This window comes from Paenibacillus sp. FSL H7-689 (genome assembly GCF_000517905.1).
GTDB classification, from domain to species: Bacteria; Bacillota; Bacilli; order Paenibacillales; family Paenibacillaceae; genus Paenibacillus; species Paenibacillus amylolyticus.
Map to the genome: position 1 here is coordinate 115344 of NZ_ASPU01000011.1, position 96053 is coordinate 211396.

The 96053-nt window shown below is 45.4% G+C and carries 92 protein-coding genes and 1 riboswitch (1 of these 93 only partly in view); of the genes, 10 read left to right on the forward strand and 82 right to left on the reverse strand.

Annotated elements, in window-relative coordinates:
* The 45 genes from C170_RS29980 to C170_RS07260 all read right to left on the reverse strand — a co-directional run.
* On the reverse strand, positions 1–3761 hold the 5' portion of the coding sequence (locus tag C170_RS29980) for a BclA C-terminal domain-containing protein (protein WP_051447050.1). The gene continues 397 nt to the left of window position 1, outside the view; 3761 of the gene's 4158 nt are visible here — the first part of the coding sequence; its start codon is at positions 3759–3761; its stop codon lies beyond the left edge, outside the window.
* A gap of 194 nt (positions 3762–3955) precedes the next feature.
* On the reverse strand, positions 3956–5353 hold the full coding sequence (locus C170_RS07040) for an ATP-binding protein (RefSeq protein ID WP_327196627.1): 1398 nt from the start codon (positions 5351–5353) through the stop codon (positions 3956–3958).
* A 55-nt stretch (positions 5354–5408) separates the two neighbouring features.
* Entirely contained in the window at positions 5409–6125 is a 717-nt protein-coding gene (locus tag C170_RS07045; protein ID WP_036607918.1) for a response regulator transcription factor, read from the reverse strand.
* 139 nt (positions 6126–6264) lie between these two features.
* Positions 6265–7527 carry a cytochrome c biogenesis protein CcsA gene (gene ccsA, locus C170_RS07050; RefSeq protein ID WP_017687663.1) on the reverse strand — a complete coding sequence of 421 codons (1263 nt, stop codon included), beginning with the start codon at positions 7525–7527 and terminating at the stop codon, positions 6265–6267.
* Entirely contained in the window at positions 7524–9197 is a 1674-nt protein-coding gene (resB, locus tag C170_RS07055) for a cytochrome c biogenesis protein ResB (RefSeq protein WP_036607737.1), read from the reverse strand. Before resB ends, ccsA begins: the two co-directional genes overlap by 4 nt.
* A gap of 14 nt (positions 9198–9211) precedes the next feature.
* Positions 9212–9739, reverse strand: a complete 528-nt coding sequence (locus tag C170_RS07060) for a redoxin family protein (protein ID WP_036607739.1) — start codon at positions 9737–9739, stop codon at positions 9212–9214.
* A 134-nt stretch (positions 9740–9873) separates the two neighbouring features.
* Positions 9874–10623, reverse strand: a complete 750-nt coding sequence (locus tag C170_RS07065) for a pseudouridine synthase (protein WP_036607741.1) — start codon at positions 10621–10623, stop codon at positions 9874–9876.
* Positions 10624–10820: 197 nt separating this feature from the next.
* Complete coding sequence (locus tag C170_RS07070; protein ID WP_036607743.1) at positions 10821–11639, reverse strand: S1 family peptidase; 819 nt, start codon at positions 11637–11639, stop codon at positions 10821–10823.
* A 63-nt stretch (positions 11640–11702) separates the two neighbouring features.
* On the reverse strand, positions 11703–12236 hold the full coding sequence (locus C170_RS07075; protein WP_017687658.1) for a spore maturation protein: 534 nt from the start codon (positions 12234–12236) through the stop codon (positions 11703–11705).
* A gap of 6 nt (positions 12237–12242) precedes the next feature.
* Positions 12243–12869: a nucleoside recognition domain-containing protein gene (locus tag C170_RS07080; RefSeq protein ID WP_036607746.1), complete on the reverse strand. Its 627-nt coding sequence runs from the start codon at positions 12867–12869 to the stop codon at positions 12243–12245.
* Between the two features lie 31 nt (positions 12870–12900).
* The gene (locus C170_RS07085; protein ID WP_036607749.1) at positions 12901–14088 is read right to left on the reverse strand and encodes a D-alanyl-D-alanine carboxypeptidase family protein; all 1188 of its coding nucleotides are present in this window, start codon (positions 14086–14088) and stop codon (positions 12901–12903) included.
* Between the two features lie 162 nt (positions 14089–14250).
* A complete protein-coding gene (locus C170_RS07090; protein WP_036607750.1) occupies positions 14251–15054 on the reverse strand; it encodes a sigma-70 family RNA polymerase sigma factor in 804 nt (267 codons plus the stop codon).
* A gap of 66 nt (positions 15055–15120) precedes the next feature.
* Positions 15121–15762, reverse strand: a complete 642-nt coding sequence (locus C170_RS29985) for a lytic transglycosylase domain-containing protein (protein WP_051447051.1) — start codon at positions 15760–15762, stop codon at positions 15121–15123.
* Positions 15763–15824: 62 nt separating this feature from the next.
* Positions 15825–16040 carry a hypothetical protein gene (locus C170_RS07100; protein WP_036607752.1) on the reverse strand — a complete coding sequence of 72 codons (216 nt, stop codon included), beginning with the start codon at positions 16038–16040 and terminating at the stop codon, positions 15825–15827.
* Positions 16037–16411 (reverse strand): hypothetical protein, encoded by a 375-nt coding sequence (locus C170_RS07105; protein WP_051447052.1) that lies wholly within the window; start codon positions 16409–16411, stop codon positions 16037–16039. The genes C170_RS07100 and C170_RS07105 overlap by 4 nt, the downstream gene beginning before the upstream one ends.
* Positions 16412–16489: 78 nt before the next feature.
* Positions 16490–16876 (reverse strand): hypothetical protein, encoded by a 387-nt coding sequence (locus C170_RS07110; protein WP_036607754.1) that lies wholly within the window; start codon positions 16874–16876, stop codon positions 16490–16492.
* Positions 16877–17012: 136 nt separating this feature from the next.
* Positions 17013–17579 carry a sigma-70 family RNA polymerase sigma factor gene (locus C170_RS07115; RefSeq protein ID WP_051447053.1) on the reverse strand — a complete coding sequence of 189 codons (567 nt, stop codon included), beginning with the start codon at positions 17577–17579 and terminating at the stop codon, positions 17013–17015.
* A gap of 596 nt (positions 17580–18175) precedes the next feature.
* Positions 18176–18592 (reverse strand): Na-translocating system protein MpsC family protein, encoded by a 417-nt coding sequence (locus tag C170_RS07125; protein WP_036607758.1) that lies wholly within the window; start codon positions 18590–18592, stop codon positions 18176–18178.
* Between the two features lie 234 nt (positions 18593–18826).
* Positions 18827–19024: a hypothetical protein gene (locus C170_RS07130; RefSeq protein ID WP_036607761.1), complete on the reverse strand. Its 198-nt coding sequence runs from the start codon at positions 19022–19024 to the stop codon at positions 18827–18829.
* Complete coding sequence (locus tag C170_RS07135; RefSeq protein WP_036607763.1) at positions 18993–19316, reverse strand: hypothetical protein; 324 nt, start codon at positions 19314–19316, stop codon at positions 18993–18995. The genes C170_RS07130 and C170_RS07135 overlap by 32 nt, the downstream gene beginning before the upstream one ends.
* 156 nt (positions 19317–19472) lie before the next feature.
* Positions 19473–20387 carry a hypothetical protein gene (locus C170_RS07140; protein WP_036607767.1) on the reverse strand — a complete coding sequence of 305 codons (915 nt, stop codon included), beginning with the start codon at positions 20385–20387 and terminating at the stop codon, positions 19473–19475.
* Between the two features lie 15 nt (positions 20388–20402).
* Positions 20403–20798 (reverse strand): hypothetical protein, encoded by a 396-nt coding sequence (locus tag C170_RS07145; protein ID WP_036607769.1) that lies wholly within the window; start codon positions 20796–20798, stop codon positions 20403–20405.
* On the reverse strand, positions 20795–21355 hold the full coding sequence (locus C170_RS07150; RefSeq protein ID WP_036607771.1) for a hypothetical protein: 561 nt from the start codon (positions 21353–21355) through the stop codon (positions 20795–20797). Before C170_RS07150 ends, C170_RS07145 begins: the two co-directional genes overlap by 4 nt.
* A gap of 13 nt (positions 21356–21368) precedes the next feature.
* Complete coding sequence (locus C170_RS07155; RefSeq protein WP_036607773.1) at positions 21369–22160, reverse strand: hypothetical protein; 792 nt, start codon at positions 22158–22160, stop codon at positions 21369–21371.
* Between the two features lie 16 nt (positions 22161–22176).
* Positions 22177–23130 carry a hypothetical protein gene (locus C170_RS07160; protein ID WP_036607775.1) on the reverse strand — a complete coding sequence of 318 codons (954 nt, stop codon included), beginning with the start codon at positions 23128–23130 and terminating at the stop codon, positions 22177–22179.
* A gap of 3 nt (positions 23131–23133) precedes the next feature.
* Positions 23134–24216: a hypothetical protein gene (locus C170_RS07165; protein WP_036607777.1), complete on the reverse strand. Its 1083-nt coding sequence runs from the start codon at positions 24214–24216 to the stop codon at positions 23134–23136.
* 13 nt (positions 24217–24229) lie between these two features.
* Complete coding sequence (locus tag C170_RS07170) at positions 24230–24580, reverse strand: hypothetical protein (RefSeq protein WP_036607780.1); 351 nt, start codon at positions 24578–24580, stop codon at positions 24230–24232.
* Between the two features lies 1 nt (position 24581).
* Positions 24582–26348, reverse strand: coding sequence for a hypothetical protein (locus tag C170_RS07175; RefSeq protein WP_036607782.1), 1767 nt, complete (start codon positions 26346–26348; stop codon positions 24582–24584).
* A 59-nt stretch (positions 26349–26407) separates the two neighbouring features.
* Positions 26408–27541: a hypothetical protein gene (locus C170_RS07180; protein WP_051447054.1), complete on the reverse strand. Its 1134-nt coding sequence runs from the start codon at positions 27539–27541 to the stop codon at positions 26408–26410.
* Positions 27542–27557: 16 nt separating this feature from the next.
* Positions 27558–32246 carry a hypothetical protein gene (locus C170_RS07185; RefSeq protein ID WP_036607785.1) on the reverse strand — a complete coding sequence of 1563 codons (4689 nt, stop codon included), beginning with the start codon at positions 32244–32246 and terminating at the stop codon, positions 27558–27560.
* Positions 32247–32291: 45 nt separating this feature from the next.
* Positions 32292–38090 carry a hypothetical protein gene (locus tag C170_RS07190; protein WP_036607787.1) on the reverse strand — a complete coding sequence of 1933 codons (5799 nt, stop codon included), beginning with the start codon at positions 38088–38090 and terminating at the stop codon, positions 32292–32294.
* 102 nt (positions 38091–38192) lie between these two features.
* Entirely contained in the window at positions 38193–39329 is a 1137-nt protein-coding gene (locus C170_RS07195) for a hypothetical protein (protein ID WP_036607790.1), read from the reverse strand.
* Between the two features lie 13 nt (positions 39330–39342).
* Positions 39343–41298 (reverse strand): hypothetical protein, encoded by a 1956-nt coding sequence (locus tag C170_RS07200; protein WP_036607793.1) that lies wholly within the window; start codon positions 41296–41298, stop codon positions 39343–39345.
* A gap of 11 nt (positions 41299–41309) precedes the next feature.
* Positions 41310–41720, reverse strand: a complete 411-nt coding sequence (locus C170_RS07205; protein WP_036607796.1) for a hypothetical protein — start codon at positions 41718–41720, stop codon at positions 41310–41312.
* Between the two features lie 18 nt (positions 41721–41738).
* A complete protein-coding gene (locus C170_RS07210) occupies positions 41739–42155 on the reverse strand; it encodes a hypothetical protein (protein WP_036607798.1) in 417 nt (138 codons plus the stop codon).
* A complete protein-coding gene (locus tag C170_RS07215; protein WP_036607801.1) occupies positions 42155–45295 on the reverse strand; it encodes a M23 family metallopeptidase in 3141 nt (1046 codons plus the stop codon). Before C170_RS07215 ends, C170_RS07210 begins: the two co-directional genes overlap by 1 nt.
* A 15-nt stretch (positions 45296–45310) precedes the next feature.
* The gene (locus C170_RS07220) at positions 45311–46648 is read right to left on the reverse strand and encodes a hypothetical protein (RefSeq protein WP_051447055.1); all 1338 of its coding nucleotides are present in this window, start codon (positions 46646–46648) and stop codon (positions 45311–45313) included.
* 115 nt (positions 46649–46763) lie between these two features.
* Positions 46764–47414 carry an S-layer homology domain-containing protein gene (locus tag C170_RS07225; RefSeq protein WP_036607803.1) on the reverse strand — a complete coding sequence of 217 codons (651 nt, stop codon included), beginning with the start codon at positions 47412–47414 and terminating at the stop codon, positions 46764–46766.
* A gap of 23 nt (positions 47415–47437) precedes the next feature.
* On the reverse strand, positions 47438–51271 hold the full coding sequence (locus tag C170_RS07230) for a hypothetical protein (RefSeq protein ID WP_155985033.1): 3834 nt from the start codon (positions 51269–51271) through the stop codon (positions 47438–47440).
* 67 nt (positions 51272–51338) lie between these two features.
* Positions 51339–51671, reverse strand: coding sequence for a hypothetical protein (locus C170_RS07235; RefSeq protein WP_235200726.1), 333 nt, complete (start codon positions 51669–51671; stop codon positions 51339–51341).
* Positions 51672–51691: 20 nt separating this feature from the next.
* A complete protein-coding gene (locus C170_RS07240; RefSeq protein WP_036607808.1) occupies positions 51692–52171 on the reverse strand; it encodes a hypothetical protein in 480 nt (159 codons plus the stop codon).
* A gap of 128 nt (positions 52172–52299) precedes the next feature.
* Positions 52300–53121, reverse strand: coding sequence for a hypothetical protein (locus tag C170_RS07245; RefSeq protein WP_036607809.1), 822 nt, complete (start codon positions 53119–53121; stop codon positions 52300–52302).
* Between the two features lie 190 nt (positions 53122–53311).
* Complete coding sequence (locus tag C170_RS07250) at positions 53312–53950, reverse strand: hypothetical protein (RefSeq protein ID WP_036607811.1); 639 nt, start codon at positions 53948–53950, stop codon at positions 53312–53314.
* Entirely contained in the window at positions 53934–55025 is a 1092-nt protein-coding gene (locus C170_RS07255) for a glycosyltransferase (protein WP_036607814.1), read from the reverse strand. Before C170_RS07255 ends, C170_RS07250 begins: the two co-directional genes overlap by 17 nt.
* Positions 55003–55662: a glycosyltransferase family 2 protein gene (locus tag C170_RS07260; protein ID WP_036607816.1), complete on the reverse strand. Its 660-nt coding sequence runs from the start codon at positions 55660–55662 to the stop codon at positions 55003–55005. The genes C170_RS07255 and C170_RS07260 overlap by 23 nt, the downstream gene beginning before the upstream one ends.
* 190 nt (positions 55663–55852) lie before the next feature.
* Here C170_RS07260 and C170_RS07265 point away from each other — a divergent pair, with 190 nt between their 5' ends.
* The 4 genes from C170_RS07265 to C170_RS07280 all read left to right on the forward strand — a co-directional run bounded on the left by C170_RS07265 (position 55853) and on the right by C170_RS07280 (position 57818).
* Complete coding sequence (locus C170_RS07265; RefSeq protein WP_036607819.1) at positions 55853–56593, forward strand: GT-D fold domain-containing protein; 741 nt, start codon at positions 55853–55855, stop codon at positions 56591–56593.
* A gap of 184 nt (positions 56594–56777) precedes the next feature.
* Complete coding sequence (locus tag C170_RS07270) at positions 56778–57047, forward strand: hypothetical protein (protein ID WP_036607821.1); 270 nt, start codon at positions 56778–56780, stop codon at positions 57045–57047.
* Positions 57048–57221: 174 nt separating this feature from the next.
* Positions 57222–57449 (forward strand): hypothetical protein, encoded by a 228-nt coding sequence (locus C170_RS07275; protein ID WP_036607823.1) that lies wholly within the window; start codon positions 57222–57224, stop codon positions 57447–57449.
* A 180-nt stretch (positions 57450–57629) separates the two neighbouring features.
* Positions 57630–57818 (forward strand): hypothetical protein, encoded by a 189-nt coding sequence (locus C170_RS07280; RefSeq protein WP_036607825.1) that lies wholly within the window; start codon positions 57630–57632, stop codon positions 57816–57818.
* 24 nt (positions 57819–57842) lie between these two features.
* Here the strand turns inward: C170_RS07280 and C170_RS07285 are convergent, their stop codons facing one another.
* From C170_RS07285 to C170_RS07365, 17 genes are all read right to left on the reverse strand, one after another.
* Positions 57843–58610: a peptidoglycan recognition protein family protein gene (locus tag C170_RS07285; RefSeq protein WP_051447056.1), complete on the reverse strand. Its 768-nt coding sequence runs from the start codon at positions 58608–58610 to the stop codon at positions 57843–57845.
* Complete coding sequence (locus C170_RS07290) at positions 58607–59032, reverse strand: phage holin family protein (RefSeq protein WP_036607828.1); 426 nt, start codon at positions 59030–59032, stop codon at positions 58607–58609. Before C170_RS07290 ends, C170_RS07285 begins: the two co-directional genes overlap by 4 nt.
* 161 nt (positions 59033–59193) lie before the next feature.
* The gene (ytfJ, locus tag C170_RS07295; protein ID WP_036607830.1) at positions 59194–59676 is read right to left on the reverse strand and encodes a GerW family sporulation protein; all 483 of its coding nucleotides are present in this window, start codon (positions 59674–59676) and stop codon (positions 59194–59196) included.
* 147 nt (positions 59677–59823) lie between these two features.
* Positions 59824–60555, reverse strand: a complete 732-nt coding sequence (locus tag C170_RS07300; RefSeq protein ID WP_036607832.1) for a DUF2953 domain-containing protein — start codon at positions 60553–60555, stop codon at positions 59824–59826.
* Between the two features lie 188 nt (positions 60556–60743).
* Positions 60744–61400, reverse strand: a complete 657-nt coding sequence (gene scpB, locus C170_RS07305; RefSeq protein WP_036607834.1) for an SMC-Scp complex subunit ScpB — start codon at positions 61398–61400, stop codon at positions 60744–60746.
* Positions 61369–62169 carry a segregation and condensation protein A gene (locus tag C170_RS07310; protein ID WP_051447057.1) on the reverse strand — a complete coding sequence of 267 codons (801 nt, stop codon included), beginning with the start codon at positions 62167–62169 and terminating at the stop codon, positions 61369–61371. Before C170_RS07310 ends, scpB begins: the two co-directional genes overlap by 32 nt.
* 104 nt (positions 62170–62273) lie before the next feature.
* Positions 62274–62741: a 6,7-dimethyl-8-ribityllumazine synthase gene (gene ribH, locus C170_RS07315; RefSeq protein WP_017687651.1), complete on the reverse strand. Its 468-nt coding sequence runs from the start codon at positions 62739–62741 to the stop codon at positions 62274–62276.
* 102 nt (positions 62742–62843) lie between these two features.
* Complete coding sequence (locus C170_RS07320; protein WP_036607837.1) at positions 62844–64076, reverse strand: bifunctional 3,4-dihydroxy-2-butanone-4-phosphate synthase/GTP cyclohydrolase II; 1233 nt, start codon at positions 64074–64076, stop codon at positions 62844–62846.
* Positions 64077–64108: 32 nt separating this feature from the next.
* The gene (gene ribE / locus C170_RS07325) at positions 64109–64777 is read right to left on the reverse strand and encodes a riboflavin synthase (RefSeq protein WP_036607839.1); all 669 of its coding nucleotides are present in this window, start codon (positions 64775–64777) and stop codon (positions 64109–64111) included.
* Positions 64778–64838: 61 nt separating this feature from the next.
* Positions 64839–65942: a bifunctional diaminohydroxyphosphoribosylaminopyrimidine deaminase/5-amino-6-(5-phosphoribosylamino)uracil reductase RibD gene (ribD, locus tag C170_RS07330; RefSeq protein WP_036607842.1), complete on the reverse strand. Its 1104-nt coding sequence runs from the start codon at positions 65940–65942 to the stop codon at positions 64839–64841.
* 324 nt (positions 65943–66266) lie between these two features.
* Positions 66267–66435: riboswitch (FMN riboswitch) on the reverse strand.
* Positions 66436–66603: 168 nt separating this feature from the next.
* Positions 66604–67911, reverse strand: a complete 1308-nt coding sequence (locus C170_RS07335; protein WP_235200728.1) for a hypothetical protein — start codon at positions 67909–67911, stop codon at positions 66604–66606.
* A gap of 111 nt (positions 67912–68022) precedes the next feature.
* Complete coding sequence (locus tag C170_RS07340) at positions 68023–68454, reverse strand: peptidylprolyl isomerase (RefSeq protein ID WP_017687646.1); 432 nt, start codon at positions 68452–68454, stop codon at positions 68023–68025.
* Between the two features lie 206 nt (positions 68455–68660).
* Positions 68661–69992, reverse strand: coding sequence for a diaminopimelate decarboxylase (gene lysA, locus C170_RS07345; RefSeq protein WP_017687645.1), 1332 nt, complete (start codon positions 69990–69992; stop codon positions 68661–68663).
* Positions 69993–70095: 103 nt separating this feature from the next.
* Complete coding sequence (locus C170_RS07350) at positions 70096–71763, reverse strand: spore germination protein (protein ID WP_036607848.1); 1668 nt, start codon at positions 71761–71763, stop codon at positions 70096–70098.
* A 24-nt stretch (positions 71764–71787) separates the two neighbouring features.
* Positions 71788–72216, reverse strand: a complete 429-nt coding sequence (locus C170_RS07355) for a stage V sporulation protein AB (RefSeq protein ID WP_026080996.1) — start codon at positions 72214–72216, stop codon at positions 71788–71790.
* Positions 72197–72853, reverse strand: coding sequence for a stage V sporulation protein AA (locus tag C170_RS07360; RefSeq protein ID WP_036607850.1), 657 nt, complete (start codon positions 72851–72853; stop codon positions 72197–72199). The genes C170_RS07355 and C170_RS07360 overlap by 20 nt, the downstream gene beginning before the upstream one ends.
* 866 nt (positions 72854–73719) lie before the next feature.
* Positions 73720–74643 carry a helix-turn-helix transcriptional regulator gene (locus tag C170_RS07365; RefSeq protein ID WP_036607852.1) on the reverse strand — a complete coding sequence of 308 codons (924 nt, stop codon included), beginning with the start codon at positions 74641–74643 and terminating at the stop codon, positions 73720–73722.
* 108 nt (positions 74644–74751) lie between these two features.
* Here C170_RS07365 and C170_RS07370 point away from each other — a divergent pair, with 108 nt between their 5' ends.
* Entirely contained in the window at positions 74752–75681 is a 930-nt protein-coding gene (locus C170_RS07370; RefSeq protein WP_036607854.1) for a DMT family transporter, read from the forward strand.
* An 87-nt stretch (positions 75682–75768) separates the two neighbouring features.
* Here C170_RS07370 and sigF read toward each other — a convergent pair whose 3' ends face one another.
* The 11 genes from sigF to C170_RS07425 form a co-directional block, all read right to left on the reverse strand.
* The gene (sigF, locus tag C170_RS07375) at positions 75769–76524 is read right to left on the reverse strand and encodes an RNA polymerase sporulation sigma factor SigF (protein ID WP_036607856.1); all 756 of its coding nucleotides are present in this window, start codon (positions 76522–76524) and stop codon (positions 75769–75771) included.
* A 14-nt stretch (positions 76525–76538) separates the two neighbouring features.
* Positions 76539–76994 (reverse strand): anti-sigma F factor, encoded by a 456-nt coding sequence (gene spoIIAB / locus C170_RS07380; RefSeq protein ID WP_036607858.1) that lies wholly within the window; start codon positions 76992–76994, stop codon positions 76539–76541.
* Positions 76991–77344 (reverse strand): anti-sigma F factor antagonist, encoded by a 354-nt coding sequence (gene spoIIAA / locus C170_RS07385; RefSeq protein ID WP_017687636.1) that lies wholly within the window; start codon positions 77342–77344, stop codon positions 76991–76993. The genes spoIIAB and spoIIAA overlap by 4 nt, the downstream gene beginning before the upstream one ends.
* 144 nt (positions 77345–77488) lie before the next feature.
* Entirely contained in the window at positions 77489–78610 is a 1122-nt protein-coding gene (locus C170_RS07390; protein WP_235193874.1) for a D-alanyl-D-alanine carboxypeptidase family protein, read from the reverse strand.
* Between the two features lie 306 nt (positions 78611–78916).
* Positions 78917–79741: a purine-nucleoside phosphorylase gene (locus C170_RS07395; RefSeq protein ID WP_036607861.1), complete on the reverse strand. Its 825-nt coding sequence runs from the start codon at positions 79739–79741 to the stop codon at positions 78917–78919.
* Positions 79742–79870: 129 nt separating this feature from the next.
* Positions 79871–80761: a tyrosine recombinase gene (locus C170_RS07400; protein WP_036607863.1), complete on the reverse strand. Its 891-nt coding sequence runs from the start codon at positions 80759–80761 to the stop codon at positions 79871–79873.
* Positions 80762–80836: 75 nt separating this feature from the next.
* Positions 80837–81079, reverse strand: coding sequence for a DUF4227 family protein (locus tag C170_RS07405; RefSeq protein WP_017687632.1), 243 nt, complete (start codon positions 81077–81079; stop codon positions 80837–80839).
* Between the two features lie 158 nt (positions 81080–81237).
* Complete coding sequence (gene fur / locus C170_RS07410; RefSeq protein WP_036607866.1) at positions 81238–81705, reverse strand: ferric iron uptake transcriptional regulator; 468 nt, start codon at positions 81703–81705, stop codon at positions 81238–81240.
* Between the two features lie 107 nt (positions 81706–81812).
* On the reverse strand, positions 81813–82442 hold the full coding sequence (gene spoIIM / locus C170_RS07415; protein WP_017687629.1) for a stage II sporulation protein M: 630 nt from the start codon (positions 82440–82442) through the stop codon (positions 81813–81815).
* A 161-nt stretch (positions 82443–82603) separates the two neighbouring features.
* Positions 82604–83824, reverse strand: a complete 1221-nt coding sequence (locus C170_RS07420; RefSeq protein WP_036607868.1) for an endonuclease Q family protein — start codon at positions 83822–83824, stop codon at positions 82604–82606.
* Positions 83825–83826: 2 nt separating this feature from the next.
* Positions 83827–84420, reverse strand: a complete 594-nt coding sequence (locus C170_RS07425; protein WP_051447058.1) for an NUDIX domain-containing protein — start codon at positions 84418–84420, stop codon at positions 83827–83829.
* A gap of 122 nt (positions 84421–84542) precedes the next feature.
* Here C170_RS07425 and C170_RS30680 point away from each other — a divergent pair, with 122 nt between their 5' ends.
* On the forward strand, positions 84543–84677 hold the full coding sequence (locus tag C170_RS30680) for a Z-ring formation inhibitor MciZ (RefSeq protein WP_100527202.1): 135 nt from the start codon (positions 84543–84545) through the stop codon (positions 84675–84677).
* Positions 84678–84834: 157 nt separating this feature from the next.
* Here C170_RS30680 and C170_RS07430 read toward each other — a convergent pair whose 3' ends face one another.
* Positions 84835–85968, reverse strand: coding sequence for a M20/M25/M40 family metallo-hydrolase (locus tag C170_RS07430; protein ID WP_036607871.1), 1134 nt, complete (start codon positions 85966–85968; stop codon positions 84835–84837).
* An 82-nt stretch (positions 85969–86050) separates the two neighbouring features.
* Here C170_RS07430 and prli42 point away from each other — a divergent pair, with 82 nt between their 5' ends.
* On the forward strand, positions 86051–86152 hold the full coding sequence (gene prli42 / locus C170_RS30685; protein WP_017687624.1) for a stressosome-associated protein Prli42: 102 nt from the start codon (positions 86051–86053) through the stop codon (positions 86150–86152).
* A gap of 26 nt (positions 86153–86178) precedes the next feature.
* Here prli42 and lipB read toward each other — a convergent pair whose 3' ends face one another.
* The 5 genes from lipB to lpdA all read right to left on the reverse strand — a co-directional run bounded on the left by lipB (position 86179) and on the right by lpdA (position 92072).
* A complete protein-coding gene (gene lipB / locus C170_RS07435) occupies positions 86179–86886 on the reverse strand; it encodes a lipoyl(octanoyl) transferase LipB (protein ID WP_036607873.1) in 708 nt (235 codons plus the stop codon).
* A 111-nt stretch (positions 86887–86997) separates the two neighbouring features.
* Positions 86998–88443 (reverse strand): dihydrolipoamide acetyltransferase family protein, encoded by a 1446-nt coding sequence (locus tag C170_RS07440; RefSeq protein WP_036607875.1) that lies wholly within the window; start codon positions 88441–88443, stop codon positions 86998–87000.
* Between the two features lie 47 nt (positions 88444–88490).
* Entirely contained in the window at positions 88491–89477 is a 987-nt protein-coding gene (locus tag C170_RS07445) for an alpha-ketoacid dehydrogenase subunit beta (RefSeq protein ID WP_017687621.1), read from the reverse strand.
* Between the two features lie 2 nt (positions 89478–89479).
* A complete protein-coding gene (locus C170_RS07450; RefSeq protein ID WP_036607878.1) occupies positions 89480–90508 on the reverse strand; it encodes a thiamine pyrophosphate-dependent dehydrogenase E1 component subunit alpha in 1029 nt (342 codons plus the stop codon).
* 139 nt (positions 90509–90647) lie between these two features.
* Positions 90648–92072: a dihydrolipoyl dehydrogenase gene (lpdA, locus tag C170_RS07455; protein WP_036607880.1), complete on the reverse strand. Its 1425-nt coding sequence runs from the start codon at positions 92070–92072 to the stop codon at positions 90648–90650.
* 224 nt (positions 92073–92296) lie between these two features.
* Here lpdA and C170_RS07460 point away from each other — a divergent pair, with 224 nt between their 5' ends.
* On the forward strand, positions 92297–92614 hold the full coding sequence (locus C170_RS07460; RefSeq protein ID WP_017687618.1) for a DUF2627 domain-containing protein: 318 nt from the start codon (positions 92297–92299) through the stop codon (positions 92612–92614).
* A gap of 63 nt (positions 92615–92677) precedes the next feature.
* Positions 92678–93025 (forward strand): potassium channel family protein, encoded by a 348-nt coding sequence (locus tag C170_RS07465; RefSeq protein WP_036607883.1) that lies wholly within the window; start codon positions 92678–92680, stop codon positions 93023–93025.
* 8 nt (positions 93026–93033) lie between these two features.
* Here the strand turns inward: C170_RS07465 and C170_RS07470 are convergent, their stop codons facing one another.
* Positions 93034–93246 carry a hypothetical protein gene (locus tag C170_RS07470; protein ID WP_036607885.1) on the reverse strand — a complete coding sequence of 71 codons (213 nt, stop codon included), beginning with the start codon at positions 93244–93246 and terminating at the stop codon, positions 93034–93036.
* 175 nt (positions 93247–93421) lie between these two features.
* Between C170_RS07470 and C170_RS07475 the strand changes: the two genes are divergently transcribed.
* A complete protein-coding gene (locus C170_RS07475; protein WP_017687615.1) occupies positions 93422–94021 on the forward strand; it encodes a thymidine kinase in 600 nt (199 codons plus the stop codon).
* Positions 94022–94142: 121 nt separating this feature from the next.
* On the opposite strand, the gene C170_RS07480 is transcribed toward C170_RS07475, so the two are convergent.
* A complete protein-coding gene (locus C170_RS07480) occupies positions 94143–94619 on the reverse strand; it encodes a hypothetical protein (protein WP_017687614.1) in 477 nt (158 codons plus the stop codon).
* Between the two features lie 534 nt (positions 94620–95153).
* Positions 95154–95804 carry a hypothetical protein gene (locus C170_RS07485; RefSeq protein ID WP_017687613.1) on the reverse strand — a complete coding sequence of 217 codons (651 nt, stop codon included), beginning with the start codon at positions 95802–95804 and terminating at the stop codon, positions 95154–95156.
* Positions 95805–96053 lie beyond the last annotated feature (249 nt).

The following is a 96053-nucleotide window of genomic DNA, read 5'->3' on the forward strand; positions in this document are numbered from 1 at the left end:
ACAGATGTTCCGGTTGCACCTGTTGCTCCAGTAACTCCTGTACTTCCCGTTACGCCGACTCCCGTTGCTCCCGTTATACCTGTGGCTCCTGTTCCCCCAGTGGCGCCTGTTGCTCCGGTACTTCCCGTTATGCCGACTCCGGTTGCCCCGGTTATACCTGTGGCTCCGGTTTCACCAGTGACACCAGTTACTCCAGTACTTCCCGTTACGCCAACTCCCGTTGCTCCTGTTATACCTGTGGCTCCTGTTCCTCCAGTCGCACCAGTTACTCCAGTACTTCCTGTTATGCCCACTCCCGTGGCTCCAGTTACACCTGTCGCTCCTGTTCCCCCAGTCGCACCAGTTGCTCCGGTACTTCCCGTTACACTGACTCCCGTGGCTCCGGTTATACCTGTGGCTCCTGTTCCTCCAGTGATACCAATTGCTCCAGTACTTCCTGTTATGCCCACTCCCGTTACACCTGTCGCTCCGGTTTCACCAGTCGCACCAGTAACTCCAGTACTTCCCGTTATGCCGACTCCGGTTGCCCCGGTTATACCTGTCGCTCCGGTTTCACCAGTGACACCAGTAAACCCAGTGCTTCCCGTTATGCCGACTCCTGTTGCTCCCGTTATACCTGTCGCTCCGGTTTCACCAGTGACACCAGTTGCTCCGGTGCTTCCCGTTACGCCGACTCCCGTGGCTCCTGTTACACCTGTGACTCCGGTTTCACCAGTCGCACCAGTTGCTCCGGTACTTCCCGTTACACCGACTCCCGTGGCTCCGGTTATACCTGTCGCTCCTGTTCCTCCAGTCGCACCAGTTGCTCCGGTTTCCCCGGTGACACCAGTTACTCCAGTACTTCCTGTTATGCCCACTCCCGTGGCTCCTGTTACACCTATCGCTCCTGTTCCCCCAGTCGCACCAGTAACTCCGGTACTTCCTGTTACGCCGACTCCTGTGGCTCCTGTTATACCTGTGACTCCTGTTCCACCCGTCACACCAGTTGCTCCGGTACTTCCCGTTACGCCCACTCCCGTTGCACCGGTTATACCTGTGACTCCGGTCTCCCCCGTGACACCAGTTGCTCCGGTACTTCCGGTTATGCCGACTCCCGTTGCTCCTGTCACACCTGTTACGCTTACTCCCGTTGCGCCAGTCAATCCCGTTACGCCTGTTGCTCCTGTTTCCCCTGTAGCACCAGTACTACCTGTTACACTTACTCCTGTGGCTCCTGTGATCCCCGTCGCCCCAGTCAACCCTGCAACACCAGTCGCTCCTGTTTCACCAGTTGCCCCGGTTCCTCCAGTTACTCCTGTTGATCCTGTTACGCTTAGTCCCGTGGCTCCTGTAATTCCCGTCGCCCCGGTCAACCCTGCAACACCGGTCGCTCCTGTTTCACCAGTTACTCCGGTTGATCCCGTTACGCTTAATCCTGTGGCTCCTGTAATTCCCGTCGCCCCGGTCAACCCTGTAAGACCTGTCGCTCCTGTTTCACCAGTTGCCCCGGTTCCTCCAGTTACTCCTGTTGATCCCGTTACGCTTAGTCCCGTCGCTCCTGTAATTCCCGTCGCCCCGGTCAACCCTGCAACACCGGTCGCTCCTGTTTCACCAGTTGCCCCGGTTCCTCCAGTTACTCCTGTTGATCCCGTTACGCTTAGTCCCGTCGCTCCTGTAATTCCCGTCGCCCCGGTTAACCCTGTAAGACCAGTCGTTCCTGTTTCACCAGTACTTCCCGTTACTCCAACTCCAGTTGCACCCGTCACACCTGTCGCTCCTGCTCCAGCGATCAACGTGTAATCTGGTGAAGTCCCCGGCGTTCCCGTTGGTGATGCTACATTTGCAATATACGTACTCCCATTGAACGTTACAACCTGACCCGCTGGATATGTCGGGGCTACAGCTGGATCGAATGGCACAATACCACTTAAACCTACACCTGTCGCTCCTGTTTCGCCGGATGCTCCGGTACTTCCTGTTACTCCAACACCAGTTGCACCAGTTGCACCCGTCACACCCGTTGCTCCTGCGCCCGCAAGCAATGTGTAATCCGGTGAAGTCCCCGGCGTTCCGGTTGGCGATGCCACATTTGCAATATACGTACTCCCATTGAACGTTACAACTTGACCCGCTGGATATGTCGGGGCTACAGCTGGATCGAATGGCACGATACCACTTAAACCTACGCCTGTCGCTCCTGTTACGCCGGATGCTCCGGTACTTCCTGTTACTCCAACACCAGTTGCACCTGTCACACCCGTTGCTCCCGCGCCAGCAAGCAACGTGTAATCCGGCGATGTGCCCGGCGTTCCGGTTGGCGATGCGACATTAGTTATATACGTACTGCCGTTGAACGTTACTACTTGACCCGCTGGATACGTCGGGGCTACGGCTGGATCGAATGGTACAATGCCACTCAAACCTACGCCTGTCGCTCCTGTTTCACCAGTTGCCCCAGTTCCTCCAGTTACTCCTGTTGATCCCGTTACGCTTAATCCCGTGGCTCCTGTAATTCCCGTCGCCCCAGTCAACCCTGTAAGACCAGTCGCCCCTGTGACTCCGGTACTTCCGGTTACTCCAACACCAGTTGCACCCGTCACACCTGTTGCTCCTGCGCCAGCAAGCAATGTGTAATCCGGTGAAGTCCCCGGCGTTCCGGTTGGTGACGCCACATTCGCGATATACGTACTGCCGTTGAACGTTACAACCTGGCCGGCTGGATATGTTGGGGCTAATGCGGGATCGAATGGCACGATGCCACTTAATCCTGCACCTGTGGCTCCAGTTGCACCAGTCGCCCCCGCAGCAGCGATTAATGTGTAATCCGATGAAGATCCTGGTGTTCCTAGAGGACCAGCTACACTCGTAATGTAAGTACTACCGTTATACGTAATTACTTGACCTGCTGGATAACCCGGGGCGAGCGCTGGATTAAATGCCACGGCTCCTGTCAAACCAGCTCCGGTTGCTCCCGTTGCTCCAGTCGTCCCACCCGACAGCAAAAGAGTGTAGTCTGGAGAACTTCCGGGTGTACCCAAGGGACCGTTTACATTGGCAACATAGAGACTCCCGTTGAAACTAACGACCTGACCTTGAGCATATGTTGGCCCAAGCGCAGGGTCAAACGCCGTAATATTGTTCAAACCCACACCAGGTGCTCCTGCCGGACCCTGTGGACCAACTGGGCCAACCGGTCCTACTGGTCCAAGTCCTCCCGGTGTTCCAGTATCCCCTTTCACCCCAGGGACTCCTGGGACACCGGGTACCCCCGGAACTCCTGGCACTCCCTGTGGGCCAGCTGGTCCGGTAATCCCTCCAGTTCCAAGAGTTGTCGTCGCCCGGCTTAGCGATATGGAGATCGATCGAATTAATCCCACAAGTTTATCTTTTTCTGCAGGTGATGCTTCCAGAAGCAGCGTCACACTTAACAAGTCATCCAGTAAGTTTTGCAAGTTACCTGCGAGATTAATAAGAGGAACAGGGACAACCTCTGAACCTGCAATCGTTAATTCCAATACGGCTTGTAATTCTGCCTTTACCCCGGCACGAAATCCGGATTGATTTACAGAAGTAAGTAACTGGCGTAATACGTTCTGTAAAGACAGTATATTAGCTGAAGTCGGCTGACTGATTGCAGCAGGAATAGCCACAGCCAAAGAACGCAGTATGGATTCAAACTGCTCCAGTTCGCTTGTGGTTATTGGAATAAACGGAGAGCCTGCTCTAAAAGATCTGCCTTCCAGGAAAGCTTTAATATTGACCCTTTTTCGATCATCGGACATGCTTAACTCAATCCTCCTCTATCTTGCTTGCTTTTCAAGCTTATGTCACATAGGAAGGAAAATTATCTTGGACACTCTTTTTAGTCAAAAAAAGACCATTCTTGTTCCACGTTGAACAAGATTAAACGGTAGTCTTCAACAAAAAAACACCCTCCATAAGAGGGTGTTTCCGCACTTTTTGTATGAAATTCAGGCTATTTCGATGAATCCAAAGGAAATTGCAAAATAAACTCTGTTCCTTCGCCAAGCACACTATTGACGGTAATCATGCCTTGATGCGCATCAACAATATTTTTCACAATCGCTAAACCAAGCCCCGTACCTGCACTTTCTCCCCGAACACGAGCCTTGTCTGCTTTGTAGAATCGTTCGAAAATAAATGGCAAGTCGGATGAAGGGATACCTACTCCCTGATCCTTCACAGAAACTCTAACAAATGGAGCACGAAGATAAGTGACGCGCTCGGCTGAGATCATAACATTTTTGCCAGTAGGTGTATGTCTGAACGCATTATCCAGCAGATTCGTAAATACTTGCTCAAGTCGATCCTCATCTGCCTGTTGAAGTTCAATGGTTGGTTGTTCGAACTTAAATTGCAGTTGAATTCCCTGTTCTTTTGAACGCACAGAGAACTTCCGATATACACGTTCAAGTAGTTCTCCGAGGTCAACTTCCTTCATCACCATGTCCGTGTGTCCAGCTTCCATCCGCGCAAGATCAAGCAAGTCTTTAACCAATCTGCCCATCCGTAGAGACTCATCATGAATGACTTGGATCAGTTCTTCGCTCTCTTCCGGTGAGGTTGCCATACCGTCCAAAAGGGCTTCACTGTAGCCTTGCATCATGGATAGCGGAGTTCGTATCTCATGAGATACGTTAGCCACGAAATCACGCCGCATTTTCTCCAGACGCACTTCTTCTGTTACATCTCTTAAAACAGCCACAGCCCCTCTGACAACACTGTCAGCGTACAACGGTGCCATCTGAACAGACCAGACACCTTGCTGTACGTGAACATTGGAGTTCTGGTCCCCGCCTTGCTCCATCACCATTCTGAACAAAGGAAGAAGGGGCTCAGGTACATCCCGCGAAGTCTTGTCAGACTGCTCGGATTCTTGTCCTTCGTCCATTTTCGCCCAATCGAGATCATACCATGCCTGCATGATCTTCTCTCCAGGCGGATTCGTCAGAATAACTTTGCCTTCACCATCGAATGTAACAACAGCATCAGTCATGCTGCGAAGCACACTCGCCAAATGTTCCTTCTCATGGTTAAGGTTTCGAATATTATCTTCCAGTTGGGCAGCCATATGATTAAATGTGTTGGCAAGTTCACCAATCTCATCACTCGTTACCAGGGAGAGACGTGTTCCGTAGTTCCCTTTGCGAATCGCATTGGCTGCCTGAATCAATTGCTGCATAGGCTGCGTTATTTTGGTGAATAGAAACAATGCAAAAAACGTGGTTAAACTGAATCCGATAATACAGATATAGGTGAACAACCGCTTAATATCTCTGGATTCGGATTCTGCAAAGTTCGTATCAATGTAGGGCAGCAAAAAAAGACCCAGCGCTATAAGTACACAACCCACAAGGCAGATAATAGTGATCCATAACTTCCCGACCAGTGATCTCCAGAAACTAAAACTACTTCGGTACTTCCAGTTTATAACCCACACCCCACACCGTCGTAATCATGGCCGCCGATTCAGGCGATACCTTGTTAAGTTTCTCGCGAAGACGCTTCACGTGCGTATCCACGGTACGAAGATCGCCAAAGAATTCGTAATTCCATACATCTTTGAGCAATTCTTCTCTGGAGAAAACTTTGTCGGGAGATGTTGCCAGGTAGTGCAGCAATTCATATTCTTTTGGTGTAAGACTAATCTCTTCGCCACCAGCGGTTACCCGGTGGGCATCATGCTCAATAACCAGATGCGGGAACACGATGTTGTTACTCGAATTGCTCTCCTTGGAGAGATAAGCTGTCGCGGAAGCTCGACGCAAAATCGCTTTGACGCGATAAATCACTTCTCGCGGGCTGAATGGTTTTACAACATAATCATCAGCGCCAACTTCGAAGCCTTGAACCCGGTTAATCTCTTCACCTTTTGCAGTGAGCATCAAAACCGGCGTTGATTTCACCTGACGAAGACGGGTACACACTTCAACTCCATCCATACCCGGCAACATCACATCAAGCAAAATCAGACCGTAGTCCCCTGCTGTTGCTTTACGCAGCGCAGTTTCCCCATCCTCAGCTTCATCGATTTCATAACCTTCTTTTTCAAGATACATTTTCAAAAGCCTGCGGATTCTCTCTTCGTCATCCACGACCAGTATTCGATTCTCATGTTCAGCCATGCCTCTCCAGCCCCTTTGCAATAACTCCTCATCACTTCTATTATGTTCGATCTGGCGAACAATATTTGAATACCCTTCAATAAAAAGGTACATTTGTGTTTCCCGCTTCTAAACTCAACCTTTGCAATACGAGTCTGTCCTAGTCAGCTCCAGCATAAGAATGTAATCCGGCAATGATCAGATTCACTCCAACCAGCGTAAACATAACCACCAGGAAGCCAAGAACTGCAAGCCATGCAGACTTCTGACCTTGCCAACCTCTGGATAAACGCAAATGCAGATACACACTATAATATAGCCATGTAATCAATGCCCACACCTCTTTGGGGTCCCAACCCCAAAAGCGACTCCAGGCAATCTGAGCCCAGATCATGGCAAAAATTAATGCTCCCAGCGTAAATATCGGAAAACCAATGGCAATCGCGCGATAACTTATCTCATCCAGATCATCAGCATCGATTCCATCCATCATTGGCTGTAACGCTTGTCCAAGTGGTCTGCGCACAAGAAGTCGTACAATTCCATACAGGATCAGACCTACAATAAGTGACCAAACCACCGTATTCAGCTTGCGCCCGGCATTTACCCCGTTCATCCAGGAAGGCGTCTCAAGTAAAGGTTTTTTCATGCCAAGAAACGGTGTCATGCTCTCCACTTCGCTATTATATGGTGCAAAAATCGGAGGCATGCGATAAATCACTTTCTCTATTGTACTATTTTCCTGTACCTCTGTGTCAATGCTGACCGTTTTCTGTACAAAAACCGCCTCGTAACCAGCTGTACGAAAGGCAAATACCGTTCCTATGAATCCGATGACTACAACGATCGTAACTAGGGTGAATTCAACCCATCCTCGTTGACGTCTTGAAGACTTGTCTTTACCACTGAAATCAACAGTACGGAGCAAATACATGAACCCTGCGGCAAAACCCACGGCGAAGAATGCTTCACCAAGCGCGGCCAACGTCACGTGAATTTTCAGCCAGATGGACTGAAGCGCCGGGATTAATGGCTGTACCTCCTGAGGAAATACAGCGGCATACGCCATAATAATAATGGTAAGTGGTAACGCAAACAAACCCAGTAATGACTTGCGGTATATGGCATATACAACAATAAATGCAACCATAATCATCATGGACAGAAAAGACATGAACTCATACATGTTACTAACCGGGATATGACCTGCCCCAGCCCATCGGGTTACAAAAAATACGATATGAGCCGCCAAGGCGACAGTCGAAGCGATGAAAGCTCTTTTACCCCAGCGATTCATATGGTCCAGAGGATCACGATTACTCCATTTTTTGCCCATGACCGCGACAGCATATAACAAGAATGCAGCACAATAGAGAAAGAAAGATACGATAAATGCGTCGCTGCTGAAATCCAATAATCTCATGCCTGATTCCCCCCGTTATCCAACGACTTCTCTTCCACTTCCAAATTCATCTGTTTCAAGACGGCCGCAACTTCACGCCTGAAGCCAAACCAGTTTTTGTTGGTATGTCCACCCAAGGTGAGCTGTTTATCATCAAAACGAATCCAGATGCGGCGATGATGCCAATAAAAACCCATGACCAGACCCAACATAACAATACCGGCTCCTACCCACACAAAAGGCATTGCCTTATCCACTCTTATATTGAGATAACTTACGGACTGAATAATATCGACCTTGTCCATGCTGTCTACTTCCAGCTGTAAAGGAATCTCAGCTCCAATCAACTGTTGGTTAATCGCATCTTGTTGAAACCGTTGTTTATCAATCTGCTTCGCAAAGTACAGATATTGTATCCCCTCTTCGGGCAGATCCGGTCCCTTGATGAGAAAGAGAAAAGCAGGTGCATTAGGTGAAGGCGATTTTGATTTGGGCTGACCATTCTCATCCAATCCAAAGTCCATAAACTTTTCTTTTACCGTGAGCTTATAAGGACCAGCTTCAAATGTTCTTTGGGTATCTACCATATCGATCTTAATTGGCCCATATACTTCACCCGTCTTTGTATTGACCAGATCAGGCGTTACGGACCGAATGGTGGGTGTTAGATCATAATCAAACTGATATGCTTTCAGACCGTTATAATTCAATGGATGATTCACGCGTACATCATGTCTGGCTACCTCAGCTAACTGAGGTTTCTTCGAGAGATCCGAACAATCTGCTGTACATTCATACAAAACAACTTTTGTTTCAAACAGTTTTGGAACGGTCTTGTTCAGGTTACGGAATTGCTCGGGTACTTCGTCCTCACTGTAGAATTCAACATTAAACTGTTCATTTTGCAGATACATCGATGTATTCGGGATCTTTTTGATCTCACCTTCAGGAAAAGCGACGTGCTCGTCCAAATTCAGACCTGGAAGACCTCGTGCGAGCACCGCCAGCAAAAATATAATGAGTCCAATATGGATGACATATGGGCCCCATCGACTGAATCGCTGTTTCTCGGCGAGTAATGCATCCCCCTGGGTGTGCACGCGGTATCCTTTCTTTTTCAACGGCGTAACCGCTTTCTTAATCCAGTCTTCTGGTGCCTCTTCGATGGTACCTTGGTACACGAGACGCTGTCTTGTCAAAAATTGCGTATGCTTACGTATTCTCTGTTTATTCAGTGCTTTGTAGAGCGGTAGGACGCGATCCAGACTGCATATCACCAATGATGCCCCAATCAGCACCAGCAGTAGAATAAACCACCAGGATTCATATGTATGGGATAAACCCAACAGATAATAGATATGACCCAACTGACCGTATGTTTCTTTGTAGTACACGGAGGGATCGATATTCAGAAATGTACTTTCTTGCGGATAGATCGTGCCAAGCATAGAACCTACAAGCGTAAAAACAATCATATAGACGGCAATTTTAACGGAAGAAAAAAAGTTCCATATGCGGTCAATGATATTAGGATTACTACGCTGTGAACGGCGCGCCATGCCATCATAACGCATTTCCAGCACTTCATCCGATTTAGCTTCAGACTCCAGCAGCGGTTTCCCACATGCTTCACATAGTACAGTGCCTACCGGATTCTGGTGTCCGCACTCACATTTGGTATTTTGGAACACGAATAGACCTCCTGTCAGGGCTGCTTCGCCAGTTGCGAAATTTGAGCGTCAAGTGTGTCCAAATCAAGTTGCCCGATATGAATGGTAGAGATTTTGCCCGTGTCGGATACAAAAAATGTCGTTGGCATGGGAGAGATCCCAAAATCACGAACCGAGTTTTTGTCCCGGTCAAGCATGATTGGAAACGTAACGCCAACCTGCCGTACAAAATTATCCACGGTCATCTGGTCTTCTCCAACATTAATCCCGACAAATTGTACTCCCTGGTCCTTCCATTTGTCAGCTTGCGCCTGAAGTGCAGGCATTTCTTTAACACAAGGTTCACACCATGTGCCCCAGAAATTGATCACCATCGCTTTTCCTTTGTACTCATCAGACGTATGAACTTGACCATCCAGGCCCAGCAGTTCAAAAGAAGGAGATTTGTCCCCTTCCTTTGGCTTGCCATTCGAGCCGGATACCGATGTGGTAATCGCATATCCGCCCAACACCAGGATCAATAACAAAATGACGATTTGCACCGTTCTTCTTGATTTCCCCATGTGCTGCTCCCCTTTTAAGTGACTGTAGCATTCGCATCTTATTGGTATAAGACAACTGTGAACATCCTATGAACAATTATAGCGAATTTCGTCACAAAACTGCGGCGGTTTTATGAAAATTATGTGTCCTCACATTACCTTTTTTTCATTTTTTTGGCTGGCTCTGATTGTGCGAGGGTAATCAGGTTGTTGACTTCCTCTTTGGTCAGATGACGTGTCAGACCACGTTTCAGGTTTTGTAGCAAAATACCACCAAACGAAATCCGTTTCAGGCGGGTTACCGGATGGTTGATTGCCTCGAACATACGTCTAACCTGACGGTTACGTCCTTCATAGATCGTAATGGAAATGACCGACTCATTAGCCGCTGTATCCACATCTTTGTACTCTACCTCTGCAGGAGCAGTCATGCCGTCATCCAGCATAATGCCTGTCTTTAATTTCTCCAAAGCTGTACCATGTGGCACACCTTTAACCGTTGCATGATACGTTTTGGGTACGTGATGCTTAGGATGCGTCAGCAAATGTGCAAACTCACCATCATTGGTAAGGATCAATAAGCCCTCTGTGTCATAATCCAGACGACCTACAGGATATACGCGTTCCTTGACACCTTTCAGGTAGTCGGATACAATTTTCCGACCTTCCGGGTCAGATGCACTTGTGATTACGCCTTTTGGCTTGTTTAACATCAAGTACACTTTTTTCTCACTACGGATCGGTTTTCCATTAACCGTAATCATATCCTCTTCGGGGTTCGCTTTTGTACCCAGTTCGGTTACGACCTCCCCGTTAACTTCTACTTTGCCGGACAGGATTAGTTCCTCGCTCTTGCGGCGGGATGCAATGCCTGCCTGTGCGATAATTTTTTGTAATCTTTCCATGTTTGTCATGTCACCTCACACTAATGATACCCATCACGCAAGGAAATCACAAGGATAATCCATGGATTTTGTAAACTGGAGACACGAATATCCATTTCTGGCTACCTTCCTCCCCCAGATTGCCGCAAAAAAAAGCCTACCTTTACACGACCTGTTGAACACAGATGGCGTAAAGATAAGCCTTTTCCTCAAATCATTTAATTGGAAACTTTGCCGGCAACTGCAACCTGTTTTTTGGCAGGTGTGGTACTCTCTTTAATGAAAGTCTGCAATGTCTTGGAAGTAATATAATAGGTACGTCCACCGTACACAAATGTCATCATACCAATTACCCGGTTGTTCTGATCCAGAACAGGGCCACCTGAATTACCTTGGGCCATGGATTTCACAATACTGCCGATTCCCTTTTTACCTGGGACGTCCAAAGCTTGGGAACTAAACACTCTGCTTTTGGCTATCGTATTGAAGGTTGAAGGAAAATCTTCATCCAGGATGACAAGATCACCAGCAGGATTTTTGGGGAATCCAATCGTATAGACAACCTGGTTATCCCTTGCATTTGCAAATGCGACCGGTTGGGCGTCTATTTCCTTGTCCAGCTTCAGCAGTGCCATGTCTGTGACCGGATCTGTCTTAATAATCTTCGCCTTTACAGGCTTGCTAAGGGAACCCGGACTTGCAACAGTCAGTGTACCTTCATCACCATCAGACAGTTCAGCAAAACTCTGAACGACATGATAATTCGTGAGCACTTCATCCTTCGAGATCAATATTGAGGTACCAACATCATAATATACCATATCGGGTTCATCCTGCTTGACCAAACGTACATTCACGACTGGAAAAGAATCCGCTGTGACTGCCATTTGTGCACGCAGCTGTTTATCGAAGTAACCTGTAAAATGTATCGTCTGAACGGCTTGAGCTGCCGCCAGCCCCGTTGACCCTGCGAGCATTGCAATAGCAAGCACGCCTGACATTCCGACACGGAGCATTCGTTTCCAACTCTTCTGCATGTCTCACTCTCCTCCGCTATTATTCTAGCATATCTAATATATCGGAAGGAAAGGAGATATCTTTTAACCAAAAACGAGCAAACAAATGGCGAGGGCAGCAATAAAACCAACGACATCGGAAAACAACCCTACTTTGAGTGCATATCGACCGTTACGTATGCCTACAGCCCCAAAATAAACAGTCAGCACATATAACGTGGTGTCTGTACTCCCCTGAATCGTAGATGCCATACGTCCAATCATGGAGTCAGGGCCATGGGTTTTGATCAGATCGGTTGTAAACGCCAGAGAGCCTGTCCCCGTTAAAGGACGCAGTATTCCGAGTGGTAACACTTCGCCCGGAACACCCATCCAGGACACCAGCGGAGCAAACAGACTAATCACAAAATCCAGTGCACCCGAGGCACGAAATACGCTGATTGCGACCATCATGCCCACGAGATGTGGAATAATACTGATTGCAGTGGAGAAACCATCCTTGGCCCCATCAACAAAGGATTCGTAAACCGGGACCTTTTTGGTAAACGCATATAATGGAACAAACGCGATAATAACCGGGATGGCCCAGACGGAAATCCAGTTGATGAAGGTTAACAAAGGTGCTCATCCTTTCATGCCGGGATTGCCACTTTTCTGTATGCGCGGCGGTTTGTGTAAAGCCCTGTTTCGATACCAGCGATCGGCGATTATAGCAGCAAGTGTAGCGATAATGGTAGCCATCAATGTTGTTCCCACAATCTCTGTTGCATTGGCGGAATGATAGTTTAAGCGGATGGCGATCAGCGTTGTCGGAATAATGGTAATGCTAGCCGTATTCAGAGCCAGTAAGGTGCACATCGCAGGAGAAGCGGTTTGTTTGTCCGGATTAAGCTCCTGCAGCTGTTGCATGGCTTTGATTCCCATCGGTGTAGCCGCATTTCCTAGTCCCAGCAAATTGGCACTCATATTGGAGAGAATATAACCCATCGCCGGATGATTTTTGGGCACATCGGGGAACAGGAAGCCCACAACCGGACCGAGCAGCTTGGCAATCCGAGCCAGGAGACCCGCATCTTCAGCCATTTTCATCATGCCCATCCAGAACACAAGCACACTAATCAGTCCAAAACAGACCGTGACTCCCGTTGCCGCCCCATCAAAAGCGGCTTGCGTGACCACTTCGATATTGCCGTTGACGGCTGCAAAAACAAATCCGATTAAAATCATGAGCAGCCAAATTAGATTAATCATGGATTATATCCTCCCTTCAATGGCGATTTAGCTAAGGAGACAACAGATGGCTTAACACGGCGCGCCATGCAGCTGCCCAGGAAGAGACATCACCGATTCCACCCAGCGTTGCATCTTCTGTCTTCGGTTCAGGAGGAATATAACTGCCTTTGCGATACACGGGAATTGAGCCAACAAGTTTGCCGTCAAGCTGCATATCAATGCGACCTGCCAATCCAAACGAAGGATCTGTCGCTTTTTTCTTGTCTTCCTTTTCCGACTGTCCTCTATTTTCGTGTAGTATCAATTTCTTGGTCAATGAACTTTTCTCACTCTCAGCCAGTGGGTACCAAAATCCCCGGCCCGTAACAACATCTGTATTTTGCACAGGCTGTTCTTGCTTCGCGACCTCTACCAACGGGAAGTACTCAAACCCGAAATCTAACATCCGAGCATGATCGTTCCAATCGTTTCCATCGTTCAGCGTTACTGCGGCGAGCTGCTGTCCGTTACGTGTAGCGGAACTGACCAAACATCTGAAAGCTTTTTTTGTGTAGCCGGTTTTCACTCCATCCGCACCTTCATACATCCGCAACATTTTATTTTTATTGTGCCAAGAGTATTCCCAGCTTTCATTGGGGTTCGGTGCGGATTTGTCCTCCGTGGCTACGATGCGTTTGAACACCGGATTGTGCAATGCATATGCCGTTAATCGTGCCAAGTCGTTAGCTGTTGAATAGTGACCTTCTGCATCCAGTCCATGAGGGTTCATAAAATGAGAATGCGTCAGACCGATTTGCTCCGCCTTTTTGTTCATTAACAGGACAAAGCCTTCTTCCGATCCACCGACATGTTCTGCGATCGCAGAGGCCGCGTCATTGCCTGAACGGAGCATGAGCCCGTACAACATGTTTTCAAGCGTCATCTCTTCACCTAACTTGAGATAGAGAGAAGATCCTTCTTTGGCAAAAGCCGAGGGAGACACTTTCACTTTATCATCCAGCTTGCTGTGTTCGATCGCTACGATCGCTGTCATGATTTTGGTCAAGCTGGCAATTCGCAGTTCTTTATCCCCATCCTTGCTGTATAAGATCCGGCCTGATGTGACATCAATGAGAGCAGCGCTTTGCGCATGAGTAGACGGACCTTGAATCGTTGCCTGGGCTTGAGTAGCCCCAAATGAAGACAGCAAGAAGACAGGGATAAGCATGCATGCAATGACTTTCGTTATTTTTCGCATCAATTCATTCCTCCGGGTCACTTGGAATCTTGTACTATCTTATGTCCAGACAACTTGGAGTATGTCCCATCGGGCAAAAACAGCAAAAATCCCTCACGCTTGGATGCGGGAGGGACGTTATGTATGAGGCGTTATATAAGATATCAAGGGCTTAGACGACAATCAAGCCTGATCCTTTTTATCCAGCATTTTAGCTACTTTTCGCATAATTCTAGAGACTCTCATCTGGCTAATGTCTTCCATATCTGCGGTCTGAGTTTGATTAAATCCTTCAACACGATGCTTCAGTACAGTCACTTCTTTCTCACTAAGCTTGCGCTTGACCGAATCAATAACCGCATCAACGTATAACTTGTCCAAAATATCTTCTTCAATATTCTCCCCGCTATAGATGGTATCCATCAACGTCACGGATTGAGTTTGTTGATCATCAGCACCTACAGGCTCATCCAGGTATTTCACACCTTTACCCACTTGAAGTGCTTTATTGATCTTCTCTTCTTCCTCATCAAGCAACAATGCGATTTCATGTGCTGGTGGGAGGTAGCCCATATCGTGCTCAAGTCGATTGATTCGGTTAATTAATTCCGTAGCTGTGCGAGTTGGACGAATAATGCTTGCGCTATCTCTCAGAAAACATCTGATTTCTCTGACAATGGCAGTAACACTGAACGAACTGAATTTTACGCCACGCCCCGTATCAAATGCTTTAACCGCTTTGATGAATCCCAGACGGCCCAGTTGAAGAATATCATCCTTCTCCACACAATGATTCTTAGTAATCATTTCAGGTTTTCCAATATACTTATGAACGGAATGCCATATCAGGTTCTCATTGACCAGAATACAATCCCCGAGGAAATGCTCATCGAGCTTACAACGTTCAATATTCTCTACGTCATCCATTGTGTAATACTTCTTGTCTGCCTGCAAATTCGTGCTAATATGTTCTGGAAATTTTCCCATTTGGATCTCCCTATGTAAAATTGATAAACGATCTTATAGTATTCAAATTCTATTGTTAAATGATGTTTATTGACCTTTTTTGATTATTCCAAGCATCTTGTTATGATGTTCCTTCACTTGATTGTAGTACCAGGGGCGAGCCTTTCCCTTATCTACATTGCCCTCCCCCTGATTGTACGCAATGGTTGCCGTACGAAGATTTCCGTCGTACTTATCCATAAGATATTCCAAGTATATAATGCTTGTCCTGATATTCGTTTCAGGCTGATGTAGCTCCTGTTTACTCACTCCATACGATTTCGCTGTGCTAGGAAGAATCTGAAGTAAACCAACCGCTCCATGGGATGATACACTTTCCTCTAACATCCTGCTCTCTTGCCACATCATAGCCAGAATCCAGACGGAATCGATATCCGTATCCTTCGAATATTGAACTACCCACCTCACATACTTCAGCAGCTTTGCCTGGCTCACTGTTTTCTCATGGTGGAGTTCTATATACTGTTCAAGCATATCCGTCATTTGTATGTGCGCAGGAGCAACCGATTTAACTTGTTTTTGTTGTTTTTGTTGTTTTTGTTGTTTTTGTTGTTTTTCTTGCTTCATTAGTTTTATTGGCTTTACCTGCTCTGCTTCCGTTGCTTGGTATTGTGAAGCTAATACCACCACCGCAACAACAATACCTATTACTCTTTCTAAAGTAAGCAACAGATTCGCCCACCTCCTTACTGAAAGCTCTATATTATAGAAGGAATAATCTCATACATACGTTAGGATTGGTCTTGTTCACTTGGCTGATATACAATGATTGCTGCAAATTCCAACGTGTTACTGGATGGATCAACGGTGGAGGTAAACTCCAGTCCGGTAACGAACGTGTGTGGTTTGGATAACATCCATGCGTTGATTAATTCTTCCACACCTGTATCGCTAGCGGACACAAACGTTTTTACAGCTAAATCCGAGGCGTAGTTTAACACCTTCATTGCTCTTCACCAGATGAGTCTTGTTCCTCTTCCTTTTTCTCTTCAATGAGTTGATTAAACTCCTCTTCGGTCAGTTCATGAATCTCCAATTCGTAAGCACTTGTCAGAATGTACCCCATACCATCCGTTAAATGAACGTTATAAAATGTTTGTAGTTCTTCATGGAAGGTACCCTCTTCGTAGTTGAATCCAATAATGGCTTTTTCGTAACCAGCTACACGACCAGCAAACCATACGTTCGCTTTTGTTGTTGCGCCAGTTGGCGTCTGGATTTCATGCATATTGGTCGGCGCGTGGATATACTTTCCAATCATACTGGATACGATTTCTTCCGTTAATTTATCATCTTTTGCTTTGATCATATGTGTCATTGAATTATTCCTCCATTAGTTAAAGTCTCGCGAATATGCTTGCCCTTACATTCTCTATACGTGTTATCGGAGCGGCAGTTAAATTGGAGCCGCAGATGAAGGATTGGTTCCGCTGCTTAGGACCATATAGTTCGTCCGCATATGGTGTACAGCCACGTCCAGATCAGCCACTCGTTTGGAGACAAAATCTTCGATGACAGGCTCCAATGGCCTGAAACCTACACTCAAGATCGGTTTTTTATGTATATAAGCATGATGCATGATCACAATATCAGTAGAGGTCAAATGATCCATTTCCAGATTAACCAAGACAGCATCAGCCTGTAACACTACTTTCTCAATGATCAAGGCATACTCCCTGTTGCTTAAATCAGAAGCTGTCGAAGAATCATGACTTGCCCAAGCGATATCCGAATACCCCTCTAGACGTTCCACAGAAAATCCTAAAACCACCACACTAAGCATCCTTGTTCCGCCTTTCTTTCTGTACTAATCTCTCTATACGACATAAAAAAGCACCCAGTTAAGGGTGCTCTCTCTGTTCTATGTAGGTTACTGAATCTATCTTCATCAAACTTAGGCTATTAATTGCCACTTATGACTACAATGCTTCGTATTTCTCACGAATCGCTTTCCATAACTGGGATATACGTGCCTTGGATACACCTAGCATTCCTGCAATCTCTACAAATTCATACCCCGAAGTCCGAAGCTTAAAGATTTGTTTCTCTCGTTCGTTCAGCCTCATATTTTCCATAATATCTGTTACAAACTCAAAATTCTCATAAGCAAACCCAGCATGACCAAGCGCTAATGCGATGTCTGAGCTTTCCGATTCATCGCCACCCCCCTGATCCGTGCACATGATCTGTACAGCGTTAACCACACTGAGATTTTTCTCAGACATGCACTTGCGGTACATGTCCTTAATTTTATTTTCGATAAGATGATCAACAAACGTCGACATTTTGGCCTTTTCTGCATCATACTTGTCCAGGGAGTTAACTAATTTGATCATAATCTCCTGGGTCACATCTTCTTTCTCCATCCCGGCAAACGTTTTACCTCTAAGTTTGTGACGACACTTCTCCTGAGCTTTATTCAGGAACATGTCTATATCCCCAATCTCAAATAAATCATCAAAACCCATAGCAGTTGTAGCAGACATTATACATTTCCCCCATTAACTATTTAATTATCAGTAATCGTATTCTTTCTTCACAATCTAGTCGCTATCCAGCATGATCTTACTCTATATTCCCGCTATTGCTCCCGAAATCTCATATACCATATGTAGTCTTGTTACACACAATTGAAGCTAATAAGCCTAATTACACACAAACAATCAAGAAATCTCCCTTTGATCCGCCTCCCCATTCCCATCCTATTACATTCAGAATAACAAATACGAACTAATGTTCGCAACATTTATTTATTTCGTTCGCTTATATGCCTTTTACTGACTATATACGAAGTATACAGTGAAAGGTAAAGTAGCATTTTTTACAAACAAAAAGACCAACACAGAGCGCACCACTGGAAAATACCAAAATGGTGGAATGTGTCGGTCTTGGTCTGACATCTATTTCGTCCCAATTACCGAAGATATGGCCTTCAAGTTCTTTAACAAGGTTATAGGCTTCGTCAAGATTATTAATCTATTCGATCGCCATAAGGGTAGTATAAGGAAATATGTAGGATATTGTCAACAACAAAATTAGTTCCTAAGAACCTGTCCAGTATTCAAACGTTAGTTAATAGGTCTTAAGGCATGTTAATCTCATCATTTTTCAGCAGCACTTCAACATCCTTGTTCATCTTGAAGACTGTAATCTGCTCTGCAAAATCATGACCAAAAAATGTTGTTTCGATGTCTTCGATCTTCAGACCCATGTTGATATAGGAGAAAACGGGGTTGAAATCTTCTCTCATCATATGTGCTAGCTTCATCTTGTATTCGGCGAAAATTTGACTTGAGTGTGATTGCATATGTTCCAGCATGAATGCTTCAGGCTTGGTGAATTTTGCTGTAAACTTTAAGATGATAAAATGATTCATGATAGAGACTCTGGTATCTACCGGCCCGCGCTCAGTAAAATCTTTTCTTATTCTGGATGCCAACTTTGCGAGCTCTCTTTCCAAGTCTTTTATCTCAATGTCCCATCCCTCCTTGCCAATCATCCTGACCCCTTCTACTGCCCCTGAACATATGAATTCAACCTAGTTTAATCAAAACTGCTTGTACAAGACAAGTTTCAATGGATGCATTAAATCAAGTCACTATCAACTTTTCATGAAAAAGGAATAGACCCCAGAACTAGGCTTGGGGTATATCACTTTATTAACTATATTTTATAATTATTCAAATAAATCAACACTTGGTGCTGAAAAGCTAACATTAGTTAGCTCATACGCTTAATTTATCATTTCATTGGTGAGCTCTATTTTGAGTAGGCTAAACGCAACCAGGTTCAAAACGACATTGGCACCGTAGTCTTTTTCGATCAAATCGAACGCTTCTTCCGTTGCTCCAACCAGATCCTCCTTATCCGAGGTCATCTCGGTAGTGACAATTTCCTCATCATTCAGTGCAAAGGTCAGCCTGTACAGCATCTGTATTCCCCTCCTTAGAGGTCAATTCAATATTTCGCACATCGGTAAGATCAATGATATGAACCACATCGTCTGTATCTTCCAACGTAATCGATTTCCCCTCGTTCTTGTGTTTGGTGAAAAGTCGGCGATATTCTTGCTTAACCTCATTCCCAGTTAACGGGATTTCGCGTACGACCTTATCCGAATCTTTCTCTTTCTGTTGTAACCTTGGATTATCTTCCATCCAGTTCACTGTTTTTTTCTTCCCACTTCCCTTGAAATAGAAATGAGCAGTAAGTTCAATATTCATCGTACACTACCTCCCGGAATAATTACGTTTTCATACTACTTTCTCTATACGCCTTGATCAGTTAATCGTTAATGCTAATCTTCATGCAGATGCGGGATACACAAACTATTTCGTTGTTAAAAGAAAAAAAAGGACAGCATATGCTATCCTTCCGTATTAGTATTTCTTAACCGCTATACGATTGCCGTATGAGTCATATATATATTGGAAGTTAGTTTGAACAGGTGTTGTTCCCAACCTGGTGATGGACTTGGCCACCAATCTTCCCTCATCATCATACTGATAGATGACATCAACCAAAGTAGGAAGTTGCACGAAGTCCAGACCGTCATATCGATATATCTCACCAATCGAAATGACTAAGAAGGAATCATCCTGTGCATAACCTTCTGGAGAAGCCGGCATGGTAAGTACAGGTTCTCTAACAAGCTGCTCGGTGTAGTTGTCTGTAACGACTTGTCGAATAACTCTTCCCTGATTGTCAAAAGCAAAATATGTAACCACATCCGTATAATCTACCAAATCGCTGATCGATTCCCACGGATCAATGACATTCAGGCGTTTTCGTTCACCCCAAGTCATGCTCACATGGGTTTCTCCATCGCTGATCATATCGGCACTGTGTGTGTCAGGATGTGTGTAATGATTGGCCTCACGCTCGATGTTGGACAATTTTTCGCGTTCGTCCAGAGTCATGATAACGTTATGAATTCCATCTGTTAACATATCAGCACTGTGTGTATCAGGATGGCTATAGATCACCGTTTTGGTACCATTAAGATTAATCACTCCATTCTCAGGATGGTTCGAAACTCGATCACCACCCACCTTTACATATTTCCCACCGCTGTATGTATAGGTCGTTGATTCATTTTGATTGCTTGAGTCTTGGCGGACCAAATACAATCTTCCTGCTTCACCTACGGTTGGAAGTTCTGTTTTGAGTCTGACCGAGACCACGTTCCCTACTGACACTGCGTCCAGTCTGCCATCAAGTGAGGCATAAGAATCCCTGGCTTGTTTAACTTCACGTTCTACTTTGGCAGCTTTGCTGTATGAAACAATATCCATGTGGTGGTCCTCCTCTCACCTTGTAGTCAAACCAACGACCTCAATATCGAAGTTGGCCACATCTGTACCCAGATTTTTTAACGACAAGTGAAGTGTTGAAGTCCCATCTACGTCCTCATATGGCAAATCGATCATATCGTAAATCCCTTCCATAAAATTCCCCGTCGAGTATTGGGAATTGTTGAAATAGAGAACCTCTGGATGCGGACCCGCACTGTTCAATACATGAAGTTCCACATTTGTCTCTCTAGACGGAATGACCCTAATCGTTTTGATCATGAATCGAGGATGTTCCATGGGAATATCAATCATTGCCTTCGCCCCACCGCCAACATACTCTACTCTTTGGGCAAACGATACCGGCAATAGCACTTTTCTCATCTCCTCCATCAGTTTCCATGTCCTGTTCAAGAGTCTTCCCTCCTTCTAGGAATATGCGTATCCGGATACCGTCGTGGACGAAGATGATTGCCAGATGTGTTACCACTTCCGCTGTAAGACCAATCCCCCCACGTTTTCCCCATTAACCCCGCTTGCTGGACAGGAATTTTGACCTTAATGCACCAATCGAGCCCCGCATAATTTTGTTTCACTTTGAGGCCTCTTATGGTATCACGAATTAAACCTACTCCACTGGACTGGGTCAAAAATTTATGCTTGAGTATCATATTTTTTTCATTAGGAACTCCCACTCTGGTTCGTGGCCCATAAATATACTTATCCGTAACGTATCCAATCAATTGATCATTATGGTTGTCCAGCATCCTCCATGTACCCCAACGGTAGATGTCAATTAATTCAGCCGTAGTGGATAACGTTCCTAATGAATAGACTATTTCCTTACCTTCAATGGTGACCGGAACAGCATCAAGATCGTATCCAATGCCATGGAGAACTGCCGCCTTACTCTGGGTATAGAGAGAACCGCTCTCGGCGGTCCCTACAACTTTCCCTTGATGTATAGCCATGTCCATCACCACCTTAATTCATCAGGACAGCAACCGTAGCGCCTGATAAAAAGCTCTGTCCACCAATCGACAGCGAGTATACCTTATATGTTTTAGTGCCCACTTTGATCTCATCTCCATGGGAAACCCCAGCAGAAGGTACCGCATAGATATCAATAAGCTCTCCCCTAGGACCTTCCACACCATTACACATAATAACCGGACCAAGATGATAAAGAGACCCCCACCCTGGATTAACAGGAAGCATGGCAGAGTAAGCATCATAAATGTTATTCACCATCTGTTTATCTTTATCACGCAACGTCCGAATACCATTATCCCCGTTGTAGCTGAGGCCAACACTCAAACTCGAGGAATCTGTCTCTGTGGCATACCTGTTCAGAATTCCGAAGTAACCCAGATTGGATATACCGGTAACCGAGTTCACATCCCCCTGCAAATAAATAATAATACGGTTTGGTTGAACTGAAACTTGGTAATCGATTAATAGATTCGTATCAACGGCACTTGTATGACATAGGAAGTCCTTTTTCACTTCGGCTCTGCCCAAAGGAATACTACCATCTGTTGCCATCACATCTTCAGCCACACTCACGGTCAATTTATTTCCCGTAGTTCCCTTCGTGTTTCCAACCTCAAGTCTGAAAAACAGTTTATCTGAACCCGTTGTGCCCACCGATTTCAGCACGATTACACTCGCTGTCTCGTAAAAAATGGACCAGGGAGATCCCGCAATCATTTTAAAGCCTTGAACAATATTCGCGAATAATTCATTCATCTTAACTTTGCCTGTGAAATTAGCCATTCCTCATAAACACCTCCTATATTTGGAAAAGTAACGCTCTTTGTCCACCACCAAGCAGTCTGGCACCATGGAAGAACTTCGGTCTTGAATACACAGGAGCCAGGTTCGAATTGTGGTAATAACGTCCATAGTCTGTATTCGGATAATCCTGATCTACGACATGAAACACGTAATACTTGCCATCATTGCCAAGATCCAGGATCGATCCGTCCGGGTGCTGCGCACTGTTTTTAAATACAATAGAACGAATACCCTTGAATTCCCCCCTAGCTCCTTCAGATGGATGATAGACCATAAAAGGTGTAACATAGTATCTTGAACCTACACCTGGAGAAGGGATGGACTCTGTCCCAAAATTGTACAGTGCGTACTCCGTTCCATTCCGTGAAGTCATAACGACACCTCTCGGTGTATCATATTGATCTGATATGTTGTTATCCGAAGCGGATAAAGGCATATGTGGAAAAACGCCATAAAATTTATTGGCAATCGCCGGGTCCTCTTGCTCTAATGGCTGGCATTTACCTAGGAATATTCGTACCGGGTAAGCTCTTTCCGGATAGTTCAGACTCTCTCCATGGATAAACAGGATATCCTCATTCGTAATTACAGACCACTTATAGTTCACATTATACTGTACGTTATGACACAAAAATGGCGTTTCCGTCATGAATTTATCTGTGTCCACTGGCGAATTTACGAATAGATCTGGTGATGCCACATTGCTTCCCAGGTTCTTCAGTCCCCAGCGAATGTTGACTCCTCTGGCGTGCGCCCATACACACATGGTAAAACGCATGGATGTATTTTTTTTATTGGTAAGCAGCGCATTGCCCCAGTTGGCATAAGTCGTTTCGGCCGTATGTATGGTATCCCAGTAAGGATCGAGTGCATCTTTCAATGTGTTAACAAGCGTTGAAGTAAATAAGCTTAGCGTACTGGTAAACTCGTGTCTGCGAATCATGGTCATGCACTACACCTCCTTCTCGATCTCGAATAGCAGCACCCGTTGTCCGCCACCGAGAAGTAACGCTGAATCGAAGAAGTAGGGTTGACCTGCATATGCGGTACCGTTTGTTGCATAAAACTGTTGATTGGTAGCAGGATGGGCTTGGTTAAATGCATGGAAGACATAGTACCTTTCATCCTCCAAGTCCAAGATTGATCCATCTGGATACTTACTGGCATCCTTAAGTACTGCAGTTCTGATACCTTGGAACTCACCTCTGGCACCTTCTGTTTCATGCCAAACGTAAAATGGTGAAATAAAAAATCTCCCACCTACACCCGGTGAAGGTACTTGTGAACTCGTCGCAAAGTGATATAACGCATTTGGTGTTCCATTACGTGAAGAACGCATGTACCCGCGTCCTGCCCGATATTTAAGTTCATCGTCGTTGTCAATTAAACCGTGGGGGAAGTGAGAGAAAATACCGACGTTATCGTTAGCAATCAAAGGATCTTCTTCTTCGAATGGTTTTACTCTTCCAAGATACATACGGAAAGGATATGCTAGATTTAAGTTTGTCTGAGGTTCACCAAAGAGAAATATATAGTTCTCACTGATAAATAAACTCCACTTCCAATAGACATTAACAGCTGTATTAATACTCCTGTATTCACTACTATAGACAGAGTTATAGTCCATTGTATGAAAAGGGATTTCGGTGACTGCTCCAAGATTAGTATATAAATCGGGTAATATTGTAGATGCATTATTTCTTAAGCCTGTTCTTAGAACATAATTCTTTGAGTACGATCCACGACTATTATCACTACCGTATGTATAACTAGAAGAATTCATTGAAATTGTGAAAAAGAGACTGGGATCATTATTATTTTTTGCCGTTATCGTCCCTTGATTAGCGATACTATTTAGATTTGTATTCCACGATTTGGGCTGTGCGTAGCTATTAGTGTTGCTATAAGACCACTCCCAGTGGACATCGCCATACAAATCCTGTGTTACTGTATCGTAAAGGGTCTTAATAAACGTTGAACAATACGAGTAAAACTCATAACGACGCAGTGCACCTAACAAAATATTTTCAGCCAACTATCCCACCTCCTTAAGCACCAAATCGGATTTTCATTTCGTGAAAGATGTTCTCTTTAAGTACGATTAACAGAATTGATTTCACCATGTCACTTCTCTCTGTTATGAGATTCTCTTGATAAGACTGCTCTTTGTCCCCAGCTCCATCCTCTGTCTCCACACCACTAGCGGCCTCATGAATTTCAGGTAGCCCTTTAAGTGAAGGTAGAAACTTATGAGCCACATTATCAAACAGAATATTGCTTTCAAAAGCAAAGATTAGAATTTCAATTTCCTCTGTACTGAATGGCTCTAAGTGATTGCCCACTAATTTATCCATGATGGTATGTAGTGCAAACTTCACATCCTGCACGGTCCTCGTCACGTCAAATCACAACCTTTCTAATTTTTACTTGTTTGATGTTACCGCTAGCATCATATTCAAATCCCTTCTGAACTCCTTGGCCATCATAGATCAAGGTCTCAGTCTTAACGGTACCGTCTGCATTGTAAGTAAACGATGTTTTCTTCAATAGCTGTGGAGTCAATTCTAATGAGAACACTTCTTCTGACTCAATGTCACCATTAGAGAAGTAGTTATATATGACATCCAGCTCAAGTGTACTTCCTTCAAGAAAGACAAGTCTCCTCCGGATGTCCGTGTCATCGAAGGTAGCACCTCCTTGAAGCACATAATACTCTGCACCATTGTTGATTTCGCGCAGTACTCTACCCGTAATGTCACGCTGATACTCAATGGACTTGATCTGTCCGTTACTCTCAGTAACCTCCTGTCGTTCCAGATTTCCATCCGGGCTATAGAAGTGCTCAATGGTGCGGTTGATCCCTCCATCAATCTTCTCCGTATGCACTTTTCCATCTGGATAATAGGTATATTCGGTTACCGAAGTGGTGTTAATAATTGACCCACGACCAATGACAGTTACTCGGGCTTCTTTGGGCACATCAAAAGTAAACCGTATAAGCGTATCATTATATTCAATGTAATCGTCTCCTGCATCCATGCGTATTCCATCCAGAAATACCTCTGCAGAATTTGAACCAATCACATATCTGGGCACTTGAAAATCTCTAGTCGTCGACAACCTGCTGTTAGGAGCAGAAGTGAAATGGAATACGGATTGATGCTCCATAGTGCCTCGACTTTCAGCGAGTTCAAGACGACTCTGCATATTGTCGAGTCTGTCCTTGAGAGCATCATAGACGACTCCATTTTTGTCTTCTCTTGAAACCACAACTTCTTTAGCAGTTGCTTCTAATTGGGCTTCCATCGCTTTGATCGCCGTATGATGTGTAGCAATTGTTGTGGTTTGCTCACCAACGGTTTTTTCCAGATCATCTACACGAATTCCCAATGCTGACATGTCATTTTCAACAGATCCCTTTGTTAAGAAATACCTGAAATCCAAAGCCGTGAGTGAAGTTGTTGGAGAAACTCCAACATCAAGTCCACCAATGATCATGGCATCCTTGGGCTCTTCTTGATCTGAACTGTAAGAGTACCGCCCATTTTCATGAAGAAAAATATAATATGTCGTATTGGCTTCAATGTCTGAAATGCTGAATGTCTGAGAAAACTGATCCACAATAACCTTGTTGATACTGGCTCGTCCTGCATTAATCGTAACTTGGACACTGTTATTTGCATCTAGGTACGTGGGGTTGGTAACACTGAGATCCTGAATGGGTTGCTTCGCTACAACTTCAATCGCTTTCTCCAACGTGTCAAATCGATGAACTATGGATGCCTCTGCTCCACGTGCTTCTTTTATCTCCGTCTCCGCAAGACTCAATCTCTTCTCATGGTCATCCTGACTCTTGGAAATGGTATTGACATCTGCTCTTGCCGTCAGAATATCCTGCTGAACATCATCCAATCGTGAGCTGTTTGAAATAACCTTAGTCTCGACATCGCCTAATCTCTGCTCATGATTTTTTACTGCGTCTCGGCTATCGTGTGCAGATTCTTCTACGAGTGTGATTCGATCACCTAGACTAAGCGCATTCCCTCTGGCTTCATCCAACTCTGCAAGATAGGAATCAATCTCATCATGCGTACGGACCCCAATATCACTTAATTCCTTATGACTCTTGGCGGATGATCGATGAGACTGGTTAATTCTTACTGACATTTGACCACCTCCATTCATGCCTTACATGATCTATACGTAATTACTCCAATACGATTAAGTCATATGTATGTCGAATACATCTGTAGCGAAAATTTGACTTGGGAAGCATACCTGTCTTGAGATTCTTCCCTTTCCATTCGCAGCCAGAATGGATAGGACGCTCCTGGTAAGATGGTAAACGCGGTGATCGAGTAGCTGAAAGACCCAGGAATGCCTTCAACATCAGGCGCAATCTGCACTTTATCCGTCCCGCTTGTGAGCGCAAAGGTTACATTTTTAAAATCTCCTGATATCATGGGGTTCTTGGCAAACATTCGAACTTCTTGTGTAGCAGAACCACCTGCCGTTAAATAGCCTAGAAACCTATCCGTGTTGGGATAAAGAAGCACATCGAAATCTTCTCCTGTTTCAGGATTCGACTCTTTGTAATATAAATCTGGTGTAACCTCAAAATACATTAGGTCTCCCTTGTATACCTTTATAGAATCCATCGCCTGAAACCGATTTCCATCCGGAAGCCTAATCCCGAAATTGCCCTCAAACGGATATGGATATCGATCCATGTTAAAATGTACAACCGTTTCTTCAGATCGGCATACCCTAGACTCAAGCACAACACCACTCTGATCGATTAGATCAACCACAGTTCCTTTGGTTAGATTGTCTACGGTAATAGATGTTCCTTTGTTGATTCGAATATACTGAATATGCATGGGGTGATCCCCTTCACCCTTCAGATAAAGACCAATTTTAGGGGCTCCCACCAGTTCTACAGAACCAATGATGTTCCAAATCACCCCATCATCCGACCAATACGCCGTATAATAGTTATAATCTCGAATCAAACGTATCCACGGGTAAGTCTTAAGCAAAGGCTTTGGCAAGGACATATCCAAAAACTCTTCAATCTCCATGTAGTTATGTTCATCTACAAACACGATAACTCCACCGTAACATCCCTCTGTATCGGGATTGTAACTGTTCTTCACATCCATGACGAATTGCTTCATATCTGTCAAAGGTTTATAGAACATATACAGCGGATCTTGACCATGTTTGAGCACCAGGCTGCCACTACCCGCTTCATAGCGAGTAGCATCGTTAGGGAGTACTTCCCATTTGGAATCCAGGTTGGAGCTTACGAACGCATCCTCATAAATCCTGCCTGACTCTTTCAACCTCACAACACCCATACAGAACCTCCTTTCTTTACGTGAATAGCCAGATGCGTTTACCGATCACACACATCTTGGGCCTTGCTTTCCAAACTTCCAGCAAACATTTAATAAGCGCTTCAACACACTTGTCTCCACCACCACCTTCGCAGTAAGGAATGACGTAGACGTCATCACATATCCAGTTGGTCAGCTCCATCCAGTCCAGATTAGCATATTCGTAACTACGCGTACCCACTTCCTGAAGTGAGGTGAACACCCATTTGAACTCATGTTTGCCTTTGGACACTGGATATGAAAATGTATAGTATCCACCCTCTTGGGTGAATGTTTTGATCAGCTCATCGTCAATGAAGAAATCCAGTTGACAATCAAATGGCTCAGGTACCCACACCCATCGTTCGTAGGCTTTGAAGTCATGCACCCGGAAGGTGGTTAGATATCGTTTTCCTGTCCAATCGCTGATTTGCCCCTTCTGATCTGTTGTAATCTCCACCTTATACTTGCTATATGGCTTGGGAGCCAGATCATTCAGTTCGAAGCCACGATACCCATCCCCGTAATACTTTTCATCCCATAACACTTTTCCGTCCTCACGTGTAATTTTTACGCGCATATTACTGTTATCGCAGCCACCCATCCAGATCGGTTTGTTATTCCAAACTTCAAAGTGAGTCACCTCAGCCCAGGATGGATCAACTTTGCTAATATCGTCAAGTTGCATCGATCCGCCCCAGATCATCGCTCCATCTCCCGGGCAGCTCTGTTCAAATCGAATGCGAACCTCATAACTTTTCTTCTGATCTGATGTATTTTCTACCTCAATAGAAATGATTTGGTCATCTTCATTTGTGAATGGTCGAGTATCAATTACTTGGCCTTCTTCAAGAGTTTCGATGACAATTTTCGTTCCGGAACAAGCTCTACTTGTATTTTTATATAAACGAATTACATCGAGCCAGGCATGACTTCCACCATCTGGCGCAGTCGTAACTGGTCCGGGCGGATTCCATGAGTCTTCACTTGGATGTGGAGACTCTCCTTCTCCATACAGTAATCCCTGAGCGTCTCCGCAGAAAGCATCCCATGTCTCTAAAAAGCTACCTCCGCTGAGAGTGAATCCACCAGCATCCAATCCAGAAGCCGTAGTTTCACCCCTTTTTTTATGAAGGGTGTACTCAATTCGATAGGTATGACCAGGTGTTAAAGTTTTAAAGCTGTCTGTAAATTTTCTAGGCTCTCCGTTTAATAAATTATAAGTGGCACTTCCCGCTTGCATATCTAGTGTTAAATCCCATATTACTGCTTGTACTTTCGTTTCATAATCATAATCGGGATACCCAATCAAACTATTTTCATTTTTACTGTAAGGGTCTTCAGTATGTATCTGCAAATTACCAATAGTCGCATGATAGCGGACATTTTGCTTGTTTTGATCATTATCTGGATAGGTATCCGTAACTCCAATACTTACTGTATACCTACCTGGTCGGGGTACATTAATTACATCAGATTGATAGGATGCTGCCGATTTTTCCCAAAATTCATCGGTGAAACTGTCATAATCAACAGTGGTACTATTGTATCCTCTGTTGTTATTCTCTTCATGGATTAGCTTTTTTTGTTTTGACTGACCTTCAGGATAGAAATATACTCTAAGTTTAGCTCTTGGGTTCTTGTCTACAAGGTAACTAATAAATTTATAGTTAAGTCTGAATTTTCCTTCACAATGAAAAGAAATTTCTATTTTTTTCGTGTATTTACTATCAAAATCAGAATTATTATCTCCTGGCTCTGTACCTTTAACGTTTACAGAATAATAAGATGTTCCCAAAAATTTAGGGTATCTTACTCCTGAACTTGGAATGATAGTTGGAATAATTTTTCTTAGACCTTGAACTTTTTTATTTTTCACCGGATAAACGGTAATTTGCTCATTGTATAAGATACTTCCAGTAGGTGGAGCTTTAAAATACCGTGTGACTGTCTTACCTTCATCCAGCACTTTAATACCCTGCATACCATTATCACTATAAATTAATCCATCGTTCTTCCATCCCCACTGGCTAGACTGTGCTGAGTTTCCGTCATATGGGACTTGCCCATATTGAATTTTGTGAGTTTGAGTACCTGCTGGAAAACAGCTTTGTCCAAAAGGATCGGTGACTACATCTCTTATTTGCTCATTTGCTGGACCATCTCCACCGGTATTTCCAGAGCCTCCGGAGCCTCCTGAACTTCCCGCACTAGGAGTATATGCCTTCCCATCCTGGTATATCCAGCGGAATATATGATTACCAGCAGGGAGGGGATACATACAATCTGTACCTTTATCACCGTTGGATTGACTTCCTGTCCATACGCTGATGCCATCTATTTGTAGTTCCAACTTCTCCCCCGTATCAAAGTCGCCACCATACTGCCAGCATATATATCCAGAGTTATTCATTGAAGCTGTAAATTCACAAATAAAATTTTGGTTATGTCCCTGCGCCCACATTACACCATCTCCAACCGGGATTGGATCAGGGGGATTGTCAGGGTTATATTGCGGAGGTTTGATATCTTTCCATTTCCAACCACCAATAAATTTCAAAGACGGTTTATACACATCCTTTTTATTAAATAACTCTCCAAATATTTCGATATCTCTTGAAGTCCCTTTATCTGGGTCATAATTTGAATCCATTGCAGGATAGATTCGCATGTGCTCTTTAATTTTTAATTTGGCACCAGGATTGAGCTCTGCGCTGTATGTAATTGTATCTCCATTTGTTTGTGTAGATGCTCCAGCATCGGTTACATCCCATCCACGTGTCACATCAACATATGAACCTAGCGGTGACGTTGTACGGTATGTATTACCCGTGTTATTACCATAGGTGAACAAATGATTCTTCTGATACTTAAATGGCTCCTCTGTCAATCTATCTTGAATATGAAACTCTATGATGTTGTGTCCAGCCTCTAATGGAATACGCACTAGTTCCCTGGCACTTTGCATGGACGTATAATGTACTAACATTCCGTTAACTTTTACTTCAAAAGCTTCAGTAGGTCTAAGCAAATGCGCGTAACTGAATACAAACCACCCCTCATGATCTAATATCACCTCTGTCTGTGCTATCATATTCCCTTCCGTTGGTTCATCCAAACGTAAAATATCTTCTTTACGGATCCATCTCGGATTTCCCGACATTAACCATTGATATTTTCCAATTCCTTGTCCATAGTGAAACGGCTCCCAATGATCAATCTCTCGCGGAGGACAAGTTACTTCGAGCGAACCTCTCAAGTCCACGGTCGTATCCGGCCCTGCAACAATTTCATATTCGATTTTAGCCTGGTTAGTCTCCGTTTCTGAATATTCCCCATTCAGTCTCCACTCCACACCATGTACTGATGTAGCATAACTGCCATGATCTCCATCCCCGCGCTGAGTGCGTTCAAGCATTTTATCATCAAAAAATAACTGATAATCATGATCGGGATACGGCTCTTCATCCACCCCCATCTTGTAAGCAAATGAAACCGTTCCATCACATTCGTTATCCAGATCCATCGTCATGGTTTTCTTACGTAAATCATCCGTAATGAACTGTCCTTTAAAATGGGCCTGTGCCACACTTTGCGGTGATCTTACAACCCAGTTTCCATACTCATATACGTCCTCACCATCCAGATCGTAATCTTTCGGTGCAGGCGGCTTGCGTGTATCCACAATCTCAACGACTTCTACATCCTTGATATAGATGCCATTGTTCTGCCATACTTCGGGTCTCATTTTGCGGATCAGCCAGTCGAACTTGTACATCTGTCCTGGCTGCAACGTAAAAGCCGCTTCCTGCCATCCGCTATTCTCGCTCCATTCACCTCCGACTTGCTGCCCATTAATATAGAACAGCATGCCATTACCGCGCTTGGCACTAGCCAGGTACTTGAACCTGATCTGTCCATAACGCTTCACACGCCAGTTAAATGTGATTTTGGATGAGTTGCCAATCTCCAGAAGCCCTAAATCCAGTTTTAAGATCATCTCTGATCCAGATTGTTCATTTCGGCCTACGGAGTGGACAGCTACCCATTCCTGATCCTCCGTTGATGATACATATCTGAAGAAATCAGGGAATTTATTCGAGAACGGGACGTCCTTTTTCATTGAAAAGAGCGGAATCTCATATACCGTTGCATCAAAATGATTAAAGTAATTCCCACTAAAATGATGGTAGTAGGGTGCCGGACAGACGGGCAATGATACACCATGATGACTACCGCCAGGCTTCTGAGCATTTTCAAGAATCTTGTGAATACAATCTTTAATCATCTGCAGTACTCGCTGATATTGTGTTTTATCTGGAGGCTGCTGTTGTTCTACCCACCATTCAATCCTGCGATACATATTCCACAGTGCTTCACGGCATCGTACACTCGCATACCACGACTTATCTTTCAGATATTGCTCAATGATTTGATCAATACTGTTTTCCAGTGCATCCAATTGAACCGTCTGCCATCGTCCTATCTGACCGTAACCTGGATCACCCAGAATAGGATTATTTTCTTCGCCATGCCGGTCCGTTTCACTCCTCGGTGCATTGGGACTCTGCGGTAAATACGCAGGGTTATTGGGGTTGCCGTAACTTTCGTCCGCAATCTTCGCTCTCATATTGGCGAACAATACACCTTTCTGTGATTTGGAGAACAAACCAAATGTATGACCCATACCAATCACCTCCCAATCTCTCTATACGACAAAAAGAGCACCGAGTTAATCGGTGCCCGTCAGATCATATTGCAATTTCGAATCTGTGTAGATCTGGAGTTTATTTTTCATGACCGACACGGACAATGTATACCATTTATCCTTCTCCCACTTAAAGGGTTGCATCGGAGAGCCCACTGCAGTTGGATTACCAGCAACGATTTTATATAGCTGCATCGGCGTTCTCATATCCAGACTGTTATCGCTGTCTCCTCCGTGAACCATAAACATCCAATAATTATGTTCATCGAAGTATTTGAAAATAATTCCTGCGCCATCCCCATCCGTACTTGTATCCACCTTGAAATCAATGGAGAACTTATACGTCTCAGCCAGGAAATTATTGCGGTACCATCCACTGATGTCCTTCGTATCTGCCTTGGAATAAAACTTTCCAAGCAATGGATCCCGATCCCAATCACCTTGACCGAATTTAGTCCAATCGTCTGATTGGGATAATTCCAGCGCATCCATATCCTTGGAATACGGATAGTACACATTAAATGGATCATTCGGATCATAGTCCTCCGGCACACCCAAACCACCTTCCCAATCTTCAGGATCCATCCCTCGATCGAGCAGATCTTCCGAGTAATCGAATATGAGACCCTGTGCCATGGTATCCATCATTGGAATGTAAGCATCAGCGGATTCCCGTTCAGCCACCGGGTGATCAGTCAGTGTGAAGCTCTCACGCGGTTCCATCTTGGCTTCGTGATACATTTCCATAAGATGAGCTGTTCTCTCGGGAAGGAACGCGTGCAACTGTTCCAGATACTCTGCTCTTTTCTCAGGTCTTTCAGCGAAAATAAAACCTGTGATGACTTGAGAACAGCGTTCTTCAAATGAAGCCATGAGAGAATCAGGATCTTCAATTTCAGACAATCTGGCGTTCGCTATACCAGTCGGCAACTCTCTTGCAATGCTAGATTCACGTTCCTCTGTTATCCCTTCAAAATCATCTTCACTAAGATAACCCGGGTCTATTAACTTACTGCCAAAGCTCTCGCCGTCATTAACAATGTAACTTGTGTATGGAAGACTATTTCCGTAACTTAACTCCTCACTGGAGAAAGCAAACCTCTGGAGTGTGGTACCATATATCCCATCAAAATGCTCACCGGCTCGCTCACCCCCAACGCCACTTTCCATTTCATGTGAATGACCATATCGATCTATTTTCTCCGTTGCGAATTGCTCCCAATCCAGAGTCGTGCTTCTTAACAAGTTCATTCCAGAATCCAATTGATGGTTATACGCGTCATAAGAACTTCTGGAGCTCATGAACGAGTTATCTTCAATATGAACGTCTCTCGTTTTAAGGTAAGCATATTCGCTTTGGATCAGGTCTAGCTGTTTATATTGGAAGCCAACCAGTTCCATGTCCAAAATGGATTCATTAAATTCCTTGTTTCCGTAGAACATGTCCTGATCCAACGATCCATTTCGCAGTTTCACTACATCATTGATCGTCTCATGGGTATGCGCCCATCTTTCAGCTTTTACCGCCAAAAGGTTGTCATGAAGGAATGCTGACCTATCCTCTTTATTTAACTCAAGCGTTTGGATCAAATCAGCTTCATTACCGTTTTTAAACGCATGAATTTGCTCATCAATAGTGGAATCTTTGGCATTTTTCAGACCGTACATGTTCTCTTCCAAATATGCATATTGCGGTTTGTCGGCGAGCAGATTCTCTTCCATATTGCCGTACTGGGGTTTGTCCGCTGAGAGTACAATCTCTGTTGTTCCATACTTCAAGTTTGTTCCACCAACGATCTCAACTGGAACATCACCGTACTTCAGATTCGTTCCGCCAACAATCTCTACAGGTATATCTCCATAAGTGAGCCCCGTCCCACCCACAGATTCCACTGGAACATCTGCATATTTCAGATTTGTACCGCCTAGTGGTAACGTGAGGTCAAGGTAACCATTTTGCGGTTTATCCGCTATAAGTTGTTCTTCAAGATTAGCAATCTTTTCAATCGTGCTATCAGTTGTCTCATGAAGGTAAGCGTCATGAGTATGCTTGTATGCAAGAATCACATCATGATCCAGTGCTGAATCCTTTTTACTCTTTATCGAATCATAGATCAGTTCGACCAAGTCAGTATCTCTGATACCTTTACCACCGTACCAACCCTCACCATGCAATTCACTCAAGCGTAACTTGACAACTTCACTCTCAATTTCATGAACTGATGCCTCTTTCACGATTCTTGTAAAATGGTTATCTTCAAGCATGAGGGATAATCTGTTCATGTTATCCGAAATGATTTCAACGTTTAATTGTCCTTTGCGCATGATTGAATGAGCCGTCAGCATATCGTCAAGATACGCAGATTTCATTACAGTAGTGGCTAGAGATATCTCATCTTGCACCGATCCATATCGATCTACCCTAATCGCTTCAGGAGTAATATTTACCAACGTGGATTCCCAAGCTTGCCGCATACCTTCGTTAAACTCGATATCCATCGCACCTTCTCTTGCCCACGATGAACCAAGCGTATATCCAATCTCAGCTACTCCATCTCGATATTTCGAGCTGCTTATGGAATAATCCTCGCTGAGCAGCGCAGATCTCCATTTCAAAGTCGCCAGTGAGTAATCTATATCAATAGCTGCCTGACGTGGTTCAATCATGCCAATAGAGTAGCTCTCATTCAAATACAACTGTCTGATCTTGGCTGTGCCTATGGAGTACTCACCACTGATTAAACCTTCTCTTATTGGATTAGTAGCCATAAGTTGTTGATCATACGAGTATCCCTCACGAGTCTTTGACGTTCCAATAGCATATTCGCTGTTCAAAAGCATCTGGCGCAAGTTCGTGCCACCCATGGTGTATTCATCATCAATTATTCCATATCGATACCGGGAAACCCCGCCCATATTAAATTCGGTATGAATCACACTCTCACGGTTCATGTTGGAGCTCACGATATGATGGTCGAGAGCCATTCCGTCCCGTTTATATTTTGCGCCTATCCCGTACTCATCAAAGGTTTGTCCTCTGCGTTCAACTTGACTTCCTTCATACGCTGGGTCATCCGGGAATAATCCCCCTCCAGGATTCAGGTAACCTAATGAATCTTCAAACTCAATAATAGCCGGTCTTGCATTAAAATCTGCGCCGTAAATGACTTCCGTAATTTCGCCATGCTGATCTTCCTTTACTTTCACTCCCTCGAAAACGTCTGTCTCTAGAGTAGAATTACGTCTGTTCAGTTCAGCCGATCGAGATTCATCCTCAAGTACTGTTATGCTCAAATCTTTGGATGCTTCTGAGAGTTCCGTCCCTATATCACCAAGCTGAGATTCCTTCGCACCTTCGAAATTGAAGGAAATGATGCCTGATCTGCTTCCTTCTTTATCAGCTGTTAAGATCCCACAATCGATTAACGCATCTACCCGCTCTCTAATCCCGGCCAAAAACGGTTCATCAAAATAAACCGAAGCGTCTGCATTATTCACAGCTTCCATCATCATTTCCAGGATGACTGCCGGGCTGTTCTCCAAGATCTCCCCAACAATAAATTCCTCGTCCAGATATCCAGGGTATGCTTTATTCCCCAACCATCCTCCACCAACCAATTTGTCTAAAAGCTCGTCTCGAATCATGGTTGGTCGGCTATTATCTCGGATGGATTGCAGGATTGTTTCCAGGTGTAGCTTTTTAGACTCTCTATGTGATACAAGTGGTTTGTCAGTCAGATGTACATACTTCTGTTCATCGTTCTTTCCATACGAATTTAGCTTTTCGAGCATGGTAGAACGTAATAATTCTTTGTCAGCCAAATGGTCCTCAGACTCAGGTAACCACAAATCATGAGCCAACGCTCTTTCTGCCGTTGTTGAACCTGCCGTATAGCTTTCAAAGGATGCTTTTCTTTCTGCGCCTTCCTCGCTGTTCGGGATGAACAAATTCCTTTTTTCTGTTTTTGCAGTATGGAACTTGTCCTCAATATAGCTATCGAACTTGCTTTCCCTTTCACCAAGTGATTGCTTGTTGAGTATTTCAAGAGCCTCTGCAGTCACTCGTTTGCCTAACCTACTCTCCTTCTCTACATACCCAGGAACCTTACTGATCCTTCTGCTCTCCTGCAAATCTCTGAAAACAAAACCGTGCTCCTTACTTTCACGATAAGCCTGTTCTGCATGACGGTCCACCTCACTATGAACCACATAAATTCGTCGTGCCTTAGGACGCTTATGCTCAATATACATTTTCTCCACATAAACTCTTTGCCCCGTAGTCAAATCACCTATGACGTTCATATCTTCTACTTGATCTCGAACAGCCCAAGGAAACTGTCGTTCCACATCCGTAATAGTCCCTATATCTCTGGATGCCAAAATGATACCGGATGCTGTAGTTGCTGGATGTTTGTCTATAATTCTGTGAGCTTGGAGCGGATGCCAAAGGGTATCACTCGGACGAAAGACTAACGCATTTCGATGTTGGTCATGGCTGCTTTGACTGAGATCATCATGAAAGTAAAGTTGCTTGTTGACTTCTCGCGTACTTCTCATTTCGGTATGTAGAACAGTGGGGTACTGACGATCCTTCAGTTTGGCAAGAACATTCTCATGAGTTGTCATTTCATTCTCAATTACCCGCGTAGCCTGATTCAGTCGTGAAAGAAACATGTTCTCTTCGATGTCTCTGATTGCTTGAACAATTGTGCCTGTAGTCGTTCCACCAAAAGTTGTTTCTCGCACAGCTGTTCCCAGTGTATGCATGAGTGTCAATTGTGAAATGTTATCCACTCTTTGGGCTAACGGCAACGTCCGATCAAGGTGCATATACTTTATTTCCTGAAATCTACGAATATAAGCAGTCGACATATCAGAGAGAATGGATAATTGCTGATGATCATCTACCCTTTTCCCAATCATCGTAGCTTGATCAGCAAATGTTTCTTTATGATCATCACGTAAACCTAACAGGTCCTGATATAGAATTTCCACATCTTGTTTGCTTACTTTCCGGGACTGGAGACTTCTCTCAAGTTCTGTACTTCTGAAGTGGTCTTGAATGGCTTCTAACAAAAATTCATTTTGTGTGGATCGTCCAATGATCTTCTCCACTTTCTCGAAAACCTCTGCCACATCCATATCCGGTTTATCGTTTCGAACAGAGTGTATCAATTGTTTAATCACCAGTTCAGAGCTGTTATCTTGCTCTGCACTATCTGCATAGTCCGCAATCATCCCAAATTCACTAACCCTGAAACTGATTTTTCCAGGCTCCAGCTTATCCAGATTCTTAACAAAGTTACGAGTTAAACCCAAATTACGGACAATCTTCAGCTCTTTATCGTTATCTACGCGCCAGCCCTCTGACATATCTTCAGGAATGAATGAGTCCTTTAAACCTCCGGGTCTGTGGCCCTCATCTTGATGATCCATCTCCAAAGCTTCAATTAACGCAGACCGCTGCATTTCAAACGAAAATTCCATGACATCGCCTTGCTTGGTAGCTGAGCTCGATCCTTCCATGGAACTGTGCAGAAGTCCTTCTTTATCCTGTTTAGCTTCACTTAGGACAATAAATCGTTCTTCTCCTTCCAGATCCTTGCGAATCGCTTCCACAAGTTGATGATTAAATCCATGTGAGATCGATCTTGCCATGTAAAAATCAAGCATCAGGACACTTGGATACCGGCTGTAAGGCATGTATATAAATCGATAATCCTCAGGCCTGCTTCCTGTAGTTCCGACTGTAAACAGGTAACCGTACTGAGTTGTCGTGTAATCTATAACGGTGAAATCAAACTTATTGACTACTTGACTCACGTCACTGCCCCCTTCCAACTAAAAAAAAGGGAACCCCTGAGTGGAGTCTCAGAAAGTTCCCTCTCACTGAATCTATACGACTCAGCTTTGATTCAGTTTAACTTACGCCGTATAACGGACTTCCTTCAGAATAGCCACACCCATACGTTGGTTGGCAGACAGATTCATGAAATTCTGCGCTGTATCGGTATCGAAGTAACGATACACTTCTTGGTCCCAGGACTTGCCTTCCACATCAATAATTAACTCATCCAGGTGAAGGATATTATGCTTCGTAACCGCGATGCAGTTATCGAATTGACCGCGGTAGCCCTCGTAAGGGTGAACCACGTAGATCGGAGACAAGTGATATTTGGATGTCCATTTGGACGCCTGGAAGCCTTGAGGCTCCAGTTCCAACCCCGTATCCCCCAATTCCGGATCTTGATAAGCTTTACCTTTCGGTGGAGCTTGTGTGATAAAGGAAGGATAGTGCTGCTGGAATTCAATACCTGATTTGGTTTTCAACATCTGAAGTGTGTTGTTACCTGCAGAAGTATATTGACCGTAGTAATACGTTCCTGTTGTTGCAATCTGAGAGATATCTGGTTCTTCGATTACTGCTCCAGCTGTCAGCATTACGTTTCCGTCTACGTCATTCAGGTTGTATTTGAACGGTTTCAATGCACCTGCGTACAGGAAGGATTTTTTGTAATCAAGGAAGTTTACTGCTGGGTCAGCGACGAGAACCATCGCCAAGCGATTGTTCATGACATTTACATACATGTATACAGGTTTTTCTTTATTCCGATCCGTTGGTGTATAGTTTTCCAGTGCCCATTGGTAGAGTACCGGATGTCCTGTTAGCTTGAATGTAGGGCGAGTGGTAACTGGTAGTGTAGTTGGTTCGCTGCCTTCCAATCCTTCAAGCAGCTGAACAGTCAACGTACTATGCTCCTCATAGGCTGGAACTGGTGCAACGACGCGTGGTACCAGAGCATGATTAATGAAACTTACATAGAAATGTTTAGTAATCGGTGTTGCTTGTGTTCCAATGGTCATGATCCCGCGAAGAATAAGTTCCTGAATACGGTCACTACTGTCCTTTTCTTCGTAAAATACTTCCCACAGATTTTGTTCCTGAGACTCGCCTGCAGTGGATTCAAATGGGAAACTCTTAAACCCTGTAACTTCCTCTTTCAGTTTTGTCAACACGTCCTGTGAAGTAGTGATTGTTTCTACATATTTAAAATTTGCCATTATGTAATCCTCCTTATTTTATCTCTTTCAAAAATGCAATCGTAATTACATCTGGTGATGGGGAATGCTTGAATAGATTCAACGGACTCTTGATACTGAAAAACTTGTAAACCTCTGTCCATGTACCCAATGCAGGTTTGGAAGGATCTTTCAGAATTTCTGTGTCTACGATCAATTCATCGCGATTGACCAAATTATGGTCGTATATCGCAACTACACCGTCCATATAACCTCGGTATCCTTCTGCCTGATGCACAAGGTAGATTGGGCTCGCGTGATACTTTCCTGTCCATAGGGACTTCTGGAACCCATCCGTATCTACAATCAATTTCGAGAGGCCCGGGGGAAGTTTACCCACAGAAGGATAGTTCGGAAGATGCGAAATAAATGCCGGGTAATACCGCTGGAACAAGACATTACTGCGTGTCTTCAACATGGACATGGAGTCCATACCATTTGAAGTGTACTCACCGTATTCGGCATAGGTATCCGGATTAAGATCCGTGAGAATATCATTTTTCGTATAACCTGTCATATCTGTTCGCAGATCACCCATACCTACAGTGACACCAAAGTTGCCTCCATGGTCGTAATCATTGAACGGAACGATCTTGCCTATGTATCCAAAACTGCGGTAATAGCTGTGAATATTCGGTGAAGGATCACCTTCCAGAACAAGAACTACTCGATCATTGTTTACCGATAAAGTGTAAGCTACCAGGTAATCCGGTCTGCGTTTTTTGTTAGGCAACCATGACGTTGTAGAATGTCGTCCGTGGAAAAACCGAGCTGCAGGGCTTACGATCTCTGTCTTGCCGTCATAATCGAGCTTCCACTTCGTGGACGGTGGGATGAAAGGTTTAATGGCTGATGAATCATTCCATGTCAAATACATATAATGTGCCTTCAATTGGTCAATGACTGTAGGTGCCTTCCCAATCGTTATGGTTGCAGGATCACAGATCCCATCATACGTTTCGCGCTGGCTTCCTTGAGCAACTTTCCCCTCGAAACCTTCTCCATAGTAGATGTTAATGTAATTCCAGTCATGGGCTGGCTGTTCAAACATGACATAATAATCTCGAACCTGAATCCCTGTGGGAACTGTAGGAGTTGCTTTCACTACGGTCTGAGCAGTTACATTGTTCAATACATCAGCTGTATAGAACAGTTCATCGAACTTGTAAAGTTGCTTTACAGGTTCATAGGAATAATCCACAATATTACCCCAAGCCCAGTAAGGATTATATTGATAGTCGTTAACTCTTCTGGTTAAGTTGTATTGGTACTTGCCTTTAGACACTAGCTTGATTGCATATGCCCAATCTGTAGGCATCTCTGTGACAATCTCAAACTGATTCCATTCCTTTGTTGGTTTTGTTGTGCCATCCAGGTTTCCAATCACCTGTCGTACCAGATATGCTCTGTACCCATCAGGAACTGAATTATCTACAACAACAGTTACCAAACAACCAGGAACATCAACATATATTGTTTCATTTGTCTGAGCATCTTTGTAATTGAATTGTACAACCTGAATTTTACGTCCTGTCTTATAATTGCCGTAAGTTTTTCCGATGTTTGCTGTGCCAGGTTGAGTCATACCTTCAGCTGATTCGTCAAAATAGGTTTGTCTTACTTCCCATAAACACCCATCCGCATCTAAGGCAGATTCTCCTGTGTAATTTTTGGCTTCAGTCCAATCCGGAATTTTGTATACTTCATACTGATTTCCATCCGAATGGGTGTACATGCCAACAATACCTTTGTGATAACTTTTACTGTAGGTCACCCACTCAGCTCCGCTAGATTCGTATACCTTCTCCCAGCGATTGGCGTCAATCCCGCCCTCTACTTTGGGAATATCAGCACCTACGATTTCATCGGCCAGCGTGTTGATTAGTTTTTGTGCTTCCGACTCTCCGTCAATATAAGCGGCAAAGTTCGTCTGCGGTTTTTGCAGTGCCATCGTCACCCTCCTTATCTCAAAAATTTGATGTTGTACCAGACCGACTTGGCTTCAGCCACCGCGTTGTAGAAGTCAAACTTAATGGTCGTCCCCGCCGGAATCGGGTAGACAATTCCGAAACTGTTCCCCATAGAAACCGACTCGGGAAGTTCCTTCGCATAAATGGTGCGGCACACCTTTTCAGTCCCGATCATCAGCTCCCAGTAATCGCCGACACAGTAGTGGCTCGCAGCAAATGCAATGCTCAGAAACTCTGTGTCATACGCCAAGGTGAACGTATCAGACTTGGTGGTCTTGGCCGCCGGAATGTCCAACATCTGTCCCCGAATGAACGGGATCGTCTTTTTACTGAAGTGTGGGTACGGCAGCTCGCGCACTTTGTCGATGACGCCACCCGCGATGTAAGATACATTAAATGCCATGGAACCACCTCCTACATGTTATATACGACTTACGCTCGTTCCAGTTAAGCGTCCTTCGTCATCATAATTTAGACCAATATTGTAAGTGAACATCGACTCTCCACTCGGATCATATGTACGGGCCGTCACCTGCGTTAGTCTGAAATACTTGTAATAATCATAATCCGGGTGGGAATAGCCCACTCCGGAAGGAAAGTCTTCCTCATCCTCTGAGCCAAACTTCATCCAGATCGAAACCTTCCATGCCGATTCATACAAGAGGTCTGCTCCAGTCACCCTGTCCGGGTCCTGCATGTGCTCCCGATATAATGTAACGGAAGGTTCACCTTCAAGGGGAGAAACATTCGAATTGGAGATACTGCTATATTTGCGAAGCTCCCGGTGGATTAGATCCAGCACGGGAAATACAATATTTTCATTCACAATGCCGGCCATTACACCATCACTCCCTTTCTTGCCCACATCATATCAATGACCTGTAACATGCCACGGTCAACCGAATAACTGGTTTTAATACTTTTAATCGTATATACAGCTCGTGTGGTGGTCGTTTTATCCGTCACAATAACGTTGTCGAGCAGATCAAGCGCAGGATTCGCAGGAATGGACACCTGTAGCGTACGGCACATCCGTTTCATATCAAAAAAAGCTCGTTCTGCCACCTGTCTCTTGGCTTCAACCGTCTTCGCCCAAGGAACGGCCAGCACCATGGTTCGGATTTCTCCTTTGAGTTCGAGCAGAATCTCCTTGTCCACGAAACTGCTCTGACTATCATTCGAGTCGATAACAACAATGTGGCTTCTTCCTCTGGACCAATCCGTGGATTTGGTAATGGAGATCAGATTGTCATTCTCGGAAAACTCTGCCACGACCGGTTTGTCATAATTCAGGCGCTCCAGTCGGTACGTACCATAACGGTCACAATAGCTTCGATAGGGAATCTCCGAGATCACCTCCTGAACAGCTTCCGTAACTTTGGCAGACCATTGCTCAAACGTCCTGCCATACTCCTCAATAAATGGATTAAGCCATCCGTTCGGTGTCAGCACAGTGCTTGCGTCCTTGACTTCAAACTCACCTTCCTGACCCGGTACGGGGACAATGACCCTGCCCGTCTTTTGATTCACTTCAATCAGATAGGTCTCGTCAATCACGTAGTCAGGATAAGAGCGATCCTCACTGGTTGCCCGCCAACCCACCATACCCGCATGTTTAACCAGATCTAGTACAACCGTTGATTTGACCCAAGCCGGCTTTTCAAATTCTACAGGCTGAGCTGGTGTTGGTGTAACTGCCGGGGTGGAGGTTGCTGTAATGGTCCAGCTTGCCGGATCTGCGAGCATCTCCTGATAATAGGTCCATACCTTGTCCACCCAATTCTCCCGATCTTGACTCCAGGTCATGGGAGCAATGTCTCCACCATTGTGGAAATAAAGTACATCGGCTTTTGAAGTCACTTTTTTACCTCTGGAAGCTAGTGCTTTGGACATCCGTTCTGCTCCGCGCTTCATTTGCTCCTGAATTCCCTTGTAAAGGGGATTGCACTCGCTTTTACTAGGACAGCCATATCCAAGAATAAAGCTACCGTTCTCATCTTTACCCTTACCTTGTGTTCCGAGAACGGTCTCGTGCCTGCATATCGCAAGCAAAAACTTATGATCAGGTACACCATACGCTTCAGCTTGGGCCTGTGCGGCCTGAATTATGGATGATGTCCGGTCCGTGCCAACTGCTGCAGGCGGCACCGGATCTGGCACATTATCAATCTCATCTACTTCTGGATAAGCTTTTTTCTCGGAAATGACTTTCTCGATAATGCGCTTGTACATATCTCGGGCCGTAATCTCCAGCGTGGAGCCTTCGCCATTGATGTCCACCTTGTCAATCAGTCCAGTAAATACCCGCATCATGTGCTGACCATATCCCATATATATGCGTATCGGTGTATTTTCACTCAGCACCCCGATATGGAATCCGTTTGCGAAATAAGACCATGGAGACGGCACACCCCCAAGCTCAGGAAAATGAGCAGGATTATAATCCGGGGAGAAGAATCCTCTCGGATTGGAGATGGTCAGCCGTGCTTCCCTGGCTTCAGAATCAAACTGATCATCGATTTCGGCACTAATGATATTGGGAAGAACCTGCGTGTCCATATAGACAAAAGACCCGACCTGAATAACATCCGTCTCTGTCCTTCTATTATTGATAAAATCTCCGTAGCTGTTCGTTTGATAATATCCTTTAGACGGATCGAGCCCTTCTTCACTCTTTTGATTCTTCAACGGAGCAGGTAACAACTCTTGTATGCGAATATAATCAATGGCGAATTTTTTATACTTCTTACTCGAAGCAGGAACAGACCCGGTTGGGACAGTGGGGTTTTGTTTGCCCCCATAGGTCACCTTAATCTTGATACTCTTGGCTTTTGCAGGGATCACAATATTATTCAATTCCGTGAGTTTGGTCAGATCATATGCCCCGTTAAACTTATTGACAAAGGCATACGTTTTACCATCAATCACCACAGCGAAAGAATCCCCTTCCACTTCACTAAAATTAGTCCCCATTCCAATACTAAGCAGCCCTTGCGTAGGCATACTCAGTTTCGTAACGTTAATCTCAAATTCAGCTACGGCAGCTTTGCCTTCAAAGGTGTATAGCAACTTGCCTCCTGAATCAAACATAGTCCAGCCCGATTCAATCTTGGCATAATCCAAAAATTTCAATCCGATTGTATAAACGTTTTTCTCATGCCAGTTTCGCTTGTCGAACTTCTCATTCAGTTTGATCTCTCCAGGATATCCTTCGACCTGAACCGGCTTTATATCAGTAAATGTTGTTTTCGCATTTCCGTGCAACTTGCGCTGTCCCTTGAAATACAATTGAGGATTAACTGCCTTACCACCTTCTCCAGTTCTCGTTGTTGGATTGACTCCTTCCCAAATTTCAAAATGTAGATGTCGTCCCTTGCCCACCGCACGTTCAGCCGCAGACACCTTATGACCACCGGTATATACGCCACCCGTATTGCCTAGTGTTCCAATGACAGCCCCTTGAGCTACTTCATCATCCACCGAACAGAGTATCTCTTTTAAATGGAAATACTTAGTGATTACACCGTTTGCATGTCTTATATTTACGGCATTACCAGCACCCTTTGTTTTACTATAGGATATTCGAACAACCTTTCCAGCCCATGCAGCCAAAATCGGCGTTCCAATCTCATCAAACAAATCAATACCTTTATGAATTCTTGTACCTTTATCACGAGGAGAGCCAAAATTATCTGTAACTGTAATACTATCAATCGTTTTACCCTTAACCGGAAAAAAAATCTCCTGAGCATTCGCTTGAGTCGAACCGTTATATATACCATTACTCGACTCATCCACCCAAACGGATTCTGTACTGATGATGGGTACCTGCTCGGTTACGATATGCCTGAACTCTTCTGTCCGTCCCGGGATAAATGCCAGCCGATCTACTTCGACCCGGATATTGGGAAGCGCTCCTTCACCCAGCTTCAGACGCTGGGATAGCACATTCATAACCTCATCCGAAATTGGAATCATATTGTAATCTCCCCCTTACTTGAATCGCTCGATGGTCCATTTCATGAATCGGTCCAGGAAAGCTACGGCTTCAGCCCGGGTCATAGCGGAATTCCCAAGGAACCATACCTCTGCCTGCTCTGTGCCATTTGTAGGTCTCCCCATATCTGTTACTATCGCTGCACCATCCAGCTTGTTATTGATCGGAATGCCAGCAATTAGTGGATCATTGTTCGCAAATGTTTCGTCTTCCATTTCTGAGACGGCTATTTTCCAGAAGGCATCCTTGTTCTGTACAACTCGCTCCTCTTTGTCCCGATAATAAATGGCCGAATCTTTGCCGACGTCTGCGAACCTTTCGCTCACATCTTTGAGATAATAGAATGTCACTTCGTCGCCTTCTGAGAAAGGTTGATTAAAAACAACCGTGTGGTTGTCAATTTCCGAATAAGTCGGTGTTTCTTGGTCTTTATCTTTTTTTTCGTCTTTAAATTTCACTGTAACTTTAAGTTTCTTTTTACCTGCTGGATAATTGCCGTTAAGTCTAAAAACCCGTTGACCTTGAAATGCCGTAATAGGCTGATTAATCTCCGTCGTTGGTGCTTCCATGTCCGTAAATCTGGCATAGAACACCTTGCGTAACTTATTAATCAGATGAAAGGCTTCTCCCCGTTGTATAATGGCATTAGGAAAGAAACAATTGTTGTATGCTGGTTTGAGGGTTGTCGCTTTGATATCTTCACTCTTGAATTTGTTATTCTTCGTCCAATAATTGAACTTGCAAGTGACACCGTTCAGATTAAAAGGAAGAAACACCGATCCCCCCGGGCTGACACAATATACATCCGTTCGGTAACCAATAGCCTTTGTTGCAATTTTGGTTACCGCCGCGGCATCCCCCTTGGTATCACCCCATACCTCGGAAGGAATACTGAGTCTGCGAAGCGGTTGGCCTGCTGCATACAAATATTCCTGATGATTACGACTGAATGGATCGTAGAAATAGGTCGTCGCTGCACTAAGTTCAGCTCTGGGCAGATCTCCAGTCCAGGAGACGGGCGGCCTTTTCCAAGCACTGTCCAGCAACGGTTCACCATAACTACAGAAGGACACCACCTGTCCTGCTTTTACACCCGTATACAACTCCACATCAGTTAATCCCTTACTATTGGTTTCAGCCGTTTGGTAGATCGTTTGAACACCATCAATAAACACATACAGTGGATTGTCATCTGTTGGTTTAATCAGCACAGGCAGACTAAATGAGGTTTGCCCCGCTTTCCCTTTGATTTCTTCATATACAAAAGGCTTGCCTTCCTCAAACTTGTTATAGTTGATTCCGGCCACAAAGACTTCACCATCTTCCAAAACCATATTCGTGGCTTCCATAACATCGTTATAGAACCAGTCCCCTTCGTTTACATCAACCCATTTTCGTATGATAAACACCTCCTATCTTTAGAATAGACAGAAAAGAGAGTAGGTCACCCTACTCTCGAATTGTTCGTTCCAGCAAACGCTTAGTACGCATCAGGAAAGTAACAAACTCTGCTCTGGTTATGAAGTTTTCCGGTCTGAAATATAGAATGGGTGTGCCATCCAATTGTGTTACAACCGTCAGTCCCAAATCAGCCAAGCGTTCAATGGAATCTCTTGCCCAGTGGTCCTTCCCTTCTGTCGTCTGTAAATCCTGAAACTGTATGGCACTCTTACGGTCATAACCATCTTTTTTGATCAGGGTCATGGTCAATTCGACCTTGTACCCCTTCTGATCTTTATCCATCGTATCCTGATGGTAGAAAATAGGGTCAACTTTGATGGACTCTACTACACCAACATAAATATTGCCCTTCTCATCATAAAATTTGTGTGTCCAGCCTACGTACATGGCGTAGTCGTGATAGGATTGTTTATCTTTAAACAAGATGTTAATGATGGCCTTGTACGAAGACACGCCCATCTGATGAAAATGTGAGGGAGCATTAATCATTTTAATTTCCCTCACTTGTGGATTGGGCGAAGGTGAAGAGTACGGATCAATAATTCTTCCGTTCACTGGCTCAAACTTCATGCCTGTATCTACATACAGCTTTCTTTTATACCGGTCATTAACTAAGCCAAACGGATCTTGCTGAGTCATATCAGATTTCCTCCTTACCTATTTTATCTGGGGATATGATTGCTTCCCATTCTTGCACCTACATTGCTGGCCATTCGGTTTGCAATACCAGGACTGTTCTGCCGTAGTGTCTTGTCCAACGTAGATGTAAGTCTCTCCACATCTTTTGTGCTGCCTGTCATATTATCGATGTTCACATGAACCGTAACATCCCCCGAGCCAACCATCACACTTTTATGTGTATTGTTCGTCGTCATGTAGTCAAAGTAATCCATGACCTTAAGACCTGCTGGAATGTTGAATGAAGATATCGGTTTATCCATTTTTTTGCTAATTTCATACAAATTTTTGGACTGTTCTACACCCAATGATTGGATTTGTTTAAAAATCTGCATATATTCATCCGAGCCCGGTTTAAACACACCACTATTCAACAGATTCTTCCAATCTTGCTTGATCGAACTTATTTGTGAGTTCATTTCAGATGCACGGGATTTGTTCAATGCAATTAATTCTGGTGCATCTTCCTTACCCCCATTAGCCGCAAGGAGATCATACATTCGTTTATCATAATCCAACTGCGTCAACTCAAACTGATCATTCATCTTGCGTCTAAGCTCATCAATCTGGCTGTTTTTAACACCATTCAGTTCAAGCTCTGATTGTGCCTTCTGCTGTTTCTTCTCATTGATCTCCAGGCCCAGCTCATCTTTATCCTTACCTTCAGCCATCTTGTCGTACGTCTTCTGTAAATTTGCAATGGCCTTATCGAAGAACTTGATATTCTCTTGCAAATATTTCTCCATTAGCGCACGCATCTGACCAGAATCTTCGCGAACACCACTAATCAACAGACGGGATCGAGTGACTTGGTAATTGGTTTCGTTATCACTTGTCGATTTGTTAAGCTGCCGATTAATCTTGGCGATCATTTCATCAATACCATTGCTTTGCGGCTGAGGCCTATAACCGTTAGCAATAGTTCCTATTCCGCCCGCAGCAGGAATATACTGCATTTGAGGTTGAATGTATTGTATCTGCGGTTGTTGTTGTTGCTTGTTGTCCCCAGGCGGTTTTCCAGACTCTTTATCCATTTGAATCTGGGCTTCTTTTTTCTCCTGCTTGTAGTTGTATTCCTTGCCCAGTTTCTTCTCAACTGCATCTCCGCCATCTTCACTCCAAACCGCCTTAAATCCCTTCCAGTAATCCCCGAACTTGTTATTGGTAGCACTTTTTCCGAATATTGAACTCATTGTGCCAGACACAGCGGCATCCATCCCCAGGTTTAACCCTTTCCACACTTTCCCTACAAAAGATGACTGCTCCATATCCTTGAAATCTTTGGCCAACTCTTCTTTATTGGTTGCGCGAATACTCTGCTTCTCCGCTTCTGACTTACCCATGTTGTTTAATGGATCGACAAGACCAGAGACGACATCCATAGCGGTCATCGCTAACCCAAGTGCTGGTACAGCTTTTAAAGGCCTCAATAATCTCCCGCCGGATTTGACTAATTTCGAAAATTTTCCGGGTGTTTTAATCCCACGGGCAGCTTGCTCCGCATTGATGTCACGCTGAGTAATCGAGTTGCCTTGTCTATCTCGAAGAATATTTCCATCTTTATTACGGATCGGGGCATTGCTATCAAAAAATGCTTTGCGATTGCCTGTATCTTTCATATCCTTAAATCTGGAAAGAAGGCCTCTTTTGGGTGTGTTTTTATTCCCTTTTTTCGAGTCGCCCCCCGGATTGAATTCATCCATTATCGCGTCTTTCATGACATCTTTGATCAGGTCTTCATGACGAGCTACAAAGGTTTTGTTCTTGGGTTCTTCCTTGTCATCCTTAACAGGGGATCCAGGGGATCCAACGCTTCCTGCACCTTGAGTAACTAATAATCCTCCTGGACCACTCATCATACTCGCGAGCTGAAGCTGTTCAAGTTCCTTCAGTTTGGATATGTATGCTGTAGCATCGATCATGCCTTGTCTAAAAGAAGCATTTAACTCATTGACTTCGGTTCTCAATGTGGAGAGAGCGTCATTCAATAGAGTTGACTGTTTACGCAGCTTCTGGATCTCGGATTCGTAGCGCTGAACATCGGTTGAACCGTATGTAAACTCAGCATTAAGGAAATACAACTTGTTTCGTAGTTCAACTGCATCCAGGTCCATGTCATCCATCGCCATCATCAAAACTCTAGCTTGGTGTTCAAGTTGCATCATTGCTCTACTCGTGTCATCCAGCTCTCGCCCAAGAAACTCAAGACTTCGCTTCGTCTTTGCAATCTGAATATCGAGTGAATGCATTTCTTCTCGCAACAGAAGAAGTTCTCGACTATACGTTTTGACTCGCTTCTCAGCTTCGTCACGTTTTTCTGCATGAATGGGAGAAGCCGCTGTATCCCCATTTTGTATAGCCTGATTGTACATTTTATGTTGATGATCTCGGTTAGTCCGTGCCTGAAGTACATCATCTTGCTTGGAGGCGGCCCTACTTTGAATTTCTGTTCTGCGATGTTCCAGCGTCTGCAGACGACTCTGCTGTCTGCCCATTTCTTGCGCTACACCAGCACGTTGCACATCCGTGACTCGAAGTGGCTCGGGAACATCGCTCCCCGTATTTTCGACTTTCCCTGGATCCGCATTTGTAGCACTGTATCGCTTCTGATCGCCTTCATTCATCACTTCACCGAACTTATCCCACGCAACCTGAACTCCGACTTCATCCATAATTCGGTTAAGCACTTCCATATGATCAACAATGCCACCCGTACGATCTCCAATTAACCGCATGACTGCGATAAGATAATCGCCCAGCTCGGCAAATTCCTCTTTCAACCCTTGCATCGCCTCATGTGTTGCAATCTGAAATGCGATTTCGATCTCTCGTTGTCGGAATTGAAGGTTGTCTCTGCTTCCAGTGCGCTGATGGACCGACGCGTTTGCATCCGTAGCCTTCAATTGTTCAGCAAGAAGATCGAATCTAACTCGATTCGATGCAAAGCCCTGCTGAGGATGATCTCCTTTTGACTGAACCAACAATCCAGCCTTGCTAATCCAGTTGGCTAATGCATCCTCTTGTGCAAGCGTTCCATCAGGGTTACCAGCCATTGGAAGGGTCTGACGCATCATATCCATCAAGTCCTGAATGCCAACATCCAACATCGTTGAAGCTCTGATCATCATGTCTGTGACTTGGGACAGATCAAAGCTACTGCTTCCCCATGCCGGAGTAACAGCTTCCAGACCTGTTGCCGTCTGTTCTACATCCATATTGCCCACTGAATGCAGCTTGGCTACTTCTTCAGCAAACGCGACAGCTTCAGATGAATGATCATAATTACGAGAACCAATACGATAGGCAAGACCTACATCTTCCTGATCCATACCATGTTTCAGTGCAATTCGTTGCAGATTTTTGACCGTTCCGGTTTGTGTGAATTGCCCACTGCCATTTGTAGTCCCAGACGATCTAAGCTCCAAATTTTGGTCGGCCCGGCTTATCTGTTGATCCATCTGCTGCGACGAGTCAAGGGATTTCTTAAGTAATGTTGTTGAATACCCCTTGGTTTCACCTGCTGAAATATATTTCATCGTATTCATCACGGAGTCTATCAACCCCTGTGAGCCAGCTGCAGATACATCCTTCATTTCACTGAACGCTCCACGATAAAAGTGCTCCAAATCGGTCGTCAGTGTTTCAATCATTTGCGACTGCATATCACTTCTGATTGTCTCCACTCGTCTAATCAGTGTGCTAACGCCTGAAGGGGAACTCTCTTTCAGTACTGCGTTTTGTCCAGTTAATTGATCCTTATCCGTTAATATTTCTTGTGTTAAGGAATGTTTATCTCCTTGTCCTTCTGTTTCAGTCAAAAGAATCACCGCCTTTATGCATAAATCCCGTTCTACCTTCATTTAGGCAAAACGGGATATCTCTCTCTTATCCTCCGAGCGCTTGTGCAAGCATACCGATATCATCTTCTGATATCTCTGCGTAATCCTCGTCATTGAAGGTTCTTTTACGTCTGACGGTCCCATCTTCTTCGACTTCCTCGCCCCCACCGCCACCGAACATGCGAAGAGGTGCTGTCATAAGCTCAACCTCAAATTGAATATATTTCTCGGCTGACTTGCACAGCTCCGCAACCTGAGGGAGTGTGTACTCCCAAATCTCCCACTTGTTCAGCCCACAGTGTTTATGGAGGGTGAAGAAGATTTCTCCCCAGTGAACAGGTTCCTGTGTTTCCGTATCACGGATTTCGGTTCCCTCCAAAGACTCCCCCTCGGTGCGTTCTACTTTTTTAAACCATTGAGTCCAATGAGCATATCAATGACTTTGCGAGCTGTGTTCAGATCAAGGTACTCATCCAGATACTCTCGATTGATGATATACTCACCATGCTCATCTTTGGTCACGATATGTGGATAGTTTTTGAATGCCATTGCCAATACATCAAATAAATCCTGCTGCCGCTTTTCATCCAGTTCATCATTCTCAGTCGGAATGAAGTTAAGAATAATGGCATCGATATTCACCGTTTTTAGCAACTTCATCAGACGGCGGGCATCCTTCAGGTTACATGGCGGAATACGATATTTCCGTCGATCCCGCAGCGTAATAATCTCATCATCTTCAAAGAATGCACGCTCAGCAGCTTCCACTTCCTCCGGAGTCACCCGTTTGTTTTCCGGATCATCTTTGATTCGTTTCGCCGCTTCCTCATTCAGCTTTTCCGCAAGCTCACGCTCGGATTTTTCTTGTTCTGTTTCCATGAATTTAAAGACCTCCCCAGGACATTCTCCCCCATATAATAAAAAACCTGGCAAGGCAAGGCTCTGTGAAGGGGAGGACACAGATGCCGTTTGATACCTTGCCAGGAGCAATCAACCTTATTTAGATATTAGATCTTGCTTGGTGCGCTGAAGCGTTTGATACTTCCGATTTTTCCGTCAGCACGTTCAGGATCAAGAATCTGCAAGGAGATTGCAGAAGCAGAAGCGGCAGCGCGCTGGGCATTGATGCTGAATGTACCTTTTGCACGGCACATGTACAGCTCGGTTTCAACACCTGCATACGAACCATCTTTTTGCTGGAACGTACCGTGATGAATGACAGAGATCGGGAATGGTACTTCGTCAACCAACAGATCAACCATGTCTACAATTTGATCTCGCTTGTAATTCAACACAATCTCTTTACCGATATGGACCGCATTCAGGATGACTACACCATTTGCTTCGTCGTAGAAGAACGCATTGGGTTCCACGGCCGTTCCTTTCGAAGTGAGTTGTTTCAACAACGTGTTGGAATCTTTGAGACGAACCGTGATGCCACCGTTGCTTCCATAGATTTCACTCGCATGCTTCGGTTTGGCTTCCGCAAATCCAGAATTGGAAACGCCTGCAGCCACTGTAGACTGCTCATTCAGCACCCATACATAAGACTTCACTTGCTCTTGTACCGTTGAACCCATCATCAGCTGGATCGCATCCAGATCGAATTTAGCATCTGTTGCCGATACTTCGATCGATTTCGACTTCACCAGTACATCAATGGCGAACAGACCGTCACCACCAAAGATGTCCTCAAGCTCCACGTTAAGGTCAATTTTCAGATCTTGCAGGGTGCCCAGGGTAACTACCTCAATTTCGCCCATCGGATCTTTTGGAAGGCGTTTAGCCATAAACGTACCTACACCTTTGATAATCATTTTTTTAGCCATTGAACAGTCCACTCCTTAGGATAGTATGTATTTTTAGCTACGGAGACTTGCTTAAGCCGGGATCAGGTTAAAGGACTTGATGATCGGGAGATCCATTTCGTTTAACCCGTCTGGCTGTTCGCCGTCTCTGCTTTTTATAGTGTAGAACGCTATCTTCAATCCCTAACGATAATGATCAAAGAAAAGACCCCTACATTAGAGGGGCCATTCTGTTTGGCAAAGCATCTATAATTTGCGCTACCTGTTCTGCACGTTCCTTGATCTCAAATTCATCGGCAGTAACCAGATGAACATGCGAGCAATATTTGCCATGCTCATAGATTCTCTCGGGTGTAATGAAGACAACGTCAGCAACAGCTTCCATCTTGTGTTTGTGCTTCTCGTACTGATCCGGATCAGTCAACGAATCAAATACGACTAGATCAGGATAGGCTGTCTCGACAGAACTTGCCAGCCGGCTATCGTTCACCCAGTAGATCACGCGATCACCCTGAAACAGCGTACGGACATTCTGGCCCACACGGGCTACGACAAAGTTTGGAAGCTCCGGATATGGATACTCCAAGGCATCAACCTGATAGAACTCATCACTGGAGTTGATATATATTACATTGTAGCCTACTTCCGCGAGTGCTTTTAACAGCCGTTGTGGTCGACGCCCGAATCGTTCACTATGGAAATCGATCGCAGGCAGATATACAATCGTTGTATCCGTGTTTGGGGTGTATGTCGTAACATTGAACTCCGTCGCGTCAATCTCTATTTCTTCAAGCTCAATTGTCGGTGTAGTCGATTGGCTACCAAACATTCGTTTAAATATCTTTTTCATTTTTCATACCTCCTATGACCTGATTAATCATCTTCACGGCATCCATTGCCCTGCCATCCCAACTATTAGACTTAGCCACCCTTACTCTTGCCGCAATTTTGGAAGCACTATTCTCACGAATCGCTTTCTCCAACATCAATCCACAATTATGCTGATTCATAAAGTAAGTTACATCGCTGTACTTATGAACAATTTCCTCCATACGCGTTGTCAACACAGGTTTGCCCGCAGACAAATATTCATAATACTTGATCGGATCGCAGCCACGGATCATCTCTGTCAACTTAAATGGCACGATACAAACATCGAATTGAGCAATGTAGGCGGGAAGCACTTTATAATCTTTGTGCGGAAGACAAGTCACATTGGGATGCACAATATTTTTTTGATAGAGGGCATTGTTTCCAATCAAAACAACACGATAACCTTTATCTGCAATAGCGGTAATCAGCGAATAATCCACCCACGATGCCATTGCACCGTGGAAACCCACAATCTTTTGCCCATCATGAACATCGGGTAAGTCGGCCGGTTTGGGCAGAATTGTCCGCGCTTTCTCAAAATGTTGGTAATCTGCCCCGTTAGGGCACATAAAGATTGGTTTGCCGTCATGTTTATGTGCCTCGTACATCACCTTCGCAGTCGTCGCAATAAGATCTGCACGGTCAAAACATTTCGGGATGTAGGATTTCCACACAGCAAACTCATCAGCCGAATTATCAAGGTAATCAAATACGGTAAAATCAAACTTCCGTCCATCCGAATAATTGTACTGACCTGGATTCGAGAACCAGAGTACCTTCTTTCCTTTCACCAGGTGATCGTAGTTCACACCTTTTTGCACAAGGAACAGATTCTCATTTAACTTTTCAATCGGGCGGGTCTGCTTTCTGTACGTTTCTTCATTGATAAATATAGCCCGTATACCTGGAATATTAGAGAAGGCGGTCATCAATTGCTGCGGACGTTGGAACAAGAGGTTCCAGTCAAGTGCAGGCGGGTAAACAATGGTCATTTCTATACTTTCAAAAACCGGATTTTCTCGTTGTTTTCTACGAAGCAGCCAATTGAGCAATCAACTCCACCCCTTCCGCATAGGCATGAACGGGACGCAACCGAGTGTCTACAAACAATTGAAATCCCAATCTTCTAGCTTGCTCACAGAATGGTGCATCTTCACCTGTTGGATGGGAACCATAACGAACCCCAGCTTCGATCACTTCACGCTTAATCAAATATACGGCACCTGTCAGTTCTACCGGGAACAAACCCGCTTTGAATTCAGGTATATGTTTTCCGCCGCTCATTGCATTATGAGCCTTCAATTTTGGGTGATTCCGTATAAGCATTGCGCATATATCTTTGTCATTATCCATTAACTGCCGTAGGCTACCCTCAGGAATGATGATATCCGTATCAATTGAGAACAGATAATCACAGTCCGATTTCAGAAACTCATCTAGAAGCATATTCCTCAACAACGCCAGGTTGTGATAGGAATATTGTCCACGTATATGACCATATGTTCTCCCCAGATTATGAGTCAGATAAGGAATCTGATGACAATCAAGGATATGCTCCGTCTGATCTTCACTATCATTCAGGATGTACATATAATGCTTCTGCACTGCTTGTTGCTCAAGTGATTGCAAGTGCCGTTCCATAATCCAAGCCCGATTACGTACAGGACTACCTATAAATACGTTTTTCACAGTCCATCCCCTCTCCCTTTTTACATAGTCTAGACTGTTGCTCAATAACCTTCGCACATTGAACAAAAAAGGAGTGATTCCTCAAAAGAAGAGAGAGAACGAAGCATTTTTCCTATTCTAGTACAGAAGGAGTTGATGAATATGTATTCCAAAGAAACCATTATTCACACATGGGAAGAAGGTGACAGGCATGTTGGGGAGTGTAGAACTAATCCACAACTGGTTCCAAATGGCCTCTGATGGAGAAGCCCATGCTTCTGTTCGATTTGGGGATGCTTCCAACACCATTCTGGCCCACGATACCGTTCTGACTATGGATTTCATCAAGTCTCATTACGGCTGGTTGAACGACCCTACCTATTGCGGGATAACCTTACCCAATGCAAGTGCGAGAGAAATTATCGTACACTGCCTGCGAAAAGCGGATTACGTCGGACATCTGATCCAGACAGATCACTGGTATTTCAAGCCGTTATTCGATATGTGCCTTGAATATTACAAAGTTGAGCCCAGAGAGACCTTCTATGCTTTTGAGAATAATTACATCGCCCGATTCAAGTTATTCTACGAAACATTCAAGACCATGCCTATTCTGATCTGCGGAGCCAAGGCCGAGCAATATCGAGAAGTTCTGGAGCGGAGATACGGGTGGACAAGCATCGTGGGAACGGTGGACTGCCCCTCGTGGTCTCATGTGAGCACAGCATCCAAACAAATGGAAAATATCTACCAACAGACACCGTGGAAGCTTGCTTTGGTGTGTGCAGGTGCACCCGGCAAGGTACTGGTTATTAAGGCCAAAGAACTGCAAACCGTAGGTGTTGACTTTGGTTCCGGAGCAGATGTTACCATTCAAGCCGACAGCGAAAATCTGAACGCATGGGATTACAACGGATTTCCTGATTATTGGGAAGGCAGACCCAAAAAATGACCCTCTCCGGGTCTTTTTTTCTGGATAAAACTGTGATTCCAAATCCGATTTTATTGACTTAGTAGCTGTTGATAATTTAAACTATCTGCCTTATTATTGTTAAGATAACTCCTAATCTAACCTGGTTTAAACTTGCATGAAGAGGAGCTCTGCTAAGATATTCAAACCGTTGGAGGGAAATGTAATGGCGTACTCGCAGTCAAAGACCGAAATAGTAGCAACTCATTTACGAACAAGATTTATGGAAGGTAACGTGGAGGGACATGAGATCGTTGTTGCTTTGATCAGTATGGTCAAAGCTGAGAAGATTAATTTAGATGAAGTTGCCCCTATTCTCTCTACAGTCTTTTTTGAACAACCGCAAGGTATTCTGTTGGCACTCGAAAAAGCTAGCACTCTGATTGATGATGAATTAATTGATTCCATTCTCCACGAAGTAAACGAAAAAGCTTAATCTTACATACAAAGGAGAGCTTATCATCAGATTTTAATTTACAACAACCAGTTATTCTCTCCACACTTTTAGATTGAATAGATTCATCACTGAGAAATTGGAATTTCTCGTTATTTTCTGTCCTCCTCTGCTTATTCTAGTAGTATTACGAAGGAGGGGACACCAATCGAGACAGTGAATAAAGCCATTTTATTTTTAGCAGTTATTGAAACCATGCTTGAAGCGCTCCACCATACAGAAGTAGATCAGACAGAACTTGTGGATTCGCTTGTCATGTTAGGTTTTGATCCCATTGAGATGTTGTATGAGACAAATACCATTAGATCTTTCCAAAAGATATGCAGGGCTTTCGCAGAACTCCATCTTACAGATGAGGCCCTGGACACGTTCTCAAAAGAGTAGTTACATAACCAGAACCCCACATCACATTCGACGTGGGGTTCTGGTTTTTTTTGAATTTGAACCTTTTTTGAAACGGATCAGTTTAACCTTCCCCATCCTGCCTCGTATAGGTCATCTAGGGACTATGGACATCTCCATCGCCCCTGTTGACTCTGACTTAATAAACGAAAGGATGGTTGTATGAGCTCACCCACACCAACACATGTGATCGAAACAAATCAACTCGCTGTTATTGGAGTCGTCGATGAATCCTCGATTCAGACCCAATATGAACTTGAGTATCCTGATCATATCGTGATTATACAACATTTTTATTTTTTGAAAGATCCAGCACACTTTAACTCCTGGTTAACCAGCAGACAGGCATAACCTCTATCTGAGATGTACTTTAGGTCAGGACTTTTTACGTCTGCGCTCATCAATTAAAACTTTCAGTAACAGCAACTCTCCATAGGTTAACTTCTTCTTGCGTACCTTCTCTACCCATGCCCAATCTTCAATCACCTTGTCGTTGTAGGCATCTCCAATGTACTGATCAAGTTCATTCCAGGCCCATTGTGCGTAATTAAGAACGGTATTCATATCATCATCCTCCGTGACTGCTATTTCTTGCAGTGGGTTTAATTTTATATGTACTGCTTGCTTAAATCTTTCATATTCACCTGGTTGTTTAATCCATGGCAGCGGGCATTCCTTCCATCCAACCACTTCTTTATGTGTGAAGAAGACGGGTGGAAAGCCCCGTTCCCTGATTAGGTATACCGCGAGGTCTACAACGTTATTAAATGTATCTTCATGAATACTGCCATCCTTTTCAATGCACATCTCAATGCCCACTGTACTATTGTTAGGATATGTCCCAAGTTTGGCTATAGCTTCCTTCGTGTATGTTGCACTCCCGCAGTGGTAGGCCAGTTCATCATCCGGTAGACTGTTATATATCGAAGTTCGATCTACCGAGAAGTGCGCGCTTGCATAACGACCTTTCACTGCTTTATTGGAATCCTGCTGTGCCAGACTTGCAAAGTATTTGCTAATGTTCTTCGCGGGCGCTCCGGGAGAAGCCGTATAATGCATCACAATTCCACGTTTCGCTTTTAACTTAAGTCCGGCCCGACTGTATTTATTAACAGGTATGTAATCCTTGGTGATCTGTATCATGACATCTTCTCCTTATCTTCAACTTGATCTTCATTCCCTCGAAGCTTAAAGAGTGCTGAAGTGATAAACTTCGGTACAGGCAGGCCCAGTTTCCCCATGTTCTCCAAAATACTGATTCCTTCGGTACCAATGATGAACATTAACATTGCATCTCGCATAAAATCATTGGAATTGCCTGCAACCATATCCAGTTGATGTGCAATAATGACAAAAACAAATGTCAATGACTTACGAGCAAGCCCCCACCATCCAACCCTGCTGGATAACTCCTTCCTATACCATGCAGACAGTACCCCTGTGATGTAATCCAGCCCCACAAAGATGGTCACGGCAATAAACAGGTGATCAATTCCTCCTACCAAATACACGACTGCCGATAGCAGCCAGCCAAACAAAACCATAAACACGGTATCTCTGTGCATTAACGTTCCCCCTTTAATAACCTATTTCATGTCTAGGTTAGGCGGATCATAGACATAAGTCTCATGCAATACGGAAACCTCCGAAAAAACACTCACCATCCGCTATACAAACAGCAAAAATCCCTCACGCTTGGATGCGGGAGGGATCATAACGAAATGATTCAGCTGTACGTTGATGGATCTGGTGTAACCGGTACACCTGTAGTATTCGTTGGTGTTGTATTCCGTTGGAACATGCCTTGAATACGGTCCAGAACATAAGGGGTGGAGTCAATGAGTTTCTCAAACAGATGTGTGGAGTTATCAAGTGGTACAATGTGTACCCCCTGTTTACCTACCACCAGGAACGCAATAGGACGTATGGATACACCGCCCCCACTACCGCCACCAAACGGAGAAGCAACTTTAGCTGAACTCGCATGTTCAGCAGAGGTACCCGTAGCACCACTTTTGCCACTACTTTCTCCATTAACGTGAAAATCACTACCACCGGCAGCAAATCCGAATCCTACCTTACTGATTGGCAGAATCACGGTACCATCTGGTGTTTCGACTGCATCGCCAACAATTGTATTGACATCCACCATGGCCTTGATATTTTCCATTGCGGTTTCCATTAAGCCTTGAATTGGATGATCTGACATTTAAATTCCCTCCAGTTTCAATGTAAGCTAGGTTTGATCTAACCATATCATCCCCAAACTTGAAGGGACTTATGTAATAAGCATTTTAAATACACTCACCAAATCCCAACCTTACATTCCCAAAAACAGACCGACTATGATGGGTTTTTATACTGTTGTCCCACTAAGTTTCTTCTTTTGCTTCTCCTTATGCCTGCGGCGCTGTTCCTGAAGAAGCTTGAACCACATCCGCCATCCGCCTTCGACTTGAAACACACGGGTGAGTAGTGTAACTCCAGCGATCAGAACGGCTGTAATCCGAATTTTCACTCTGAAATCAAGTTCCGTTCTAAATTCCATTTCATCGGACCATACCGGCATAACCTGAAGCACAGGTGTTTCATCAAAGCGGATCTGATAGGTGAGAAAACCAATAATAATGGACTTGATACTCCACACCCAACCCGTCAGCACCGCTGTATATGCTGCATCACCAACGCCGATGTGGGTAGCCCAGGACAGTTGGGTCATATGTACGCGTGTGAGTGTTTGCTTCAGCCACAGCTTGAGCGCGTCCGTTGCCCTAAGCATAATTTTCACATCTTTAGCCCACTTCTTGACTTTGCGTTTGTTGACCCGCTCGCTACCCTGGGCCTCGCCTCTCAAATGATTCATGGATTGTTCGGTCTTGACCAGAAAACCTTCCTTCATATTGCGAAAAACGATACTCGGGATCTCATAGTTAATCCGCACAATCCCATAGAGAAGACGAACATTAATATTGGCGTAATCATCACTTTTATGTTTACTGAATGTAAAATGTACATGAACATTTGAGATGAGGACTGCGGCAATCAGCAATGCGAACAACAAACCGATTCCTCCAAGCCAAATCCACACAGGCCTTACCTCCAAGCCCTCAATTCTTTTCTCGTCTAGTATGGCACTCTGGATAGGAAAAAATTCACGTCTCTCCTAAAAATCCCATTACATATTTGTTTGGAAACTGTTCTATTCACCATTTATCTAAAACAATGCACAAAAAAACCGACTCCACTGATGGGTGTCGGTTAGTATGAGCTTGCAAATTAGAGTGAAGAATCGTTATTATCGTCTTCGTTGTCGATATGACTTAGATCATCCGCCGGATCAGCACTTTCCGGTTCCAGTTGTTGCAAATCCAGTTTGTTGAATAACAGTTGTGTCTCTTCTTCCAGGTTTTCCGAATCTTCGAACAAACCTGGTTCCGGAAGGTCTTTAATTGAAGCCAGTCCGAAATAATCCAGGAATGACTTGGTCGTTCCATACAGAATTGGTCGTCCGATCGCCTCGGCTCGTCCCACTTCAATAATTAGATCCTTATTCACAAGCGTATGGATGGCCCGCTCCGATTTTACACCGCGGATTTCCTCAATCTCTACCCGTGTAATGGGCTGCCGGTACGCTACAATAGCCAGCGTCTCCAGAGCCGCTTGGGATAAGGACGTACGCGCGGGAGAGTATGCCAGTTTCTCGAAATATACAGCGTGGTCAGGCAAGGTGCCCAACTGAACTACACCAGCGATCTTGAGAATCTGTACACCTCGTCCCTGCTGTGAAAATTCATGAATCATCTCCTCAATCGCGTCCGTTACAAGCTCCACTCGCTGGTCGACGATCTCGGCGATTTGTTTGATACTCAGACCTTCTTCTCCGGACAAAAACAGCAGGCCTTCAATAATCGATTTCAATTTCGGAAAATCCATGATTCTTTGTTTCCCCTCTCCACTCCATAACGATATCCTCAAACATCCGTTCCTGATAACAGACAATCTGCTTCATCTTCATCAGTTCCAGCACCGCCAGAAAAGTGACAACAATCTCATGGCGATAGATATGTTCATCCATCAACTTGGAGAATAACAGCCTGCCTCCCGGCCCCATACTTTCCAAAGCGCCGATGACATCCCGTATCCGATCCTTAACCGAAATCTCATCCCGTTTGATCCGGGTTACGGTTGTACGCTTCTCAGCCTTGCGTAGCGCCTTCTGAAATGCTGCAATCAGGTCAGAGGTGTGTAAACCCTCAACCGGGTTCGATTGGGCTTCTACGGGCATATAGGGGCGCAGATCCTCGGGCTCTTTGGAAAATATAAGACTGCGTTCCCACTCCCGTTCATGAAGATGACGCGCAATTCCCTTGTACTTGCGATATTCTATCAGACGCGCAATCAGCTCTGCACGTGGATCATAATCTTCTTCTTCCATATAATCATAATCCTCTAAGTCCTCAATGACCGGTGGTTTGGGCAGTAAAAGTTTGCTCTTGATCGACAGCAATGTTGCTGCCATGACCAGAAATTCACTCGTAATATCCAGTTCCAGTTCCTGCATCGAATGCAGATACGCCATGTATTGATCGGTAATATCGCTGATGGGAATATCCTGGATATGAATTTCAGCCTTATCAATCAGATGAAGCAGCAGATCCAAAGGCCCTTCAAAAGTCTCCAGTTTGTATGTAACTACCGTCACTAGACGAATCCTCCCGCCAGAAAAATCCAAAACCCTGCTAAGCCGTCCGAATCCGGTTTCCCGTGTTCGTCTGCGCAAAGCAGGGCACTACTATTAAATAAGCACTATTTTAGCTGTTTCGTCAAGTTTGCCATCTCAATTGCCGCCGTAGCTGCATCCCAACCTTTGTTACCCGCTTTGGTTCCGGCACGTTCAATCGCTTGTTCAATATTTTCTGTTGTAACCAGTCCAAAGATCGTAGGCACGCCAGTTTTCAGGTTGATTGCTGCTACCCCTTTAGCCATCTCGTTGCACACATAATCGTAATGCGTAGTGGATCCACGAATGACAGTTCCCAAGGTAATCACCGCATCATACTTGCCGCTCTCCGCCATTTTCTGCGCAATCAAAGGGATTTCGAACGCACCTGGAACCCAGGCTACATCCACTTCATCATCCTGCACGCCGTGACGTTTGAATGCATCGAGAGCTGCGCTAAGCAATTTACTGGTAATGAATTCGTTGAAACGTCCAACGACAACTCCATATCGTGATCCTTCTGAAACTAAATGTCCTTCAAAAAATTGTGGCATTCAAGTCATCTCCCTAACGGTATAATGTAATGTAAGTAACGGAAATCCCTAAGTAATCTCTTCCATAAATTACATGGTGAACATTGTTCATCTAAAATATATTTACTGTTCGTTTTGCTCGATATCATCAAACTTGAGCATATGCCCCAGCTTGGCTTGCTTGGTATGAAGATAAACCGTATTGTCCTCGTTCTCCTCCATCTGGATCGCGACACGCTCTACGACTTCAAGTCCATATCCTTCAAGACCTTTAATTTTACGAGGGTTGTTAGTTAGCAGTCTGATCTGACGAACCCCAAGGTCTTTCAGAATTTGGGCACCAATTCCGTAATCACGCAAGTCGGCAGCAAAACCCAAACTCAGGTTTGCATCAACAGTATCCATACCTTCCTCTTGCAGCTTGTAGGCTTTGAGTTTATTGATCAGGCCAATACCCCGACCTTCCTGTCTCATATAAAGCAGTACACCATTGCCTTCCTCGTGAATCTGTTTGAGTGCCGCATCAAACTGCGGACCACAGTCACAACGATGCGAATGGAATACATCACCTGTCAAACATTCAGAGTGCACACGTACAAGCACAGGTTTCGAACCATCAATTTCTCCTTTGACCAGAGCCACATGTTCCTTATTGTCCACAGCATTTGTATAAGCCACCGCTTGAAACTCACCAAAGTCCGTTGGCATACGCACAGCTACTTCACGTTGAACCAGCTGCTCTTTTTCGTTACGGTAACGAATCATGTCCTGAATACTGATCAGCTTCAGATCATGTTTGCGGGCAATCTCCTGCAGATCCGGAAGTCTGGCCATCGTGCCATCTTCCTTAATCACTTCACAGATAACACCAGCAGGGTAGGAACCACACATGATAGCGAGATCTACAGCCGCTTCCGTATGTCCGGCACGACGAAGTACACCGCCGTCTTTTGCAATCAGCGGGAACATGTGACCAGGCTTACGGAAGTCCCCGGCTTTTGCCTGAGGATCGATTAGACCTTTCACGGTAATAGAGCGTTCATGTGCCGAGATACCTGTTGTTGTATCTTTGTGATCCACAGAGACGGTGAAGGCTGTTCCATGGAAATCCGTATTTTGTTGAACCATCGGTTTCAGGTTAAGTTCGTCCGCACGTTGTTGTGTAATCGGAACACAGACCAGACCTCTACCTTCAGTAATCATGAAATTAATGACTTCAGGCGTCGCCTTTTCGGCCAAAGCGATAAAATCGCCTTCATTCTCCCGATCTTCATCATCCACAACAATGACGGGTTTACCACGCATGAGATCATATATGGCTTCTTCTATTGTGTCCAGAATGGATTGTTCTGACATTGGTCCACCTCCAGTTAATTTCTGTTCTCTATTTATGCAAATCCGTGATTGGAGAGAAAATCTTCACTGATACTGCGCGGCTTGCCAGCACCCGTCTCCCGATGTCCTCTCCCATACTGGAGCAGATGATCCACATATTTGCCCAAAATATCGCATTCGATATTAATGGTATCCCCTGTCTTTTTCACATTTAGTACAGTTTCACCAATGGTATGCGGGATAATGGAAACCGTGAATGCGGTATCCGATGTATGGACAACGGTCAAGCTAATGCCATCCAGTGTAACCGATCCTTTGGGGATCAGATATTTGAACAACTGGTGATCATCAGGCTTGATCTCAAACACAATTGCATTCTGATCACGTGTTATACTGCCAATCACTCCAGTACCATCGACATGACCCTGAACGATATGTCCGCCAAAACGACCGCCTGATTGCATGGCCCGCTCCAGATTAACTTTACTGCCAGATTGCAGCTGACTGAGATTGGTATGGCGATAGGTTTCAGGCATTACATCGGCGGTAAAACCTCCACCTTCGAGCGTTGTCGCAGTTAAGCACACGCCGTTCACTGCTACACTATCACCAATCTTCAGATCGTCCATGATGGCGGAAGCTCCGATATTCAGGACCATCGCTTCGCCTTTCCGACCAATACGCCGGATCTGACCGACTTCTTCCACCAAACCGGTAAACATGCTGCCGCCTCCCTTTTTCAAGTTATAAAGAACCTAACTTTCTACTTTCAAATCCATTTATTTATTCAGGCCACACCGGAATACCGCCAATGCTGATATTATCTCCAACTTGTTCAATCTCCAACTGATTCAATTGAATCGCCTGATTCATACGTTCCACACCCTCGAAGCGGAAGCTTCCAGGTGTATCATAACCGCCTACAATCTTCGGAGCGATAAACATGAGCAGTCGATCAACCAACCGTGCCTCCAGCATAGCTCCATTCAAGGTACCTCCACCTTCAAGCAAAATTGAACCAATGTCACGCTCACCCAACTTGCTAAGTCCGTTTAACAGATCCACACGTGGTCCAGGACCACAGCGTATAATTTCGACGCCGTAGGCTTCCAAACGTTCAGCAGCTTCAGGACTGGCTTCGTCTGTTGTCAGCACCCATGTTGGAGCAAGACCATCCTTAACCATTTTGGCACCTACGGGGAGACGTAACTTGGAATCCACTACAATGCGCACTGGACTAATGCCTTCGACTTGCAAACGGGTTGTAAGTTCGGGATTATCGGCGATTACCGTGTCGACGCCAACCATAATTCCCTGGTGACGATGACGAAGGGCATGCACAATCTCACGAGCAGGCTCGTTGGAGATCCACTTGCTGTCTCCGCTGCGAGTAGCAATTTTCCCATCCAAAGTTGTAGCTGTCTTCAACGTCACAAAAGGTAGACCCGTTGTAATAAACTTAATGAATTTTTCATTCATGCGTCTTCCTCGCTCACGCAGTACGCCAACTTCAACTTCAATGCCTTGTTGACGAAGCATGCTTATGCCCCTGCCGGATACTTGCGGATTTGGATCTTCACAACATACCACAACACGTTTCACCTTTTCATGAATCAGGCGTTCACTACAAGGTGGCGTCTTGCCATAATGACTACAAGGCTCAAGTGTAACGTATACCGTACTTCCTTCTGCATCACTGCCTGCCATGTTAAGTGCATGCACCTCTGCATGACCGGTTCCACGTTTCAGATGGCTTCCCAGGCCTACAATACGACCCTCTTTCACAACTACACACCCAACGACCGGATTAATCCCCGTCTGTCCCTGTGCTCGTTCCGCCATATCCAATGCCAGTGCCATATAAAATTCATCATTGATCATTTCCAAATCCGTTCACCCCGCGGTTTAAAGTCTTGTTTATTAAAAAATCCCCGTCGAACAATCAGTTCGATGGGGATGATGAGAGACAAATGTCAACAGCAGGAGTGAAATGGATACAGCACGCCAACACTTTGCCCAAAACTTCATTTCGGGCAAGTGAAAATAGACACATACCTTAATGAACATCAATTACAGGTAAAGAGCTTTTATAGTGCGGCATATGTATGGAACTGTCCGGCGTAACCGGATCTTCCCTGCACAGTGCAAGACATCATAAAATCGTGACTGTGCAGCAATACTCCTGCTGAATGCAAACCTGTTAGGTCTGCACCTCTCCTTCTCCCATCCAGACTATACTGTCGGTTCTGGAATTACACCAGATCAGCCATCTGCCAATGGCAGACAGGTCACGGACTTTGCATCAAGTGCTGGACACATAGGTCCTTACACTTCCTGCATCACCGCCGGTAGGGAATTGCACCCTGCCCTGAAGGATTGCTTTCGTTATTACTTGGATGTTAGCACTTTAATGCCAAAAAATCAATTGTTTTTTGTTCCTTTTTGTCACATACTAACTTTTAATAAGCTAAGAAACAACAAAAAACCGCTTCCTCTCAAGGAGGCACGGTTTTTGCTTGGAGGCACATTTCACATCCATCGTATCATTCTACATATCAGGAAAACACCAGCTCGCCATATGCTTTAATTCTTTGGCATTATGGAATGGAGTGCGATCAGGTTCTTGCAGGGGCGAAGTCGGAAGCGGGAACTCTCTTGCCACCCTTCTGACCCAACTTGTGGAATCGATCGCAATAGCCGAGCATTTCCAGCGTCCATTCGCTCTCGGTCGAAACGTCCCATGCAAATCTGCTTTACCCGGCATCTCTGGAAAGACACCATCCAGATATTCAACGATGACGCGCTTGTCTCTGACTTCATGACAATATACAGTCACCCATACACCTTCTCGGACCCGAACAGCATACACATCGCCAGACTGTACCTCCCCGGTACCTGCATCAGGAGATGCCTTTGGTACTTTTCCACGAACACTTCTCTTCTTCTCCAATGCCCCTAAGATCGTGTCCTTTAGAGCTGGACTCTCATCAGGCTTATCCGCAAGAGATATATTATTCAGATCAAAATCATGAAATATCTTGTTCAGGTTGTTCTCATTAATTCCGACAGATGAGTCCCACCACGCCAGAGGGGCCTGCACTTCCACCCGCACATTGGGGCGTGCGTCACGCTGCATATAAGAGGTGAATTCCGTGATCATTCCGGGATGTTCCGGCGTATCCAATATGCCAATCAGAGCTAACGTCTCAAGCAAATCACGGTAAGCATATTCCTTCTGTGTAGGCAAAAGACGTTCCTTCTTGAGCGCTACTGCTGCCTTGCTGTAACGTGTTTTGGGAGGTAATTCGCGCAGCACCGTTAACACCGCACGGAATGTCCAGCGGTCGTACTCATTGGGTATTGGAAGCTCCTGTGCGGTAGCCAGCTCTCGAAGTGCCAACACGCATCCAAAAGGATCACCGTCCAACGGGGTTCCATTGGTCATCCGCCAATACCATTGCAGCGTTGTGTCGGTTGCTTGATCTACACTTAATCCGCAGATCTTACAAGTGTTCGAAGATGGATATGGCGTATGTTCATGACTTGGCATACTGCTCGCAATAAGCTTGCCCGTAAGCAACGAGCGCCAGATCATGGGTGCTGACCACAAAGAGGATACAAAGGCCTGCGCTGCATCATTGATCGTCCATTGATTCGCAACTTTTTTCAGCTCAGTAATCGTTTCATCATGTTGCGGACATACAAAGCGATTCGGTTCATGCCCGGCTGTCTCAAGCGCTTCTCGATCCTTTACGGATAGACTATCCGGAACGACATGGCGCGATGCCTGCAATTCTTCATCCCACAACGTGCGCTCACTATAAATTTGTTTTAACAAGCTTAGCTGAGTAACCATATCCAAGGTTTTATTCATCCTTTCTAATTATCGATTTGAAGTATGTAAAAATAAAAAAAGTGCTTCTATAAGAGAAGCACTTCATGTTTGGATCCAGTTAAGGTGAAGGTATTAAGCTTCTACAACTTCAACAGTTTCCATTTTGTCTTTACCTTCTAAAGCGTCCACGAACTCCATACCTTTAGTTACTTTACCAAATACAGTATGTTGTCCATCCAAATGTGGTTGCGGTTGGTAGCAGATATAGAACTGGCTTCCACCTGTGTTACGGCCAGCATGTGCCATAGCAAGTGTTCCGCGCTCATGTTTGTTCGGGTTAATTTCACAGTTGATTGTGTAACCTGGGCCACCTGCACCGCTACCGTTAGGGCATCCGCCTTGAGCTACAAAGCCCGGGATAACGCGGTGGAATGTAAGACCATTGTAGAAACCGGAATTAGCCAGTTTCTCAAAGTTTGCTACTGTGTTTGGAGCTTCTTGATCGAACAGATCGATCAGAACTTCTCCGCCGTTTGCCAATTTAATTTTCGCTTGTTTCGCCATATGTAAATGACTCCTTTCGTATTGACCATCGTTAATGGTGCCAGAACGCATGACCCTGGGCCAAGCATTACAGCACTTTTCTTAGTGTACACCGAAAATGTCTGGATCGCAAAAAAAACGGCAACTTTTTTCATGAATCAGCTTAAATACGCAAAAAGCAGACGAAAAAGGAAGTTCCCTTTTCATCTGCTTCAACTGTAAACGAACTATCGAGTTACTGGCTGTTTGCCAATGCGCGCTGGTACCAGGTCATTCTGGATGATATCTTGATACGTCTCACGGCGTACCACGACATCTCCTTGACCGTCTTTGACAAATACAACGGCCGGACGACGAATCCGGTTGTAGTTGCTCGCCATGGAGTAGTTATACGCGCCTGTGCAAGCTACAGCGAGTAGGTCGCCGCTTTCCACTTTTGGCAGGTCCAGATCCCAGATCAACATATCGCCACTCTCGCAGCATTTACCCGCAACGGATACCGTTTCCTGAGCAGCCTCATTCGCACGGTTAGCAAGCACAGCTTCGTACTTGGATTCATACAAAGCAGGACGTGGGTTATCGGTCATACCACCATCCACGGCAACGTATTTACGCACGCCTGGAATGTCTTTGCTTGTTCCAACGGTATACAGCGTTGTTCCCGCTTCACCCACGATGCTGCGGCCTGGCTCAACCCAGATCTCAGGTACGGCATAGCCGATTTGAGCAAAATGATTTTTAACGGCATCTGTAATAGCCTTCACGTATTGTGCAACTTCAAGTGGCGTATCTCCATCGATATAACGGATTCCGAATCCACCACCAAGGTTAACCACTTTGAAAGCAACATTAAGACGCTCATATACACTTGCTGCAAATTCAGCAACACGTTGAACCGCCATCTGGAAGCCTTCAACTTCGAAGATCTGGGAACCGATGTGGGAATGCACACCGAGCAATACCAGATTAGACTGCTTGGAAGCCAAGTCAATCGCTTCAAATGCCGTACCATTACCGATATCGAATCCAAATTTCGAATCCGTCTGACCTGTGGAAATATATTCATGCGTATGTGCCTCAACACCAGGCGTCACACGAAGCAAAATGTTTACTTTACGATTTTTGTCCGCTGCTACAGCCTGCAACAGATGCAATTCATTGAAGTTATCAACAACAAAGCATCCAATCTCTGCATCAAGAGCCATTTCGATCTCTTCCAGCGTTTTGTTGTTACCGTGGAAGTGAATGCGCTCAGCCGGGAATCCTGCTTGCAGTGCAGTAAACAGTTCACCGTCAGATACGACATCCAAGGAAAGTCCTTCTTCAGCTGCAAGGGCACACATCGCCATTACACAGAATGCTTTACTTGCGTAAGCAACCTGGAAGCCAAGTCCGGAAGCACGGAATGCTTCCATGTACTCTCTGCAACGCTCACGAACCAATTGCTCGTCCACAACGTACAGGGGAGTTCCAAATTGTTCTTTCAGATCTGTTGCATCAACTCCGCCAATCTCCAGATGCCCTTGCGCATTTATTTTACTTGTACCATGTAAATACATAATCTGCATTCCTCACTTTTTATATACTGGAACAATTGATATTCCAATGATTTTACACCAGTATATCAAATTAGGCAGCGAGATGAATGGATTTTTCGGAAGATCATTTGTGTTTTTTACTTTTTTGCAGTTCCCCGTCCGGATCATCCGACATTTTGGTGTTGTCACGGGTTTTATTGAATGATGGACGTTTTTTATTTTCCAGCAGCGGAAGCCGGAATAAAAAGTTGCCCAAGGCCTTCGCATTAAACGGTATAAAAGGCCAGAGATACGAAGAATTGTACGACCGGTGAACGGTGAGCGCCAATATGAGTAATGTACAGCCCACGACCAACCCCGGAACCTTGAATATCGCAACAGCGACTAGCAGAACCAGCCTGACCAGCCTATTGGCGAGACCCAACTCGTAACTCGGCGTGGCAAACATACCGATGGCTGCTATGGCCATATAGAGCACAACCTCATTGACAAAGTATCCTGTTTTCACCGCGATATCCCCGACTAGAATGGCCGCGATTAAGCCCATAGCCGATGCCAGAGGTGTAGGCGTATGGACCGCTGCCATCCGTAATAAATCGACGCCTAGTTCGATCAGTAGAAACTGTAGAATCAGCGGTAGCTTTACATTTTCCTGTGGACCAATGAAGTCAAGTCCCATCGGTTTAATCGAAGGGTCAATAACCATGAGAAGCCATAATGGTAGCAAAAACAACGAGATGAGAATCCCTGCAAAACGCACCCATCGTAAATATGTTCCCATCAAGGCCGTCTGTCTGTTCTCCTCCGCATGCTCACATAGGTCGAAAAAGGTCGTTGGTAGAATCATCACACTGGGGGAAGTGTCTACGAAAATGACGACTCGTCCTTCCAGCAAATGAGAAGCTGTAACATCTGGTCGTTCCGAATAACGAACGAGTGGGAACGGATTCCAACCCTTGTTGATAATCGCTTCCTCCAGCTGTTTATCGGCTGCGGGAATACCATCGATATCTACTCGCTGAATTTTTTCACGAACTGAATCGACCTGCACTTTATCCACAATATCATCAATATACACCACGCAGACATCGGTTTGTGTTCTCCGCCCTACCTGCATAATCTCAAACTTCAGTCCCGGGTCGCGTATTCTGCGACGCACCAGGGTCACGTTAGTCAGGAGTGTTTCGGTAAAGCCGTCTCTGGAACCTCGGACTACCCTTTCCAAGGAAGGTTCTTCGGGTGAACGTACTGGATAACTCCGGGTATCCATAATTAAGACCGAGCGGTCTCCTTCAACGAACATTGCGCTCATACCGGTAAGAACCTTGTTGATGACCGCACTCATCTTCTCGACTTTCTCCACCTGAATATGGGGAATGTAACATTCAAAATAAGATTTGAGAGCATGTCCGGACACGTCATCCGGCGTGAGATAGGTCAGTCTTTTCAACACTTCAAGCAAAATCTCATCCTTGGCGAAGCCGGTGATCATCAGCAACCCAACGTGCTTGCCACCCAGAACCATTTCCCTCATATTCACGTCGAAGGATTCTCCGAGCCCCAGTACCTGTTGCAGTGTATATCTATTCTCACTCATGCGTGGGGAGATATCATCGTTTTCCTGCCAATATTGTACAGATTCCTCAATGCTGTCGGACATCTCATTTTGTTTTTTCTTACTGTACGCTTTCTCCTCTTCTTCCTTCTGAATCTCATAAGCAGACTTGTGTAACATCTCTTCCGTTATACCTTCACTATTTTCCTGGCCTGTGTGCTCCGTTCGTTCATCCATCTTCCATCCTCCTATGGCCACGAGTTACCGTTGATATATAAAAAAATCAAACAGGGAACCTGTCATTTTACCCAAAATCATGGCGAGCAGTAATCCAAATAAATAAGGTTTCATGCCCAATCGTTTGGCTAGCACGGGTAGTACATTGAGTACCTCAGTGAGCGCTGCGGCCAGCAGACCGATGAACACGCCACAGAATAAACCAACGATTGGGCTGAGCAGCAGCACCCCATGCATTTTCCAGTGCCAGAAGTCCGCCACTGTCCCAAGCAGTGAACCACCAATTAGCGCCCCTTCGTACCAGTGAGTTTTGTCATACGATTGCGTAAGTTGAGCCAACCTGGGAATCATATCGAGCACCAGAATAAGCGCAATTACGCCGCTCCCTACGGCAATTCCCCCTGCAATACCCAATACAATGCTGATTGCTCCATTAAGAACGCTCATCCGCATTCATCTCCCTGCGTTCCTGCTCGTGCATCCGTTCGCTTTCTTCAATCACCACATATTTATCTACATTTTGCTGGTATAGGAACATCTCTACTTCCAGCGGGGTAGGCTCCTCATTCCACTTTTTCTTAAACAAATGATTAAAAAATACGGCCATTCCGAATCCAATGCCAATGGAATACGCCACTTGAAACAGATAGGGATGTTCGTCCCGATGCCCAGTAAGCATCTCCACAATACGAATTTGTACTTCCTGCATGTTCACATCGGCATGAAAATTCATAATGGTTAAGGCCGATCCGAAGAACAGCAGCAGCCAAACCAATATGAACAGAGACTTGGAAGGTTGACCATTTCCCGCAATGACTTCAACAAGCGTATGACCTGATCCTATCAGTTCCACACTTACCTCCGGCAAAATGTGCCGAATTCGGGGAATTATCTGCAATATATCAATGAGGATCAAATTGCCATCCTCCGGTCCAGGGCGTAGCAGTTCAAGCTCCAGTAGCCTGACCTCTTGGTCTTCTGAAGAGGTCAGTACATGTGCAATGTCTCCAAGCTTGACTGCTCTGCCCCTCTGGATGCGAATACGGCTGCGCAGACGAATATAGACCATTGGAGTGGGTGTCTGGGACATCCATAGCACTCCTTTACTGCGTAATTTAGGTTAGTATTTGAAGAATGTGCAAATTTATTACAAACTGGTTGGAAAAAAGGTGGAAGGTTGAGTTGACGCTGCGGGATGGATCGGTCATTGGTCGCTGTTGCTCGGGGGGAGGATACACGCAGACACTCCGACGGCAGACCAACCTTCTGATCGCTGTTGTCTCCAAATTCTTATGATTGATTTCTAATTGTTAGAAATTTGGAGACAAAGGCGCACGCTTCGCTTCTTCAGGTCTAATCTGCCGCCTGCGTTGCTTATGTATCCTTAGATGAACCCTCACGCTTCGCTCCTTTCGACCGATTCCATCCCTCCGCTGCCCATCGTCCTCCCGTTTCCAAACGTTTGAAATAAATATGCTGGGGAGGTGGCAGGAAGGGAATTGAAAGATGAGCTTTTTGGGGGTGTTTTTCTCAAAATTCTATGAATTTTGAAGTTACCTTCTGCATGCGTCTTAGAATACAACTGGGTAGAAATTTGGAGACAAAGGCGCACGCTTCGCTTCTTCAGGTCTAATCTACCGCCTGCGTTGCTTATGTATCCTTAGATGAGCCCTCACGCTTCGCTCCTTTTGACCGATTCCATCCCTCCGCTCCCCCTCGTCCTCCGTTTCCAAACGTTTGAAATAAATATGCTAGGGAGTAGGCAGGAAGGGAATTGAAAGATGAGCTTTGAGGGGGTATTTTGTGCAAAATTCTATGACTTGTGAAGGTAGCTTCTGGATATTAATTTTAGAAATTTGGGGATTTGAAGCGCAACTGAGTGTGAAGCATTATTTTACATATCAAAAAAAGTCGCCGTATGGGCGACTCTTCGGTATTGGTAGTTAGGTTCACGGATCATGAACAATAATTCAAAGAATTATGTTCTTTTTCTCTTTTGTTCAATTCCCTTCTAAATCGTAAAGGGGTTGAATTCATTGTTTTGCGGAATTGGTTAATGTAATAACTCGTGCTGTTAAAACCAACCTCATAGGCAATTTGGGTGATACTAAGCTCGGAGAGTTGCAATAGTTCAATGCTTCTTTGGATGCGGTACTCGATCACATATTGCATGGGTGTGGTTTTCAGGATTTGCTTGAAATAACGGCATGTCTCCGATCGACTTAACTGTCCAGCCTTTGCAATATCTTCAAGCTTAATTGGATCGGCATAATTGAGATTAATCCATTGCAACATGTCTTTCATTCGGTTGTTTCTGCTCATCTCTGATGGATCATGTTCAAGAGAATATCCGTTTATAATCAGCAGTTTCCACATATTAAGCACCGCCGAAGCAACATTCACTTCGTAAAAAGGAACTTGGTGCACTAGCTCCTTTCTAATCCGTGCAACAGCATCCAAGATCTGTTCTCCCCAAGCGTTAGCTCTTTCGATATACAGAAAAGGCAAATTAGTTGCTGTTACATATGGATGTACGTACTTTATATACAAATCCGAAGGCATGATAACATGTGGGGACAAATTCAGACATAAATAAATGCAGTTCTCGCTCACCCCGTGATCTTCGGCCATATGCATTATTCCACTGTTGATAAAAATCCCGTCACCTTTGGACAAAATCATCTTTTGATCGTTGATATGAAACAACGCCGTACCCTGAAGAACGGCAACAAACTGCAATTCATCATGCCAGTGGAGAGGAATATGTCTGTGAACATTTTGAACAATGGTTGTCTCATAACAAGCTATAGATAATGTATCGGTACGGTGTTCCGTCATTTCTTTCAAATGTTGATCAATGATAAATTCGATCTTCTGCATGGCCCTCATCTCAATATAGTTATATTTTTAAGTGTAATATTGATATAAATGTATCGCGTTTCTCCTTAATATAACACTATTCTTATACTTAAGGTGAGGCGAACAAGAATGACAACTTCTGCAAAATCCAAAATTTCAGGTATCGTACTCGTTCTGACGGGAGCCATCTGCTGGGGCATTGGGGGTACGGTATCTCAAAAACTGTTTCAACTGGATGGAATGGAGGTCAATTGGTATGTCACTGTGCGATTGTTGATTGCCGGGTTACTATTACTGGTTATTCAATCGTTTACAAATGGAAGATTTCAGATTTTTGATGTATGGAGAAATAAAAAAACGGCTGGGCAGATGATCATTTTTGGATTGGTGGGCATGCTTGCCGTTCAGTATACGTACATGGCATCCATTAAACACGGCAATTCAGCGGTGGCTACACTCCTACAGTACCTGTCCCCTGTCATGATCATGATTTACATCGCACTCCGTAAGCAGTCTGTCCTCACACGCAATGACCTTGCATGCGCCGTTCTGGCTCTCAGTGGGTGTTTTCTCCTGCTCACGAATGGCTCGCTTACGCAGTTATCTGTCTCCTCGCTTGCAGTGATATGGGGGCTGTTATCTGGGGTTTCAGCTGCATTTTATACGCTGTATGCCGTGCAACTGATTAAAAAGTTCGATTCACTTGTTGTGGTCGGCTGGGCTATGATCATCGGTGGTTTGGGAATGAGTTTTATTCACCCACCCTGGAAAATGAATTTTGCTAACATCACGTTTGAAACCTACGGTTATTTGATATTTACGATCCTTTTTGGAACCATGATTGCTTTTTGGTTTTACATTGCGAGTCTCAAAAGTCTTACACCCAAGGAAACTAGCCTGCTCGGGAGTGCAGAGCCCCTTGCTGCTGTTGGAACAACCGTCATATGGCTCCATGAACCTTTTGGCTTCTATCAATGGATTGGTATGGCATGTATCCTTGGCATGATGCTGGTCATGCAGTCCAATCGTTTGAGATCTCCCCGTATTAACAACAAATAACCTCCCTCGCCATAATGCGCGATAGAAGGTTGTTAGTTGTCGTATACTGGTGTATATGCACCAATATTGTTGTTGCAACCCACGAAATCACTGCGCGATCTGGTCGCGGATGGATTGCAGTATTTTTTTCTCCAGACGTGATACCTGTACCTGAGATATACCCAACCTGCTAGCTACCTCGGACTGGGTCTGATCCCGGTAATACCTAAGATAAACGATTAACCGCTCCCGCTCGCTGAGACCACCGATGGCTTCGTTCAGGGCCAGCTTGTCAAACCAACGTTCCTGAGACTCGTCGGCAATCTGATCCATTAATGTAATGGGATCGCCGTCATTTTCAAATACGGTCTCATGGATGGAGGTCGGTGGTTTGTTCGCTTCCTGGGCAAATACAACTTCCTCCGGGGTTACCCCCAGCTCTGCGGCAACTTCCTTAATCGTTGGTAAACGATCCAGATGTTTGGACAGTTCGTCCCTTTTTTTGCGGACTTTATTCGCCATCTCTTTCAGTGAACGACTGACCTTCAGGGTACCGTCATCCCGCAGGAATCGCTGGATTTCTCCGATGATCATCGGTACCGCGTAGGTTGAGAACTTCACGTCATAACTGAGATCGAATTTGTCCACTGACTTGAGCAGACCGATACAACCAATCTGGAACAGATCTTCCGGATCATATCCCCTGTTCATAAAACGCTGTACGACGGACCAGACGAGTCTGATGTTGCAGTTCACCAGCGTATCCCGTGAGACATGGTCACCCGACTGACTGAGCGCAATCAGCCGTTTGACCTCGGCATCGTCCAAATAGGTCTGTGAAGATGGTTTCACTTCAGCATCCATAAGAACACCAACCCCTAATTATACAATGCTTTCTTGGATTCAATCCTTTTTTTCATCTTGATGGAGGTGCCTCTGCCGGGCTCACTGCTGACTTCGAATTCATCCATAAAGTTTTCCATAATGGTGAAGCCCATGCCCGACCGCTCAAGTTCGGGTTTGGACGTAAATAGCGGCTGCTTGGCCAGTTCAAGATCTTCGATTCCTTCACCGCGGTCTTCCACGATGATAGTGATCATGTCTTCCCGAATCTCCGCCTGGATGGACACCACACCCTCGGAGTTGTTGTTGTATCCGTGGATGATGCTGTTGGTCACGGCTTCCGAAATGACCGTCTTCAGGTCACTGAGCTCGTCCATCGTTGGATCAAGCTGGGAGATAAACGCAGCAACGGTTACCCGTGCAAACGACTCATTCTCTGACTTGGCCGCGAATTGCAGATTCATGAAATTTGTCCCTGTTCCTTCATTCATGAGACGACCTCCAGACCTGAGAGAGCAGTTCCCTCATTTTCGTATATCGGCATAATCTTAAACAGCCCCGACATTTCCAGCAAACGGTACACTGGCGAATTGACGTCACAGACCACCATCTTGCCACCTTTATTCTTAATGAGCTTGTATCTTCCCAAAATGACACCTAGACCCGAACTGTCCATAAATTGCAGATCTTTCAGGCTGAGTACGAGATGCTCGCTTTGTCTCCGCTGGATGGCTTCATCCATTTGCATCCGTACCATGTCAGCTGTATGGTGATCCAGCTCCCCGGATAATCGTACAATCAGAATCCCGCGATGGTGTTCCATTTCCACATGCAAGTTCACGTTTGCTCACTCTCCTCCCTGTCTTAGAACAAGGATTTCTACGCTTCCGAAGGCTTTTCCTGCCCCCCGACAAAACTAGAAGAAAACCCCTATTTAACTACAAAATATGTTCGAAGGATACGTGCAACTCGCAGAAATCGCCGTTTAGTCAAACAGATTGGACGTTGTCCGCTTAAACAGCTTCCACCAGCCCGCCTTATTCACATCCTGCGGAGCCTGAATGTCGAACTCCTTAATGACGTCATTACCCTGATAAACCACCAGTTTACCTATACTTTGCCCGGCTTTGATCGGAGCTTTCAATTCTTTGGCGACCAGCAATTCATGCCGGATGTCGTTGGATTTGGCTCCTTTGCGCATCAGCACACTATAATTTTGCGTGGCATTCAGAGGCAATTCGGCAACTTCACCTTTTTCGATCTTCAGACTTCCCAGCAGATCCCCTGCCTTGTAGAGCGCCTTCATCGTATATTGACTAAACGCATAGTCAAACATCGAAGACACTTCACTGTTCCGTGTTTTGGTATTTGGTTCACCGAGTACCACGGAAACGACACGTAGTCCGTCCTTGGACGCTGTTGCGGAGAGACAGAACTTCGCTTCGGATGTGTAACCTGTTTTCAAACCATCTGCCCCTTCATAAAAACGAACCAGCTTGTTTGTATTCACCAGCCAGAAGGGCTTTTCCGTATCTTTGCGAAGGTAATCCTGATATGCACCGGTGTACTTCGTAATCCCGGAATGCTTCAGCAGTTCACGGCTCATGACGGCAATGTCATGGGCGGAAGAATAGTGATTATCGACCGGGAGGCCGTTACAGTTGGCAAAATGAGTATCCTTCATGCCCAGCTCCTTCGCCCGCTCATTCATCAGCTGTACAAAGGCTTCTTCCGAGCCAGCGATCTTCTCAGCCATCGCTACCGAGGCATCATTGCCCGAAGCCATCGCGATCCCTTTTAACATATCGTCGACCGTCATTTCTTCCCCAGGCTCCAGAAAGATCTGCGAACCGCCCATGGAAGCTGCGTATTCGCTTGTTCTTACTTTGTCGGTCAGCTTCAGCTTGCCTGAGTCGATCGCTTCGATCGTAAGTAGCATGGTCATAATCTTTGTAATGCTCGCTGGAGGCAGCTGATCATGACTGTTTTTCTCATAAATAACCGTTCCCGTATCTGCATCCATTAAGATCGCAGAGCGCGCCGACGGGGCCAGATCAGTTCCTCCCGCTGCCTTCGGTGTTTCTTCAGCCAATGCTGTTGATGCCATAAGGGACAGCAGGATACAAAGGGTCATGAACGATGCCATTATTCTTTTCTTCACAAGGTTACCTCCTCAAATGACTTGCTTACTGCATGTTCCATGCATGTACTGCTAATCATTGTCGGCCCGTTTCCAGTAAATTATTCCATGTAAAGCATGATTTCCCGAACTTTTATTGAAAATGTGGTCATAGCCAAAAAAACGCACTGTACTCAAGGAATGAGTAACCGTACGTTCAACACAACAACAAAAAAAGGTTACCCCCCGATGATTTCTCATCCAAAGAGGTAACCTTATCTACTCAAATCTTGCTTACATTTGTGGAATAACTGCCACTACCAGCGCCAGGAACGACTCACGCACACGTTCCGTCGTCTCCATAACCTCATCATGTGACAGTGGCTGGTCCAGAATTCCGGCAGCCATGTTGCTGATACAGGAAATACCGAGTACTTCCAGGCCCGCGTGGCGTGCCACAATCACTTCAGATACAGTGGACATGCCCACTGCGTCTGCGCCCAGTGTACGCAGCATTCTGATCTCTGCCGGTGTCTCATAGTTCGGACCGAGCATACCTGCGTATACCCCTTCACGTACGTTAAAACCTTGTGATGCCGCCGTATCCTTCGCCAGCGCACGCAAACGGCGGCTATATGCTTCGGACAGATCGGGGAAACGCACGCCCAGTGCAGCGTCATTTGGTCCGATCAGTGGATTTTTGCCTGTGAGATTCAAGTGATCCGAGATCAGCATCAAGTCTCCAGCTTCATACGACGTATTCACGCCGCCTGCAGCATTGGTTACAAGCAGGCTGCTTACACCCAGTTCTTTCATAACCCGTACCGGGAAAGCTGTCAATTCCGGACCATATCCTTCGTACATGTGGAAACGGCCTTTCATCATCACGACTGGACGACCTTTAATGGTTCCGACCAATAGTTCACCTTCATGTCCTTCTACTGTGGACACTGGAAAATGCGGAATATCCTGATAAGCAATACTTACGCCATCTTCAATCAGTTCTGCCAGTACGCCAAGACCTGAACCCAAAATCAAACCGACTTCCGGCTTGATGGAGCTTTTGCTTTGAATATAAGATGCTGCTTCCGAAATCATTTGTTGGTTTAATGCTGTCATGCGATGTATGTTCCTCCTTGAGTTGAAACGATCCGTCTTATGTATAACGGCGTTTGGATGTATTCAATTTATTTTATCCTAAATCGGCCCAATGTTCCGCATTTATTTGTGAAGGCCATGCGTCAAAATCTATCTTGCCCTCGGATGATGGGTTTCATAGATTTCTTTCATGGTTTTGCGACCATGATTGCCATATTGTTGTCCAGGCTGCTCCACATGACCCAGCATGTCTTGAACCGCACGTGTATCCGCCCCATTGGCAATCAGGTGTGCTGCAAAGGAGTGACGCAGCGTATGCGGCGTAATTTCTTCCGAGATTCCTGCGTCCACCGCCGCTTTTTTGAGCAGCTTCCAGAAGCCCTGCCGGGTTAAACGTCTACCAGATACATTCACGAATAGTGCCTGCTCGTCCGAATCGGTTTTGAGCAACTTGTTGCGGAATTCCTCCACATATACACTTGCCCAATGTGCAGCTGGTGCACCAATGGGAAGGATACGTTCCTTGCCCGCCCCACCGCATCGTATAAAGCGCATCCCTGGCTGTACATCCCGAATGTCAAGGGCAATCAGTTCCGAGACCCTAATGCCTGTAGCATATAACAGTTCAAGCATCGCTCGATCTCTCACACCCTGCGGTGAACGAGTATCAGGCGCTGTCAGCAGTTGTTCGATCTCTTGGATACTTAACACCTGTGGTGGCGTCTTGTCCGCCTTGGGAGCTTCCACATCAAACGTAGGGTCCTGTATAATATCACCCCGTCGCATCAAAAAATGAAAGTAGGAGCGCAGAGATACGATGCTGCGGGCAATGGTTGCATTGGCACGTCCTGCCTGTTTGAGCTGACCTGCAAACAGGACGACATGTGTACGTCTGACCTGGTCGGCTTCGCGTATGCCATATTCCTTATCTGCAAATTCAATGAACTTGTCCACGTCTCGGAGATACGATTCAAGCGTGCTGCTCGACATCCCTTTATCATCTTCCAAGTATAAGGCGTAGGCGTGTATCGTCTGTTTCATGTACAACGCTCCTCAACTGACAGATCTGCCGCTCTGGCAGACTGCTCCCGTATTTGCATCCCTGGCTGTTTGAAGCTACTCCCCGTACCAATAGAACAAACGGAGACGCTCTGCCATCGTAGGACGTCCTTCTCCATTACCCGGCCAATCCGTTTCCTGAAATACTTTGATTGCATTGCCAGTCGGCATCTGATACTGATCCACAGGTGAGATCCAGCCATTAAACAGATCCAGAACATGATAGAACAGATAAACTAATGCAGCAAAAAATATAATAAATCGAATAAAACGGAGCCCTCTCCGCACTGATATAATCATGGGCGCGTCCCCTCCTGATTCGAATCCGGTATTGTCCTTGAATCAGGGTATGTCCATAAACACAGGTTTATGCCATTCGGGGGAAACTCCAGATCATGTCCGGTGCCAAAAAAGCTCTCCCGTCAAAACCGCCGGTGAGAGCTTGAAGATATGCTATGTTATTCTTCATCTTTGGGTTTCTGTTCATTTTTAGCTTTGCAACGATAACAAATTCCATGAAAGTCCAGTCGGTGATCTACTACCGAAAAGTTGAATTCCCGCTCCAAACGCTCTTCAAGCGGTCCAAGCCAGTCTTCACGTATTTCATCCATACTTCCGCATTGAACACAGATTAAGTGATGATGGTGATGCTTGGATGTATCTCCGCGCAGATCATAACGCGCTACACCGTCGCCGAAGTTGATTTTCTCTACAACATGCAGCTCACTCAGCAGTTCGAGGGTACGGTACACGGTTGCCAGACCGATTTCGGGAGCCTTTTCTTTAACGAGCATGAATACATCTTCTGCGCTCAGATGATCTTCTTCATTCTCAAGAAGTACTCTTAAGGTGGCTTCCCGCTGGGGCGTTAATTTATATCCTTGGGACTGTAGTTGCTGCTTAATTTTATCAATCCGTGCTTCCATTTTCTCCCTCCCCCTAGGAAATCACTGCACACTGCAACTTAACCCACTCTTTTCATTATAGGGGGAGTGCGTAATTAAAGTCAACATTTTACACTATACGGTGCACGTTAGGCTGGTAGTAACATTGGCGTGACCCAACGCATCATTGCAGGTGTAACCCATGTTTCAAAAGACGCCACGCCGAGCAGCAATGCAGCCATAACCAAAGTTAACACTATATATGAAGCAAAAGGCCTTTGTCGACCAGGTGTTCGCTGCATCAAAACACGATTACGAATGATGTATAACGAGAACGTCATCGCCGCTACACTGCAGATCAGGAGGATCGGAATGACAAATAGATTATGCGGTGCCACGGACACCAGTGCAAACAGTAGCCCTTTCCAGGAATACTGTCCAACAAGGTACCCCACTGTGAATCCAATGAGCACACCTTTCAAAAAATCCAGAACCAGTATACCGGGTAGTCCAACGACGGATAAACCCAGAATAAAGATCAGACCCACCCATTTCAGATGGAGCATGGCAATGTCCCAATATGCCCCGGTCTCAGTCACTTGTGCACTGTGCTGCACGGTCATGAAGAAATTACCGAGATAACCCTCCAGATCCTGACGTTGCTCGAGAGACAATGCGTTCACCATGAGCGCGCCAAAAATGACGCCGACCAGAAACAAGACGGCCACGAATACATATAACGAAGTCTGACCTTTAAATGTAAAGTAGGAAGAGCGCATACAGGTACGAGTCCCCTTTCCGGTATCATGCTGCAAGGATTTTCATTTACATCCTCATAGTCATTCTTATGAACCGGAATGCACCTGTATGACTTCTTGTCCAGATTGGACCTCTGTATAGCGAAAGCTATATGAGTTGAACTAAAGATTATTTACACCGGTCACTCCGAGGCTTTTTCCTGAACAGCAACCTTTCCGTACGTACCGCCACCTCCGGAGGACAGCTCCAGTTGTCCGTTCCGTGCAGCCACAATCAAGCCTGCCAGCACAGGTCCAACAACCGCAGCAAGCTCTTCCTCACGCGTGCGATGAAGTACGTTCATTTCTGTACCAAAATGGTCCAGTAGCTGGCGCAGTTTGGCTTTGCCAAGTCCCGGGATGAACTCCAGTGGCACCTGATAATGATAGGCTGGTCTGTTTGCAGGAACATGAGGATTCTCTCGATCAGAGATCGCCAGGATGCGATCCAGCACCCCCTGCACCAGCTTCAGACTACCACAGTGCGGACAACGCTCTGCTGACATCGCTTGCTCGTCCATAATGCTGCCACATGCTGCACAGTAAGTACGGTGATATTTGCCTAGCCTTGGATTCAGTCCATAATTGGCAGCTATGCTCCTGCCGGCTTCTCCTTGAAGTGCCATACGGAATTCATCAAAAGAAGGTGCAGCCACTTGCAGTTCATTATACTCCCGTCCAATCTTACCGAGAGAGTGGGCATCCGAATTGGTCAGGAACGGAACATGATCCAGCTCCCGAATATAACTTGCCATGGATGAGTCCGAGCTTAACCCCAGCTCTACCGCATCCACTAGACTAGTATCCAGCACATCGCCCATACGGGACGCAGTACTGCCATAAATGCCTTTATGCGGTGTAAACACATGTGCAGGCACAATAAGTCCACCACGGGCCTTAATCTCCGCCTGCATCTCAAGTGCGGGCACGTAGACCCGCTGAGAACTGAGATTCACATTTTTCATATAACGTTTCATCCAGTCCGTGAAGGACTTCATCGTTTTCAGATCACGGAAGTACGCCAGCATATGGAACTCACGCATTCCAGGCTCGCGCAACTCAATCTCTGTACCCAGCAGAATGGTGGTGTCCTGGTAGGCAATACCGCCGCCCTCAATCTCGGACATGGTGCCACTCTCCAGCAATTGCTCGATATCCATCTGTACAACCGGAGAATGACAATCAATAACACCAAGCAAATGAATTCCTTTGCGATCCGATGCTTCCCGGGCAATATTCTCAAATGTCAGATCACGACTGCCACTGATTTTAACAGCCTCACCCCGAGAGGTTCGTCCGATGTGGATATGCAGGTCTGTATAACAGGGCTCCCACGTCGTGGACGTTTCCAGTTGGTCTTGCATGCCTAGAACCGTCCTGTCGTTCTGTAAAGGTCCCACGCGTACACGGCCATCATCGTTTTGGCATCGCTAATCCGGTTCTCGTCCATAAGCGCATAAGCTTCCTCCAGAGTTATTTCGGCAACTTCAAGGAATTCATCTTCGTCCAGCGCCATGTCCCCTGCTTCCAACTCTTCAGCGATGTAAAGATGAATAATCTCATCTGCGAACCCCGGTGACGTGTAAAACGAACGCAAATGACGCAGCGACTTGGCTACATATCCCGTCTCTTCTCGCAATTCACGTGCTGCGGCAACCTCTGGTTCTTCACCCGGGTCCAGTTTCCCCGCAGGAATCTCCACTTCGGTGCGTCCCATTGCCTGACGATACTGATCCACAACAAGCATGCGATCCCCATTCAGAGCGAGTACAGCTACCGCTCCAGGGTGCCGGATTATCTCACGTGTAGCCGTTTGGCCATTCGGCAGTTTAACGGTATCGACTTGAAGTGAAATCACTTTGCCCTCGAAGATTGGCTTAGTGGATACGGTCACTTCATCTAGTTTTGGATTGGCAGGTTGCGCCGCGTGGATGGATTGGGCAGATTGATTTGGTTTCATTGGTTCTTCAACTCCATATCGTAGAATTATATATTCGGTTAATGTATATATCTCTGATTTTGGGCATATGGTGAGCGTATAGAATTCTCACAGCAAATATAAACGAATCAGGGGGACTTTCAATGAATAGTTATATGACGCCTCAATCCTTACACGTGGTAGGACAAGCCCGGCAAGTACAGCTTATACTCAAACAATGGTTGCGCGAGTGGGGCCCGGATGCCAAGTTAATCGATCTGCTCGCTGGACGTAAATGAATGGGTCATTGATCCATTCATCCAATGATTCAATTTGACCCTAAATTAACGAGTCTTCTCCCTTGAAATATAACATGAATTCGCAAAAAGTCCGAATCCGATACAGACCGGGTTCGGACTTTTGTTTAACAACATGTGAGGTAACATGTGCTCTATATTATTTCTTGTCAGCTGCCGTTTCCTGAATAATAGCTACGACTACCTGGGATAACTTCACAATGTCTTCGGCACGAATACGTTCTTTGGTTGTATGAATATCCTCATACCCTACCGCCAAGTTCACTGTTGGAAGGTCGAATCCGTTAAAGATATTGGCATCACTGCCACCACCGGAAGCAAACGTACTTGTCTCCAGCCCAATACTGCGGATGGCACGCTGTGCAAGTTGTACAACTTCGTGTTCATCATGGAAGCCAAATGCAGGGTAAAGGATCTCACTTCTGAATTCAGCTGTTGCACCGTATTTGCGACAAGTCGTTTCCAACGCGTCACGCATCTGTGCAACCTGCAATTCAACTTTCTCCTGAACAATACTGCGAGCTTCCGCTTCAAGCTGTACAAAGTCACATACCACATTGAGTGCTGACCCACCCTGGAATTTGCCAATGTTTGCTGTTGTCTCGTCATCAATTCTGCCCAGTGTCATCGCTGCAATTGCTTTTGCGGCAACCTGAATGGCGCTGATCCCGTCTTCCGGATTCACGCCAGCATGGGCAGACTTACCATAGATGCTCATTTGAATTTCAGCTCTCGCTGGAGCAGCAACACAGATCGTGCCTACAGCTCCATTAGAATCCAGCGCATAACCGAACTCGGCATCGATATCCTTCGGATTCATGGCACGTGCACCCACCAGTCCAGACTCTTCGCCGACCGTAATGACAAATTGAATTTTACCATGTGGAATCTTGTTTTCCTGGATCACTCGAATCGCTTCAAACAATGCCGCAATCCCTGCTTTGTCATCTGCTCCCAGGATCGTTGTTCCATCACTGCGGATCCAGCCATCTTCACCCAGTTCAGGCTTGATTCCCTGTCCCGGCGTCACGGTGTCCATATGACATGTGAAAAAGATCGGTGCAACCCCTTCAGTTCCTTCGGCTTCCCAGGTAATGACGAGGTTTCCTGCGCCATGTCCGGTTTGCTCCATGGTATCATCCTCATAGACATGAAGACCAAGCTCTGCAAACTGTTCTTTTAACACCTTCGAGATGTTCTGTTCATTTTTCGTTTCACTATCAATCTGCACCAGTTCCATGAACTGATCGATAACACGTTGTTGTTTAATCATAGGACTTTCCTCCCTCTCGTAGATACGGTACAATACAATTACTATGGTTTGTTTACTTTATGTTGAAAGGAGTTCTCTCATCATGCAAAAAAAGAAATGGTTCAAAATCATCATCTATCTCATGCTGATCGCCATGATCGGGTCCACCCTCTTCATAGCTCTCGAACCGTTGCTGTTTGGATAGCAACCTAAAGCCTTTCGACGACCTGTTTACAGACGTTGAAGGGCTTCTTTTTCCGTGACCCAATTAATTTGATATGGAAAAATACGATTAAAGTACGGAACAATCTCCTGCGCTACTTGCTCCACCGCATAGGACTTGCCCGTTATATCCTCCAGTGAGGTAACGCCATACTGTTCAATCCCACAAGGAACAATCCCCTGAAAACCTGCATGTTGAATGCCTGAGCTGATGTTAAAAGCAAACCCGTGACTGGTCACAAAACCGCGGCGGTGTTTGCAACGATTAAACTTGATGCCGATTGCAGCAATCTTCATATCACCAATCCACACACCCGTGTACCCCTCTTTGCGTCCAGCTTCAATGCCCTGGTCTGCGAGATAATCCATAAGCACCTGCTCAAGTTTCCGTAGATAGCCGTGCAGATCCAGGTCTTCATCCCGACCAAGAATCAATAACGGGTAACCTACCAACTGGCCCGGGCCATGATAAGTAATATCACCGCCACGGTCAATTTGAAACAAAGAAATCCCTTGCTCACGCAACTCTTCCGGACTGAGAAGCAGATGCTCCGGATGATTTTGTGAGCCGATCGTATACGTTGGTGGATGCTGTAAAAGCAACATCTGCTCCGCTCCCTCGCCCTCGTCCAATCGCTGCACAATCGCTTTCTGGCGGTTCCAAGCCTCTTCATAATCAAGCATTGGTATGTATGCAACATCCAGCGGCTTGCTCATGATTCCCCACACCCTTCTGCTTCAGGTTCAGTGTACAATTGAGCACCTGTCCGTAGACAGCAGGAAAAGTGCACGGCCTCCGGCACATACACTTTCCCGACAACTATTTACTTAATACACCTTGGTCTCCATGGTATATCCTTCAAGGTTTTCTTTGACACGTTGCAAGAAACGTCCGCTGATTACCCCATCCAGGATTCGGTGATCCAGCGACAGACACAGGTTAGCCATCGAGCGAACAGCGATCATATCATTAATAACCACTGGTTTCTTGACAATCGACTCGAATGTAAGAATGGCTGCCTGCGGGTAGTTAATGATTGGCTGGGACAGGATCGAACCAAATGAACCGGTGTTGTTCACCGTGAACGTACCACCTTGCATATGGTCCAGCTTCAACGTACCTTCACGTGTTTTACGAGCTAGCTCATCGACTTCACGGGCCAGACCTGCAATATTTCGCTGATCGGCATGTTTGATTACGGGTGTAAGTACAGAATCTTCGGTTCCTACCGCCATGGACAGGTTAATGTCCCGTTTGACGATAATTTTGTCCACTGCCCATACCGAGTTCATGATTGGGTAGTCTTTAATCGCGTTAACGACTCCCTTCATCATGAAGGACAGATATGTCAGATTGATGCCTTCCTTACGCTTGAACTCATCCTTGAGTTTATTGCGCAGCATCACAAGATTGGTTACGTCCACTTCGATCATCGTCCATGCATGCGGGATTTCCGATACGCTTTGACGCATATTCCGGGCAATGGCATTACGCACAGGGGTAACATCGATGAAATACTCCGATCTTCCCTGGCCGCCACCTTCCACTTCGATCTGTGGAATTTTCGGACTTTCGGTTAGATGAATGCCTGAATGTCTCACAGGAACACCTGCATCGGACGCTGAGATCGCTTCTCCAGCGGTTAAACCCATTTCTCCATTTCCACGATTCACTCCGCTGAATGGAGAAGCAGACGGCACACCAGAAGGTGTATGCTGTGCTACAGGAGATGATGCTGGTGCAGACGATCCAGCCGCGTTACCTCCCTGTGCAACAAATGTCAGCACATCTTTGCGGGTAATACGGCCACCGGCACCGGTGCCTTGGATGCTTTGCAAGTTCAAGCCATGCTCTGCTGCCAAGGATTGCACTGCCGGGGAATACCGATTACGCATCGGCTGGTTCGGATCATGTCCTGCTGTATTTGACGCGGCAAGAGGAGTGGGGCTCGCATGTTGCTGCACTTGCTCCTGTTGCTGCGATACTTGTGTTACTTGCTCAGCCGCTTCTTCGTCAGAAGCTGCGACCTGCATGCGGCAGATTGCTTCACCAACAGCAATCGTTGTGCCCTCTTCCACCAAAAGGTCACCCATAATTCCATCCACAGTGGATGGAATCTCGGCATTAACTTTATCAGTGATTACTTCACAGATCGGCTCGTACTGTTCCACACGGTCGCCCGGTTTTTTCAACCATTTGCCTATGGTAGCCGAGACCAGCGATTCCGCCAATTGCGGCATAATGACCTCGATCCATTTCATACGTTCAGCCATTTGATTATCACTCCAAACTTTACTTTTAAACGATCCAAAAAACGAAATTAAAACTCGGCAAGTGTACGCATTGCTGCTTTGGCTTTGTCTTTGCTCAGCATGTAGAATTTCTCCAATGTTGGGCTAATTGGCATGGCCGGCACATCAGGTCCGCAGAGACGCTGAATCGGTGCATCCAGTTCAAATAGACATTCCTCACTAATAATCGCGGCAACTTCGGCACCTACACCACCCGTTTTGTTATCTTCGTGTACGATCAGCACTTTGCCTGTCAGACGAGCGGAAGCAATAATCGCTTCACGATCCAACGGTTGCAATGTGCGCAGATCGAGAACGTGTGCTGTAATGCCTTCTTCACGCTCCAGCTCCTCAGCAGCCTGCATGACAAAATGCAGCGGCTGACTGTAACCGATCACCGTAATATCCGCACCCTCACGAAGTACGTTGGCTTTACCAATCGGAACGATGTAATCATCTTCAGGCACATCTTCCTTGATAAGTTTGTAGCATTTTTTATTTTCAAAAAAAAGTACCGGGTCCGGGTCGCGAATAGCGGCCTTGAGCAGTCCCTTAGCATCGTATGCCGAGTAGGGAGCTATAATTTTCAGACCAGGTGTACCAAAGAAAATCGATTCCGGACATTGGGAGTGATACAACCCACCGAAGATCCCGCCACCAATCGGTGCGCGGATAACAATCGGACAGCTCCAGTCATTGTTGGAACGATAGCGGATCTTCGCCGCTTCACTAATGATCTGGTTGGTTGCCGGCAACATGAAGTCCGAATATTGCATCTCGGCAATCGGCTTCATGCCATACATTGCTGCACCAATGGCAACACCTGCAATAGCGGATTCAGACAAAGGTGTGTCCATCACTCTCATTTCGCCAAACTGATCTTGCAGCCCTTTAGTTGTGGTAAACACACCACCTTTGAGACCTACGTCTTCACCAAGGATAAACACATTCTCATCCCGTTCCATCTCTTCTTTCATCGCGAGACGGATTGCATCAATATATTCCATCACTGCCATTCTTACCGTCCCCCTTCTTCGCTGTCCGCATAAACGTGCGTCAGAGTGTCCTCAGGTTTAGGATATGGCGCGTTGTCTGCATATTCAGTTGCTTCTTTCATTTCCATCGCAAGCTGGGAAGCCAGATCTGCATCACGGGCTTCGTCCCAGATGCCACAATCGATCAAGTAGTTCTTCATGCGAGGAACGCCATCTTTCTTCCAGTTCTCCTCAACTTCCTCTTTGGTCCGGTAAGCCAGATCATTGTCGGAGGTGGAATGAGGTGACAACCGATACATCATCGCTTCAATCAGTGTCGGGCCTTCTCCGGCTATGGCACGGCGACGCGCTTCCTTCACTGCAGCATATACTTCTAATGCATCGTTACCATCTACACGCAGTCCGGGGAACCCATATCCTTGTGCTCGATCGGATATTTTGCCGCTCAACTGTTTGTGAATCGGTACCGAAATTGCATATTGATTGTTCTCACACATAATAATGACAGGCAATTTATGCACACCTGCAAAGTTGGCTCCCTCATGGAAGTCACCCTGATTGCTTGATCCTTCGCCAAACGTAACAAAAGAAACAAATTCTTGCTTCTTCATTTTGGCTGCCAGTGCAAATCCAACAGCGTGCGGAACCTGTGTTGTAACCGGGCTGGAACCCGTCACAATCCGCAGCTTTTTGTGTCCGAAGTGACCGGGCATTTGCCGACCGCCACTATTCGGATCTTCTGCCTTCGCAAAAGCAGACAACATCAACTCACGCGGAGTCATGCCTACCGCCAGTACAAAGCCGTAATCGCGGTAATAAGGTAAATAATAATCGTGATCCCGATCCAGACCAAAAGCAGCGCCTACTTGCGCGGCTTCCTGTCCTACACCGGATACGTGAAAGTTAATTTTGCCAGCCCGTTGCAAGAGCAAGCAACGCTCGTCAAACTTGCGCGCGAGCAGCATGTATTTGTACATATCCAATACTTCACCATCGCTAAGTCCCAGCTGTTGATGCCGGTGGACCGCGTCTGCAGTACCTTGTGAACTCATATGAGGTACCTCCTTTTAATCAGAGCCTGTGCCACTCTTACTACCCGATCTTATAACCTGGTACTAAGACTTGGCTTAACCTTATTATAATCCCTTTTACCCAAAAAAGGAAAGGACCTTTCTCATAAGCTTGTTTGGCTTACATTCCAATGGCCTTTCCATCGACCGCCAACATGGCTTCACCCATAATTTCCGACAGAGAAGGGTGCGGATGAATGGTTTGTCCGACTTCCCAAGGTGTGGCATCCAGCATCTGAGCCAGAGAAGCCTCAGCGATCAATTCCGTCACATGGGTGCCAATCATATGTACCCCCAATATATCATTCGTCTTGGCATCTGCGATCACCTTCACGAATCCATCCCGACTTCCGTGAATAAGCGATTTGCCAATGGCCGAAAATGGGAACTTGCCTGTTTTAATGTCATAGCCACGTTCTTTGGCTTCACGCTCGGTGAATCCGATGCTTGCTGCTTCCGGACGGGTGTACACACAGCGCGGGATACGGTGGGATTCTAGGGCATGTACCGTTTCGCCCGCCAGATGATCGACAGCGAGAATGCCTTCATGACTTGCGGCATGTGCAAGCTGCAAACCGCCGATGCAGTCACCAATGGCGTAGATGTGACCTTCACCGGTCTGTAACTGTTTGTTCACAGCGATGAACCCACGCTCCAGTTTGATATCTGTATTTTCAAGTCCGATATTTTCGACATTAGCTTGACGTCCAACCGACACGAGCATTTTCTCCGCTCTCAGCGTTTCCTGCTTATCGTCACCAAGCTGCACATCAATCTGGATGCCCTCTTGATCCGTGTTATATGTTTCCGTTAGAACGGTGGCACCTGTCAGGAAACGAACACCTCGTTTGCTGAGCAATCGCTGCATTTCTCTGGCAACATCCTCATCCTCGGCAGGCAACACGTGAGCAGCTGCTTCTACTACTGTGATGTCTACGCCAAAGTCATTCAGCATGGATGCCCACTCCAGTCCAATCACACCCCCACCAACAATGATGAGTGATGCAGGAAGTTCATCCATACGCAGGGCTTCGTCACTGCTCATAATAAACTTGCCGTCCGGTTCCAGGCCCGGCAGCACACGAGGACGCGAACCAGTGGCAATGATGAGATTGGTTGGAACTACCGTATCCATCTCGCCATCTTCGAACTCTACAGCGACTGCTCCGCTCTGCGGTGAGAAGATGGATGGACCGATGACGCGACCTTTCGCGTGTACAACCTGGATTTTATTTTTTTTCATCAAATACTGAACGCCCTGGTGGAGCTGTTCGACAATTGCATCCTTGCGCGCCTGTACTTTGGGAAATACAAGTGTGGCTCCATTCGTCTCGATACCATAAGTCTCGCTCTCCTGAATCTCAGCGTATACTTCCGCGCTTTTCAGCAAAGCCTTACTCGGAATACAACCACGATGCAGACAGGTTCCACCAAGCTTGTCCTTCTCAATGATAACAACCTGTTTTCCCAGCTGTGCAGCCCGGATCGCGGCTACATATCCACCGGTCCCTCCTCCAAGAATTGCAACATCACATGTAATTGGCATCTCTCATGCTCTCCTCTATGAATCAAATTTCAATATCATTTATGATGGCTTAAATCATGGTTTAGCTTATACCCTCTATATGCCATTGTACTCTCCTTGAGCGGTCAACTCAAAGTTTGAAGCAATCACACATGGACAGCCTATGCATTCCAAGCTATGATGGAATCAGGTATGATCTGTAAGCGTAACCTTTATTTAATGTCGACTTTGGCAGAAAGGGTATAATGCTCATGAATACAAGATTGGTCTTTGCGCGATTTTTGGCAATTGTTGTTCTGGTCATCCCCGGGTTAATGGCAATGAAGGGTTTTCTGATGATGAAAGATGCCCTGTTCCTATATTATGCCGAGCACGGGAACGAACTGATTTCACCAGGATTCCAATGGCTTTCCTTTGGCGGTGGACTTGTCCTTTTTGCCGCAGGTATGAGTTTTCTGGGAGGCTGGATCCTGTTCCGTGACCGCAAGCGTAATTATGTAGGTCCCCGTTTCCGGTCCAAAAGTGTACCCGAAAAAGCAGAGACGCCCGGAAGGACTCCATGAGTCCGGGCTATTTGTGTGTCTATACAACACACCGCCTACTTTACATAGACAGGATGGATCATCATGGTATCATTTCTAATCACGTTACAACGATTGCTCAAAGGCATTTTCCATGCGTTCAAAGACCCTAAGTTTCTGGCTCTGTTCGCGTTAACGGCAGCAACGTTGCTGTCAGGCACTTTATTTTACACTCGTGTTGAAGGTCTGCACTGGATCGATGCGTTATACTTCTGTGCGGTTACCCTGACTACGGTGGGACATCCTGAGTTTGTGCCAACCACCGGATTCAGCAAAGCCTTTACCGTAATCTACATGTTTGCAGGCATTGGTCTCACCTTTGCCATGATTGCCAGAATTACAGCAGGTATTCTATTCCCTCGCAAATTAAAGACAGAAGAGGACCCGGAGTAATCTCCGGGTCATTCGTATAAGGCATCCCGCAGTTTGGTAGACATACGTGATTCTTTGGAAGAAGACTTCAAGATCGTTCTACGCAAAGTAAGGTTACTTGCCTGCAGTCTCTCCGCTTCTGCGAACAGTTCTGCAAATAATACCTGCGCCGCTTCATCTAGAGATCCCTGTTCTTTCAGGCTTTCATATCGCTCTTGAAGTGATGTTAATGCTTCACTCATACTAAACACCTCTTTTCACAACTCCTGTTAACTAGCTGCCGTAACCAATACCTTAACAATCCATATAGTAACACAAAGCTGTGCAGATTAGTTCTGGCTCTTTCCAAAGATTTTGTGGTACTCTGTAAAGGTCGCTTTTTTGTTGAATCCCGTATGTGAGAGGAGTAGCAGCACCGTGCAAACAGGACGTATTACCGTAATTACTGGACCCATGTTCAGTGAAAAATCCGGTGAACTCATTCGCCGTTGTCAGAAATTAATACAATTTGGCCGTAAAAAGGTTGTGGCCTACAAACCAGCCGAGGATAATCGGTTTGCCCAGGACGAGATCGTGAGCCGAATTGGTTATCGACTCCCTGCCCATTCCATTCCCCGGCAGTTAACCCCGGAATCCGTAGAAATGATCTTGAACCAAACCATAGATGCTGATGTTGTTGCATTTGATGAAGTACAATTTTTCAGCAGTGCCATTATGGAACTTGTCTCGGAGTTAGCGTATTGTGGCAAACATGTCATTGTGGACGGACTTAATATGGATTACCGTGGTAAGGAATTCGGATATGTCGGTGGTTTGCTTGCCATGGCAGACGACATTGAGAAACTCTCGGCTTTCTGTGCGGTATGTGGCAGCCCAGATGCAGCCTTTACGCAACGTATCGTCAATGGGGAGCCTGTTACCTTGGGTCCGGTTGTCATGATTGGCGATTCAGAAGCTTACGAGCCACGCTGTCGTTGCTGCTTCATTCCTCCTCACAAAGTTGAATGTTCATCATAATTCCTAAAAGATCGATCTTAGATATCTTCCAAAAAAGCCCCTTGGGGCTTTTTTTGTTATAGAGCAAACATTTGCACAAAAAAGCACCGCTTCGCAGCGATGCTTCCAGAGTCACTTCCCGCTAGTCACGGGAAACAAAATATTTGTTGGTCATGTAGTAAGCGTCACCACGCGACGTTTCCACCATTCCTTTTTTGGCATCCAAAAATACAATCTCTTTACACTTTGTACAGTACCATTTTGTGCGCTTGTATGGGGATTCCGTCACATAAGCCGTGCCACATTTACAATCAATCTTCATTAATAACTCGGTTGATTTATAAGCACTGGACAAGCGTTCCAGGTTATCCTGCTGCTGTGTAGGCATAATGGTCTGCTGATAATCCGATAAATGATTTTGAACCTTGAAGTCTGCTACCAATCCTGCATTCAATCCAAAAAACTCCTTGCCGATTTCGGTCACGAAGCGCTTCTCATTTCTGTAGCAATCCAGCCACTCAATAATCTGCTTATTAGACAGTGGAACCGTACCCTTGATACCGCTGTTTAAGGTGTAGGTCATGATGTATAAAGTATCGTCTTGTCTACCTGAGTACATTAGAATCCTCCTTCGAATACATTTGCTAATGTACTACAAAAACGCGCATAAATCAAAAAATTCTTATTTCCTGAGCGCATCTCTTCTTATTAAATGGGAAACATTCCACGTTCATCCGCTAAAGACTTACAAGAACTGCATACACCTGAAACATTTCCCTGTGGCGCGGCATAATGCACGACCGATTTAACGTTTTTCTTGCATATGGAACAGTAGTGCCTCCTTTCCTTTTTTGGGATATAATCCGATAGCTTAACCACGTTTTTGTTCGGTCGGAATCGTTGTATGAAACCCGGCCATTTCATCTCGCTTCACTCTTTCTTGTTCGTCTACTTCGTAGTCATTTTTTTACTCTGGGCTAATAATCATCTCGTCTTTTTTTATGTATACGATTCCAAGTTGTGCGTGCCTATCTCATAATCTATTCGACGTTTTGGGCGTTTTTCCTGTTTTTAATCTCTACACATATAAAAAAAACCGACAGAACCTGCTCTCCTTTTTTTCGGAAGAACAGTATTTTAGTCGGTTCCAGCCTTATTTATAAAAAGTTCCCAGAACGTCCAGCTCTGATGAACGCTCAATTCGAAATGGATAGATATACCCCTGATTCATTCGGGTAAATTTGCGGCTCCACAGATCCAGTCCCGATGTGAACTGATAGGCCTGATATATAAACTTGGAGCAGTAATTGCGCTCAATACTGCGCAGATTGGTCTGCAAACGGTAGAATTTTACCTGCTTGTAATGGTCATGTACCCACCCGGCTGCTTTCATTCCTGCCTCATTCAATCTGGAACGGAATACAATGAAACGATCTCCTTCATAAAATCGCGTCAGATACCACTCTAATGAATCAGCAAATACAGGCCCATAAGGGTGCACATGATACACCTTGCCGTCGAGACCAATAATACCCATATGCCCGGCGTAATACGTCGATTCCGAGCTTGGCGTGTACACAATATCCCCTGGCTCTAGCTTCATCTCGCCCAACGCGTTAATAGGCAAGTCCTGATGCAGCCGTTTGGCTGCTGAACGTTCACGCCGCCCTTCAACCAACAATCGATGAAGCGCACCAGCAAGTGCGAGATACATTTCAGACCATTTGATCTTTTTTTTATCAGATCGTTTGAACCACCGCTGGATGAAGGTGAAACCTCGTTGTGGCTGTGATCCCTTTTTCATACGCTGCACTCCACTCTGATCTAGTTATTGTATCTTGATGTTATTCTACAGTTTCTCAAGCTTATTATAGACATTTGGTGGTTCATGTTCAATTCTAAACGTGTTCTATCTTGTGCCATTATGCCTTCTTATTACCCATTTTATGCAAAAAAGATGACTTCGGAATGAACCGAGGCCACTGAAAAACTTACCATTTCAATTGTTAAGATTCATTTTAAATCAAAAAGGCTATATTTCGTTCACATTGGA

Coding starts and splice junctions, on each gene's coding strand:
- C170_RS07045 (WP_036607918.1), bottom strand. CDS start 6,125: ATGGCTGAACATGAGAATCGAATACTGGTCGTGGATGACGAAGAGAGA.
- ccsA (WP_017687663.1), bottom strand. CDS start 7,527: ATGAGATTATTGGATTTCAGCAGCGACGCATTTATCGTATCTTTCTTT.
- C170_RS07060 (WP_036607739.1), bottom strand. CDS start 9,739: ATGGGGAAATCAAGAAGAACGGTGCAAATCGTCATTTTGTTATTGATC.
- C170_RS07065 (WP_036607741.1), bottom strand. CDS start 10,623: ATGGAAAGATTACAAAAAATTATCGCACAGGCAGGCATTGCATCCCGC.
- C170_RS07070 (WP_036607743.1), bottom strand. CDS start 11,639: ATGCAGAAGAGTTGGAAACGAATGCTCCGTGTCGGAATGTCAGGCGTG.
- C170_RS07080 (WP_036607746.1), bottom strand. CDS start 12,869: ATGATTAATCTAATTTGGCTGCTCATGATTTTAATCGGATTTGTTTTT.
- C170_RS07085 (WP_036607749.1), bottom strand. CDS start 14,088: ATGCGAAAAATAACGAAAGTCATTGCATGCATGCTTATCCCTGTCTTC.
- C170_RS07090 (WP_036607750.1), bottom strand. CDS start 15,054: ATGGGAAAATTTCCAGAACATATTAGCACGAATTTGCAGGCAGACAAG.
- C170_RS07100 (WP_036607752.1), bottom strand. CDS start 16,040: ATGAAGGTGTTAAACTACGCCTCGGATTTAGCTGTAAAAACGTTTGTG.
- C170_RS07105 (WP_051447052.1), bottom strand. CDS start 16,411: ATGACACATATGATCAAAGCAAAAGATGATAAATTAACGGAAGAAATC.
- C170_RS07110 (WP_036607754.1), bottom strand. CDS start 16,876: ATGCTTAGTGTGGTGGTTTTAGGATTTTCTGTGGAACGTCTAGAGGGG.
- C170_RS07115 (WP_051447053.1), bottom strand. CDS start 17,579: ATGTCTGCTACAACTGCTATGGGTTTTGATGATTTATTTGAGATTGGG.
- C170_RS07125 (WP_036607758.1), bottom strand. CDS start 18,592: ATGATTGGCAAGGAGGGATGGGACATTGAGATAAAAGACTTGGAAAGA.
- C170_RS07130 (WP_036607761.1), bottom strand. CDS start 19,024: ATGCTGTACAGGCTGACCTTTGCACTGAATGATGAGGAAATTGTCACT.
- C170_RS07135 (WP_036607763.1), bottom strand. CDS start 19,316: ATGAATATTGAACTTACTGCTCATTTCTATTTCAAGGGAAGTGGGAAG.
- C170_RS07140 (WP_036607767.1), bottom strand. CDS start 20,387: ATGGATATTGTTTCATACAGCAAAGCTGCCAAAGTAGAACGTGAAGTT.
- C170_RS07150 (WP_036607771.1), bottom strand. CDS start 21,355: ATGGCTATACATCAAGGGAAAGTTGTAGGGACCGCCGAGAGCGGTTCT.
- C170_RS07155 (WP_036607773.1), bottom strand. CDS start 22,160: ATGGCTAATTTCACAGGCAAAGTTAAGATGAATGAATTATTCGCGAAT.
- C170_RS07160 (WP_036607775.1), bottom strand. CDS start 23,130: ATGACCATGATTCGCAGACACGAGTTTACCAGTACGCTAAGCTTATTT.
- C170_RS07175 (WP_036607782.1), bottom strand. CDS start 26,348: ATGTCAGTAAGAATTAACCAGTCTCATCGATCATCCGCCAAGAGTCAT.
- C170_RS07180 (WP_051447054.1), bottom strand. CDS start 27,541: ATGGGTGTTGTGAGGTTGAAAGAGTCAGGCAGGATTTATGAGGATGCG.
- C170_RS07185 (WP_036607785.1), bottom strand. CDS start 32,246: ATGGGTCATACATTTGGTTTGTTCTCCAAATCACAGAAAGGTGTATTG.
- C170_RS07195 (WP_036607790.1), bottom strand. CDS start 39,329: ATGGCAAATTTTAAATATGTAGAAACAATCACTACTTCACAGGACGTG.
- C170_RS07200 (WP_036607793.1), bottom strand. CDS start 41,298: ATGGCACTGCAAAAACCGCAGACGAACTTTGCCGCTTATATTGACGGA.
- C170_RS07205 (WP_036607796.1), bottom strand. CDS start 41,720: ATGGCATTTAATGTATCTTACATCGCGGGTGGCGTCATCGACAAAGTG.
- C170_RS07210 (WP_036607798.1), bottom strand. CDS start 42,155: ATGGCCGGCATTGTGAATGAAAATATTGTATTTCCCGTGCTGGATCTA.
- C170_RS07215 (WP_036607801.1), bottom strand. CDS start 45,295: ATGATTCCAATTTCGGATGAGGTTATGAATGTGCTATCCCAGCGTCTG.
- C170_RS07220 (WP_051447055.1), bottom strand. CDS start 46,648: ATGGTTTTGGAAGATGGTGAAGTCTTTGTGGCCGGAATCAACTATAAC.
- C170_RS07225 (WP_036607803.1), bottom strand. CDS start 47,414: ATGACTCAGCAAGATCCGTTTGGCTTAGTTAATGACCGGTATAAAAGA.
- C170_RS07240 (WP_036607808.1), bottom strand. CDS start 52,171: ATGGAAACAGAACAAGAAAAATCCGAGCGTGAGCTTGCGGAAAAGCTG.
- C170_RS07245 (WP_036607809.1), bottom strand. CDS start 53,121: ATGGCTAAAAAAATGATTATCAAAGGTGTAGGTACGTTTATGGCTAAA.
- C170_RS07250 (WP_036607811.1), bottom strand. CDS start 53,950: ATGAAAAAGATATTTAAACGAATGTTTGGTAGCCAATCGACTACACCG.
- C170_RS07265 (WP_036607819.1), top strand. CDS start 55,853: ATGTTGGGGAGTGTAGAACTAATCCACAACTGGTTCCAAATGGCCTCT.
- C170_RS07270 (WP_036607821.1), top strand. CDS start 56,778: ATGGCGTACTCGCAGTCAAAGACCGAAATAGTAGCAACTCATTTACGA.
- C170_RS07280 (WP_036607825.1), top strand. CDS start 57,630: ATGAGCTCACCCACACCAACACATGTGATCGAAACAAATCAACTCGCT.
- C170_RS07285 (WP_051447056.1), bottom strand. CDS start 58,610: ATGATACAGATCACCAAGGATTACATACCTGTTAATAAATACAGTCGG.
- C170_RS07290 (WP_036607828.1), bottom strand. CDS start 59,032: ATGCACAGAGATACCGTGTTTATGGTTTTGTTTGGCTGGCTGCTATCG.
- ytfJ (WP_036607830.1), bottom strand. CDS start 59,676: ATGTCAGATCATCCAATTCAAGGCTTAATGGAAACCGCAATGGAAAAT.
- scpB (WP_036607834.1), bottom strand. CDS start 61,400: ATGGATTTTCCGAAATTGAAATCGATTATTGAAGGCCTGCTGTTTTTG.
- ribH (WP_017687651.1), bottom strand. CDS start 62,741: ATGCCACAATTTTTTGAAGGACATTTAGTTTCAGAAGGATCACGATAT.
- C170_RS07320 (WP_036607837.1), bottom strand. CDS start 64,076: ATGTCAGAACAATCCATTCTGGACACAATAGAAGAAGCCATATATGAT.
- ribE (WP_036607839.1), bottom strand. CDS start 64,777: ATGTTTACCGGTTTGGTGGAAGAAGTCGGTCAGATCCGGCGTATTGGT.
- C170_RS07335 (WP_235200728.1), bottom strand. CDS start 67,911: ATGGTTACTCAGCTAAGCTTGTTAAAACAAATTTATAGTGAGCGCACG.
- C170_RS07340 (WP_017687646.1), bottom strand. CDS start 68,454: ATGGCGAAACAAGCGAAAATTAAATTGGCAAACGGCGGAGAAGTTCTG.
- lysA (WP_017687645.1), bottom strand. CDS start 69,992: ATGTATTTACATGGTACAAGTAAAATAAATGCGCAAGGGCATCTGGAG.
- C170_RS07350 (WP_036607848.1), bottom strand. CDS start 71,763: ATGGATGAACGAACGGAGCACACAGGCCAGGAAAATAGTGAAGGTATA.
- C170_RS07355 (WP_026080996.1), bottom strand. CDS start 72,216: ATGCGGATGAGCGTTCTTAATGGAGCAATCAGCATTGTATTGGGTATT.
- C170_RS07360 (WP_036607850.1), bottom strand. CDS start 72,853: ATGTCCCAGACACCCACTCCAATGGTCTATATTCGTCTGCGCAGCCGT.
- C170_RS07365 (WP_036607852.1), bottom strand. CDS start 74,643: ATGCAGAAGATCGAATTTATCATTGATCAACATTTGAAAGAAATGACG.
- C170_RS07370 (WP_036607854.1), top strand. CDS start 74,752: ATGACAACTTCTGCAAAATCCAAAATTTCAGGTATCGTACTCGTTCTG.
- sigF (WP_036607856.1), bottom strand. CDS start 76,524: ATGGATGCTGAAGTGAAACCATCTTCACAGACCTATTTGGACGATGCC.
- spoIIAB (WP_036607858.1), bottom strand. CDS start 76,994: ATGAATGAAGGAACAGGGACAAATTTCATGAATCTGCAATTCGCGGCC.
- C170_RS07390 (WP_235193874.1), bottom strand. CDS start 78,610: ATGGCATCAACAGCATTGGCTGAAGAAACACCGAAGGCAGCGGGAGGA.
- C170_RS07395 (WP_036607861.1), bottom strand. CDS start 79,741: ATGACAGCATTAAACCAACAAATGATTTCGGAAGCAGCATCTTATATT.
- C170_RS07400 (WP_036607863.1), bottom strand. CDS start 80,761: ATGAAACAGACGATACACGCCTACGCCTTATACTTGGAAGATGATAAA.
- C170_RS07405 (WP_017687632.1), bottom strand. CDS start 81,079: ATGATTATATCAGTGCGGAGAGGGCTCCGTTTTATTCGATTTATTATA.
- fur (WP_036607866.1), bottom strand. CDS start 81,705: ATGGAAGCACGGATTGATAAAATTAAGCAGCAACTACAGTCCCAAGGA.
- spoIIM (WP_017687629.1), bottom strand. CDS start 82,442: ATGCGCTCTTCCTACTTTACATTTAAAGGTCAGACTTCGTTATATGTA.
- C170_RS07420 (WP_036607868.1), bottom strand. CDS start 83,824: ATGCAAGACCAACTGGAAACGTCCACGACGTGGGAGCCCTGTTATACA.
- C170_RS07425 (WP_051447058.1), bottom strand. CDS start 84,420: ATGAAACCAAATCAATCTGCCCAATCCATCCACGCGGCGCAACCTGCC.
- C170_RS30680 (WP_100527202.1), top strand. CDS start 84,543: ATGAATAGTTATATGACGCCTCAATCCTTACACGTGGTAGGACAAGCC.
- C170_RS07430 (WP_036607871.1), bottom strand. CDS start 85,968: ATGATTAAACAACAACGTGTTATCGATCAGTTCATGGAACTGGTGCAG.
- prli42 (WP_017687624.1), top strand. CDS start 86,051: ATGCAAAAAAAGAAATGGTTCAAAATCATCATCTATCTCATGCTGATC.
- lipB (WP_036607873.1), bottom strand. CDS start 86,886: ATGAGCAAGCCGCTGGATGTTGCATACATACCAATGCTTGATTATGAA.
- C170_RS07440 (WP_036607875.1), bottom strand. CDS start 88,443: ATGGCTGAACGTATGAAATGGATCGAGGTCATTATGCCGCAATTGGCG.
- C170_RS07445 (WP_017687621.1), bottom strand. CDS start 89,477: ATGGCAGTGATGGAATATATTGATGCAATCCGTCTCGCGATGAAAGAA.
- C170_RS07450 (WP_036607878.1), bottom strand. CDS start 90,508: ATGAGTTCACAAGGTACTGCAGACGCGGTCCACCGGCATCAACAGCTG.
- lpdA (WP_036607880.1), bottom strand. CDS start 92,072: ATGCCAATTACATGTGATGTTGCAATTCTTGGAGGAGGGACCGGTGGA.
- C170_RS07460 (WP_017687618.1), top strand. CDS start 92,297: ATGCTCATGAATACAAGATTGGTCTTTGCGCGATTTTTGGCAATTGTT.
- C170_RS07465 (WP_036607883.1), top strand. CDS start 92,678: ATGGTATCATTTCTAATCACGTTACAACGATTGCTCAAAGGCATTTTC.
- C170_RS07470 (WP_036607885.1), bottom strand. CDS start 93,246: ATGAGTGAAGCATTAACATCACTTCAAGAGCGATATGAAAGCCTGAAA.
- C170_RS07480 (WP_017687614.1), bottom strand. CDS start 94,619: ATGTACTCAGGTAGACAAGACGATACTTTATACATCATGACCTACACC.
- C170_RS07485 (WP_017687613.1), bottom strand. CDS start 95,804: ATGAAAAAGGGATCACAGCCACAACGAGGTTTCACCTTCATCCAGCGG.